The following is a 114592-nucleotide window of genomic DNA, read 5'->3' as shown; positions in this document are numbered from 1 at the left end:
TCAAATACCGACAGCGTTAACGTAATACGATGCTGTAGCGCCGACTCCTGGTTTTCCGCCGCGCGGTCCATTAAGTTGCCTAATTCGCCGCTCTCTTCACCGGAGGCAATCATGTATAGCATGGTGGGCGGGAATAATTTCGCCTGCTCCAGCGCGGCATAGAGCGATGCCCCCTGGCGCACGGTATCCGCCGCCTGCTCCAGCACCTGCCGGGCGTAGAGATTTTCGATACCGTCCATCGCGATATACATCCCTTCGAGCAGCGGCACGCTGCTCGCCTGCAGGATGCTGAGCGTGCGGATATAGCGGGCGCTGTTGATGGCGCACACCAGCTTTTTAATCGGCGAGCCGTTCACCAGCCAGCTGTGCCAGCGAAAGCGGTTTTTAGCGTTTCTGAGCCAGGCCTTAAAGCCGATAACCCCACCGGCCAGGATCCCGACAATATAGATGCCGTACGCCTGCAGAAAATCGCTCACCGCAATCAGCGTGCGGGTGGTGATCGGCAGCTGCTGCTTCATGTGGGTGAACTGTTCGATCACCTGCGGCACCACCGCCACCAGCAGAATGCTAATGACCGCGATGGCCACCACCGTCAGGGTGATCGGGTAGACCATCGCCTGCGTCAGCTTGCTCTTCATCTTCTGGCGCTGTTCGTTGTACTCCGCCAGCTTCTCCAGCACGTCGCCGAGGTGGCCGGTTTTTTCACCGGCCATCACCAGCGTGCAGTAGAGCTTGTCGAAGGTGCGCGGAAACTGGCTGAAGGCGTCGAACAGCGTATGCCCTTCCACCACCTTCTCGCGGATCTCCACCACCATCGCCGCCAGCTTTTTGTCCTCCGTCTGCTTCGAGATCGCCTTCAGCGCGCTCTCCAGCGGCAGAGCGGCGTTGACCAGCGTGGAGAGCTGACGGGTAAACATCGACAGCACCGGCGTGGAGAGCTTCGCCCCGGTTTTCGCTTTCCCGGACGCCGCCGCCTCGCGCGTTTCGGAGATGCTGACGGGCATCAGCTTTTGCTCACGTAACGTCTGGCGAACCTGCTTTTGCCCTTCGGCCTGCAGCGTGCCGCGCCGGGTTTTGCCCGCCGCATCCGTTGCCGTCCATGCGTAGAGGGCCATTACTCATCCCCCCCACGCTCGGCGGTGACGCGCATCACCTCTTCCAGAGAGGTGACGCCGCTAATCACCTTCAGCAGCCCGTTTTCGCGCAGGCTATAGGCCTGCTTAAAGAGCTGCGTTTCGATGGACATCTCATCTTTATCTTCATGGATGGCGCGACGCATGGCGGTGTCCACCACCAGGAATTCATGAATGCCCGCACGTCCCTGATAGCCGCTCTGGCGGCAATGCTCGCAGCCCACCGCGCGATAAATGGCTTTCGGCGGCGTCGCCATGAAGCTGAACAGCGCTTTTTCATTGGCGTCCAGCGGACTGGTGGTGCGGCAGTGCGTACACAGCCGACGCACCAGACGCTGGGCAATGACACCGAGCAACGATGAACCGATTAAAAACGACTCCAGCCCCATATCCCGCAGACGGGTGATAGCCCCGGCGGCGCTGTTGGTGTGCAGCGTAGACATGACCAGGTGACCGGTGAGCGAGGCCTGCACCGCAATTTGCGCGGTTTCGCCGTCGCGAATCTCCCCGATCATCACCACGTCCGGGTCCTGGCGCAGGATGGCGCGCAGCCCGCGGGCAAAGGTCATGTCCACGCGCGGGTTCACCTGGGTCTGCCCCACCCCTTCCAGCTCGTATTCGATCGGATCTTCGACGGTCAGGATATTGCGCTCATGACCGTTCAGCGCCGAGAGAATGGCGTACAGGGTGGTACTTTTCCCGGAGCCCGTGGGCCCGGTGACCAGGATGATGCCGTGCGGGCGGTCAATCAGCCCTTTTAACTTCTCCAGCTCTTCATCAATCAGGCCCAGCTTGTTGATGTCGGGCTTGAGGTTACTTTTATCGAGCAGGCGCATCACCACGCGCTCGCCGTACTGGGACGGAATGGTCGAGACGCGCACGTCGATCGCCTTGCGGCCAATGCGCAGGGAGATACGGCCATCCTGCGGCAGACGTTTTTCGGCGATGTCGAGTTTTGACATGACCTTGATGCGCGACACCAGCAGCGGCGCGAGCTTGCGCGCGGGCTGGAGAACCGGGCGCAGGACGCCGTCAACGCGAAAGCGAATGCTCAGCGTCCGTTCGAATGTTTCAATGTGGATATCCGACGCGCCGTCCTTCACCGCCTCGCCGAGAATGGCGTTGATCAGGCGGATCACCGGCGAGTTTTCGTCGTTATCGAGCAGATCTTCGTTATCCGGGATCTCCTCGGTTAACGCCATCAGGTCGATATCCGCGTCCATATCATCCACCAGCTGCTGGGAGACGCCGCTGCTCTGCTGCCAGATTTTGGCCAGCATCTCCTCAAAGGCCTCAGGGGCGAGGATCGTCGGCTCGAAGGGGCGTCCCAGTACACGGCGCATCTCCAGCAGGGCAAACGCGGGAGCATCCTCGCGAATGTAGACGTCGTTGTTGTAAAACAGGACGCCGTTATCCTTTGCGTAACTGCTGCTGCAGAGCGTTTTACTCAGTTCATCCACGTTGCGCCCTCCGCCTTAGTTTTTAAACGGATTGCGCGACGTGCTGGCGCGGGTTGCGGCCGGCGCGGCGCTGGCCGACGGGAAGGCTGGCAGCACCGCGCTGTCGGACGGTTCAATAATACCGAGCTTCTTCTCCTCCACGCGCTGCTGCTGGCGGGCGCGGATCTGGTCATATTTCTCTTTCGACGCCGCGCTGAAGTTATCGTCGTCGCGCAGGACGGTGGTATGGATAAACACCATCAGATTGCGCTTCGAGGTATCCTGCGAGGTGTAGCGGAACAGCTGGCCGACCAGCGGGATATCGCCGAGCAGCGGCACTTTGGAAACCGACTGCTTGGTGACGTTTTCCATCAGGCCGCCAAGCACCACCGTCTGGCCGCTGTGTACCATCACTTCGTTGTTGATGGTGCGGGTGTTGAAGGTTGGGCCGAGGCTGGCGTCCTCCGTCGCGCTGTTGTCGACGCTGGAGACTTCCTGCTCAATCTTCAGGTGGATCATGTCGCCATCGTTGATCTGCGGCACAATTTTCAGCTTGGTACCGACCGTCTTACGCTCAACGGAGTTAAAGACGTTGTCGCCGCTGGTGGTCTGCGAGCCGGAGAGCACCGGCACATCCTGCCCGACGTTGAACGACGCTTCTTTGTTATCCAGCGTGACCACGCTTGGGGTGGAGAGAATGTCGTTCTTGCCGTCGGTGGAGAGCGCGGTCATCAGGGCACCGAAATCGCCGTTAAAGAAGCCGGTCGCCAGGCCAGTGAAGCTCGCCCCCTTCATGGTGCCGTTTTTAATCTGGCTGATAGGCAGACCGGTTGAGCCGAACTGTACGCCGCCGTGCTTGCTGGTCCACTGCACGCCGAGATCCAGGCCGTTACCGTCCTGCACTTCCGCGATGATGGCTTCCACCAGCACCTGTGGACGACGGATGTCGAGCTTGTCGATCACCTTCTCCAGAGAGTTCATCACGTTAGGCTGGGCGGTAATCACCAGCGAGTTGGTTGCCTCGTCGGCGGTAATGTTCAGATCGCTGGACGCAGGCGCGGCTTTCGACTTCGGCGCGCCCGCCTTATCCTTCAGCTGCTCGCCAATGCCGGTCAGGACCGGAACCACCTTGGTGGCGCTGGCATACTTGAGATAGAAGACGCGGGTATTCCCCTCGTTATTCTGCTCGCGATCCAGCTGATGGATCAGGGAGCGGGTACGCATGCGCGCGTCTTCCGAGCCGCTGATCACCAGGCTGTTGTTTTCGTCATCAGCCACCACTTTGGTGGCCAACTGCGGCGCGTTCTGCCCCTTCTGCTCTTCATTGTTGAGGTTGTTCAACATGTCGGAGAGCTCTTTAGCGGACGCAAAGCGCAGCGGCACAATCTCGCGGCGCTGAATACCGTCTTTGTCCACGCGCTGAACCAGATCCACCAGGCGATTGACCACCGAGGCTTTACCGGTCAACAGCAGCACGTTGGACGGCTCGAAGTGCACCACGTTCCCGATGCCGGTGGCATCGTTGAGCTGGCGCAGCAGCGGGGCCAGCTCGCGCACCGGCACGTTTTCCATGCGCACGACGCGGGTGATGATCTCGTCGCCTTTGCCCGGATTTTTACCGTCGGCCAGCGGCGCACCGGCGGTGCGGGCAATGCTTGAGCGCACCACCTTGACCATACCGTTATCCATCGGGATCACCGACAGGCCGTACAGGTCCAGCACGCTCAGGAAGAACTGGTAATACTCATCTTCCGTCAGCACGTTATAGGTTCTGACCGACACCGTGCCCTGAACGGACGGATCGACCAGAATGGTTTTGTTCAGATTGCGGCCTACCGTATCAATAAACTCGCGGATATCGGTATTTTTAAAGCTGGCGCTAAAGTTAGCTGCAAGCAGCGAACTGGAATATAACGACAATGCGGTCAGCGCCACGCACGCCCAAGGAAATTTCTTCATGTCTGTACACTTGTTAATTGTTTAGAACATTGACCCGAATATTTTCAAGGTGAGCGTGACGTCTGACGACGACCTCCGCTTCTTTCATTTTCGACCAGTTGGCAATAATATTTTTTGCCTTTGCTGCATCGGTCATATCGACAGAATTGACTTTTACCGCCACATCGCCTTTTTCCAGCCCGGAATGGCTGTAGAAGGCAGAGGCATTCCTTGGATTAATGTTGTAGCCTTCCAGTTGGCCCTTTTCGATAAGTGGTTTTAACACCAGATAATCATCCAGATGCACGCTTTCCGCACCTGCATCTTTCGTCGATTTGGTTACCGGACCGCTGTCTACGCCGCCCTTAAAATAATCAGGTTTATTTAACGCCAGTACCTGCGTAGCACCTTCGTAATTAACCACCACATTGTCTTTGTTAATTTCCTGAATAAAGGCATCGTTAAAACCGGTCAGCGCCTCGCCTTCGCGATAGCTCTTCTGTCCCCCCGGCGTTTTGATCACGGCGAAGGAGAGCCAGGCATCGTCGCTGCGGACGATCCCCTCAATTTCGGCGGCGAGCGGGGCTTTCGCGGCCGCAGGCAGGCTATCCTGACGCACGGCGGCGGTGAAAAGTGAAAAAGCCTTTTCTTCCTGACGTCTTTTTTGCGGTTTCGCCGCTGCGTTCGCCAGCTTATTCGTCACTTTTTTATAATCTTTAAAAATGACGTAGCCTTGCTGACCGCAAAAAATCAGCAATACAAACATAATACAGGGCGTTATCCACCGTGAAAGAAGTGAGAACCTCATTATTCATCTGGCCTTTAGCAAAGCGAAAATAAGCAGCATCATGCTGCGCCAATATGTGGCATAAATAGTAATTAGCGGCCAGATAATCGACCACCTGCTTCGCCGTTAACTTTGATAAAGAAAAAGATTGACCGTCAAAAAGAGCGGTGTTAGAGGTAGCCAACAGGTTATTTTTACCCTGTCCGTAAATTGACCATGATGCAGCCTTGCCGTACTTTTCCGGACCATTGCTATTCATGTCCAGAGACGGTAAGTCGCTATGTATCAGAGTCATTTTAAATTTAATCACCCGCCTTTTCGAAAAATCACCCGCGCCTCGGGCGATTTCTTCGTGCCGTATCATCAGGATATTTTCAACCTGCTGAAAGAGAAAACCCAACAGGCGGGGATTATTGGACTCTTTGCTGACGATGCCCCGCTGCTGGGCCAGTTCAGCGACGCCCTGAAATCCACTTCCCCTGCCGTTATTGCTATCAATGCGTTTCCAAAACTGAGTGCCAGTAGCCTGCTGTATAAGCTCAACCCGGGAACGAAAGAGAGCAAAAACCGGCTTCAGGCGGTGGATACCATCCTGCACCAGTGGCAGGGAGGGAAAAGCAGGACGAAAGTGCTGGTGATTAGCCATACCGATGCCATGAAAGAGACCTGTCGGGAGGTGCTGGCTCTGCTGCTGACGCGTGCGCAGGAGCTGGAGTTTCGCCTGTCCGTCGTGCTGATGGGGCCAGCGGATCGGGATACCGCGCTGATGCAGCAGCCTGAACTGCGTGAATATGCGCATACCTGTCACACCCTGCGTCCCCTTACCTGCCGGGAGTTTCTCAGCTACGTTCAGGCGCAGTGTGAAGCGCACGGGGGTGAGCACGCGCCGTTAACCCCGGCGCGGGTACGTAAAATGCATGCCCTGACTAAAGGGAATATCAGTAAGCTGAACGAGCTGGCGCACCTGTCGATGCTTGCCGCCTGGACCGAACGTGCAGCCCAGGTCAGCCCGCGTCATTTGCGCCTGGCGGCAGGTGAGATCCTGCCTGCGAAAAAACACGGTAAGCACCTGGCTACCGTGGGTTTATTCGCCTCCGTGCTGTTCGCCGCCTGCGGCTGGTATTTGACCTCTTCGATCGGTGCAAGACTTCCGATTCAACTGCCGGTGCCTGCCAGCTGGAAACAGCAGACGCCAAAAGTTCAGGCGCCGGTGGTGCCGGTTATCGACAACGAGGTGGTTAACCAGCCGGATGCGATGCATCAGCTCTATTTGATGTGGGGGTATGACGCGTCGGCGGAGGATGCCCTGTGCCAGAACGCCGCGAAGGTGAACCTGATGTGTAAGCAGGGGAATGCTTCCCCGGATGCGCTGGCACAGGAAGGGTATCCGTGGGTGAGTGAACTGAAAACCGGCAACCACCTTAACTATGCCGTGGTCGCCCGCGTCGGGGATAACTCACTCGACCTGCTGATGAACAACCGTACCTGGCAGGTAAGCCGTCACTGGTTTAACCAGCATGCCACCGGCAACTATACCCAGCTCCACCGCCTGACGCCGGAAGGCAAAGACGCCATCAGCGCCGCCAGCGACGGTAAAGAGCTGGCCTGGCTTGATCAGCAGCTGAGCCAGGCCCTTGCCGAACCGGTAACCCACGCGCAAACCTGGACGGCGGAGATGATGAAACGCACCCGCGAGTTCCAGCAAAAAATGCATCTGCGCGTCGACGGCATTCCCGGGGAAGATACGCTGATGCAGTTAATGCGTGACACCAACACCACGCCGAGCGTGCTGCTTCAGACCACCCACGCCGCGCCGGACGCGAAAACGCAGGAGAAGCATTCCTAATGTCTACCATCTGTCTTGCGGCTCAGCGCAGCTACGTTTCCGGGGAAGCGGTCTGGTTTTCGTACCGCATGCCCAGCCTGAGAAAGATCGTTTCTAACGCCTTGTTAGGAATAGTAAGCCTCTGCGTCATGCTGATAGCGGGGCTGTACGCCCAGGTTTACTGGCAACTGCGCCACCCTGCGCCGGAGCCGGTAAAAAAAGTGCACGTGGCGAAGCCTGAAACGCAGCTTTCCGACATGCACTACGTGTATGTGAGTAAGCCGTTCCCGCATCCGCACCCGAAACCCGCGCCGGTGCAGGCCGACGTCCCTGCCATGCAGGATCTGCCGATTAACAGCGACGACGCCGACTGGCAGCAGGCGCCGGACGGCACGGTGCCGCATGATACCTCGCGGGATACCCTCCCCGGCACGCAAGCGCACGACGATGCAGCCCCCGCCCGCACGGACGGTGATGACGGTTCATTAACCGAGCTGTTTAAGCAGGCGTTAAAAGAACAGGAGCAGGATTATTCGCAAGGAAAAATACCCGCGCCGCCGGTTGACGAAACGCAGGATAATGCTCAGGCCAGCACATTACATAAAGAAAGTTCCCGGTCTCCGTTAAGTGAAAAAGGAGACCGGCTGGAATAGTTAATATTTTTCAGGCAGGTTGGTGATGTTAAGGAGTCGACCCTTTTCCACCACAATATATTGACCTTTTTTCAGGTCAGAAAGAATTTTGATAATGGTGCTGCGTGCCAGGTTGGTGTATTCCTGAATATAATCATAAACGTTAATATCGCGTTGATGATGGACAATCAGTTCATTAATCTCCAGCAAAAACTCGCGCACAACAGAATAGGCGCTGCGGGCGACCAGCACGTCATCACGCTTGCTCAGCATGCAGATATACCAGGCCAGCATTTTGGTAAGCTCAGGCCATAAGCCTTTCTCCGTCATAAGCTGAGAAAAGGCGTCTTTAGGAATCGAACGCACTACGGTATTCGAGCGGACCAGGCCATACATATGGGATGAATGATAAAAAATGGAAGAGAGTCCAAACACGCACTGCCCCTGCAGGGTGAACATGCAGAGCTCGTCGGATTCGCGGCGAAATTCCACTTCACCGCTGACGATAACATGAATAAATTCATTGTCGACGGTGGTAATTTTTTGCCATTTCTTTAACGTTTTTTCTTCATATCCTTCTGTTGCGGAAATAATGTTTTCCATTTCATGATGCGGACGCAATTTTCTGCCGTAAATGCTTAACATTGTTATACCCGAATTAAGATGTTAATTTTAGATAAAAAGGGGCCACGGTGGAACCACCGAACTATTCGTATAATCCTGATAAAAACTTCTGGAAGAAGTGAAATAAGAGCAATAAGCAGGTGTTATTTTTTGTTATTACTTAGCAAGCTATACGTCTATCTTAAATGAGGGTATTTTTAAGTCAATTAACTAAAAATGAATTGAGAATGTACTTAAGATTAATCTCATAGAAAATAAGGTAATATGACCTGGTCAGGGGGCAGTCCTGAAGGACTACCCCTGCCCGTATTTCTCTAAAAGCGCCTCGGCGATGGCCAGGGTTTCTACGTCAGCCACACCGTTCCACAGCGCGGGGCGGAAGTGCATCTGAAACGCGCAGATCACCCTCTTCTGCTGCTGTTCCGTGGCGTTGTCCGGCACCTCGTAGCCATAGCGCTTCAGCACATCGAGCAGCGCCCCTCGTTCGACCTCCTGATAGCGCGGCCGTCCATTGATATAGAACGCCACGCGGGCAGGATCGGGCCAGGCACCTATCCCCTGCTGAGCCAGTTGCTGCCACGGAAACAGCGGACCGGGATCGTCTTTACGCTGCGGGGCGATGTCCGAATGGGCCACCACATTTTCAGGTCTGATGTTGTAGCGGGTAATAATGTCTTTGGCGAGCGGCACCAGCGCCGCAATCTGCGCAGGCGCAAACGGAGTAAACGTTTTCACGCCGTCGCGCATTTGCCAGCCGCGGTTCTCGAGCTCAATGCCGACAGAGGTATCGTTGATGCGGTTTGTACCGCGCCAGAAGCTGATGCCCGCATGCCAGGCCAGCTCGCTCTCGGGAACCAACTGCCAGATGCGCGGCTTGCCGTCTGGCGCCGGGGGGCTGGCAGGGATCAAATAGTGAGAGCTGACGTTTTTATCCGTCAGCGTGGCCAGCGAGCTGTCAAAATCATCCGCGGTGTAGTGGATCACCAGCACCTTAATGCGCGGGTAAGCCGCCTGCGCCTGATGACGCATATCCAGCTCGTAGGCGCCTTTATCAACGATCCCCTTTTCCGTGACGCATCCTGCCAGCAGCAGCGCCAGCAGGAGGGGGGTAAACAAACGCGTCATCGCAGGGTTTTCACCGCCGTACCGCTCACGCTCACCATCAGCATGCTGGCATCTTTACCGACCGTTTCGTAGTCGATATCAATCCCCACGACCGCATCCGCGCCGAGGGCTTCCGCCTGCTCGCCGAGCTCTTTGAAGGCGATTTCGCGGGCTTTGCGCAGCTCTTTTTCGTATGCACCCGAGCGGCCACCCACGATATCGCGGATACCGGCAAAAAAGTCACGGAAGATATTGGCGCCGAGAATCGCTTCGCCGGTGACCACGCCGCAGTACTCGGTAATTGTCTGCCCTTCCAGGGTTGGCGTTGTTGAAAACTGCATGGTTTCTCTCCTTCTTTAGCGTTCAATGCCTTAGGCACAGCATTATCGGTTCGTTACGCTATGATTGAAAGGATAGTTAATAAATAAGGAAATCAACATGCGCTATTCAGCTTTAACACTTTTGGTGCCCTGCGCGCTGGTGCTCAGCGCCTGTACCACCACGGTCACGCCTGCCTTTAAGGATATTGGTACCCGCAGCGGCCCCTGCATTGAGGGCGGCCCGGACACCGTGGCGCAGCAGTTCTATGATTATCGCATCCAGCACCGCAGCAACGATCTTACCGGCCTGCGCCCGTATCTGAGCGATGGCCTGGCAAAACTGCTTAACGATGCCACCCGCGATCCGCAGCACAACGCGCTGCTGAAATCCGATCCGTTCTCCAGCCGCACCACGCTACCGGACAGCGCAGAAGTGGCCAGCGCGTCAACCATCCCGAACACGGATGCCCGTAATATTCCACTGCGCGTGAAGCTGACGCAGGGCACCCAAACCTGGCAGGACGAAGTGCTGATGATCCGTGAAGGACAGTGTTGGGCGGTGGACGACGTACGCTACGTGGGCGGCAGCGTTCATGCCCCGGCAGGCACGCTTCGCCAGTCGATTGAGAACCGCTGATTCATCAATGATAAAAATGTTACCCCCGTAAAATGTCCGGCATTTCTTGCGGAATGCCGACATTTATACTCGCCGACCTTGCCGTTCGCTATTTTGTGCTATGTTTAAGAGGAAATACGGGTTATATTTAACTTTTAACGCAGAAATATTGCATAACTATTCTGTCAACGGTACTATCTGCGGCCTCAATTGCTATAGATTGCCTGGATGAGTAAAGACTGCCCCGATGAGTATTAAACTAAACGGCATTAACTGCTTCTACGGCGCACACCAGGCGCTGTTTGACATCACGCTAAACTGCCCGGAAGGCGAAACGCTGGTTTTGCTTGGCCCAAGCGGTGCAGGTAAAAGCTCCCTTCTGCGTGTTCTTAATCTGCTTGAGATGCCCCGTTCAGGTACGCTCGCGATTGCCGGTAACCATTTTGATTTCGCTAAGACGCCGTCTGATAAGGCGATTCGCGAACTGCGTCAAAACGTCGGCATGGTCTTCCAGCAATACAATCTCTGGCCGCACCTGACCGTGCTGCAGAACCTGATTGAAGCCCCGTGCCGCGTGCTGGGGTTAAGCAAGGATCAGGCGATTGCGCGTGCCGAAAAGCTGCTGGAGCGTCTGCGCCTTAAGCCCTACAGCGACCGCTACCCGCTGCACCTGTCCGGTGGTCAGCAACAGCGCGTGGCCATTGCCCGTGCGCTGATGATGGAGCCTGCGGTGCTGCTGTTTGATGAACCGACGGCGGCGCTGGATCCGGAAATCACCGCCCAGATCGTGAGCATCATTCGCGAGCTGGCGGAAACCAATATTACGCAGGTTATCGTCACCCACGAAGTGGAAGTGGCGCGCAAAACCGCCAGCCGTGTGGTCTACATGGAAAATGGGTATATCGTTGAGCAAGGTGATGCGAGCTGCTTCGCTAACCCGCAAACCGATGCCTTCAAAAACTATTTATCTCATTGATTGTGTCAGGGGAAATATAATGAAAAAAGTATTACTTGCCGTGCTGCTTGCTGGCGTTACCCTTTCCGCTACCGCAGCCCAGACCATTCGTTTCGCGACGGAAGCCTCTTACCCTCCGTTTGAGTCCATTGATGCGAACAACAAAATTGTGGGCTTCGACGTGGACCTGGCTAACGCCCTGTGTAAAGAGATCGATGCAACCTGTACCTTCAGCAACCAGGCGTTCGACAGCCTGATCCCAAGCCTGAAGTTCCGCCGTATCGACGCCGTGATGGCCGGTATGGACATCACCCCCGAGCGTGAAAAGCAGGTGCTGTTCACCACCCCTTACTACGACAACTCCGCCCTGTTCATTGGTCAGAAAGGTAAATTCACCTCTGTCGATCAGCTGAAAGGCAAGAAAGTGGGCGTGCAGAACGGCACCACGCACCAGAAATTCATCATGGATAAGCATCCGGAAATCACCACCGTTCCGTATGACAGCTACCAGAACGCGAAGCTGGATCTGCAAAATGGCCGTATCGACGGCGTATTTGGTGATACCGCGGTGGTGACCGAGTGGCTGAAAGCCAACGACAAGCTGGCGCCAGTGGGCGACAAAGTGACCGATAAGGATTACTTCGGTACCGGTCTGGGGATTGCCGTTCGTCAGGGCAACACTGAGCTGCAGCAGAAATTCAACGCTGCGCTGGAAAAAGTGAAGAAAGACGGCACCTACGAAACCATCTACAAAAAATGGTTCCAGAAGTAATTCCTGATGAATGAAATTTTTCCTTTAGCAAGCGCCGCCGGGATGACCGTCGGCCTTGCCGTTTGCGCACTGATTATCGGCCTCGTGCTAGCGATGTTCTTTGCGGTGTGGGAATCCGCGAAATGGTTCCCCGTCGCCTGGACAGGCTCCGCGCTGGTCACCGTGCTGCGTGGGCTACCGGAAATTCTGGTGGTCCTGTTTATCTATTTCGGCTCCTCACAGCTGCTGCTGACGCTGTCTGACGGCTTCACGATCAATCTTGGCTTTGCGCAGATCCCTGTGCAGATGCAGATTGAAAACTTCGACGTCAGCCCGTTCCTGTGCGGCGTGATTGCCCTCTCCCTGCTCTACTCCGCGTACGCGTCGCAAACCCTGCGCGGTGCGCTGAAAGCCGTGCCGTAGGGACAATGGGAGTCGGGTCAGGCGTTAGGGTTGTCGAAATCCGCCATCTTTTTCCGTCTGGTGATGCCGCAGATGTGGCGTCATGCCCTGCCGGGGCTCGGCAACCAGTGGCTGGTGCTGCTGAAAGATACCGCGCTGGTGAGCCTGATTAGCGTTAACGATTTAATGCTGCAAACCAAAAGCATCGCCACCCGTACCCAGGAGCCGTTTACCTGGTACATTGTGGCGGCGGCGATCTACCTGGTGATCACGTTGCTCAGTCAGTACATCCTCAAGCGTATTGACCTGCGAGCGACGCGCTTTGAACGGAGACCAGGCTGATGCTTGAATACTTTCCCGAGTTGATGAAAGGGCTGCACACCAGCCTGACGCTGACCGTGGCGTCCATTATCGTGGCGCTGATCCTGGCGCTCATCTTCACCATCATCCTGACGCTGAAAACGCCTGTTCTGGTGTGGATTGTGCGCGGGTACATCACCCTGTTTACCGGTACGCCGCTGCTGGTGCAGATCTTCCTGATTTACTACGGCCCGGGCCAGTTCCCGTCGCTGCAGGATTATCCGGTTATCTGGCATCTGCTTTCTGAACCGTGGCTGTGCGCCCTGATTGCCCTTTCACTGAACAGCGCGGCCTATACCACCCAGCTGTTCTACGGGGCGATCCGCGCCATCCCGGAAGGCCAGTGGCAGTCCTGCGGGGCGCTGGGCATGAGCAAGAAAGACACGCTGGCAATCCTGCTGCCGTACGCCTTTAAGCGCGCCCTCTCCTCCTATTCCAACGAAGTGGTGCTGGTGTTCAAAAGTACCTCGCTGGCCTACACCATCACCCTAATGGAAGTGATGGGCCACGGACAACTGCTGTATGGACGCACCTATGACGTAATGGTGTTCGGCGCGGCGGGCGTGGTGTATCTGGTGGTGAACGGTCTGCTGACGCTGATGATGCGCCTGATTGAGCGTAAAGCGCTGGCGTTTGAGCGCAGAAATTAACCACGCGAATGCATAAAACGGTATTCATAAAGCGGGTAACCTGATGGGTTATCCGCTTTTTTTTTGCGATAAAAATAATACTTAATCATTTTTATTGCATATAAATTCATTAACTGGCATTGTACATCCAGGCCGCAGACACGGCGCATCAATAAGACAGACGGGAGCATTACAATGAAAAAGTTAGTTCTGGCCGCATTACTCGCCACCTTCGCCGCTGGCGCATCCGCTGCGGATAAAATCAATTTCGGCGTGTCCGCCACCTATCCGCCGTTTGAGTCGCTGGATGCCAGCAACCAGATCGTCGGTTTCGATATCGATCTGGCGAAAGCGCTGTGCAAACAGATGCAGGCCGACTGCACCTTTACTAACCATGCTTTTGACAGCCTGATCCCGTCGCTGAAGTTCAAAAAATACGACGCGGTGATCTCCGGGATGGACATCACGCCTGAGCGCAGCAAGCAGGTCGCGTTCACCGACCCGTACTACGCCAACTCGGCGGTGGTGATTGCGAAGAAAGGCGCGTATACCTCTTTCGATCAGCTGAAAGGCAAACGCATCGGGATGGAAAACGGCACCACGCACCAGAAATACCTGCAGGACAAACATCCTGAAGTGAAGACCGTGGCCTATGACAGCTACCAGAACGCGATTATCGACCTGAAAAATGGCCGTATCGACGGCGTCTTCGGCGACACCGCCGTGGTGAACGAGTGGCTCAAAACCAACCCGCAACTGGGCACGGCTACCGAGAAAGTGACCGATCCACAGTACTTCGGCACGGGCCTCGGCATCGCGGTACGTCCGGATAACAAAGCGCTTCTGGAAAAACTGAACGGCGCGCTGAAAGCGATTAAAGCGGACGGGACGTACCAGAAAATCAGCGAGCAGTGGTTCCCGCAGTAATGTCTTTTGCCGGGTGGCGGCTTCGCCTTACCCGGCCTACGGGGGGATTTGTAGGCCGGGCAAGCGCAGCGCCGCCCGGCACTCTCTCATAACGGCACAAAGAACCTGAACCGTGCCCCGCTCACCGACTCCATTAGCCTGATCCCGCCCCCGTGCAGCTCCAGCATCCGTTTCACGATTAATAGCCCCAACCCGCCGCGATTCTCCCGCGAGGCCTGGGTATTGAGCGCCGACGGCCGCTGGAACAGATCATCGCGCAGCGAGGCATCCACGCCCGTTCCGCTGTCGGACACTTCGACCTGCAGCTGTTCATTTTCCTGCCACACCGCCAGGCGAATTTCTCCGCCGCCAGGCGTATGGCGCATCGCGTTATCCAGCAGGTTGGTCACCACGCGTTCAATCATCGACACATCGGCGTTTACCATCGGCAGCGGCCCCGGCACGTCAATATGCAGATTGACCTCTCGCGTGCGGGCGGTGAGCTCAAACTTCTGCGCCACGTCGGAAATCAGCTCCGCCATCGCGAACCGCTCGCGCTGGGGTTTAATGCCGCCGTGCTCCAGGCGCGCCAGCTCAAACAGCTGCTGCGAAAGATGCCGGACTTTTTGCCCCTGACGCAGCGCGGTGGCGAGATATTGCTGGTGCTCCTGCGGCGTCAGGGTGGCGGATTTGAGCGACAGGGTTTCGAGATAGCCCAGCAGTGAGGTCAGCGGCGTGCGGAGATCGTGCGAAATATTGGCGATAAACTCCCGACGCTGGCGATCGCTGTCGGCCAGCCGATCCCACTGTTGGGTGATTTTGCGCGCCAGCTCAATAAAGCTGTTGCGCAGGATCGCCACTTCATCTTTTGCCGCCGCGTCTGGCGTCTGTGCCGCCAGCAGCCTGATTGCGCTCATGCTGTCCTGCTCCAGCCCGGCGACCTCCACCGTCAGCTGTTTGACCGGACGCGTGACCCAGTACCAGACCAGCAGCCCTGCCAGCAGCCCAAACAGCGCGACCCACAGCAGTGACCACAGGACGGTACTCCACAGCGCCTTGTGCCAGGCCATTTCCGCCAGAGCGTTTGACTCCTCGCCCTGCAAAATAATGTACAGATAGCCTTTTAGCTCGCCGTCCTGCCGCAGCGGCGTGGCGCTGAAGACTTTTTGATTTTGACTGCGCGGATCGTCGCCCAGTACCGGCATGGCGGTGCCGCTCAGGAAGCTCTGCACCGGCGCCAGGTCGATTTTTTGCCGCTGAATATGGCCCGGCGGTGCGGCATCGGCGAGGATATCGCCGTCAGGAGAGATAACGTACAGCTCAACGCTCGGATTAAAGGTCATCAGCCGGCCAAACAGCGGTTTCAGCGCGCTGCGGTCGACCCGGCCCTGTGCGTCCAGAATCGGTTCGCGCTGGACGATCTGCTGCGCCAGCCCACCCGACAAACGCTGCACCATTGCGTTACCGTACTGCATGCTGCTGTAGAGCTGTACCGCGCAGGCGACGGCGGCGCAGAGCATCATCAGCAGGATGAAGAGCAGCGTCAGGCGCTGGCTCAGGCTAAAGCGACGCATCATGCTGCGGCTCCGCAAATTTGTAGCCCTTGCCCCAGACGGTGCGAATGATCTCCGGCTCGGCGGCATCCTTCTCAATCTTGATGCGCAGGCGGTTGATGTGGGTGTTCACAGTGTGCTCGTAGCCTTCGTGCTGGTAGCCCCAGACCTGCTCCAGCAGGGCCAGACGCGAAAACACCTCGCCAGGATGACGGGCAAAGAAGTAGAGCAGCTCGAATTCACGCGGAGTGAGATCCACCACCTGGCCATGAAGCAGAACGCTGCGCGCCAGCGGATCGATGGTCAGTCCGTGAGCCTGAATGTGACCGTCGGTTTGCGCCTGCCCCATCGCCTGCTGGCGGCGAAACAGGGCTTTGATGCGCGCAATCAACTCCTGCACCGAAAACGGTTTTGCCAGATAGTCATCGGCACCGGTTTCCAGCCCGGTAATGCGGTCAGTTTCGCTACTGCGGGCGCTGATGATGATAACCGGCAGGTAACGCGTCATCTGACGAATACGGCGGCAAATCTCCAGCCCGTCAACGTTGGGCAGCATCAGGTCGAGGATCACCGCATCCCACGGCTGTTTTTCAAGACGCTGGAGGGCGTTGCCCCCGTCGGGCTCGTGGGTGATGGCGTAGCCTTCGTCTTCTAAATTGAGTCGCAGAAGCGCCGCGATATCGTGGTCATCTTCCACCAGCAGGATCTGCTTCATGGGTAAGCCTTCATTCATTTCTTATGACGTAAGCTTACCTGATTTCGAGCGGGGGAAGAGTTCACATTTTGTTGAACATTGTGCGGGGGTCATGCCGGGTGGCGGCTACGCCTTACCCGGCCTACTCCGGATCGTAGGCCCGGTAAGCGCAGCGCCACCGGGCGATGTTGAGGATTAGTGCGTTTTCACCAGCAACGTCAACACTTCATAATGCGCGGTATGCGGGAACATATCGAAAAGCTGCACGCGTTCAACGCGGTAGCCCGGCAGTTGAGCGATGTCTTTCGCCATGGTCTGCGCGTTGCAGCTGGAATAGATGATGTATTCCGGCGCCATCTGGCTCAGGTAGTCGCACAGCGCATTGCCGATGCCGCGGCGCGGCGGGTTGACCAGCACCAGCTCCGGCACGTTGCCCTGGCCGGTCGCGAACTGCGTGGAGTCGAGCGCCTGGAAGTGCAGATTCGTTAACCCCAGTTCGGCGGCGGACTGCTTCGCGCAGGCAATCGCTTCGGCAGAGATCTCAATCCCGGTGAGCTGCATCTCCGGCGTGGCGCAGTGCAGACCAAACCCGCCCACGCCGCAGAACAGATCCCACATGTGGTGAACGTTCAACGCACGCACCCAGTCGCGGGCGGTAGCGTACAGGCTGCTTGCCACGGTCGGGTTGGTCTGGAAGAAGCTTTGCGGGCGGATCCACAGCGGCACGCCGTTGAAGCTCTCAGCCAGCGCGTGCTGGTCGGTGAAGAAAATCTCTTTCTCCCCTTCCATGATCGCCATATGCACCGGCTGAATGTTCGCCGTAATGACCTTCAACTGCGGAAGCTGTTCCTGCAGCCACGGCAGCGCCGCGCACAGCTGCTCAAGCTTAGTTTCAGAGCGCAGCACGAAGCGCAGCATCATGCCGCCGTCTTTCTGGCTTTCGGTCAGCAGAAGGTATTTCAGCTCGCCACGCTTACGGGCCACGTTATAGGGCGTTAACCCCGCCCGGGCAATAAACGGCTTGAGTGCGGCAAAGACCGGCGCAAAGGAAGCGGGATAGAGCGGGCAGTCGGTTAAGTCTTCCGGCGTGCCGTCGCGGTGCAGCATCCCCAGCAGCGGTTTTTCTACGCTGCCGCTGACCACCATTTTGGCTTTGTTGCGAAAACCCTGTTCCGGGCCGCTGACGGGTGCGCACCACTCGCCCACCGCGTGTTCTGCCAGCAGCTGTTGCAGGTCGGCCATTTTGGCGGTGAGTTGTTGAGAGACCGGTTGTTCTATCCACTGACAGGAGCGGCAGCGTCCGGCGTCATAGAGTGCGCACTGCATATGAAAACCTTAAAAATCACGAGGGCTGCGATTATATACACAAAATCATTCAAGTTGTATCAAGGCGGCAAGTCTGAGAATCCCCAGGAGCTTACTCAAGTAAGTGACTGGGGTGAACAGACGCGGCCAACGCAGAGACGGCTTGAAGGATGACGTGTATACATATTATTGCAGGCGGAAGAACCGTCGACTGGAGGCCGGAACGAAGAGAAGAAAGAGCACCAGCATGTCCGGCAGTTTTTGCATAAACAGCGCGCGCAGGATCTCGCGTTTGGACTCACCGGCAATACTGAACAGCTCCGGGTAGCCATACCCCAGCGAAGCGGCCCAGAGATAGCTCGCCGCGGTAATCTGCGTCAGCATATAGACCCAGCGCGCCCAGTTGCGCCCTTTAACCAGCGAAAACGCGCAGTAGATCTCGATAAACACCAGCACCAGACTGCTCAAAAAGACCAGCGTCAGATTCCACGTCTGCACGCTGCGGTGAATGAATTCACCGATGCCGCGCACACCCAGGGTATTCAGAATCATCAGCACGTCCAGGCAGCGGATCATAATAATGGCGAGCGCCGCCACCTGAACCAGTGCAGGTACGTTAGGACGCGCATGCGTAATACGTGATTTTTTTAATAATCCCAATGTTTTACTTCCCTGAAAAACAGTGCCGCGTCATGCGCGGCACATCACTGGAAATTTTAAATCCTTCAGCCGCGTCTTGCACGCTGGATATCGCGCACGCGCTGTTTTTCCGCGCGCGCCATCAAATACCAGGCGATAAATCCGACAATTCCGACCACGCCGAGGATGATAGAGGCCAGGGCGTTGATCTCCGGGTTGACCCCCATGCGCACGCTGGAGAAGACCAGCATCGGCAGCGTCGTCGCCCCCGGGCCGGAGACAAAGCTGGCGATAACCAGATCGTCGAGCGACAGGGTAAACGCCAGCAGCCAGCCGGAGATCACCGCTGGCATAATCATCGGCAGCGTGATGATGAAAAAGACCTTCAGCGGCGTCGCGCCGAGATCCATCGCCGCCTCTTCAATGGAGCGATCCAGCTCGCGCAGGCGTGAGGCGATCACCACCGCGACATAGGCGGTACAGAAGGTGACGTGCGCCAGCCAGATGGTGAGCATCCCGCGGTCCGCCGGCCAGCCGATGGCATGTGCCAGGGCCACGAACAGCAGCAGCAGCGCGAGACCGGTGATCACGTCCGGCATAACCAGCGGGGCGGTGATCATAAAGGCGAAGCCGTTTGAACCGCGAAAACGCCCGAAGCGCACCATCACCAGCGCGGCGATCGTGCCCAGCACGGACGCCATGGTCGCCGCCAGCGCCGCAATGGTCAGGCTCAGCCCCACCGCGCTCATCATCGCATCATCGTGGAACAGCTCGCTGTACCAGCGCGTCGACCAGCCTGCCCAGACCGTCACCAGCCTGGAGCTGTTAAACGAGTAGATCACCAGCATCAGCATCGGCGCATACAGGAAGGTAAAGCCGATGACCAGGATCGCAATTCGCCACGGGGAGCGCACTACCGGTAAGTTGTTCATCCGTGATCTCCCATCTGTTTCTGCTGATGCTTGTGGAACCACATGATCGGCACGATCAGCAGCAGTAGCATCACGATCGCCACCGCCGAGGCCACCGGCCAGTCGCGGTTATTGAAGAACTCCTGCCACAGCACGCGGCCAATCATGATGCTGTCAGGCCCGCCGAGCAGTTCAGGGATCACAAACTCCCCCACCGCCGGGATAAAGACCAGCATCGACCCGGCGATAATCCCGCCCTTGGTCAGCGGGACAATGACGCTGAAGAAAGTTTTCAGCGGACGGGCACCGAGATCGAGCGACGCTTCTACCAGCGAGTAGTCGATACGGGTCAGCGCCGTGTAGATCGGCAGCACCATAAACGGCAGATAGGCGTACACAATGCCGATATAGACCGCGAGATTGGTGTGCAGGATCGTCAGCGGCTGATCGATAACCCCGAGCCACATCAGGAAGTTATTTAGCACGCCGTTGTTTTTCAGGATCCCCATCCACGCGTAAACGCGGATCAGGAACGAGGTCCACGACGGTAAAATCACCAGCAGCAGCAGGATATTTCGCGTCGACGGCTTGCTGTGCGCCACCGCCCACGCCAGCGGGTAGCCCATCACCAGACAGCAGAGCGTCGAGATCGCCGCCACCTGCAGCGACTGCAGATAGGCTTCGAAATAGAGCGGATCGTCGGTGAGCTGCAGGAAGTTACCCAGGTTTAAGGTCAGCGTCAGCTGCCCGTCGGCCCAGTCCAGCAGGTTGGTGTAAGGCGGGATCGCCCGCGCCATTTCCGCCAGGCTTATCTTGAAAACAATCAGGAACGGCAGCAGGAACAGCAGGATCAGCCACACGTACGGCATGGCGATCACCAGCTTGCGGCCGTGCTTCATCTGCATGCGCGTCAGCCAGTGGGCAAAGCCGCCCGGCTTTTCGACGCGGGCTGGAGGTTCAAGTGTACTCATTGGCCGCTCCTTATACCGTCAGCACAACGCAACTGTCTGCATCCCAACACAGGCGCACTTCGTCGCCCCAGGTCGGCTGTCCCTTGCGATAGCGATGTTCGTTCTGTAACTGCGCGCTGAGCATCTGCCCACTTTTCAGGCGCACGTGATAGATAGAGAGATCGCCCAGATAGGCAATGTGCACCACTTCCCCGACGGCAAAGTTATAGCCATCAGCAGGCGGATCCTCACAGAGCATGATCTTCTCCGGACGTAGCGCGACGTAGACCGGCACGTTATCCACTACCGAGCTATCCGGATCGACCTTAAGCGGATGCTGCAGCCCCGGCGATTCGATGACCAGACCGTCTTCCTGACGTTCTTTCAGCAGCCCTTCGAAGACGTTAACCGAGCCAATGAACTCCGCGCTGTAGCGGGTGGTCGGATGCTCATAAATCTCTTCCGGCTCGCCGATCTGCACGAACTTGCCGCGGTTCATGATCGCGATACGTCCGGCCATGGTCATCGCCTCTTCCTGATCGTGGGTCACCATCACGCAGGTCACCCCCACGCGCTCAAGGATATCGACCACTTCGAGCTGCATACGGTCGCGCAGCTTTTTATCCAGCGCGCCCATCGGTTCGTCAAGCAGCAGCAGTTTCGGGCGTTTTGCCAGGCTGCGGGCCAGGGCCACGCGCTGGCGCTGGCCGCCGGAGAGCTGGTGCGGCTTACGCTTGGCGAACTCCTGCATGTGCACGAGGCTCAGCATCTCGGCCACGCGCGCGGTAATTTCGGCTTTCGGCAGCTTGTCCTGCTTCAGGCCGAAGGCGATGTTCTGCTCCACCGTCATGTGCGGAAACAGCGCGTAGGACTGGAACATCATGTTGATCGGACGCTGATACGGCGGCACGCTGGAGAGATCCACGCCGTCGAGCACGATCTGCCCGGCGGTGGGCTGTTCAAAACCGGCCAGCATGCGCAGCAGGGTCGATTTACCGCAGCCAGAGGCCCCCAGAAGGGCAAAAATTTCGCCTTTATAGATCGTCAGGCTGACGTCGTCCACGGCATGCTGGCCATCAAAAGATTTGGTGAGGTTACGAATTTCAAGCAGCGGGGTCAGCGCTTTACGGACTTTCGCCTGCGGGCGGGGGATCGCGTCATTCACGGGGTGTTCTCCGGTAGAGATCAAAACTGGTGCAAACGCACCGTCAGGGTGCGCATCGCCGGGCGGCGCTAACGCTTGCCCGGCCTACGGGTTGTAGAGGCCCGGTAAGCGATAGCGCCACCGGGCAGCAATACCAAACGCCGTTATTTACCGCTTTTCACCTTGGTCCACGCGCGGGTACGCACGCGGTCAATTTTTGGATCCTGAACTTTCAGGGTGAAGAGCTTGGCGAACACATCCGCTGGCGGATAGATAGCCGGGTTATTACGGATCTCTTCGCTCACCAGCGGCACGGAGGCCTTGTTACCGTTCGCATAGTAAACGTGGTCGCTGATATGGGCGATAACCTCAGGACGCATCAGATAGTTGAGGAACTGATACGCTTCGTCTTTGTTTTTCGCGTCAGCCGGCATCGCGAAGACGTCAAAGAAGGCCAGCGCCCCCTCCTTCGGAATGAAGTAAGAGACGTTCACGCCGTTTTTCGCCTCTTTCGCACGGTTAGCCGCCTGCCATACGTCCCCTGCCCAGCCAATCGCGACGCAGATGTCGCCGTTCGCCAGGTCGTTAATGTACTGAGACGAGTGGAAGTAACGAATGTTTGGACGCAGCTTCAGCAGCAGATCGGTCGCCGGGCCGGTGTAATCATCCGCCTTATTGCTGTTCGGGTCTTTGCCCAGGTAGTTCAGCACGGTCGCGAAAATCTCTTCCGGCGCATCGAGGAAGGAGACGCCGCAGCTTTTCAGCTTCTCAAGGTTTTCCGGCTTCAGCACCACGTCCCAGCTGTCCAGCTTCACGTCCGGGCCCAGCGCCGCCTTCACTTTATCGACGTTAAAGCCGATACCGGTGGTCGCCCAGAGATACGGCATCGCGTATTTGTTGTCCGGGTCGTGTTTGGCCACCAGCTTCAGCACTTCTGGATCGAGATTTTTCCAGTTCGGTAACTTGCTCTTATCCAGCGGCTGGAAGACGCCTGCCGTCAGCTGGCGCTCGAGGAAGCTTGCGGAAGGCACCACGAGGTCAAACCCGGTGCTGCCCGCCATCAGTTTTCCTTCCAGCACTTCGTTGGAATCGAACACGTCGTAGACCACTTTAATGCCGGTCTCTTTTTCAAAATTTGCCACCGTGTCGGGCGCAATATAGTCAGACCAGTTATAAACGTGCAGCGTTTTTTGTTCCGCAGCGAGCGTGCCGGCAGAGACGGCCATCAGAGCACCCGCAACCAGACCCGATAACCATTTTTTATTCAAGGCGATCATAGTGTTATTCCTTCTGAAAGCTCGTTAACAAACGAACTAAAACTGTGCAATCTGGATATATGCAAAAATCATGCATAGTTTGTCGCTCTGCTCAAAATAAAAAGAAACCTCTTTACCCGGCAGCTTCCGCTCGCTTTTTGAAGCATCGCAAGAATAACTGTAGCCCGTGTCTCCGGCTATAGCCCAGACGAAAAAACGCCTTTTATCAATTTTTTATGCAGGTTAAGTCTACGTGATAAGCCGAAACGGCCTTCAGGGAGGTGAATAATTCTTTAAAGGAAGGTTAAAAGCAGCAGAAAAAATGGCCTTCTGCAGCCGCCATGGCAGCGACTGCGCAAAAGTCAGACAGGCTTAGTGAAGAAAATTGGGAGATGCATCATTATTCTCTGCATCATCTTCCGCGCTATACAGCAGATGATGTGCATTGGCTTCCATCATGACCATCGAAATTTGCTCTTCGCTCAGGCGCATAAACCAGGCGAACTGCTTGAACGATAGCCCTGCCCCGGAGAATAAAGACTGGCAAACGACCAGTTTTGGCAGATTATCATCCTGTATGTCGAGAAATGCCTTCACCGTCAAAGAACTGGCATTGATGGCCGACAGGTCGGAGGCCAGCGCCAGCAGCGCGGACGGCTTCACTTCGGCCAGCGCGGAGAAAAGGATCACATCGTTAATCAGATCGATTTTGGCATCGAAAATGCCGTCGAAATTCTGCATATGAGGCAGATGCAGCGCCTGGCAGGAATCGCATTCGAAGAACGTAATTCCGGCATCATCAAGCCATTGACGTAACGTATCCAGTGTAGGTACGACCTGTAAATCCATCGCGATGCAGCCTCTTTAATAAAAACTTCGCATAGGGTACTCAAAAAGCGCGCGGTAATCCATTTAACCACCCGTTTTCAGACAGTAGCCCGGCGTCGCATGACGCTCGATCCATATGATCATTTTACCTGCAATATCGACCCCTGTGGTTTTTTCTACGCCTTCCAGCCCCGGCGAGGCGTTCACCTCCATGACCAGCGGCCCGCGCGTTGCGCGCAGAAGATCTACACCCGCCACGTCCAGCCCCAGGGTTTGCGCGGCTTTCACCGCAATTTCCCGCTCCCGATCGCTGATATCGGCTACACGCGCGACGCCGCCGCGGTGAAGGTTAGAGCGGAAATCACCCTCTTTGGCCTGACGCTCAATGGCTGCCACCACCTCGTTTCCCACGACGAAGCAGCGGATGTCGCGCCCTTTGGCCTCTTCGATATACTCCTGCACCAGAATGTGGGCATTCAGCCCGCGGAAGGCGTCAATCACGCTCTCCGCTGCCTGACGCGTCTCCGCCAGCACCACGCCAATGCCCTGGGTGCCTTCCACCAGCTTGATCACCAAAGGGGCGCCGCCCACCATGTCGATCAGATCGCTGGTGTCGTCCGGTGAATGGGCAATCCCCGTGACGGGGAGATCGATCCCCTGACGGGCAAGGAGCTGCAGCGAGCGCAGCTTGTCGCGGGCGCGGGAAATGGCGACGGATTCGTTGAGCGGATAGCTGCCCAGCATCTCGAACTGGCGCAGCGCGGCGGTGCCGTAGTAGGTAATCTGGGAGCCGATGCGGGGGATGACCGCATCAAAATGCGGCAGCTTGCGGCCTTTGTAGTGAATCGACGAGGCAGCCGGGTCGATGTTCATATAACAGGACATCGGGTCGAGGATCTCAACCTGATGCCCGCGTTTCGCCGCCGCTTCTCTCAGGCGCTTACATGAATAGAGCGTTCCATCCCGGGACAATATGGCAATTTTCACCCTGCACCTCTCTGAAGACATGGAAAAAGCCTGCGTATCATATACGCAGGCAGGCGCAGGATAAATGGACTATCGCGTCGCCCAGCCCTGTTTGTGCAGATAATCAAGAATAAACGGGCGATTTTCTTTAATGATGGTGCGACGAATATGGTCAGTCCAGGTATCGCGACGGTTATTGCTACCGCGCGTCAGGTAGTAGTTTGCCAGCTCTTCATCGTATTGATTCAGGACATCCTGATCGACCGGCTGATAGTGGTTTTCATGCACCAGCATCGCCGCAGGAATGCGCGGCTTCAGATCCGGGTTATCCGCAGGCCAGCCGAGGCACAGGCCAAACAGCGGCAGCACGTGTTTTGGCAGATTCAGCAGCTCGGTCACGCTTTCGATGTTGTTACGCAGGCCGCCGATGTAGACACCGCCTAACCCCAGCGACTCCGCCGCCGTGAAGGCGTTTTGCGCCATCAGCGCGGTATCCACCACGCCCAGCAGCAACTGTTCGGCCAGCCCGAGCTCGGCCTCAGGGCAGATCTGCAGATGACGGTTGAAGTCGGCGCAGAACACCCAGAACTCGGCCGCCTGAGCCACATGCTTCTGCCCGCCGGTCAGCGTCACCAGCTGCTCGCGCATGGCCGGGTCGGTGATGCGGATAATGGAGCTGCACTGCAGGAAGCTGGAGCTGGAGGTCGCCCTGGCGCTGTCAATAATCGCGGCACGCTGCGCCTCGGTAATCGGCTCATCGGTGAAGTGGCGAATGGAACGGTGGGAACGGAGCAGGTCAATCGTGGGTGTCATCTTGTCTCTCTTTGTCTTGCTTAATACGTATTGCAGCCAGTATAGGCAATGATTTGCGCGATGTAATTGGCGAAACATAGCCTGACTGTATCAAAGCGACAGGCGAAACCTTCTTTAATGGCGGCAGGTTATCGGGCACTATATGTCTTATTCGCCGTCAGGCTTGTTTTTTGAGGAGAGAGAAATGTTTGCAGTAATTTTTGGTCGTCCAGGGTGCCCATACTGTGTACGCGCGAAAGAGCTGGCTGAGAAACTGACCGAAGAGCGCGATGACTTCAACTTCCGCTACGTGGATATCCACGCGGAAGGTATCACGAAAGCGGATCTCGAGAAAACCGTCGGTAAGCCGGTTGAAACCGTACCGCAGATCTTCCTCGATCAGAAACACATCGGCGGCTGCACTGACTTTGAAGCCTACGCCAAAGAGCATCTGGGCCTGTTTGCCGCCCAGTAATGTGAAGACGCCCTCACCGAGAGGGCGTTTTTATTTGTGGTGCCGCCGGTTATGAAGCAGACTGCGCACAAATAAGTAGCAGAGCGCGCCAAGGGCGCACCAGAATACGGCGCTCATCAACCATGCCAGCTCCTGCCAGAAACTCCGCGTTGAGATATAGAGCAAGCGCATCAGCAGCAAACAGAGCGGCGCGGCCAGCATGGCACCCAACAGCGGCTTCACCACCTCCCCTTTTCGGGAGAGAAAACTGGCAGCAGCCCCCGGCAGCGTAAAAAAGAGCAGCCCCAGCTCCGGATGACCCGATGCCCTGAATGCCCCTTTCACGTTAAAAGCAAGCGACATGCATACGACCGTGAACAGCAAAAAGCAGCTGATCACCCCCGCCCAGTTTCGTTTAATGTTCAAACTATCCTCCTGACTTATCTCTATCAAATACACTTTCGTCGGGTAGACGCCCAGTCAGATAAAGCAATGCGGCAATCCTTGCCAAAGTACGCACAGGGTGATGCGATAATCAGTAGCTGTCAGTAGCTAATACGATTAAACTACACGCCAGCTAATGTTTTAGGGAATAAAGCAGGAAACAGGGAGCGTTAACGCCTTTCCCTGACCCAGAAAACAGTAGCCCAAAAAGTCCTTTCATTCAACAACTTACTGGTAAACAAGAAGTTAGCCTCCGTGAATATAAACGTCGCAGACTTGTTAAATGGGAATTACATCCTGTTATTATTTGTGGTACTGGCGCTGGGCCTTTGCCTGGGTAAATTGCGCCTGGGTTCAGTTCAACTTGGTAATTCCATTGGCGTTTTAGTCGTCTCCTTATTATTAGGCCAGCAGCACTTCAGCATTAACACGGACGCGCTCAACTTAGGTTTTATGCTGTTTATTTTTTGTGTTGGCGTGGAAGCAGGACCGAACTTTTTTTCAATTTTCTTCCGCGACGGCAAAAATTATCTGATGCTGGCGCTGGTAATGGTCGGCAGCGCGCTGCTGATCGCCTTAGGGCTGGGTAAACTGTTTGGCTGGGATATCGGGTTAACGGCCGGTATGCTGGCAGGCTCCATGACCTCCACCCCTGTGCTCGTGGGCGCCGGTGATACCCTGCGCCATTCCGGCATGGCCGGCGCGCAGCTTTCTACCGCACTTGACCACCTGAGCCTGGGTTATGCCCTGACCTATTTGATTGGTCTGGTGAGCCTGATTGTCGGCGCACGCTACCTGCCAAAACTGCAGCACCAGGATCTGCAGACCAGCGCCCAGCAAATCGCCCGCGAGCGCGGTCTCGATACCGACTCCAAACGTAAAGTCTATCTCCCGGTGATCCGCGCCTATCGCGTCGGACCAGAGCTGGTTGCCTGGGCTGACGGCAAAAATCTGCGCGAGCTCGGGATTTACCGCCAGACGGGCTGCTACATCGAACGTATCCGCCGCAACGGCATTCTGGCGAACCCGGACGGCGACGCGGTGCTGCAGATGGGCGATGACATCGCGCTGGTGGGTTACCCGGACGCCCACGCTCGTCTCGATCCGAGCTTCCGTAACGGCAAAGAGGTGTTCGACCGAGACCTGCTCGACATGCGCATCGTCACCGAAGAGATCGTGGTGAAAAACCATAACGCCGTGGGCCGCCGCCTGGCGCAGCTGAAGCTGACCGACCACGGCTGCTTCCTCAACCGCGTGATCCGCAGCCAGATTGAGATGCCTATCGACGACAACGTGGTGCTCAACAAAGGCGACGTGCTGCAGGTCAGCGGCGATGCCCGCCGCGTGAAAACCGTGGCCGACCGCATCGGCTTTATCTCCATTCACAGCCAGGTCACCGACCTGCTGGCCTTCTGCGCCTTCTTTATCGTTGGCCTGATGATCGGGATGATCACCTTCCAGTTCAGCAACTTCAGTTTCGGCATCGGTAACGCCGCCGGGCTGCTGTTCGCCGGGATCATGCTGGGCTTCCTGCGAGCGAACCACCCGACCTTCGGCTACATTCCGCAGGGCGCGCTGAACATGGTGAAAGAGTTCGGTCTGATGGTCTTTATGGCGGGCGTGGGCTTAAGCGCGGGCAGCGGGATTGGTCACAGCCTCGGCGCCGTCGGCTGGCAGATGTTGGTTTCCGGACTTATCGTCAGCCTGGTACCGGTGGTGATCTGCTTCCTGTTCGGTGCCTACGTGCTGCGCATGAACCGCGCCCTGCTCTTCGGGGCGATGATGGGGGCGCGTACCTGTGCGCCTGCCATGGAAATCATCAGCGATACCGCGCGCAGCAACATCCCGGCGCTGGGCTATGCGGGCACGTACGCTATCGCTAACGTGCTGCTGACGCTGGCGGGTACGCTGATTATCATCATCTGGCCAGGACTCGGATAACTCCTAAGAATGCGCGTAGTGGAAAATATTTTTGTTACGCGCAGAACTTTTTTATCAGGGGGCAGTCATAACTAGTGCCACTGCTTTTCTTTGATGTCCCCAATTTGTGGAGCCCATCAACCCCGCCGTTTTGGTTCAAGGTTGATGGGTTTTTTGTTGTCTGAAAACTACCACTCTGTAAATTAATGCTTTATGCCTCCAGGTTCCCCTGCATAGCGACATCGTCGCGGCAGAACTTTTATATAGCTGTAACAGATAATAAAAAACCAGCCAGCGGCGGGTCTGTATCAGTCAGCTAATTGTTCCTGCAATTCTTCCGGATTTTGGAACGCGCCACTCAGTATTGAACTCATCGATTCGCACTTAAAGCTCTCGATAAATCGTATTTTGATTAAAAAAAATCAGGTCATTATCCTAAAAATCCCCTGCTTTTCATAAACATGAACTGCTTTGAACGTCCATATTAGTTACAGGCATACGCTGGAGCGGATAGAAACACTATGGAGGGGACAGGAATGCAGTTTTCAAGCTCAGTAATGGCAATTCCGGTCTTAGGGAATGCAGCAAAAGATCGCTCAAGTGGTCTGAAGTGCGAGGTCAGTAAGCATGTACCATTCTGAAGAGATCATCCGACAGCTTCAGAGCCAAAAGATACCGGCCATGAAGCTGGACCAGGCGGTACGCGCGGTAGGTGAAGAAATAAAGAGCCAGTTGAGTAATATAGGTGCCGGTGCCCAACGCCTGTTGTACTACACCTCCTGCTTTACTGATGAATATTACGATGTATGCACCCGACAAAACCTGGAGGACGCTCGCTTCCGAAAGGGCATATTCCATCTCGTTTCTCGCTGGAACATCGTCTTTGACCTAATCAACACGTACGTTGAGGAGCTGGTTAAGAATTATTCCCCGGCAGAATTATCAGCGATACAGCATGCTCTAATGCGCGCTAACGTTCACATATCCACCAGCACGCTAACCTCGTATTCATTCTCTGCAGGCGCTGCATCGACTATTTGCCTCTATGTGACCCTCCCACCTTCAGAAGTAAAGGTCGTTTCAGGATTAACGGGCGTGGCTATTGGCGGGTTGGGGATGTCTGGAGTTGCCCAAATTGCTTCAAGAAAAAATAGATGAAATATTAGCCGGATTTCCTCAGATAAAACCATCAGACTTTGTAAGCAAGTGATGGATGTTCGGTAAGGGGGCTTTTAATTATTATACGCGGAGGTATTAGCTCCGCGATTTCTTGTTTCCATTTTTAATATACTTAAGGATGGGGCGAGAGTTATTTTTCACATTTATGTAGAATAATAACACCATCATCAGCATAAAACTGCATGAAATCAGGATCATTAACCCAAAAATATTTCAATTTCTTATTGTCGAAAAACCCTTTCCAGCGGAATTCGCCATTTTTTTTGATGATACTAAGTTCTGCCACAGGTTTTATCGGGCTTACATTTTTCCAGTCGAAGTTCATGCCGCCTCTGCCAAGGTCTGCAACACTATCATAAAAAATATCAATTTTATCGTTATCGACTTCCTTTGCATGAATGTTGATAACTATTTGATTATCATTAACAACGAGACTGGTTGGTTTGTTATCGATTTTTATTGAGAAACCATCATTATCACAGGAGGTCGACCACATGCCGAAATTTGAGTTTGCATGTGTTGTCATAGAAATTAATAATAGCAAAAATGGCCAAGTTTTCATTGGTTAGACTCCGCAATAGTTGAAATATACCCAATATCAAGATGAAGATCTGACCTGCCAGCTAATTCTTCCTCAAGATAATGATTGTACAAAGAAAGTGCTTCTTGCTCTGATTTTGCAGGCTGACCATACCTACCCGGCGGAAGGCTTGCCCATTCGTAGCTCAGTATATCTAATGCTCCTACAATATCACCAGACATGATTTTATCTAAAGAGCGTTTTCTTTTATATTTGAAAATTAAAACACAAAATTTATCCTGAGATTCAGGTGTAAAATCAGTAATACCTTTATTAGCCCTAACTGATGTCATTTTCGGATCATTCCAGGGGCAGGTGCGCCCGTAGCTCGCCGTCCGGGGCCATAAACACCGGGTCAAGTGATACCCAGAACGCCGCGCCGCTCATCTCTGACTTACCGTTCAGCGTCCGGGCAAGCACGAATCTCTGGGCTACCCCGTTTAGTTCAAACGTGTTTTCCCGCAGTACTACCACGCGATCGCCTGTCGTCAGATGCCCGCCGTCTGGCACGGGAACCAGTTCGCCCGGCCTTTCCTGCCCGGTATGGTGACGTTTCCGAAGTCGGTTTCCCCGCTCCGTGACCTGATATATCTGATGTACTGGAAAGGCGGACAGCGGGGCAAGCCCCATGTAAAGCGCGTAAAAATCCAGGGCGTTATCCGGTTTCTCAGGATCTGGCGTACAGGTGGATTTAACCAGCACAAAAGTGCTGGAGTACTGCAACGCATTCCCCATGTAATCGCCGGACAGATAGTCCTGATTCAGTCGCCAGGCTACCACCTCGCCACCAGTCATAAACGGAAGCGGGACGGCGGTATCCGCTGTTTCGTGAGTGAGTACTGCTCCCGGCGCACTGACATCTGTAATATGAAGTCCACCATGCTGATCTGCGCCCCAGATCTTGGACAACTTATGCAGCCTGACTCAATCGATATTGTACCGGACTAAGACCGCCAAGTTTTTCCTTTATCCTCAATTGGTTATAATAATCAATGTAATCGATAATGTCTCGCTTTAAGTCATCCACATTTTTATATTCATTGAGGTAATAACATTCTGATTTCAATGTTCCAAAAAAACTCTCTATCACTGCATTATCAAGGCAATTTCCCCGACGAGACATACTCTGGGCGATGCCACTATCTTTTAACCATCGTTGCCAGCGTGACATCTGATATTGCCAGCCTTGATCGCTGTGCAATATTGGGTGTTCGTCTTTCGGCAACTGTTTCAGCGCATCCGTGAGCATAGTCTGCACCATTGAAGGTAGAGGGCGGTTAGCGAGGTTATAAGCAATGATTTCGCCATTATAAAGATCCATGATGGGCGACAAATACAGCTTTTTGCCATTCACTTTAAACTCAGTGACATCTGTGACCCACTTCTCGTTGGGGCGTTCTGCGTCAAACTGGCGTTTCAGGAGATTATCGCAAATTCGTCCTTGTTCTCCTTTATATGAACGGTACTTTTTGACGCGAATCAGGCTGCTAATACCCAGTTCCTTCATGAGTTTTCTAACGGTTTTGCCATTAAGTAAAACCCCCTCGTTACGACATGCCAGCCTGATGCGTCTGTAACCATAGCGACCTTTGTGCTGGTGATAAATTTTCAGCACAAGCGCTCTGGCAGACTGGTATCGGTCCGGAGCCGCAAGACGTTTTACATGATAGTAAAATGTACTCCGGGGCAGCCCAGCAACGATTAACAATCGGGACAATGGCCATTCCTGCCTTAGTTCACTTACAATGCTCACTTTTTCCTGGGCGCTGAGCATGTTTTCTGCTGAACCAAGGCCTTCAGCTTTTTTAAGTAGGCATTCTCGACCCTGAGTTGTTCAAGTTCCTCTCGCTCAACATCGGTTAATGCTGGCTGTGGTGGGACTGGCGTGATGCTTTTATCTGGCACTGGGATGATCTTTTGATTTTTTCGGGTGAAAGCATCCTCGCCATGTTTTCTATATTTTTCAAGCCAGGTACATACAGTACCAAAGGCTGGTATCCCATGTTTTACCGCAGTTTCACGAACAGAGAAGCCATCATCCACAACTTCTTTTACTACCATAAGTTTGAAATCAGCAGAGTAGCGTCCCTTTTTACCCGTAAGCACACCGATCCCATGCTCCCGGTAGGCATAAGCCCATTTTCTTACCGTGCAAGGGCTTATGTCGTACATCCTGGCTACAGATTTCAGACTCAACTCATCTTCCAGATACTTCTCTGACACTTCCTTTTTGAATTCCAATGAAAATTTTGCCATGCGCCCTCAGTTTTTGATCTGGTGTCTAACTTTTGGGGCGCACTACATGCCACATGGCATTTGTCCCGCCAAGCCAGGAACCATGAGGCTCCTGAAGTATACGGGCCATAATGTCATCTACTGTGGGGTAATGGTCGCCGTTTGCTTTTTTGGCAGGAAAACAGATGTCCATTTGCATAGTCCCTTACAGCTAAGAAGTTAAGCCTTTGATGAAGCAGTTTTAGCTTATTTTACAAACAATAACCACATGGGCAATAAGCATTAGACTTAAGTAAAACTTTCTTTCGTAACATTCGGTAAGCCCATACCATAACGAGACTTAGCTCACTGTCAGTCGTGTCGAAACTTTTGCTGTACGGGCAATGTTTCGATTTTGTCCGGTAGGTGAAGATATAAATTTTATTGGAGTAGACGCACAAGGTTTGCCCGTTCGCCGTGGTCGTCTGCTCCGGGTTGCTCATAGTTATGTTTCCGGTGCTGGCACTGAACGCAGCAAGAATAAATCCCGTCAACAGCACTTTTTTTACCAGCTCTAAACCTCCATTAAAGCTGATTTCAGCCTCCTTCCTGCAAGCGGCGTATGCAGGATGCACCTTAATAATCAATCCATAAAAACAATCAATAATATAATTTCAATCGATAAGGTCTATTATTAATTTTAACGGTCAAGTTTGCATACAGGAAGAAGCATGAAAAATATTATTGCGCTGCCTCTGTTGCTCTGCGCTTTCTCATCCGTAGCTGGTGGTGCGGTCTCGGGCGAAATACAGCCATACCCTGATTACCTGGCTACCTATGTCAAAACGCTTGTTACAGCCAGTTGCGACCACGTACTTTCAGATGATGGAACGAACGCCATTGATAGAGCCATCAAGTCCATTAGCGCTAGCGCCACCAAAGGTATGACTACCGACACGGAAAGTTACTACGCTGTTTATAATTCAATCGTTTTTGGGGCTGAGATGGGAGATAAGCTGAAAAATGCCAAGAAACAGAAAATGATTCTGGCAACGAAAGACAAAATTGGTGATTGTAAAGTGGAAAAATGATGTATTTTCTGGTTGGGGCAAGCTCACCGACACGCGCGTCCATCGCCCTATTACGATAATTAAAGAATTTGATCAGACTACCCCACTTCTTTACCGCGCCGTGTGCGAAGGGCGAGTGATGAAGAAGGGGATTATTAAGATGTACCGTATTCTGGAGTCCGCTATCGAGGCCGAATATTTCAATATCGTGATGGAAAACGTTAAGTTCACGACAGTGGCGCCCTTCCTGACCCCTAACGGGATGAGCAGCACCCATCTTGAAACGCTCGAATTGCGTTATGAAGCCATCTCATGGAAGTACACGGAGGGGAATATCATTTACCGTGACATCTGGAACGATCGCTGTTGCGCCTGAGCGCAGAAGAGTGTTGAAAGTGAGCAGATAAAAAGAAACCGTTCCAGGGGACGGTTTCTTTCCCATGACTGTCAGGATTGCTCCGGGCAAGCCATAAAGACTATTTTGACCTTCTACAAGCCCTTCCTGAGCTTTTCTATCCTTGCTGCTTTTTTCTCTTCTCTCGCCAGTCATAAACATATATGATTTAATGTATATGATAAAAGAGATTCAGGATGACCGAATGCTCCACCCACTCCACCTCTTCAAAACCCTCTCCGACGAAACGCGGCTCGCCATCGTCATGCTGCTCCGTGAGGCAGGAGAACTGTGCGTCTGCGATCTCTGCGCCGCGACCGCCGAATCTCAGCCGAAGGTCTCACGCCACATGGCCCTGCTCCGCGAGTCCGGGCTGGTGATCGACCGTCGCGAGGGTAAGTGGGTCCATTACCGTCTCTCTCCCAACATGCCTGCATGGGCGGCAGCCGTTATCGACACCAGTTGGAACTGCCTGCGGGAAGAGACGCGCCTGAAGCTGAAAAACCGGCTTCCGGGCTCGTGCTAAGCACAACACATTCACAAAAACAGATATAACGGAGTAAGCGATGTTTCTGGCAGGGACTATTTTTCTGTTTACGCTGGTACTGGTCATCTGGCAGCCCAAAGGACTGAGTATTGGCTGGAGCGCGACCATCGGCGCCGTGCTGGCGCTGGCCAGCGGCGTGATTCACATTAACGATATACCGGTAGTCTGGAATATCGTCTGGAACGCCACGGCAACGTTTATTGCCGTCATCATCATCAGCCTGCTGCTGGATGAGTCCGGCTTTTTCGAGTGGGCGGCGCTGCACGTCGCCCGCTGGGGGAACGGTCGCGGGCGATTGCTGTTTACCTGGATTATCCTTCTGGGCGCAGCCGTCGCGGCGCTGTTTGCCAATGACGGCGCAGCGCTGATCCTGACCCCTATCGTTATCGCCATGCTGCTGGCGCTGGGGTTCAGCAAGCAGGCTACGCTGGCGTTTGTGATGGCGGCAGGTTTTATCGCCGATACCGCCAGCCTGCCGCTGATTGTGTCGAACCTGGTCAACATCGTCTCGGCAGACTTCTTCACGCTGGGGTTCAGCGAATACGCTTCGGTGATGATTCCCGTTGATATCGCTGCGATTGCCGCAACGCTGGTCATGCTCCATCTGTTCTTCCGCAAGGAAATCCCGCCGGAATATGACCTGGCGAAACTGCGTGAGCCTGCACGCGCGATAAACGATCTTCCAACGTTCAGAACCGGCTGGATCGTGCTGCTCCTTCTTCTCGTCGGTTTCTTTGTGCTGGAGCCGCTGGGTATTCCGGTCAGCGCCATTGCGACTGCGGGCGCGCTGGTTTTGTTTGCCGTTGCAAAACGCGGACATGCGATAAATACCGGAAAAGTGCTGCGCGGCGCACCGTGGCAGATCGTCATCTTCTCACTAGGGATGTATCTGGTGGTGTATGGCCTGCGCAATGCCGGGCTGACGGACTCTCTTACAGGCGTACTGAATAGCCTGGCCGGGCACGGATTGTGGGCCACCACGCTGGGTACCGGGTTCATCACCGCGTTCCTGTCATCCATAATGAACAATATGCCCACGGTGCTGATTGGCGCGCTCTCCATTGAGGGCAGCACGGCAACCGGGTTGATTAAGGAGGCGATGATTTACGCCAACGTGATTGGCTGCGATCTGGGTCCGAAAATCACGCCTATCGGCAGCCTCGCCACCCTGCTCTGGCTCCACGTGCTGGCGCAGAAAAACATGACGATCACCTGGGGTTACTATTTCCGGACGGGCATCATCATGACGCTGCCGGTCCTGTTTGTGACGCTCGCCGCGCTGGCGCTTCGTCTCTCCTTCACACTGTAATGAGCCACTGATATGAGCCACATCACCATTTACCACAACCCCGCCTGCGGCACCTCACGCAACACGCTGGAGATGATCCGCAACAGCGGCACGGAGCCAGAGATTATCCTCTATCTGGAAACCCCACCGTCGCGCGATACGCTGACCACCCTGATTGCCGATATGGGCATTTCGGTGCGGGATCTGCTGCGTAAAAACGTGGGGCCCTATGAACAGCTCGGCCTTGCCGAAGATAGCTTCACCGACGACCAGCTAATCGAGTTTATGCTGCAATACCCGATTCTGATTAACCGTCCGATCGTGGTCACGCCGCTGGGCACCCGCCTGTGCCGCCCGTCTGAAGTCGTCCTCGACATTCTGCCGGATGCGCAGAAAGGGGCATTTACAAAAGAGGATGGCGAAGCCGTCGTAGACGCCAGCGGGAAAAAAATCTCGCCAAAGTAACCCATTGATAATGGCACGGTAAGATCTGCCAACCGCATACCCCGCCCAACGGCTGAGTTGCATCCGCCGAAACCCGGCACATACTGTTGAGGGTTAACTCTGGTGAGGGTATGCAGGCATGGGTCTTAAAAACAAAACCGCCGTCATCTTCGGCGGCAGCGGCGCCATCGGCAGCGCTGCGGCACACGCTCTGGCACGTGAAGGCGCGGAGGTGTATCTCGCCGCACGCACCCACGCCAGGCTGGAGCAGGCCGCCAGCAGCATTCGCGCCGCGGGCGGTTCTGCCAGCACGTTTGTTTTCGATGCGCTCGAGGAGTCCTCGCTGCTCCCCGATCTTGCCCGCATTGATATCGTCGTCAACGCCACGGGCTTTATGCACGATCAGGGCAAACGTCTTGAGGCATTAACGCTCGGCGAATTCCGTCAGGGCTTCGACCCTTTCCTGGCCGCGTACTTTAACATTGCGAAAGCCGTGTCATCCCGCATGGGCGGCGAGCATGGCGGGACCATAATTACCGTCGTCGCCCCCGCCGCAAACATGACGATGGCGGGCCACCTCGGACATATCGTCGGCTGCGCGGGAACGGAAGCCTTTACCCGGGCGCTTGCGGCTGAGCTGGGGACTCAAAATATTCGTGTGCTGTGTCTGCGCTCGCACGCAATAGCCGACGCGGTGCAGGCGGGTTCGTATGTGAGCACCATTTTCGCCGCCAAGGCGCAGGCGATGGGTATTACGGTCGGGCAGTTTCTCGATGGCGCCGCGCAAAGCACCTTGACGCATCGCCTACCGACGCTGGCGCAGGTAGCAGACACGATTGCGTTTCTGGCTTCAGATGCGGCCAGCGCAATGACGGGAACCACAGTCAATATGACCGCCGGTGCAACCTAGCTCTCGCCCGCAATCCTCCCCACCATCGCCCGGATCTCTTCGCGGGTTAAAGGCGTCCGGTCAGTGACGTAGTGCAGCGTCATCCCTTCGATAAACGCATCCAGCGCGCGGGTGGTAACCGGGTCGAACCACTGCTCCAGCGTGGTCTGGCTCATCTTCATCCAGTCCTGCATCACCGTTTTGAGCGCCGCGCTGCGGTGCATAAAGGCGTAAAGCTGATACATCAGCGCCATGTTGTGCGGCGTGGTCACCTGCGAGCTGTGGATCAGGGTAGTTATGGATTCGCAAGCCATTTCCGGCCCGGTGACGCCCGCGAAGAAATCCCGGTACTGCTGCGACATCTGGCGGGTAAACCACGTGAAGGCCTCCTCCAGCAGCGGCTCCATACCGTCGAAATAGTAGGTCATCGACCCCAGCGGCACGCCCGCGCAGGTGGCGATTTTACGGTGCGTGACGGCATGAATACCGTGTTCAGCAATGGTGTCGAGCGTCGCCTGCAGGATTTTCTCCCGGCGATGCGGATCGTTGGGTGGTCTGCTCATCAATTCCTCACCTGATTTGTGTACAAATGTACACAAACTTGCTAGTGTTGTCGCTATTGTTGTACTTCTGGTGCTACCCCAATGACGCTGACCTCTCCCCGTAAAGCCCTGCAGCTCCGCATGTGGGCGCTGTTTATGTTCTTCTTTATTCCCGGTCTGCTGATGGCCTCCTGGGCCACGCGCACCCCCGCCATTCGCGACATTTTGTCCGTTTCTACCGCGGAAATGGGCATCGTGCTGTTCGGCCTGTCGATAGGCTCCATGAGCGGCATTCTCTGCTCCGCATGGCTGGTGAAGCGCTTCGGTACGCGGGCGGTGATCCGCACCACCATGTGCTTCTCGGTGTTCGGGATGATGGTGCTGAGCGCGGCGCTGTGGCTTGCCTCACCGGTGCTGTTTGCGCTGGGGTTGACGGTGTTTGGCGGCAGCTTCGGCTCGGCGGAAGTGGCGATAAACGTTGAAGGGGCGGCGGTCGAGCGCGAGATGAACAAAACCGTGCTGCCGATGATGCACGGCTTTTACAGCCTCGGCACGCTGGCCGGTGCGGGCGTGGGGATGGCGCTGACGGCCTTCGGCATGACCGCGAATCTGCATATCCTGCTGGCGGCGCTGGTGTGCATTATTCCGATTCTGACCGGCATCCGGGCGATCCCGGACGGCACCGGCAAGAACGCCTCAGACGAACAGCATTCGGCTGAAAAAGGACTGCCCTTCTACCGTGATTATCAGCTGATGCTGATTGGCGTGGTGGTACTGGCGATGGCGTTCGCGGAAGGGTCCGCCAACGACTGGCTGCCGCTGCTGATGGTGGATGGTCACGGCTTTAGTCCGACCTCCGGCTCGCTGATCTACGCCGGGTTTACGCTGGGGATGACCGTCGGGCGCTTCACCGGCGGCTGGTTTATCGACCGCTACAGCCGCGTGGCGGTGGTGCGCGCCAGCGCCCTGCTCGGCGGGCTGGGTATCGCGATGATTATCTTTGTGGATGTGGACTGGATTGCCGGCGTCTCGGTGATCCTCTGGGGGCTGGGCGCGTCCCTCGGTTTCCCGCTGACCATCTCCGCCGCCAGCGACACCGGCCCGGATGCCCCGACGCGCGTCAGCGTGGTGGCGACAACCGGCTATCTCGCTTTCCTGGTCGGGCCGCCGCTGCTCGGCTTCCTCGGTGAGCACTACGGGCTGCGCAGCGCCATGCTGGTGGTATTAGGGTTGGTGATCGTCGCGGCGCTGGTGGCGCGCGCGGTGGCAAAGCCGGAAACGAAACACACGACACTGGAGAAGGGATATGAGCGTTAAACTGATCGCCGTCGACATGGATGGCACATTCCTGAATGATGCCAAGACCTACAATCGCCCGCGCTTTCTGGCGCAGTACGCGCGCATGAAGGCGCAAGGCATTCGCTTCGTGGTCGCCAGCGGCAACCAGTACTACCAGCTGATCTCCTTTTTCCCGGAGATTGCGCATGAAATTTCATTCGTCGCCGAAAACGGCGGCTGGGTCGTGAGTGAGGGTGAAGACGTCTTCAACGGTGAACTGTCGAAAGCCCATTTCGAGACCGTCGCGAACGTGTTAAACGACGTGCCGGGCATTGAGATTATCGCCTGCGGGAAGAGCAGCGCCTACACGCTCAAGTGCTATGACGAGGGCTTTAAGGCCATCGCGGCAAAGTACTATCACCGTCTGGAAATGGTCAGCGATTTCGACAACCTGAACGATATTTTCTTCAAGTTCGGGCTTAACGTGTCTGATGATGAAATTCCGCGTATTCAGGCGCTGCTGCATGAAAAACTCAGCGACATCATGGTGCCCGTCACCACCGGTCACGGCAGTATCGACCTGATTATCCCCGGCGTGCATAAAGCCAACGGCCTGCGGATCCTGCAACAGCGCTGGGGGATAGAGAACAGCGACGTGGTGGCCTTCGGCGATAGCGGCAACGACGTGGAGATGCTGCGCCAGTCCGGGTTCAGCTTTGCGATGGCGAATGCCAGACCGCATATCAAAGCGGCGGCGCGTTTTGAAGCGCCTCACAATAACGAGGAAGGCGTGCTGGATGTGATTGATAAGGTGCTGGATGGGGAGGCACCGTTTAACTAACACAGTGCGGTCTGGTGCCCTCACCCTAACCCTCTCCCACCGGGAGAGGGAATAAACAGTTAAGGTTGCAGGGCGTTTCCGACGCGCTTGTCTTTCAGGAACACCACCATCAGGCCAACCCACAGCGCGCCGTTGGCGAGGTTAAACAGACTGAACAGCCCGTTGCCTCCCATCGCGTAGGCATGCTTGCTCACCTCGATACCGACGGTAAAAATCAGCATCTGCAGCATCCCCATCGCCGCGGAGACCGTGCCTTTACTCATCTCGCTGGCAAACAGCGTCAGGCGCACCAGCCCGGCGTTCGCCACGCCAATCCCGAAGGCGTAAATGCTGAGTCCTGCCGTCATCCACAGATAAGCGTGTGATGACGCAACGGTCGCCACCGCCGCCAGAATCAGCCCGGCTGCAATCGGCCAACCACCCATGATAATCAGTGAACGCACGGTGCGGCGTGACGTCAGACGCGCCAGCACCAGGTTACCGATAATCAGCGCGCCAAAGATCGGTACCTGCAACAGGCCGTACTCGTAGCTGCTCAGCTTTTCACCGCTGATGATAATGACCGGTGACTGGGCAATCCACGCCAGCAGCGGCAGGCTAACGAACCCGGTCGCCAGCGCGCCCGCCACAAAGCGGCCATTCTTCAGCACTTCTTTGTAATCCCGCCCCAGCTCTTTCAGCGAGAGTTTCTCGCCGATGCGGGTGGCGGTTTCCGGCATTGCCCGGTGCAGACCAAAGAACGCGATGGCGGCGAGAACCGCAAAGAGCACAAACATCCCTTCCCACGGCGCAACATGCACCCATGCGGCGCCTACCAGCGGCCCGAGCAAGGGAGCGATCAGCGCCACGTTCGCCATCAGCGCGGTAATTTTGATACACACCGCCTCTTCAAACGACTCCTGAATGGCGGCATACCCCACGGCGCCGATAAAGCAAAGGCTCACCCCTGCAGGAAACGCAGCAGGGTAAATTGTTCAATGTTTTGCGCCAGCAGCGTGGCAAGGCAGGTGACGATAAACCACACCACGCCCGTCAGCATCACCGGACGACGGCCAATACGATCCGACAGCGGGCCTAACAGCCACTGCAAAAACATGCCGCCGGCCAGATAGGCGGTCATGGAGGTCGGTACCCACTCGATTCCGGCGTTGTACTGCGCCACCACGGCCAGCATCCCGGGCTGGATCATATCGTTGCCGATATAGGTAGAAAATTCGTAGAGCACCAGACACAGAGGGAAAAGCAACGCCTGACGACCCAGACGTGAACCTGAAGAAGAACGGTTTAACATGCAATCTCTTTATAATGACAAAATCGCGACGAGTGTAATGAAATGCCGCAGCCCGAGATAGTGATTTATCGAGGATAAACAGAAATAAAGCACATATCGTCTTCGTTTAAGGTTTCCTTAATTTGACAGATTTATGATAGCCCCATTACTCGTCAACGACCCCAAATTATGGCACTCACCTCCAGCCGTTCAGAATTGTCTAAGTTACAGACAAATAAGACAAAACGCCTTTACCGCTTACCGGCCCGCTTTTATGGTTATCAGCTTTTCATACTGATAGCCCTTGCCGTGGTGTTTACGTGGCTATCGCGCAATGAAGCGCTCGACAGATGGGTAACCGGCTTCTGGTATGACGCGGCGACGCAGAGCTTCCCGCTGCAGAAAGACCACCTGCTGGATCTGCTCAACCATCGTCTGGCGAAGTACATCGCCATCGCCTTAGGCGCCGTAGCGCTGTTTTACGGCGCTTACAAGCGTAACGCAAGGCTGGTGACGGCGGCGCTGCTGATGGGCGTTGGCGCGCTGGTGGTGGGCCTGCTGAAAAGCATGAGCCATCACAGCTGCCCGTGGGACCTGGTGGAATATGGCGGTAAGGCTGTCTCTTATCCCCTGTTTAGCGCCGTCCCTGCAGACAGCGGTCCGGGGCGCTGTTTCCCCGGCGGTCATGCCTCCAGCGGCTTTATGGTGATGGGGCTGTTTTTTGCCTTCTGGCGCGAGCGTCCGCGTCTCGCCTGGAGCTTTGTCGCGCTGGGCGTGGTGCTAGGTCTGGTGATGGGTTATGGCCAGATCATGCGCGGGGCACATTTTTTCTCTCACAACCTGTGGGCTGGGTGGTGGGTCTGGTTTTCTCAGGTGGTGGTCTACGGCCTTGTTTCCACCCGGTTTGCTAAAGAGTGATAACGCTATGCTAGAGAATCTGAATTATCAGCTGTTCTATCTGATCAATGCCACCCCGGCCTCGCCCGAGTGGATGATCGACTTTGCCACCTTTCTGGCAAAAGATCTGATCAGCATCGTGCCCGCGCTGGCCGCCATCCTCTGGCTGTGGGGACCTCGTAGCCAGGTGAAAGCGCAGCGCCAGCTGGTGATCAAAGTGGCGATGGCGCTGGGCGTGAGCGTTCTGGTGAGCTACATTCTGGGCCACGCATTCCCGCACGCCCGCCCTTTTGTTGCGCACGTGGGCTATACCTTCCTGCACCATGCGCCGGATGACTCTTTCCCGAGCGATCACGGGACGGTGATCTTCACCTTCGCGCTGGCCTTCCTGTTCTGGCATCGCCTGTGGTCAGGTGCGGTGCTGATGGTGGTCGCGGTGGCCATCGCCTGGTCTCGCGTTTATCTGGGCGTCCACTGGCCGCTGGATATGGTGGGCGGCTTCCTGGTGGGGCTGATTGGCTGCGTGAGCGCAGCTATCCTGTGGAGCCTTATCGGTGAGGCGCTCTATAGCGGGCTCTCTACCCTCTATCGCGCCATTTTCGCTATCCCTATCCGCAAAGGCTGGATACGTGACTAACCCCGACCTGACAGGTTACACTTGAACCCCCGCCCTGCGGGGGTTCACTTTTTTATCCCGAGGAACTATGGAAACACGTCGCGATGACCGCATTGCTCAGCTGCTTCAGGCGCTGAAGCGCAGCGATAAGCTGCATCTTAAGGAAGCCGCCAACCTCCTCGGCGTCTCAGAGATGACCATTCGTCGGGATCTGAACAGCGAGCGCGCGCCCGTCGTGCTGCTGGGCGGATACATTGTGCTTGAGCCGCGCAGCGCCAGCCATTATCTGATCAGCGACCAGAAGACGCGCCTGGTGGAAGAGAAACGCAAAGCCGCGCGGCTTGCGGCTTCCCTGGTACAGCCGCACCAGACGCTGTTTTTTGACTGCGGTACCACCACGCCGTGGATTATCGAAGCCATCGACAGCAGCATTCCGTTTACCGCCGTCTGTTATTCCCTGAACACCTTTCTGGCGCTTCAGGAGAAACCCGAGTGCCGGGTGATCCTCTGCGGCGGTGAGTTTCACGCCAGCAACGCGATCTTTAAGCCGCTCAACCTGCAGGACACGCTCAGCAATCTCTGCCCGGATATCGCGTTTTATTCTGCCGCGGGCGTCAATGTGCGTCAGGGGGCAACCTGCTTTAACCTGGAAGAATTACCGGTCAAGCACTGGGCGTTAAGCGCCGCGCAGTACCATGTGCTGGTGGTCGATCACAGTAAGTTTGGTAAGGTGCGTCCGGCAAGAATGGGCGAGCTGGCGCAGTTCGATGCCATCGTCAGCGATTGCCGCCCGGACGACGAGATTGTGGCCCACGCGAAGGCGCAGCAGGTGAAGTTGATGTATTAAACGGGGTGCGGTCTGATGCCCTCACCCCGGCCCTCTCCCACAGGGAGAGGGAGAAAAAACGTAGGCCGGGTAAGCGCAGCGCCACCCGGCAAAAAACTTAGCTAAACCAGCTGCCAAACCACCCGTGGAATTTCATCATCACGAAATCCCACATCCGGCTGAAGAAGCCGCCCTCTTCCACCGCTTCCATCACAATCAGCGGACGCTGTTCAATCGACTTACCGTTAAGCTGGAAATCAATCGTCCCGACCACCTGGCCCTTTTTCAGCGGAGCCGTAAGCTGCGGGTCAGTCAGGGTGTAGCTGGCTTTCAGGTTTTTCAGCTGGCCGCGCGGAATGGTCACCGAGCCCGCCTCACCTGCGCCCAGGTTCACTTCGCTCTTGTCACCAAACCAGACGCGCTGGCTGACGAACGTGGCATCCGGTTTAATCGGCGTCACGGTTTCATAGAAGCGGAAGCCCCAGGTCAGCAGTTTTTCGGATTCGTTAAAGCGAATGCGGTCGGTTTTGGTGCCCAGCACCACCGAAATCAGGCGCATGTCGCCCTGCGTCGCGGAGGCCACCAGGTTGTAGCCTGCCCCCGCCGTGGTGCCGGTTTTCATCCCGTCCACATTGACGTTGCTGCTCCACAGCAGGCGGTTGCGGTTCGGCTGGCGGATTTTGTTGAAGGTAAACTCTTTCTCTTTGTGGATGGCGTATTCATCCGGCACGTCGTGGATCAGCGCTTTCCCCAGCAGCGCCATGTCGCGTGCGGTGCTGAACTGACCCGGCGCATCCAGACCGTGAACCGTTTTAAAGGTCGTATTGGTCAGGCCCAGCTTTTGCGCGTAGCCATTCATCAAACCAATGAAAGAATCCTGGCTGCCGGCGACGTAATCGGCCAGCGCGATGCACGCATCATTTCCCGACTGAATAATCACCCCTTTATTCAGATCGGAAACGGAAACCTGATCCCCTGGCTTCAGGAACATCACGGAAGAACCCCGCAGCGCCGGGTTGCCGGTCGCCCACGCGTCCTTCCCGATGGTCACCATATCGTCCAGCTTGATCTTGCCCGCTTTCAGCGCCTGGCCCACCACATAGCTGGTCATGATTTTAGTCAGGCTTGCCGGATCGAGTTTCTCATCCGCATTCCCTTCCGCCAGCACTTTACCGCTGGCGTAGTCCATCAGGATCCAGGCGCGCGCATCCACTGGCGGCGCTTCGGGCGCAGCCTGTTCAGCTGCGTAGAGCGTTGGTGCAAACAGGAAAAGAAGCGCAGAGCCTGCCGCCAGGCTGCGCAGAGAAGTCATTTTACGCGTCATAAATGCCACCCGAGTGTCCATTCAAAAATTACGTCACATCACCGTGTCGCAAGAAGCGATGAGTAATAGCGCACTAAAACCGTTAAAGAAACCCAACGAGGGTAAAGTTATTAAAGTTTATGCAATAACATTCAGATACGCTTTGATTAAGACGATTTTTTTGTCTTCTGTTGCGTAATTGTTAGGTTTATCTCACCATGGCGAAAGGCTGACTCGGATTCACATCTCATCGGGAGTAAATATGATTACGCTGTGGGGCAGGAATAATTCGACCAACGTTAAGAAAGTGCTCTGGACGCTGGAAGAGTTGGATTTACCGTTCAATCAAATCATGGCTGGCATGGCGTTCGGCGTGAACAAGGAGGCCGACTATCTGGCCATGAACCCGAACGGCCTGGTGCCGCTGCTGCGCGATGATGAAACAGACGCGACGCTTTGGGAGTCCAACACCATTGTCCGTTACCTCGCCGCCCAGTACGGTCAGGGCCGCCTGTGGGTTGAGAATCCCGCCCGGCGCGCTCAGGGCGAAAAGTGGATGGACTGGGCGAACCAGACGCTGTCCCCGACCCACCGCGTGATCCTGATGGGGCTTATCCGCACGCCGGAAGCTGAACGCGACTATCCCGCGATTCACGCCGCGCAGGATGCCTGCGAAAATCTGTTTGCGATGATGGATGACGAGCTGGCGAAGCACGCCTGGTTCTCCGGCGAGGCGTTCGGCACAGGCGATATCGCCGTGGCACCCTTCGTCTGGAACCTGACCAATATGGGTCTGAAGTGGACGCCACGCCCTCACCTTGAGCGCTGGCTTAAACAGCTGAGCGATCGCCCTGCGTATCGTAACGTCGTGATGATCCCGGTCACCTGATTACGCGCCGGACGGGCTGACTTTCAACAGTTGCCCGTCCGTCTCGTCGGTCAGGACATACAGATACCCATCCGGCCCCACCCGCACGTCGCGAATACGCTGGTCCCGGTCGCCCAGAATGCGCCCGTCCTCCGTCACCTTGTTTCCCTCCACGCTCAGCACGATCACGTCCTTCTCCTTCAGCGCGCCGATAAACAGCTTGTTTTTCCACTGCGGGAAGACGTCACTGTTGTAAAACGCCATGCCGCTCACCGCGGGTGAGACTTTCCAGACGAACAGCGGCTTCTCGGTGCCCTCAACATGCGCGCCTTTGGCTTCCGGGATTTTCAGGCCGCTGTAGTTAATGCCGTGCGTGGCCAGCGGCCAGCCGTAGTTCTTGCCTTTCTCCGGAATGTTGATCTCATCCCCGCCGCGCGGGCCATGCTCGTTCAGCCACAGCGTGTCGCTCCAGGGGTTCATCGCCATCCCCTGCGGGTTGCGAATGCCGTAAGACCAGATTTCGGGTCGCGCACCGGGGGTGTTCACAAAGGGGTTATCCGACGGGACTTTCCCGTCTTCGGTGAGGCGCACCACTTTGCCCTGCAATTTATCCAGATCCTGCGCCGTCGGACGCTGATTGTTCTCGCCGAGTCCAATAAAGAGAGAGCCTTTGCCGTCGAACACCAGCCGCCCGCCAAAATGGTTACCGGTTGAGAGTTTCGGCATCTGGCGGAACGCCACCTGGAATCCCTCGATGCGGGAATAGTCGTCGCTCAGGCGGCCATAGCCCACCGCCGTTCCGGCTTTGCCGTCATGCCCGGCCTCGGCGTAGCTCAGCCAGACGCGGCGCGACTTCTCAAAATCCGGCGCCAATACCACATCCAGCAATCCTCCCTGACCGTTTGCCCAGACCTTCGGTACGCCGACAATCGGATCGGAGAGCCCTTTTCCGGTCTGCCAGCGTTTGAGCTGACCGCCCTTCAGGGTCACCAGCAGCCCGTCATTATCCGGCAGGAACGCCAGGGACCAGGGGTGATCGAGTCTGTTTTGCAGCACCTCGACCTTCACTGCCTCTGGCGCAGCAAGAAGTGAAAACGAAATAAATAACGCAGGCAGGGAAATCAGCGAGGATCGAGGCATAACGCGCTCCTTTATCGGCATATGGCATAAAGATTAGCCACTGCGTCCGGGCGCGTTATCACTTTTACAAAAGCTTAAGCAGAAGGGGGAGTTGCCTCCCCCGGGATCAGTGCTGTTCGAGCTGTTTGTGCTCGTTCAGACACATGATGCATAGAGAGAGCGTTGTCAGGCAGTTTTCAAGCTTCTCCGCGTTTACGGCGATAAAGTTCGGGCAGTCGTGGCGTCCGTTCATCAGACACACCCCTGCAATGGAGAGCACTTCGGCGGCACGGCGCAGCGCGATCTCTTCACTTTCGCCGCCGTTCGCCTTCAGGGTCGGTGCTTTTTCACGCATGAAATTACACAGTTCAAACAGGTTATCACGCAGATGTTCGCTTTCGCTGACTGACATATACCCTTTTGCCTTCCTCAACTGCAGGTACGCGGCCAGGTCGATTCGGGCGTTGATCAGCTTGTTCAGCAGATCGCGTTTTAGTCTGTCAACGGTCATGCTCTTTCCTCCTCTGTCAGCCATGGTGCATAGTCAGGATAAGTACATTTTTTGTACAGTTTAATGCCTGGGATCAATTTTTATTAACTGATTAACATTATTTACAATGTTACAACCTCGGCCCGACGCATCCGCCTTGCAAAGAGTGTATAAATCCCCCGCGATACGCTGTAAAATCCCGCCCTGATAACTCCATAATTGATGAATTTTTAACCTATGAGCAATGTTACGCACCAGCCGAAAATCGGCTTCGTCTCCCTGGGCTGCCCGAAAAACCTGGTGGATTCAGAACGCATCCTGACCGAACTGCGCACCGAGGGCTATGACGTGGTGCCAAGCTACGACAACGCCGATATGGTGATTGTTAACACCTGCGGGTTTATCGACAGCGCAGTCCAGGAGTCACTGGAAGCCATCGGTGAAGCGCTGACCGAAAACGGTAAAGTGATCGTGACCGGCTGTCTGGGCGCGAAAGAAGACCAGATCCGCGAAGTGCACCCTAAGGTGCTGGAGATCACCGGCCCGCACAGCTACGAGCAGGTGCTGCAACATGTTCATCACTACGTGCCAAAACCCAAACACAACCCGTTCCTGAGCCTGGTGCCAGAACAGGGCGTGAAGCTGACGCCGCGCCACTACGCATACCTGAAGATTTCCGAAGGCTGTAACCATCGCTGTACCTTCTGCATCATCCCGTCCATGCGTGGCGATCTGGTGAGCCGTCCAATCGGCGAAGTGCTGGCAGAAGCTAAGCGCTTGGCTGACGCGGGCGTGAAGGAGCTGCTGGTCATCTCCCAGGACACTTCAGCTTATGGCGTGGACGTTAAGCACCGCTCCGGTTTCCACAACGGCGAGCCGGTGAAAACCAGCATGGTCGGCCTGTGCGAGCAGCTGTCTAAACTCGGTATCTGGACGCGTCTGCACTACGTTTACCCATACCCGCACGTTGACGACGTCATCCCGCTGATGGCGGAAGGCAAGATTCTGCCTTACCTGGACATCCCGCTGCAGCACGCGAGCCCGCGTATCCTGAAGCTGATGAAGCGCCCTGGCTCCGTTGACCGCCAGCTGGCACGCATCAAGCAGTGGCGTGAGATCTGCCCGGACCTGACCCTGCGCTCCACCTTTATCGTCGGCTTCCCGGGTGAAACCGAAGAAGACTTCCAGATGCTGCTCGACTTCCTGAAAGAAGCGCGTCTGGACCGTGTCGGCTGCTTCAAGTACAGCCCGGTGGAAGGCGCAACCGCCAACGAGCTGGCGGACCAGGTGCCGGAAGAGGTGAAAGAGGAGCGCTGGAACCGCTTCATGCAGTTGCAGCAGCAGATCTCTGCCGAGCGTCTGCAGGAGAAAGTGGGTCGCGAGATCATGGTTATCATCGACGAGGTTGACGAAGAAGGCGCGATTGGCCGCAGCATGGCGGACGCCCCTGAAATCGACGGTGCGGTGTACCTGAATGGCGAAACCAACGTTAAGCCGGGTGATATTATTCGCGTGAAGGTTGAAAACGCCGACGAGTATGACCTGTGGGGTAGCCGGGTTTAATCACCCCACTCCGCTTTTGTAGGCCGGGTAAGGCGTAGCCGCCACCCGGCACATTTCACTGCACTACCCCTTTATCCTCGGATCCAGCGCGTCGCGCAGCCCGTCACCTAACAGGTTAAACGCCAGCACGGTCAGGAAAATCGCCAGGCTCGGGAAAATCGCCACGTGCGGCGCAATCACCATATCGGCCCTCGCCTCGTTCAGCATCGCGCCCCACTCCGGCGTCGGAGGCTGTGCCCCTAACCCCAGAAACGACAGGCTGGCCGCCGAGATAATCGACACGCCGATACGCATGGTGAAATAGACCACGATGGACGACACCGTCCCCGGCAGAATATGGCTGAAGAGGATGGTCGCATCGCTGGCCCCCATACTGCGGGCCGACTCGATAAAGGTCTGCTGTTTTAACACCAGCGTGTTGCCGCGCACCAGGCGGGCAAAGGCCGGAATCGAAAACACCGCGACCGCGATGATGACGTTGGCCATGCCGCTGCCCATGATCGCCACCACGGCAATCGCCAGCAGAATGCCGGGGAAGGCAAACAGCACGTCGCAGATGCGCATGATGATGCGGTCCCACCAGCCTTCGTAATACCCGGCAACCAGCCCCAGCACGATCCCGATGGCCGCGCCGATCAGCACCGCGAACACCCCGGCGGCGAGCGAGATCTGCGCCCCTACCAGTACCCGGCTAAAGATATCCCGCCCGAGGGAATCCACGCCGAACCAGTGGAGCATCGAGGGCCCGTCGTTCAGGCGGTCGTAGTCAAAATAATTTTCCGCATCAAACGGCGCCACCCACGGCGCCACGATCGCCACCACAATCAGCAGCAGCACGAACAGCCCCGCCGTCATCGCGACCGGCTGACGGCGGAAACGCCGCCAGAATTCAGACCACGGGGTGCGGATGTGGTCCGGTTTGAGCCCCGGCATGGCGTTTAAAACAGCCTGACGTCGCCAGTTCAACAATCGCATCTTACTTATACCTGATGGCCGGGTTAATGGCGGCGTAGAGCACGTCCACCACTAAGTTGATAAGAATAAACTCCAGCGAGAAAAGCAGCACTTCCGCCTGGATCACCGGGTAGTCGCGCATCTCGACGGAATCGACCAGCAGACGTCCCAGCCCCGGCCAGTTGAAGACCTTTTCCACCACGATAGAGCCGCCCAGCAGGAAGCCAAACTGAAGCCCCATCATCGTCACCACCGGGATCATCGCATTGCGGAACCCGTGCTTGAGGATGACCCACTTCTCGCTGACCCCTTTCGCCCGCGCGGTGCGAATATAATCTTCGCTCAGCACGTCAACGAACGAGGCGCGGGTAAAGCGGGCCATCACCGCCGACACGGCAGCCCCCAGCGTCATCGAGGGCAGAATGTAATGCTTCCAGGTATCGGCCCCGACGGTGGGCAGCCAGCCCAGCTCAACGGAGAAGATCTGCATCAGCAGCATCCCCAGCGCGAACGCCGGGAAGGAGATGCCGGTCACCGCCAGCGCCATGCCGAGCTTGTCCGGCCAGCGGTTACGCCAGACGGACGCCACAATCCCGGCGCCAAGTCCGAACACCACGGCCCAGCTCATGCTGGCTATCGTTAACCAGAACGTGGGCATAAAGCGGCTGGCGATCTCCTCCGACACCGGACGACGCGAGACCATCGAGATGCCAAAGTCACCCTGCAGAACGTTGCCAATATAGTGCAGAAACTGCATATAAAGCGGCTGGTCAAGACCCAGCTGTTTACGCACCAGCTCAATGACCGTGGCATCCGCTTCGGGCCCGGCAACCAGACGCGCCGGATCCCCCGGCAGCATATGGACAAACAAAAACACCAGCACTGCCACAATCAGCAGCGTCGGGATAAGCCCCAGCAGGCGTTTACAAACATAGTTCAGCATGGGCGTTATTTTAAATCCGCATCGTCAAAGCTAAAGCCCGTATCCGGCATGATGTAGAACCCGGTCAACGCTTTGTTATGGGCTGACACGAGTTTCTCCACCACAAGCGGCACCCACGGCGACTCTTTCCAGATGATGTCCTGCGCGTCCTTGTAGAGGCGCGCTTTCTCCTCCGGTTTGGTGGTTTTCAGCGCGTCAGCAAGGTCTTTGTCCACCTGCGGGTTGCTGTAGAACGCGGTATTGAACAGGGTTGGCGGCCAGTTCTGCGAGGCAAACAGCGGCGACAGCGCCCAGTCGGCTTCACCGGTCGAGGCCGACCAGCCGGTGTAGAACATCCGCACGCCGCTCTCTTTCTGCCCTTTCCCCTCAACCTCGGCCGCACGCTGTCCGGCATCCATGGCGGTCACCTGCGCCTTGATACCCACCTGCGCCAGCTGCTGCTGGGTGAACTGCAGCACCTTCTGCGCGGTACTGTGGTTATGCGACGACCACAGCGTGGTGCTGAACCCGTTCGGGAAGCCCGCCTCTTTCAGCAGCTCGCGCGCTTTGGCCGGATCGTACGGCCACGGCTGATAGCTTTGCGCATACGCGATAGCCGGCGGCAGCACGCCGGTGGCCGGGGTGGCATAGCCCGCAAAAGCGACCTTCACCAGCGCCTGACGGTTAATGGCATAGTTAATGGCTTCGCGCACCTTCGGGTTATCGAACGGCTTTTGCGTGACGTTCATGCTGATGTAGCGCTGCATGATCGACGGGCTGGCGACCAGCTCCAGCTTGCTGTTTTTCTCCAGAATGGCGGCCTGCTCATACGGCACAGGGAAGGCAAACTGCGCCTCGCCGGTTTGCAGCATCGCCGCACGGGTGTTGTTGTCCACCACCGGGCGCCAGGTGATGGTGTCCAGCTTCGGCAGCCCTTTTTGCCAGTATCCCGCGTATTTCTTCACCTTCACGAAATCGGTCTGATTCCAGGTGACCAGCTCGTACGGACCGGTACCGACCGGGTGGAAGCCAATCTCCTTGCCGTATTTCTTCAGCGCGGCAGGGGAAATCATTACCGTCGCCGGATGCGCCAGAATATTGATAAACGCTGAGAACGGCTCTTTCAGGGTGATTTTTACCGTCGCCGGGTCGATCACCTCGGTTTTGGCGATGTTTTTATAGAGGTTATAACGCTTAAGGCTGTTTTCAGGATTGCTGGCGCGATCGAGGTTTACTTTCACCGCGTCTGCATTAAAGTCGGTGCCGTCCTGGAACTTCACCCCGGTTTTGAGCTTAATGGTGTACACCAGCCCGTCATCCGAAACGGTGTACCCCTCCGCCAGCACGTTTTTGAGCTTCATCTCTTTATCCAGGCCAAACAGGCCCTGGTAGAACGATTTCGCCACCGCCTGGGAGAGCGTGTCGTTAGCGTCATACGGATCCAGCGTGGTGAAGTTAGAGCCGACGGCGACCACCACATCTTTGGCAGCGAACGCGGGGGCAGCGGCCAGGGCTGCCGTCACGCTCGCGGCTAACAACCATCTACGCGCTACAAATGTAACCATTATGTTCTCCTGCCTGTTGAAAGTTATAACCGCGAAAAAGCATTGTCCTGACGAGGGGGAGCCACGAAATGACCCGGCCCGACCTCACGCAACGCCACGCGCTCTACGGCCTCGCCGCGTTTACGAATATTGCTCGGCATTTCATCCTGCAGCAGCACGCGCTGGCCGTGACGATGCGCCGGGTCGGCGACCGGGACCGCCGCGATGAGCTTGCGGGTATACGGGTGCTGTGGGTTCTCGAACACCGCTCTTCGCGGACCAATTTCCACAATTTGCCCCATAAACATCACCGCCACGCGATGGCTGATGCGCTCAACCACCGCCATGTCGTGCGAGATAAACAGGAAGGCGATCCCCATATCCCGCTGTAAATCCAGCAGCAGATTGATGATTTGCGCCCGGATAGAGACATCCAGCGCCGAGACGGATTCATCCGCAATCACCACTTTCGGGTTCAGCGCCAGCGCGCGGGCGATGCAGATACGCTGCCGCTGCCCGCCGGAAAACTCGTGCGGATAACGCCAGGCGTGTTCCGGCTTCAGGCCAACGCGCTCCAGCAGCCAGGCCACGCGACGCTGCGCCGCCTCGCCGTCGAGCAGGTTATGCACCCGCAGCGGCTCCATGATCGAATACCCCACCGTATGGCGCGGATCGAGGGAGGCATACGGATCCTGGAAAATAAACTGAATATCCCGCCGCACCGCCTGCAGCCTGCTGTCCGGAAGGGTATCAATGCGCTCGCCGTTAAAGGTAATGCTGCCCTCCTGGGATGCCACCAGACGGAGCAACGCGCGCCCGGTCGTGGATTTACCGCAGCCGGACTCCCCCACCAGCGCCAGCGTTTCGCCCGGCCACAGATCGAAGCTGACGTTTTCCACCGCGTGCACTTCGCGCTTCACCCGGTTCAGTACGCCGCTGCGCAGCGGAAACCGGGTGACCAGATTGCGCACTTCCAGAATGGGCTTGCCCGGCACCACGGTGTCCTGCTCGCGTTCCTCCTCCTGCGGCTCAGACGCCGCCAGGGAAATCAGCGGAAAACGACGCGGCAGATCGCTGCCGTTCATCGCCCCAAGACGCGGGACCGCCGCCAGCAGCGCTTTGGTGTAGGGATGCGCGGGCGCGTGAAAAATCTGCTCAACCGTGCCGGTTTCGACCGCGCTGCCCTTGTGCATCACCAGTACGCGATCGGCGATATCGGCGACCACGCCCATATCGTGGGTGATAAAGATCACCCCCATCTCCATCTCCTGCTGCAGCACGTTGATGAGCTGCAGGATCTGCGCCTGAATCGTCACGTCCAGCGCCGTCGTCGGCTCATCGGCAATCAGCACCGCGGGACGGCACGAGAGCGCCATGGCGATCATCACCCGCTGGCGCATGCCACCGGAAAGCTGATGCGGGTAGCGGCCGAGAATGGCCTGAGCCTCCGGAATGCGTACCAGCTCCAGCATGCGTCTGGCTTCCCTGAGCGCCTCATCGCCGCTCAGCCCCTGATGCAGGCGAATGGACTCGGCAATTTGTTCCCCGACCGGGAACACCGGGTTCAGGGAGGTCATTGGCTCCTGGAAGATCATCGCAATATCCGCCCCGCGCACGCCCTGCATCTGCGCGCCGCTCAGCTCGTTTAAATCAATGACCTGGCGGTTACGGCGGCGCAGCAGCATTTTCTCGCTGGTGATTTGACCACCCGTCTGTTCCAGCAGGCGCATCAGCGCCAGCGCGGTGACCGATTTCCCGGAGCCGGACTCGCCAACAATCGCCAGCGTCTCGCCGCGCCTGAGCGTGAACGATAAATTCTGTACTGCGGGGATGAACTGCCGCTCTTCCTGAAACGCAATATTCAGCTGATGGACAGCCAGCACTTCGCGGTTGTCCAGCTCTTCACTGTGCGGCACGCGCTGCCCCCTTATTCACGATAAATCCCCGTGCTCGGCTCATCGCCGGCATAGCCCCAGGCGCGGTACATGCCTTCGCTGTTGAACGGCAGGGCCACGTTGCCCTCACGATCCACCGCAATGAGTCCGCCGATGCCGCCCAGGGCAGGTAATTTTTCCATCACCACACGCTCGCAGGCCTCGCTCAGGCTTAAGCCGCCGTAATCCATCAGCGCGGTAATGTCATAGGCCGCGAGAGCGCGGATAAACACTTCTCCGGTGCCGGTACATGACACCGCCGCCGTCGCGTTATTGGCATAGCAACCCGCGCCAGGCAGCGGGCTATCACCCACGCGTCCGGGCAGCTTGTTGGTCATCCCGCCCGTGGAAGTTGCCGCCGCGAGGTTGCCGGCTTTATCCAGCGCCACCGCGCCCACCGTGCCCATTTTGCTGCGCTCATCCAGCGGCGCAGTATGGTCAAGCTGCGTCATGCCCGCCGAACGGGCGTCCAGCAGCTGCTGATAGCGGGCTTCCGTGGAAAACAGGTCAGGCGATACCGGCTCCATTCCGTGTTCGAAGGCAAACCTCTCCGCCCCCGCGCCCGTCAGCAGCACATGCGGGCTCTCTTCCATCACCAGACGCGCGGCCAGCACCGGGTTACGCAGGTGGCTGACGCCTGCCACGGCCCCCGCTTTCAGGGTGATACCGTCCATGACGCAGGCATCCAGCTCGTGCGTTTCATCCCGGGTAAAGACCGAACCGATCCCCGCATTAAATAACGGGCACTCTTCCAGCAGACGCACCGCCTCGGTGACCACATCCAGCGCGCTCTCGCCCGCTTCCAGCATTTTCTGGCCCGTTTCCACAATGGCGTACAGCGCGTCGATGTAGCGTTTTTCCTGCTCAGAAGTGAGCTGTGCACGGGTGATTGCCCCGGCCCCGCCATGAATTGCGATTACCGCCTTAACCATTCGCATCACCCGTTAGCCTGTTTTGCGGCTTTTTCTATAAATATCATTATCGTCGACGAAACTTCAGATGATTTTTGAATATAGAAAGACGTAACAGTGATGTAAAGCGTGCACCCTTCGGTCATACAGTTAGCCGCACTTTTCTGCCATAATGGACGCTTTCGTTGTTACTCCGCAGGAGCCCACCATGGATTTTACCGCCGGACTGATGCCGCTTGAGACGGCACTCACGCAGATGCTTGACCGAGTTTCCCAGCTGCATGACGTTGAGACGCTGCCCCTCGTGCGCTGTTTTGGCCGTATTGCCGCACGCGATATCGTCTCTCCGCTCAACGTGCCGGGGTTTGATAACTCCGCGATGGACGGTTACGCGGTACGCCTGGCGGATCTCCAGACGGGTAACGCCCTGCCGGTGGCGGGTAAAGCCTTTGCGGGTCAGCCGTTTAGCGGCGAATGGCCTGCGGGCACCTGCGTGCGCATCATGACCGGCGCGCCGGTTCCGCCAGGCTGCGACGCCGTGGTGATGCAGGAAGAGACCGAACAGACCGACGACGGCGTGCGTTTTACCGCCAGCGTCAAAGCGGGCCAGAACATCCGTCGCACGGGCGAAGACATTACCCTCGGCGCGACGGTCTTTGCCGCCGGGCAAAAGCTGACGGTGGCGGAGCTGCCGGTGCTGGCCTCGCTCGGCATCGCGGATATCGACGTGATCCGTAAAGTGCGCGTCGCCGTTTTCTCCACCGGCGACGAGCTGCAGCTTCCGGGCCAGCCGCTGCAGGACGGCCAGATTTACGACACCAACCGCCTGGCGGTACACCTGATGCTGGAGCAGCTGGGCTGCGAGGTGATTAACCTCGGCATCATTCCTGACGATCCGGAACAACTGCGCGCGGCGTTTATCGAGGCGGATAAATCCGCCGACGTGGTCATCAGCTCCGGCGGCGTCTCCGTGGGCGAAGCGGATTACACCAAAACCCTTCTTGAAGAGCTGGGTGAAATCGCCTTCTGGAAGCTGGCGATCAAGCCGGGCAAGCCGTTCGCGTTTGGCAAGCTTTCACACAGCTGGTTCTGCGGCCTGCCGGGTAACCCGGTCTCGGCGGCACTCACCTTCTACCAGCTGGCGATCCCGCTGCTGGCGAAGCTTTCCGGCAACAAGGCCAGCCCGCTGCCGGAACGCGTGCGCGTGCGTGCCGCCACGCGGTTGAAAAAATCACCGGGCCGTCTCGATTTCCAGCGCGGCATTCTGACCCGCGGTGCGGACGGCGAGCTCGAAGTGAGCACCACCGGACATCAGGGTTCGCACATTTTCAGCTCCTTCAGTCTGGGCAACTGCTTCATCGTGCTGGAGCGCGAGCGCGGCAACGTGGAAGCCGGCGAATGGGTTGAGGTCGAGCGCTTTAACCACCTGTTCGGAGGCTAACATGACGGTGGAGCTGAGCGACCCGGAGATGATGCGCTACAACCGTCAGATTGTGCTGCGCGGGTTTGACTTCGAGGGTCAGGAAGCGCTCAAGGCGGCCAGCGTGCTGGTCGTCGGGCTGGGCGGGCTGGGCTGCGCCGCCGCGCAGTACCTTGCCGCGGCGGGCGTAGGAAGCATGACGCTGCTGGATTTCGATACCGTGTCGGTGTCCAACCTGCAGCGCCAGACGCTGCACAGCGACGCGACGGTGGGCCAGCCGAAAGTGGAATCCGCCAGGGCTGCGCTGGCGCGCATCAACCCCCACGTTCAGTTCACGCTGATTGACGCAATGCTGGATGACGACGCGCTGTTCGCGCAGATTGCCCGGCACGACCTGGTGCTGGACTGCACCGATAACGTCGCCATCCGCAACCAGCTCAACGCGGGCTGTTTTGCTCACAAAACCCCGCTGGTCTCCGGCGCGGCGATCCGCATGGAGGGGCAAATCAGCGTCTTCACGTACGCCGAGGGTGAACCCTGCTACCGCTGCCTGAGCCGTCTGTTTGGCGAGAATGCGCTGACCTGCGTTGAGGCGGGCGTGATGGCGCCACTCGTCGGCGTGATTGGTTCGTTGCAGGCAATGGAAGCGATCAAGGTGCTGGCGAATTACGGCACGCCCGCAGCGGGTAAAATCGTGATGTACGACGCGATGACCTGCCAGTTCCGCGAGATGAAGCTGATGCGTAACCCGGGGTGTGAGGTGTGTAGCCAGTAAAAAAGTCGGGTGGCGGCTTCGCCTTACCCGACCTACAACGGCGCGAACGTAGGCCGGGTAAGTGCCAGCGCCACCCGGCAACCGCGTCAGATAGACGTCCGTCCAAACGCCCCCTGCCAGTCCTGCTCAAACTTCACAATCGCCGCATCCACAGCCGGAGAGGTAATAAACTGCTGCGCCACGTCCAGCGGCAGCGTGATGGACTCGCACCCAGCCAGCAGGCAGTCCAGCGCCTGACGCGGGGTTTTAAAGCTCGCGGCCAGCACTTTTGACTGCGGGGCATGCAGCGTCAGCAGCTGCTGTAATTCCACCACGGTCTGGATCCCGTCCCCGCCCTGCGCGTCCACGCGGTTAACGTAAGGCGCCACATACTCCGCCCCCGCCAGCGCGGACAGCATCCCCTGCGCGGCACCGTATACCGCCGTACCCAGCGTCGGGATCCCTTCCGCTTTCAGCATCTTGAGCGCCGCCAGCCCTTCTGCGGTCACCGGCACTTTCACCACCAGATCGTTAATGATAGCGCGCAGCTTACGCGCGTCTTCCACCATCCCTTCGGCGGTGGTCGCCATCACCTGCGCGAACAGACGGCCTTTACCGCCCAGCGCGTCGTGCAGCGCGGGCAGCAGTTCGTCGAGCGGCGTTTTACCGGCCGCAACGATGCTTGGGTTGGTGGTCACCCCCGCCAGCGGGAAGATACGCGCCAGCTTTTTGACTGCCGCAACGTCAGATGTGTCGAGATAAAGTTCCATGAAGTCACCCTCAAAATTAGCCTGCACTTACCCTATCACGACAAAACCTGCTCAAGAGTTGACCTGCATCAAGATAACTTTCATTCGAAAGTCATTTAATCTTCGTATGCAAGATGGGAGGTGAAAACATGATCTTCAATATTCAGCGTTACTCTACCCACGATGGCCCCGGTATCCGTACCGTGGTGTTCCTGAAAGGCTGCTCGCTGGGCTGTCGCTGGTGCCAGAACCCGGAAAGCCGCTCCCGCAGTCGGGACGTGCTGTTTGATGCGCGTCTGTGCCTGGACGGCTGCGACCTGTGTCAGCAGGCGGCATCGGGCTGTATCGAACGTGCGCTGAACGGGATGGTCATTCATCGTGAGAAATTAAGTGAAGAGACGCTTAATGCCCTCACCGACTGCTGCCCGACGCAGGCGCTGACCGTCTGCGGTGAAGAACAGCAGGTCGAGGAGATCATGGCGACCGTACTGCGCGACAAACCCTTCTATGACCGCAGCGGCGGCGGGATCACCCTCTCCGGCGGCGAACCGTTTATGAACCCGGAGCTGGCGCAGGCCCTGTTTCAAGCCAGCCATGACCAGGGGATCCACACCGCCGTCGAAACCTGCCTTCACGTGCCGTGGCACTATATCGAGCCGTCATTACCGTACGTCGATTTGTTCCTCGCCGACCTGAAGCACGTTGACGGTGACGTGTTCAAGCAGTGGACGGACGGTTCGGCTAAGCGCATCCTGGACAACCTGAAACGCCTGGCCGCCGCCGGGAAAAAGATCACCATCCGCGTGCCGCTGATCCAGGGCTTCAACGCGGATGAAGCCTCCATCACCGCCATCACCAACTTCGCTGCCGACGAGCTCGGCGTCGACGATATTCATTTTCTGCCGTATCACACGCTGGGCATGAACAAATACACCCTGCTCGGCCAACCCTACTCTGCCCCTGACAAACCGCTGGATAACCCTGCCCTGCTGGACTTCGCGCAGCAGTACGCCTGCCAGAAAGGGTTAACCGCGACCTTACGAGGATAAACTTATGACAACCCTGAATCTCAATACCCTCAGCGAGCGCATTAAGGCGCACAAAACGGCGCTGGTGCATATCGTTAAGCCGCCGGTCTGTACCGAGCGCGCCCAGCATTACACCGAAATGTACCAGCAGCACATGGACAAGCCGATCCCGGTCCGTCGCGCCCTGGCGCTGGCGCATCACCTGGCCGAGCGTACCATCTGGATCAAACACGACGAGCTGATTATCGGTAACCAGGCCAGCGAAGTGCGCGCCGCGCCGATCTTCCCGGAATACACCGTCTCCTGGATTGAGAAAGAGATTGACGACCTGGCGGATCGCCCGGGCGCGGGCTTTGCGGTGAGTGAAGAGAACAAGCGTGTGCTGCATGAGATCTGCCCGTGGTGGCGCGGCCAGACGGTGCAGGATCGCTGCTACGGCATGTTCACCGACGAGCAGAAAGGCCTGCTGGAAACCGGCATCATCAAAGCCGAAGGCAATATGACCTCCGGCGACGCGCACCTGGCGGTGAACTTCCCCCTGGTGCTGGAGAAAGGTCTCGACGGCCTGCGCGCCAAAGTGGCCGAGCGCCGCTCGCGCATCAACCTGACGGTGCTGGAAGACCTGCACGGCGATCAGTTCCTGAAGGCAATTGATATCGTGCTGGAAGCGGTGAGCCTGCACATCAAACGCTTCGCCGATCTGGCGCGCGAGATGGCCTCCATCGAAACCCGCGAAAGCCGCCGCGACGAGCTGCTGGCGATGGCAGAAAACTGCGACGTGATTGCTCACGAGCCTCCAAAAACCTTCTGGCAGGCGCTGCAGCTGTGCTACTTCATTCAGCTGATCCTGCAGATTGAGTCCAACGGCCACTCCGTCTCCTTCGCGCGTATGGACCAGTATCTCTATCCGTACTACCGCCGCGACGTGGAGCTGAACCAGAGCCTGGATCGCGAACATGCCATCGAGCTGCTGCACAGCTGCTGGCTGAAGCTGCTGGAAGTGAATAAGATCCGCTCCGGCTCGCACTCCAAAGCCTCCGCCGGCAGCCCGCTGTACCAGAACGTCACCATCGGCGGCCAGAAGCTGGTCAACGGTGAGCCAATGGACGCGGTGAACCCGCTCTCCTACGCGATTCTGGAATCCTGCGGCCGTCTGCGCTCCACCCAGCCGAACCTGAGCGTGCGCTATCACGCGGGCATGAGCAACGACTTCCTCGACGCCTGCGTGCAGGTGATCCGCTGCGGCTTCGGGATGCCCGCGTTCAACAACGATGAAATCGTGATCCCGGAATTCATCAAGCTCGGCGTTGAACGAGACGACGCCTACGACTACGCGGCGATTGGCTGTATCGAAACCGCGGTGGGCGGCAAGTGGGGCTATCGCTGCACCGGCATGAGCTTCATCAACTTCGCCCGCGTGATGCTGGCCGCGCTGGAAGGCGGCCGCGATGCCACCAGCGGCAAGGTGTTCCTGCCGCAGGAGAAAGCGCTCTCTGCCGGTAACTTCGACAATTTCGACGAGGTGATGGCGGCCTGGGATAGCCAGATCCGCTACTACACCCGCAAATCCATCGAGATTGAGTACGTGGTGGACACCATGCTGGAGGAGAACGTCCACGATATTCTCTGCTCGGCGCTGGTGGACGACTGCATCGAGCGCGCGAAAAGCATCAAGCAGGGCGGCGCGAAGTATGACTGGGTCTCCGGCCTGCAGGTGGGGATCGCCAACCTCGGCAACAGCCTGGCGGCGGTGAAGAAGCTGGTGTTCGAACAGGGCGTCATTGGCCAGCAGCAGCTGGCGGCGGCGCTGGCGGATGACTTCGATGGCCTGACCCACGAGCAGCTGCGTCAGCGCCTGATCAACGGCGCGCCGAAGTACGGCAACGACGACGACAGCGTGGATATGCTGCTGACCCGCGCCTATCAGACCTACATTGAAGAGCTGAAGCAGTACCACAACCCACGCCACGGCCGCGGCCCGATTGGCGGTAACTACTACGCGGGCACCTCCTCGATTTCCGCAAACGTGCCGTTTGGCGCGGCGACGATGGCGACACCGGACGGACGTAAGGCGCACACGCCGCTGGCGGAAGGGGCAAGCCCGGCTTCCGGTACCGACCACCTGGGTCCAACAGCGGTCATCGGTTCCGTGGGTAAACTGCCTACCGAGGCGATTCTCGGCGGCGTGCTGCTGAACCAGAAGCTGAACCCGTCAACGCTGGAAAACGACAGCGATCGCCAGAAGCTGATGGTGCTGCTGCGCACCTTCTTCGAGGTACATAAGGGCTGGCATATTCAGTACAACATTGTCTCCCGCGACACGCTGCTGGAGGCGAAGAAACACCCTGACCAGTATCGTGACCTCGTGGTGCGCGTCGCAGGTTACTCGGCGTTCTTCACCGCCCTGTCGCCGGATGCGCAGGACGATATTATCGCCCGTACTGAACATACGCTGTAAGAAAAACGCCGGTGGCGCTGCGCTTACCGGGCCTACAGAGTCTCCTCGTAGGCCCGGTAAGGCGAAGCCGCCGTCCGGCTTTCTGACTTTCATTCGAAATTAAATTTGTGCTCCCCGTCACCTTGTTATTAGAATGTTTCAAAACGCAGTGACCCAGGAGCACAGTATGACCGTTAAAGTTATCGTCACCGATATGGACGGAACTTTTCTTGATGATGCCAAGCAGTACGATCGTGACCGCTTCCAGGCACAGTTTGAACAGCTTAAAGCCCGCGACATTGAATTCGTTGTCGCCAGCGGCAACCAGTATTACCAGCTCATCTCCTTCTTTCCGGAGCTCAAAGATCGGATCTCCTTCGTGGCGGAAAACGGCGCGCTGGTGTTCGATCGCGGGGAGCAGATTTTTCACGGCGAGCTGACCCGCCATGAATCGCAGATCGTGATTGGCGAACTGCTGAAAGATAAAGGGCTGAACTTCGTGGCCTGCGGGCTGGAGAGCGCGTACGTCAGCGATAAAGCCCCGGACGCGTTCGTGGCGCTGATGTCAAAGCACTACCACCGCTTAAAGCGCATCAGCGATTACCGTGAAATTGACGACGTGCTGTTTAAGTTCTCCCTGAACCTGCCGGACAGCGATATCCCCAATCTGGTGGATAAGCTGCACGTCTCGCTGGACGGCATCATGAAGCCGGTCACCAGCGGCTTTGGCTTTGTCGATTTGATTATCCCCGGCCTGCACAAAGCTAACGGCATCAGCCGTCTGCTGAAGCGCTGGAAAATCTCCCCGCAAGAGTGCGTGGCGATTGGCGACAGCGGCAACGATGCCGAGATGCTGAAGCTGGTGAAATATTCCTTTGCGATGGGTAACGCGGCAGAGAGCATCAAAGAAATCAGCCGCTACAGCACCGATGACAACAACCATCAGGGCGCGCTGAACGTCATTCAGGCCGTGCTCGACAACCATTCCCCGTTCGACGCCTGATCCTTTCTTCGCCGGAGCCTGGCTCCGGCCTCTCACTCTTTTTCCGTCCTGTGGCGCACGTCAAGTTTTTAAACTTGCATTAACTTATTTTTAACTTAAAGTATCACTTGTAGACACTTTTACTTTCGAATGAAAGATGCGAGGCAGTTATGACCTTTACCAGTGAAACCTTGCCGGCGGATCACAAAGCGGCAATCCGTCAGTTGAAACGTGAGTTACGCGCGCAGATCGGTGACGTGCAGGCGGTGTTCAACAAGCTCAGCGACAGCATTGCCACCCGCGTGGCGGAAATTAACGCGCTTAAAAATAAAGGTGAATCCGTCTGGCCGGTGATCCCGTTTGCCGATGTGAAAAACGGCACGATTACCGACGCGCAGCGCGACGCCGTTAAACGCCGCGGCTGCGCGGTGATTAAAGGTCACTTCCCGCGCGAGCAAGCCCTGGCGTGGGATCAGTCGATGCTCGACTACCTCGATCTGAACAAGTTTGACGAGGTGTACAAAGGGCCAGGCGATAACTTCTTCGGCACCCTGACCGCTTCCCGTCCGGAGATTTACCCGATCTACTGGTCGCAGGCGCAGATGCAGGCGCGTCAGAGCGAAGAGATGGCGCAGGTGCAGTCGTTCCTGAACCGTTTATGGACGTTCGAGAGCAACGGCAAGCAGTGGTTTGACCCGGACGTGAGCGTGATTTACCCGGATCGTATCCGCCGTCGTCCGCCGGGAACCACCTCGAAAGGGCTGGGCGCGCATACCGACTCCGGCGCGCTGGAGCGCTGGCTGCTGCCGGCCTATCAGCAGGTCTTTGCCCGCGTGTTTGACGGCAATGTCGACAAGTACGATCCGTGGAACGCCGCGCACCGTACCGAAGTGGAAGAGTATACCGTCGATAACACCACCAAATGCTCGGTATTCCGCACCTTCCAGGGCTGGACCGCGCTGTCGGACATGATTCCTGGCCAGGGGCTACTGCACGTGGTGCCGATCCCGGAAGCAATGGCGTATATTCTGCTGCGTCCGCTGCTGGACGACGTGCCGGAAGACGAGCTGTGCGGCGTGGCGCCGGGGCGCGTGCTGCCGATTTCCGAGAAGTGGCACCCGCTGCTCATCGAGGCGCTGACCAGCATTCCGGCGCTCGAAGCGGGCGATTCGGTGTGGTGGCACTGCGATGTGATCCACTCCGTCGCGCCGGTGGACAATCAGCAGGGCTGGGGCAACGTGATGTATATCCCCGCCGCACCGATGTGCGAGAAAAACCTCGCCTACGCGAAGAAGGTCAAGGAAGCGCTGGAGACCGGCGCATCGCCGGGGGATTTTCCACGCGAAGATTATGAAAAGAGCTGGCAGGACCGCTTTACCGTGAACGATCTCAACATCCACGGCAAGCGCGCGCTGGGCATGGCTTAACTGTCGTACAGCCCTTCCCGCTCGACGGCGGTGCGTCGTTTCCCATGACGTATCCGCCGTACCGATTCCCGCACGGTCAGCGTGCCGTTAAGCAGTAACGTCCCCACCGGCGCGTCCGGGCGCATCAGCCGCTGCTGGAGCATGTGTACCGCTTCCGTTCCCAGCTCGTCGCGGGGAACATGCACGGCAGTGAGCGGCACATCCTGGATCGCCGCCAGGTTAAACCCGTCAATGCTCATCACCGAGACGTCCTGCGGCACGCGCAGGCCGTGGTTTTGTAATGCGCTAATGGTCCCCGCCGCCATAAAATCGCCGCCGACCAGGAACGCGGTTGGCAAATCCTTGCCCTGCATTTCGCTGAGCCAGGCGCTGACCAATTGTTCCGTTTCGCGCGCGCTGAAGCTGGGCACCACCAGCAGATCGCGCCTGTCGTTGAACGTCAGGTTGTGAGACTGCCACGCGTCACGGATCCCTGACAGACGCAGCTCCATGGTGTAGCGACGCAGGCACAGCACGTTCATTACCTCACGGTGTCCCATCTCGAACAGGTATTCCGCCGCCCGCTCGCCAATGGCGCGGTGATCCGGCGCAACGGCAGGCAGACGCATGTGCCGGTCGCGGCAGTTAATCAGCATGCAGGGTTTGCCGACATCCACAGCCAGATTGTGGATATGCGGGTCGTCGATACCGAGAAGAATGGCGGCCTGGGTGTCCGACTCGTTCATGCGCGCCAGAAACAGCTGGGCGTCGCTGTCGTTCTCTTCCAGCGCGCAGTAGCGCAGTCGCACATCGTGGGATGCCAGGCCTTTACTCACGCTCTGGATCACGCGGTAATAAAAGATGTCGGACCGCTCGTCGAAGGCGCGCTGAGGAGCAAAAACCACCAGGCTATTGAGCAGCAGCCGTCCCGCCGCCATGCCCTCCATCACGCCCAGCTCCCGCGCGCACGCCAGCACCTTTGCGCGCGCTTTTTCACTGGTATTCGCTTTCCCCGCCAGCACGCGTGACACGGTGCTGATCGAGAGCTGCGTGCGGGCAGCGATTTCGGTGATTTTTAGCCTTTTGTCCATTTTGTGATCTGGCTCCATTTGCGAAATGAAAAAATTTTCATAGCGTGTTTGTCAGGCAATAACTGACATCAATACCATCTTGCCAGAGTGTTTACGTCAGTTATGAGAAATTTTGCACAAAATAGACTATTGCCCGCTCATTTTCTCCCTTAAGGTGAACCTGTCACACAACTTCCATACTAGTTGTATACCAACTTAAGCAGTTTAAACGGATAGAAATCAAAGGCATAAAAATCTGTGTGACACCTGAACCTCCGTCCCCTTACCGTCCGTCTTGTGGAGAGTAAAATGAGTCAGGACATCAATAACACCGTTGCGACAAGCAAAACCCGTCGCGTCATCAAGAACCTGCGCTGGTACGTGCTGGTGCTGTTCTTACTTGGCGTCACCGTTAACTACATCACCCGAAACTCGCTCGGGATCCTCGCCCCGGAACTGAAAGAGAGCCTTGGGATCACCACCGAGCAATACTCCTGGATCGTCGGTGCGTTCCAGATTGCCTACACCATTTTCCAGCCCCTGTGCGGCTGGCTGATTGACGTGATCGGCCTGAAGATTGGCTTCATGGTCTGCGCCGGGATCTGGGCGCTAATGTGTATTTTCCATGCGGGCGCCGGAAGCTGGCTGCACCTGGCGATCCTGCGCTTCTTTATGGGGGCTTCCGAAGCCGCCGCTACCCCGGCGAACGCCAAAACCATCGGCGAGTGGTTCCCGAAATCAGAGCGTCCCGTTGCTGCCGGCTGGGCGGGCGTGGGCTTCTCTATCGGCGCGATGCTGGCTCCGCCTATCATTTACTTCGCTCACGCCTCGTTCGGCTGGCAGGGGGCGTTCATGTTTACCGGCGTGCTGGCGCTGCTGTGGGTGATCCTGTGGTGGGCGTTCTACCACAACCCGGAGCAGCACCCGAACCTGAGCAAGGACGAGCTGGCGTTTATCAAGCAGGATAACGAACCGCCTGCCGTCAAACTGCCCTTCCTGACCGCGCTGAAAACCGTCTCGAAGAACAAACGCTTCTACGGTATCGCCATCCCGGCCTTTATGGCGGAACCGGCCTGGGCGGTGCTGAGCTTCTGGGTGCCGCTGTACCTTGCCAAAGAGCACGGCATGGACCTGAAGCAGATCGCGATGTTTGCCTGGCTGCCGTTCCTCGCCGCTGACCTTGGCAGCGTGGCGAGCGGCTACCTGACGCGTCTGTACACTCGCCTGTTCGGCTGCTCCCGCGTGAACTCGGTCGTCGCCAGTTCCGTGACGGGCGCGTTCCTGATGATCTCGCTGGCCATCGTGGCCATTACCCGCGACCCGTACATCACCATCGTGCTGATCTCCATCGGCGGCTTCGGGCACCAGATCATCTCCTGCATGCTCAGCGCCCTGGTCGTGGAGTCGTTCGACAAAGGCCAGATGGCGACCGTCAACGGCATGCGCGGCTCGGCGGCGTGGATCGCCAGCTTCCTGTTCTCGCTGTTAATCGGTGTGACCGCCGACAAAATCGGCTTTAACCCGCTCTTTATCGCCATGGGCTTCTTTGACCTGATTGGCGCTCTCTTCCTGGTAGCATTTATTGCTGAACGTCGCGCCAAGCGCGCCTGATAGTGGATGTATTGCATATGAAAACCCTGAAAAACTGGACCGTTGATACGCAGTCGGCAAACCATCTGGAACTGCTGGTCGATAACCAGCACCGTCTGTGCCTGTATGTGCTGGAAGAGAACCTGTTCCGCGTGCTGATCAAACGCAAAGGCGAGCTGGCGCTGGACCGCACCTGGAGCATCGCCCCGGAACAAGACGTGCCGTGGGAAGGTCGCCGTCGTGACGATGTCAGCGGCTTCACCTGCCCGGCCTGGACGCTGACGCAGCAGGACGACACGTTAACCGTGGCAACCGAACAGCTGCGCGTCACCGTGCACCAGCCGCTGTGGCTGGAGTGGCACTACCGCAATGAGGCGGGCGAGTGGCAGCCGCTGGTCAACGACCGCCCCACCAGCGCCTACCTGCTGAACGCCCACGGCGACGGCGTGGCGCACTACCTCAGCCGTCGTAAAGACGAGCGTTTCTACGGCCTGGGTGAGAAAGCGGGCGATCTGCAGCGCAACGGTAAACGCTACGAGATGCGCAACCTCGACGCCATGGGCTACAACGCCGCCAGCACCGACCCGCTGTACAAGCACATTCCGTTCACCCTTACCCGCCGCGATGACGTGAGCTACGGCCTGTTCTACGACAACCTGAGCAGCTGCTGGCTGGATCTGGGTAACGAAATCGACAACTACCACACCGCCTATCGCCGCTGGCAGGCGGAAGCGGGCGATATCGACTACTACATCTTTACCGGCAGGCGCGTGCTGGACGTCACCAAAGCCTTTGTGCGCCTCACAGGTAAGACGCTGTTCGGACCGAAATGGAGCCTTGGCTACAGCGGCTCGACCATGCACTACACCGACGCACCGGACGCGCAGAATCAGTTGATGAACTTCATCCGCCTGTGCGAAGAACACGCCATTCCGTGCGACTCGTTCCAGCTTTCGTCTGGCTATACCTCCATCAACGGCAAGCGCTACGTCTTCAACTGGAACTATGACAAGGTGCCGCAGCCGAAGGTGATGAGCCAGGCATTCCACGACGCGGGATTGAAGTTGGCCGCAAACATCAAGCCGTGCCTGCTACAGGATCATCCGCGCTACAGCGAAGTGGCGGAGAGCGGCCTGTTCATTCGCGATTCAGAAACCGATGCACCCGAACGCTCCAGCTTCTGGGATGACGAAGGCTCGCACCTCGACTTTACCAACCCGCAGACGGTGCAGTGGTGGCAGAACGGCGTCACCACGCAGCTGCTGGAGATGGGCATCGATTCCACCTGGAACGACAACAACGAGTATGAAGTGTGGGACGGGGAAGCCCGCTGCTTTGGCTTCGGCAAGGAAATCGCCATCAAGCATATTCGCCCGGTCATGCCGCTGCTGATGATGCGCGCCTCGCTGGAAGCGCAGCAGCGCTTTGCGCCGGAAAAACGCCCGTATCTCATCTCCCGCTCCGGCTGCGCCGGGATGCAGCGCTACGTTCAGACCTGGAGCGGTGACAACCGCACCAACTGGGACACGCTGCGCTATAACATCCGCATGGGGCTGGGCATGAGCCTGTCCGGGCTGTTCAACGTCGGCCATGACGTGGGCGGTTTCTCCGGCGACAAGCCGGACGCCGAGCTGTTCGTGCGCTGGGTGCAGAACGGCGTGATGCACCCGCGCTTTACCATTCACTCGTGGAACGATGACCACACGGTGAACGAGCCGTGGATGTATCCGGGCGTCACGCCTGCCATTCGCGGCGCGATTGAGCTGCGATACCGCCTGCTGCCGTATCTCTACACCCTGCTCTGGCAGGCGCACGCCGACGACGAGCCAATGCTGCGCCCGACCTTCCTCGACCACGAGCACGATGCGCAGACCTTTGAAGAGTGCGACGACTTCCTGCTGGGCCGCGACCTGCTGGTCGCCAGCGTCGTCGAAGCCGGGCAGCGCGAGCGCCGGGTCTGGCTGCCGGATAACGAAACGGGCTGGTATGATTTTTACACCCACGCGTGGTATGCAGGCGGGCAATCCATCGTCCTCGATGCGCCGCTGGAAAAACTGCCGCTGCTGGTGCGCGCCGGAGCCGGTCTGCCGCTGAGCGAGCGCATCACGCATGTGAGTGCCGAAAAAGATACGGCCCGCGAGTTGAAGCTGTTCCCGGTGAAAGGCGTCGGCACGACCTCGGGGCTGCTGTTTGAAGACGACGGCGAAAGCTGGGGCTATCAGAACGGCAATGCGCTGTGGGTGGAATGGGAAATGGTGTGCGACGGCGCAACCATTAACCTGAGAGTGAACGCACGCGGGGATTATCGTCCGGCGTGGAAGGCGCTAAAGGTGTCATTACCGGCGGGTGAAAAACGTACGCTGCGGGTGAACGGGGTTGAAAGGAGTGAGTGGGTGCTCTGAACATTGCCGGGTGGCGGCTTCGCCTTACCCGGCCTACAAAGTCACCCGTAGGCCCGGTAAGCGAAGCGCCACCGGGCTTTTTTTTAGCCGTCGATACCTTTGCTGCGCAGGTAATCTTCGTAGTTACCGGTGAAGTCCACCACGCGCTCTGGCGTAATTTCGATCACGCGGGTCGCCAGCGAGCTGACGAACTCACGGTCGTGAGAGACGAAGATCAGGGTGCCCTGGTACATCTCCAGCGCCATGTTCAGGGATTCGATCGATTCCATGTCCAGGTGGTTAGTCGGTTCATCCATCACCAGGATATTTGGTTTTTCCATCATCAGCTTGCCGAACAGCATGCGTCCCTTCTCACCACCGGAGAGCACTTTAGCTGGCTTTTTGATGTCGTCCTGGCTGAACAACAGACGACCCAGAATGCTGCGCACCGCCTGCTCGTCGTCGCCTTCCTGCTTCCACTGGCTCATCCAGTCAAAGACGGTCAGGTCATTTTCGAACTCGTACTCATGGTCCTGCGCGTAGTAACCAATTTGCGCGTTTTCGGACCATTTCACGGTGCCGTTGTCCGGCTGCAGTTCGCCGACCAGGGTTTTCAGCATGGTAGATTTACCCACGCCGTTGGCGCCCAGAATGGCAATCTTCTCGCCCACTTCCAGCAGCAGGTTGAAGTTTTTAAACAGCGGGCCTTCATCGAAGCCTTTGGTAAGGGCTTCCACTTCCAGCGCGTTACGGAACAGCTTCTTGTCCTGCTCGAAGCGGATGAACGGGTTCTGACGGCTGGAGGCTTTAACCTCTTCCAGCTTGATTTTATCAATCTGACGCGCACGCGAGGTTGCCTGACGCGATTTAGAGGCGTTAGCGCTGAAGCGGCTGACGAAGGACTGCAGGTCGGCAATCTGCGCTTTTTTCTTGGCGTTGTCCGCCAGCAGACGCTCGCGCGCCTGGGTGGCAGCCGTCATGTACTCGTCGTAGTTGCCCGGATAGACGCGCAGCTCGCCGTAGTCCAGATCCGCCATGTGCGTACAGACCATGTTCAGGAAGTGACGGTCGTGCGAAATGATGATCATAGTGCTGTCGCGATCGTTGAGCGTCTGCTCCAGCCAGCGGATGGTGTCGATGTCCAGGTTGTTCGTCGGTTCGTCGAGCAGCAGGATGTCCGGGTTAGAGAACAGCGCCTGAGCCAGCAGTACACGCAGCTTCCAGCCTGGCGCGACTTCGCTCATCGGGCCGTAATGCTGTTCAACCGGAATACCGACGCCCAGCAGCAGCTCGCCCGCGCGCGCTTCCGCAGAGTAACCGTCCATCTCGCCGTACTGCGTTTCCAGTTCGGCCACTTTATAGCCGTCTTCTTCGCTCATCTCGGCCAGCGCATAGATGCGATCGCGCTCCTGCTTCACTTCCCACAGCTCCGCGTGCCCCATGATCACGGTGTCGAGCACGGTGAACTCTTCGAAGGCGAACTGATCCTGACGCAGCTTACCGATGCGCTCGTTCGGATCGAGCGACACGTTGCCGAGGGTCGGCTCCAGATCGCCGCCGAGGATCTTCATAAAGGTGGATTTACCGCTACCGTTGGCACCAATCAGGCCGTAACGGTTGCCGCCGCCAAATTTGACGGAAATGTTTTCGAACAGCGGCTTACTGCCAAACTGCATAGTGACGTTGCTGGTAACTAACACGGGGAGATTCCTGCGAAAAGTGTGATAAACACGGCATTATGCCACAATTCCGAATTGAGATCCCGCGTTGCAACCATCCACTAAACTTTAACAAAATCGAAAAAAATGTGATTTCGTACACATCTGAATTCCCAGTGAGCGGGAATGCACATATAATGCGCTCCCATCACAGATTCAGACTTATCAACTCATCGCCAGAATGGCTTAGATACCTCGCACAACATGAACATGAAATTAACAGCGCTTTTTGCGGCGGCGTTAGCCGTAGTAGGTTTTTGTAAGACCGCGTCTGCGGTGACGTATCCCCTGCCGACCGACGGAAGCCGTCTGGTGGGTCAAAACCAGGTGGTGACGGTTCCTGAAGGTAACTCTCAGCCGCTGGAGTATTTCGCGGCGCAGTACCAGCTGGGTCTGTCTAACATGCTGGAAGCGAACCCGGGCGTTGACCCGTACCTGCCGAAAGCAGGTACCGTGCTGAATATCCCTCAGCAGCTGATCCTGCCGGATACCGTTCATGAAGGTATCGTAATTAACAGCGCCGAAATGCGTCTGTATTACTACCCGAAAGGCACCAACACCGTGATCGTGCTGCCAATCGGTATCGGCCAGCTGGGTAAAGACACCCCGCTGAACTGGACCACCAAAGTTGAACGTAAGAAAGCGGGCCCAACCTGGACGCCAACGGCTAAAATGCACGCGGAATACATCGCTGCGGGCGAACCGCTGCCAGCCGTTGTGCCAGCAGGCCCGGATAACCCGATGGGTCTGTATGCCCTGTACATTGGTCGTCTGTATGCGATTCACGGCACCAACGCCAACTTCGGTATCGGCCTGCGCGTGAGCCACGGCTGCGTGCGCCTGCGTAACGACGACATCAAGTTCCTGTTCGAAAACGTGCCGGTCGGTACGCGCGTGCAGTTCATCAACGAACCGGTGAAAGCGACGTCTGAGCCAGACGGCAGCCGCTACATCGAAGTGCACAACCCGCTGTCCACCAGCGAAGACCAGATCAACAACAACGAAGTCGTTCCTGTTACGCTGAACAGCGCGGTACAGGCGGTAACGTCTCAGCCAGACGTTGAAACGGCGATTGTTGACCAGGCCGTTCAGAACCGTTCCGGTATGCCGGTGCGTCTGAACTAATCACGTCACGCGCATTAAAAAAGCGGGCTTAGAGGCCCGCTTTTTTTTACCCGTTATTCACGATCACAATCCCGCCGTGGTCGTACCGATAGTGACAGTGGGCATACTCCAGCGGCGTGCCATCTTCCAGGTAAATGACCTGCTCCACCTCCAGCACCGGATCGGTTTCCTCGCAGACCAGATGCTCTCTGTCCAGCGCGCTGGGCTTAAGCGCCCGCACCACCCGATACGAGCCCATAATTTTCAGCCCCAGGGTCTCCTGAACGTACTGAAACACTGAACCTTCAAGATGGTTTTTCGTCAGGCCCGGCACCAGATTCATCGGCATCACCGTGGAATCCAGCGACATCGGTTCGCCGTTCAGCAAACGCAGGCGAATGAAGTCGTAGATCGGCGCATCGGCGTTAATCATCAGCGACGCCTGCTCTTTTTCGTTCGGGAAGCGCAGTTCGAAATGCACCACCTGGCTCGTAACCGTACCCAGATGCGCCCAGGTTTTGGTCGCGCCAAAGTAGTCGCTGCCGGAGAGATCCCACTGCGAAAGCTGGAGGAAATTTTTGCGGATGAACGTCCCCTGCCCCTGGCGGGTATAGACCAGCCCTTCGACGATCAGCTGGCGCATCGCCTGCTGGATGGTCATCCGGCTGGTGCTGAACTCCGCCGCCAGCGCAAACTGGTCCGGCAGCGGTTCATGGGCGGCGTACTGCTGGCTGATAATGCGTTTCTTGATTTCCCGCGCTATGGTGATGTACTTCGCCGCCATCATCCTTCCTTTCTGTTAGTTTTCTATCCCGCTGTTTTTCAAGGCCACTCGCTCGGCAATTTTGAGGAAAGGCAGGTAGAAGAATACACCAAATACGATGATTGCCAACTGCACCACCACCGCACGCCAGTCTCCCGCCGTGGCCAGCCAGGCACTGAGAATCGGCGGCGTGGTCCACGGGATCATCACCACGCAGCGCGACATGAATCCCAGCGTGGTACAGAGCCAGGCAAAGTAAATGCCTATCGCGGGCAGCAGCACGAATGGGATCATCAGCGGCAGGTTAAACACGATCGGCAGGCCAAAAATCACCGGCTCGTTGATATTAAACAGGCCCGGCGCCAGCGAGAGACGCGCCACCTGCTTCGCCGACTGCTGTCGGGAGAAGATAAAGATGGCGATCAGCAGCGAGATCGTGCTGCCCGTCCCGCCCACCATGCCAAAGGTCGGCACGAAGATGTTGTTGATGATGTGCGGAATGGGCTGGCCGTTGGCGAAGGCCAGCATGTTCTCGTTGGTATTGATCAGCAGGAACGGCTCCAGCACCACGCTGTTGACCACTGACTGATGAATGCCGAGCGTGAACAGGAAGTTGCCGAAGCTGTAGATGAAAATCGTCCCCGGCAGGCTGGTGTTGATCAGCCGCAGCGGCTGCTGGATGAAGGTCGTAATGAGATGGATCAGGTCCGTATGCAGCACGTTTGCCAGTATCGCCGCGAGCACCGCAAACAGCGAAAGCGTGAGAATGGTTGGGATCAGCGCGGTAAAGGATTTGCTCACCGCCGGGGGAACGTTTTCTCCGAGCGAAATGTGCAGCGCCTTCAACCGCGAGATGGCGATGAATACCTCCGTTGAAAGCAGCCCAATCAGCACCCCGGCGAAAATTCCGGTGGAGCCGATATTGGCGAAGGTCAACACCTGCGTCACGCTGACCGCAGCGTCGCTGCCGACGGGCGTAATCTGTAAGCGCATCGGCATCATAATGATAAAACTGCTGACGGCGATAACCACTGCCGAGACCGGATTGTCGAAATCTTTGTTGCGCGCCAGCGACCAGGCAATCATCGGCGCCAGCAGCAGCGCGGCGATATTCAGCGTGCCGTTGATAATCGCCTCGCCCCACACTTTGAAGTGTGCCAGCGTATCGCCATGAAAAATCCACGGAAACACCACGTTGTTCACCAGCACCGCCAGACCGGCGAGGATGAAAATGGGCATTACCGTGGCGAAGGCGTCGCGCAGGGAGCGCAGGTGCACCTGGTTTGCCAGGCGCGCCGAGAACTCGACAAACTTATCGACAAAGGACTGCATGTGCGGTGTGATTTTTGTTTCAGACATAGCGGCGTGTTCCCATCAATCAGTCACAAAAACGGCCCGGCAGCGTACGGCTTACATCTCGCGTCCGTTGGTATGGATAACCTGTTTTAACCACGCGTAGCTCTTCTTCGGCACGCGCCTGAGGTCTTTCAGGTCGTGGTTTTCCCGGTTGACATACACCACGCCGTAGCGCTTACGCATGTCGCCCTGGGAGCTAAGAATGTCGATTAACCCCCAGCCGAGGTAGCCAATGACCTCTGCCCCGTCCTCGAACATCGCCGCTTTCATCGCCTCGATGTGCGCCCGGTGGTAGTCGATGCGGTAGGTGTCCTCAATCGGGTTCACCCCGTCCCAGGACTCAATCACCCCAATGCCGTTTTCAATCGGGAACACCGGCAGGCGCCAGTCGTTGTAATAGCGGGTAATGATGGTGCGGAAGCCCAGCGGATCGATCTGCCAGTTCCACTCGGTGGCTTTCAGGTAGGGGTTATTTTTCTCGCCGTGAAGCAGGTAATAGTTCACCGGCGTGCCTTCCGGGATCGCATCGCTGTCCAGCGTTTTGCTGGCGTAGTAGCTGAAGGCCATATAGTCGTTTTGGGTGCGCGCCAGCAGCGCGAGATCGTCTGCACGGTAGATATCGCCAAAGCCCTCCTGCTCCACCACCGCCATCACCGCCGGGCTGTAGCCCTGCCCGGCAAAGACGCGCAGCAGGTTCTGGTTGAGGAATTCGTCATACTGCTGGGCGCAGAAGATATCGCGCGGTTTGCAGGTAGCCGGGTAGATCAGCTGGTGCGCCAGCATGCCGCCCATCAGCTGGCCCGGTTTCGTCTGGTGCAGGTATTCGGTCAGCGCCATGTGCGCCACCATCGTATGGTGCTGGAGCAGGTACAGCTCGCGAAGGGTTTTCTCGCCTTTCATATAGCCGGAAATGCGGAAAGCTTCCGGCATATGGAAAATATTCTGCTCGTTGAAGGTCAGCCAGTACTTCACGCGGTCGCCAAAGCAGTCGATCATCTTTTTGCCGTAGCGGATAAAGGCGTCCATCACGCGGCGGTCGATAAAGCCGTTGTACTCCTGCGCCAGCGCGAGCGGCATGTCGAAATGGTACAGGCAGATCATCGGCTCGATGCCGCGGGCGATCAGATCGTCAATAAAGCGGTCGTAAAATGCGATGCCTTCGTCGTTGAACGGGCCGTCGCCCTGCGGGCAGACGCGGCTCCAGGAGATCTGGAAGCGGTAGCAGTTCATGCCCAGATCCTGCATCAGATCGAAATCTTCCCGGTAGCGGTGGTAGGAGTCGGTCGCGACTTTCCAGTCGGAGACGTTCTCCCCGGCTTCACGAATGTCATACACCGACATCCCCTTCCCGCCCTCGTTCCAGGCCCCTTCCGTCTGCATGCTGGAGACCGAGTTGCCCCATAAAAAGTTGGCTGGCAGCTGATTCTTCATGTTCTCTCCCTATATGACTAGTCATTTAAAATTTCATGACTAGCCATATAGGCGAAGATGTAAAAACGATCAAAGAGGAGGATCGTTTTTTGTGAGCAATGCGGGAAAAAAGCCCCGGCAGGCGAAGCGCCAGCGGGGAAAAGAAAGGTTACTGCTGCGCGAGCTGATTACGGCGATACTCCCCCTGCCGCTCCAGCATCCAGCCAGGATATTCCCGCGGCAGCGCGCTCACCGCATCCAGCTGTTTAAGCTCGTCTTCGCTGAGACGGATCCCGGTGGCGGCAATGTTGTCGTCCAGCTGTTCAACGCGTTTCGCGCCAATGATGACGCTGGTCACCGCTTTCTGATGCAGCAGCCACGCCAGCGCGATTTGCGCGACGGAGACACCCTTGCTTTCGGCGATCATGCGCATCACGTCCACGCAGTCGAAGGCGCGATCTTTGTTCACCGGCGGGAAGTCAAACTCCAGACGACGGCCACCGGCTTCGCTCTGTCCGTCGCGGCCATATTTTCCGCTCAGCAGGCCACCTGCCAGCGGGCTCCAGACCATCAGCCCGACGCCTTCGCTCTGCATCATCGGCACCAGCTCGCGCTCAAGATCGCGTCCGGCGATGGTGTAATACGCCTGGAGGGATGCGAAACGCGCCAGCCCGAGACGCTCGGAAATGCCCAGCGCTTTGGCTATCTGCCACGCCGCCCAGTTCGAGACGCCGATATAGCGCACGTGACCGTGCTGCACCAGGTTATCCAGCGCATAGAGCGTCTCTTCAATCGGCGTGGCCGGGTCGAAGCCGTGCAGCTGATAGAGATCGATATGATCCAGCTGCAGGCGGCGCAGGCTCTCCTTCACGCTGCCGATGATGTGATAGCGCGAGCTGCCGCGCGAGTTCACCCCTGCCGTTCCGGTTTCGCCGAACACTTTGGTCGCGACGACCACGTTCTCGCGGGGGATTTTCAGGTTTTTCAGCGCCTGGCCGGTGATCTCCTCCGAACGCCCTTCCGAGTAAACGTCCGCGGTATCGATAAAGTTGATCCCGGCATCCAGCGCGCGGCCCACCAGCTGTTCTGCTTCACTTTGCTGGAGCTGACCAATCTTGCCCCACATGCCGCCTTCACCGCCGAAGGTCATGGTGCCGAGGCACAGTTCAGAAACGAACAGACCGGTGTTGCCCAGTTTTTGATAACGCATAAGATAATCCTCGCATGTCGTTTAAGGGGTACCCGATAGTTATACCCGCCCCTCAGCCATCGCGAATGTGGCGTTCCTGTCCGTTTCTTGCCCAATCCTCTGAAAATTTATCCGCGCGGGGCGTCGCCAAAGACGCTGTAGTCCGGTAATTGCACCTGCTGATACGGCTCCCAGCCGCCACCGAGCGCCTTGTAGAGCGCCACCAGATCGAGCGCGCTTTGCACCTGCGCCTGCGCGCGCTGCTGCTCGGCCTGGGCCAGCTGCCGCTGGGCGTCCAGCACGTCAATGAAGCTGGCGATCCCCTGACGATAGCTGTCGCTCGCCAGGTCAAAGGCGTTTTGCAGGGCGTCGATCGTTTTTGCGAGACCCGCTTCACGCTGCTGGTCTGTGCGATAGCTCACCAGCGCATTTTCGACATCGCCAAGCGCGGTGAGCACCGTCTGACGATAGTCCAGCACCGCCGCCCCCTGCTGCGCGCGCGCCACCTTCACGCTGGAGACCAGCCGACCGCCCTGGAAGATGGGAATGGAGACCTGCGGGCCAAAGCTGTAGAAGTGGCTGCTCCAGTCGGTCAGCCAGTTGGTTTCGCTGTTGCGCAGGCCAAACTGCCCGGAGAGGGTAAAGCTCGGGAACAGCTCCGCCACCGAGACGCCGATTTGCGCCGTGGCGGCATGAAGGTTCGCCTCCGCTTCACGCACGTCCGGACGGCGGCGTGCCAGCGTCGACGGAATGCCGGTCTGCACGATATCCGGCAGCGCAGGCATCGGCTGCACGCTTTGTAATTCCGCATCCAGCGCCCCCGGCGGCTTGCCCAGGAGGATTGCCAGGCCATTCATCGCCTGACGCGCCTGCGCCTGGTACTGCGGCAGCTGCGCCTCCAGGTTACCCAGCTGTGCACGCGCATTCTCCACGTCCATCTGCGGCGACAGCCCACCGCGCTGGCGGCTCTCGGTCAGATCCAGCGTCTGCTGCGCGCTTTTAATCTGGGTGTTCAGCGTGGCGATAACGCTCTGCGCCCCGCGCAGCTGGAGCCACGCGCGCGCCACTTCCGCCTCCAGCGACACCAGCGCGTCGTTACGCTGCTCGATAGCCGCTTTCTGCTGCGCTTCGGCGGCTTCCACCTGACGACGCACCTTACCCCACAGGTCAATTTCCCACTGGGCGTCGAAGCTGCCCTGGTAGAGGTTGATCGGCTGCGTCAGCGGTCCCAGCGCGCCCTTGAGAGCGGGATCGATGCTATCCACCTGGTCATACACGCCGCGGGATTTCAGCTCCCCTTCCAGCCCGAGCTGCTGGCGCGTCGCCTGCAGATTGCCGTTCACCGACGGGTAAAACGCCCCGCCCGCCTGGTTAATCTGTTCGCGCGCGCCTGCGATGCGCAGCACCGTCTGCTGCAGCGTCAGGTTCCCGGCAATGGCGCGTTCCACCAGGCTGTCGAGCTGTGGCGAGCCGAAGGTCTTCCACCAGCGCGGGTTGGTCGCCGCGGAGGTCGTCTGCGATTTTACCGCGCTGTCGCCCTTATCGTTCCAGTGCGTGACGGCAGGCGGCGCGGGCGGCTGATAGTCCGGCCCGACGGCGCAACCTGCCAGCAGCATCATTATCATCAGGGGGTGTAAACGTCTGTGTATCATCAATGTGCTCCTGCACTCCCCTCGCTCTTAACCGGCGAGAGCAACAAACAAAACGGAATCAGTAACAAGGCCACGGCGCTCAGGATGGTGAAGACGTCAATGTAGGCCAAAAAGCGCGACTGCTCGATCATGGTCTGGTACAGGCGTCCGGTGGCGATGCCGGTGGGGTCTCCCACCTGGGTCGTGAAGTTCTGGATCGCCTGGGCGCTTTCGCGTATCGCCTGCTGGAACTGCTCGTTAAACGGCGAGGCGTGGTACGCCAGATGCGCACTGTGCGCCTGGGACCGTTCAGTGATGGCCGCCGTCGACAGCGAGATCCCGACCGAGCCCGCGACGTTACGGAACATGGTGAACAGCGCTGCCGCATCGGCATTCAGCCGTCTTGGAATCGAAATAAAGGCAATGGTGGTCAGGGGCACAAACAGGAACCCCAGCCCCAGCGACTGGGCGCTGCGGAACAGCACCAGCGTCTCGAAGTCGATATCCGGGGTCAGCGTGCGCGACCAGAAGAACGACACCGCCAGACAGGTAAAGCCAAAGGCAATAATCCAGCGCGTCTGCACCACCGGCATCAGCTTCAGCACCAGCGGAATAGTCAGCACAATCAGCACCGCCCCGGGCGACAGCACCAGCCCGGACCAGGTGGCGGTATAGCCCAGGTCCTGCTGCGCCAGCTGCGGGATCACCACGGAACTGCCGTACAAAATCATCGCCATCCCCGCCATCAGCAGGCTGGAGATGGCAAAGTTGCGGTCCTTCATGCAGTGCAGATCCACCACCGGTTTTCTGGCATACACCAGCCAGTAAATGGCACCGATAATGCCGATAAGCGTTAACACCGCGAAGGTACGAATAAAGTTCGAGTAGAACCAGTCCTCATCTTCCCCCCGGTCAAGCATCACCTGCAGGCAGCCCAGCCCCAGGGCGATCAGGCCGATCCCCGTCCAGTCGATGGTCAGCTTCTCTTTTGACTTGCTCTCCCACGGCGGATCTTCCAGCAGCTGGTAGATCGCCAGCACCGTGACAATCCCCACCGGGATGTTGATAAAGAACACCCAGCGCCAGGAGTAGTTGTCGGTGATCCAGCCCCCCAGCGTCGGGCCGAGGACCGGTGCAACGATAATCGCGATGGACGAGAGCCCAAAGGCTTTGCCCCTGTCCTCCGGCTTGAAGTAGTCGAGCAGTACCGACTGCTGCGTGGGCTGTAGTCCGCCACCAAAAAAGCCCTGCATCACGCGGAACAGGATGATCTGCCACAGTTCGGTGGCGATCCCGCAGAGGAACGAGCAGACGGTGAACATGACGATGCAGATCAGGAAGAACTGCTTGCGGCCGAAGACGCGGCTCAGAAACGCCGAAATGGGCAGCACGATGCCGTTCGCGACCAGGTAGCTGGTTAACACCCAGGTGGATTCGTCATAGCTGGACGAGAGCGAACCTGCCACGTGAGGCAGCGCTACGTTGACGATAGTGGTGTCGAGGATCTCCATAAACACCGCCAGGGTGACGACAATCGCCACCGCCCACGGATTGCTGGCGGGCTTCCAGCTGTCGTGGCTGTGATCCGTCATTCCACCGTCACCTTCGGCGCAACCGACAGCCCCAGCGGCAGCGGTTTGTTCGGATCGAGCCCCTTATCAATCACGATTTTGACCGGCACGCGCTGCACAATTTTGACAAAGTTACCGGTGGCATTTTCTGCCGGGAAGGCGGAGAAGCGCGAGCCGCTGCCCTGCTGGATACTGTCAACATGGCCCTCAAGCGCCATATCCGGCCACGCGTCGACGGACACGGTGACCTTATCGCCGGGCTTCATGCGCTCAAGCTGGGACTCTTTGAAGTTCGCCACCACCCACACGTTCGGCGAAACCAGGGAGAACAGCGCCGTACCCGCCTGCACCAGCGTGCCGGGCTGCACGTTGCGTTTGGTGACAAACCCGTCGAACGGGGCGCGGACTTCGGTGTAAGAGAGGTTCAGATTGGCCGTTTCCAGCTGCGCTTTCGCCTGATCGACCTGACGCTCGCGCGCTTCAACGTTGGTTTCCTGCTGGCGGATTTGCAGCTGGACCTGCTCTGCCACCTCCAGCTGCGCCTGGGCGCTGGCCAGCCCCGCCTGCGCGCTGCGCAGCTGAGCGTTCGCGGAATCAATGCTTTGCTGGGTGGTTGCCCGCGGGTCGACGCCGCGCTGGCGACGGTACTCCGCCTGCGCGTTCGCCAGATCGGCCTGTGCTTTCAGCACCTGCGCTTTGGCTTCGTCACGCTGGGCGGGATACTGCACTTTTGAGAGCGCCAGCTGCGCCTGAGCCTGATGCAGCTGCGCGATGGCCAGCCCAAGCTGGGCCTGAGCCTGATCGCGCTGCGCGGTGGTATCCCGCGGATCGATAACCACCAGCAGATCGCCCTTTTTCACGCGCTGGTTATCGCGCACCCGCAGCTCGGTGACGTAGCCTGCCGTTTTCGGGGCAATCGTCACCACGTCGCCGTCGGTAAAGGCGTCGTCAGTCGTCTCTTCGTTACGGGTTAAAAACCACCAGACCAGCGCCACGACAACCATCACCACCACGACAATGCCGAGGATAATTAACGGTTTTTTGCCCGGGCGCTTACGCTCATTATTATTTTTGTCCTGCTCGTCAGCAGGCTTATTTTGATCTTCAGCCATAGTTCAGCAACGGTCCTGTCAGTGAGCGGCATCACACTATGCCGTTCACTAAAGCTAGGACGTTGCTATACGTTTGCCAGGAAAAACTGACAAATTGCGCACTATATGAGAAGGAATATTCCGAAACCGATCGCCGCGGCCCAAACCAGCATCGGTATCGACCAGAGATGGAAGCGCCACCAGATACGACGGTCGTTGGCCATGCGCAGGGCAATCAGGTTGGCCAGCGAGCCGGGCAACAGCCCAAACCCGCCGATATTCACCGCCCAGGCCAGCAGCGTGTCCGGCGGAACATAGTTGAGCAGCAGAATGGTGGACGGCACGTTGCTGATAAACTGCGACAGGCCAATCGCCGTCAGCCACAGTCCCGGCTGAGACAGCGTACTGACGCTGTGGAGCACGTTTTGCAGCACCGGAAGCTGGATAAGCAGATGCACATCAATAAACATCACCATAAAGACCAGCAGCAGCGTCCAGTCCACGCTGACCAGCACGCGCCGCGCGAGGACGACAAAGCCTGCGGCGACCAGCAGGACACCCGCCAGCTCATACTTCAGCTCGAGCGCGAACAGAAAGACGATATATAACCCGAGACAGCTCCAGACCAGACGCGGCTGCCACTGCGGGCCCGTGGTGCCGCTGTGGTATTGCAGTTTTTTATCCGGAAACGCAAACCAGCACACCACCAGCAGCGACAGCATCATCACCAGCGCCAGCGGCGCCATCTGCCAGGTAAAGGCGGCGAACGACAGCCCGGAACGTCCCCAGAGGAGGATATTTTGCGGGTTGCCGATAGGCGTTAACAGAGAACCGGCGTTAACGGCGAGCGCTTCAAAGATGATCAGCCGGCTGACCGGGATCTCGCAAAGCTTACGCAGCGTGAGCGTGAGGGGCACAATGATAAACAGCGCCACGTCGTTGGTCAGAAACGTCGACAGCACCGCGGCGGAAAACACCATAAACAGGGATAACCTGCGCTCGGTGGCAAAACGGCGCACCATTTTACGGCCCAGCACGTCAAAATAGCCGCTCAGCTCGACCCCTTTGGTGAGCATCATCAGGCCGCTCAGGGTAATGATGGTGCGCCAGTCAATAGCGGCGGGCCAGGCCTGCGGCGCAAACGGCACAAAGAGGCTTAACCCTGCGCCAATGAGTAATAAGAGATGGAAGAAACGATCGCGTGCCAGGGCCTGCAGTCCAGGGATTTTCATTCAGCGGAGGGACCATATTTAAGCGTAAACTCACGAAACTTCACCAGCGTCTCTTCGCTGACGTGGTGTTCCATTCCTTCCGCATCCCGGCGGGCAATCTCCGGGCTGACGCCCAGCACCAGTAAAAAATTCTCGACAAGCTGGTGGCGCTCGCGGCTCTCCTGCGCGAGTTTCTCCCCTTCTGGTGTCAGAAAGACCCCGCGCCAGGGGATCATTTCGATTAGGCCCACGGAGGCGAGACGTTTTAACATTTTTGCGACAGTTGGCTGCGATACCCCCAGCCTGGCGGCCATATCGACCTGACGCGCTTCCCCGACCTCACGAATCAGATCGGAAATGAGTTCAACATAATCATCAATCAGTTCACGCCGGTGCGCTTCACGGACCTGGCGAAAACCTTCGACATGCTCTTCAACATTCACCAGTTGCGTCGTTTTTTTAATGGTTGGCTTACCTGCGCGACGGTTCATTGTACTTCCTCAGTGGGATGACGCTTCCAGCGCCCGGTATCGAGAGCGCACATTGTAAACCATCCCTCCACAAGCACAAAAAATTAACGAAATAGCCATAGCTATACAATATAGCCTGTGCTATATCTGTATGTAATGCAGTCACCCTTCACGGATCGAAGGGATCAAAAATCAGGAGGTCTTATGAACGAATTCAAGAGGTGCATGACCGTGTTTACCCACTCACCCTTTAAAGTGCGCTTAATGCTGCTGAACATGCTGTGCGATATGTTTAACGGCAAACCGCATCAGGATGACAAACCTTCCCACTAAGCGGCGTCGCGGTACGCCGCTTCATTTTCCCGTCACATTTTCGCTGTAAACTGGCTTCCAGCCGCCCTATTCCCGATCTTTTTTACGGATTTGCAATCCCCTTCGCAAAACATCTGCTTAGCAACTGTTGATATTATTTAGCGCTCGCACTATCTTCTTGCAGCCCTGCACAATTTGCGGCTCGCTGAAGCGGACCCTCATTCCCTCTCCACGCACTGTCAGGCAGGTTATGACCCTTGACGCCAGGGTGAGCACATGGCGTTTTCATCCATGATAGTGACCTATGAATTTAACCCTGATAGATACCGTTGTGACCCGCAGCCGGGCCTTAAGCCCGTGGACGGGGTTTTACTTTTTGCAGTCATTACTGATTAACTTTGCGCTCGGTTATCCCTTTAGTCTGCTCTACGCGGTGGCCTTCACCTGCATTCTGCATGTGCTGTGGCGAGCCGCGCCGCGCGCGCAAAAAGCATTAATCGGCATCTGTTCGCTGGTTGCGGCACTCTATTTTCCGTTTGGTCAGGCGTACGGCTCGCCAAACTTTAATACCCTGCTGGCGCTGCACTCGACCAATATGGAAGAGTCGACGGAGATCCTGACGATCTTCCCGTGGTACAGCTACGTGGTCGGGCTCTTTATCTTCGCGTTGGGCGTTATCGCCATCCGTCGTCAGCCGGGCGAGAAAAAATCCTGGGGTAAGATCGACATACTCTGTCTGGTATTCAGCGTTGCCGTGGCGTTTGTCGCCCCCATCCAGAATATTCCCTGGGACGGTAAGCTAAGACTTATTAACATCGGCTATCCGGTTTTCCGCTTCGTGAAAGACGTCGTTGTAAATAATAAAGAGGTTCTCGACGAACAGGCCCGCATGGCTGAACTTTCCAATATGAAAGACACCTGGAACGTGCTGGCCGTTAAGCCGAAATATCACACCTATGTGGTGGTGATTGGCGAAAGCGCGCGTCGCGATGCAATGGGGGCGTTTGGCGGCCACTGGGATAACACCCCATTTGCCAGTTCGGTCAAAGGCACCCTGTTTACCGATTATGTCGCGGCCAGCGGCTCAACGCAGAAATCGCTCGGCCTGACCCTTAACCGGGTGGTGGATGGCAAACCGCAGTATCAGGATAATTTCGTCACCCTGGCAAACCGCGCAGGTTTTCAGACGTGGTGGTTCTCGAATCAGGGGCAAATTGGCGAATACGATACGGCCATCGCCAGCATCGCCAAACGGGCTGACGAAGTGCAGTTCCTGAAAAACGGCGATTTTGAAGCCGACAAAAATACCAAAGACGAAGCGCTGCTGAAAATGACGGCGCAGGTCTTCGCCACCCCGCGCACCCAGCCTCAGCTGATCGTCCTGCATCTGATGGGGTCGCACCCGCAGGCCTGCGATCGGACCGGCGGGAAGTACGCGGAGTTCGTGCAGTCCAAAGAGACCTCCTGCTATCTCTACACCATGACGCAAACCGACGACCTGCTGAGCAAGCTCTACGATCAGCTGCGCAATACGGGCGACAGCTTCTCCCTGGTCTATTTCTCGGATCACGGACTGGCGTTTAAGGAGCGCGGGAAAGAGGTGCAGTACCTGGCGCACGATGACAAGTTCCAGCAGAACTTCCAGGTGCCGTTTATGGTGCTGTCGAGTGACGATAAAACGCATCGCGTTATTAAAGCGCGTCGTTCAGCGAATGATTTCCTGCAGTTTTTCTCGCAGTGGACGGGGATTACCGCCGGGCAGATAAAAAACGCTTACCCGTTTGTCTCTAACAAGAAAGCTCCCCAAGTGTACGTTACCAACTTCAAGTTACAGAAAGTTGACTACAACCATCTGGGTACGGATATTTTTGATATTAAGAGTAAGTAGCGGTCTGATGCCCTCACCCTGGTCCTCTCCTACAGGGCTGAGGGATCCACCAGTAATTTTTACTTGAAGCGATGAACATTGCTATGCAAAATTAATGACTTACAGCGACGCCCTGGTCCGGCTGTAAATCGCCGAAGCGTTTCCGTAAGGCCGGGGCGAGGCGCAGGGATGCGCCGAGAGGGCGTGGCCTGCAGGGATGCAGGCTCATGCCCGACCCGATAGCCTGAAGGAATAAGCTGAGGGCACCGCGAAGCGGCGATTTACCGCCGGGAGCCCGGGTCGTCAGGGCGGCGGCGATTGAGCCGCCCTGGCACGTTCACAGGTCATGCTGTTACAGAGTAGCAAGGAACATGAAGTGAACGGAATGACCACTACAGCCGTATGTTCCCCCCTCCCCCCACAGGGAGAGGGAAAAAGACAAAAAAAAATCCGCCACAGTGGGCGGATTTTTTATTTAATCACCGAAGTGATTAGAAGCGGTAACCTACGCCCGCGATCCAGGTGCCAACGTCAACGTTGCGGATACGGCTCTGCTCATAGGAGAAGTCCAGAGCAACGTCCTGGATTGGGTTGAACTGCAGGCCTGCGCCATAGGAGAAGCCGTAGTCGCTGTTGCTTGCAGTGCGGTTCAGACCTTCGTTTTCGGTCTGCTGGAATTTACCGTAGCCAACACCTACAACACCGTAGATGCTTGCCCAGTCGTTCAGACGGTAAGCTGGGCCCGCGGTGATACCGTAGTACTGGCCTTTGTTGTATGCGCCGTTTTCAGAACGATCTTTCTCGGTGTAGGTGAAAGAACCGATCACGCCCAGTGGGTTGTTATCCTGCTCGTAACGATACTTCAGGTTGAAACCGTTAGCTTTGTTCATCACGCCCTGATAGTCGCTCTGAGCGTAACCACCAGTAACAGTAGAAGTAGCAGCTACAGCGGTACCTGCGGAAACAGCCAGTACAGCGGCCAGTGCTGAAAGACATGCAATTTTTTTCATAACCACCTCAAATGTGATCCAAGTAAGTCCGTAAGTTTTAAATATATCAAAAAAATTTGCGAAACTCTTTGTGATTCGTGATGTCTAATGAAACCTTTCCTGTAACAGAACGTTTCCAGCATCAGCTATCTCTTTCAAATCACATGCAATTTTCACTACTAAATGCGCATAGTGCGCGTCTGCGCAGTTACATTCATCCAGATTATTCCTAATCTGACAGGCGATAAATCCACCAGCGCTTAACCATTTTACGGATTTCACCTGCTTTTTTTTCAACAGTACCTCAACCGTAGCCGCATATTTCCTTTACACTGCAACCTTTACCTCATTTGACATAAGCTGACAGGAGAAAGGATGCCTGGGTTATCCCGCACGTCGTCGGTCTGGTTGCCGGTAGCCGTCATACTCATTGCCATGTTGTCCATTCAAAGCGGTGCCTCGCTGGCAAAATCGCTTTTTCCGCTGGTTGGCGCGCCCGGGGTGACCGCCCTGCGTATTGTGCTAGGCACGGCGATACTGGTGGTCATTTTTAAACCGTGGCGTCTGCGCTTCAAAAAGGAGCAGCGTTTACCGCTGCTGTTTTATGGACTCTCCCTGGGGGCAATGAACTACCTGTTCTACCTCTCCATCCAGACGATACCGCTGGGTATTGCCGTCGCGCTGGAGTTTACCGGCCCGCTGGCGGTGGCGCTGTTCTCCTCCCGACGTCCGGTCGATTTTATCTGGGTCGTGTTAGCCGTACTGGGCTTATGGTTCCTGCTGCCGCTGGGCCAGAGCGTTTCTGAGATTGACCTGACGGGCGCAGCGCTGGCGCTGGGCGCAGGTGCCTGCTGGGCTGTCTATATCCTCACCGGCCAGCGCGCTGGGGAAGAGCACGGTCCGGCGACCGTCGCGTTGGGTTCCCTGATTGCGGCCATCGTGTTTGTGCCCATCGGCATGGCGCAGGCGACAGAGTCTATCTGGCAATGGTCCGTCATGCCCATCGGTCTGGCGGTCGCGATTCTCTCTACCGCACTCCCCTATTCTCTGGAGATGATTGCGCTGACGCGTCTGCCGACACGCATATTTGGCACCCTGATGAGCATGGAGCCTGCACTTGCCGCGATTTCCGGGATGGTGTTTCTCGGCGAAACCCTGACATTGACCCAGACGCTGGCGCTCTGCTCGATTATCGCGGCATCAATGGGCTCGACGCTTACCATGCGCCCGGAGCCAAAAGTTGAGAAAGTGGATATCAACTAAGGCCATATATTCTGCATGGCTTCCACGCCATGCAGAATAAAGGCCAGAAACACAGGCGTTATAATTTCTTACACACTCACGCCTGCCAGCAAAATATTCCTCTGCGTTAACTTCCCCATTCAGCAATTAAGATTGATCTGTATCAATTTATAAATTATCTAATACTTTCAATAAATTAAATTCTCAACCTCCTTCTCGCTATTAAACCGATAGGCACAGCCAAACCGCAGAGAAAAAATCCGGTGCTATACTTAGTTCCGTAATTACCTGGGACATAAACATCAAGAGGATATGAGATTATGAGTACCGCTAAACTGGTGAAAACGAAAGCGTCTAATCTGCTTTATACCCGTAACGATGTATCGGACAGCGACAAAAAAGCGACCATTGAGTTGCTGAATCGCCAGGTGATCCAGTTCATCGATCTTTCGCTGATCACCAAACAGGCCCACTGGAATATGCGCGGTGCAAACTTTATTGCCGTTCATGAAATGCTGGATGGCTTCCGCACAGCACTGGTTACCCACCTCGATACGATGGCTGAACGTGCCGTTCAGTTAGGCGGCGTGGCGCTGGGCACCACGCAGGTGATCAACAGCAAAACCCCGCTGAAAAGCTATCCGCTGGATATCCATACCGTTCAGGATCACCTGAAAGAGCTGGCGGACCGCTATGCGATTGTGGCGAACGATGTGCGCAAAGCGATTAGCGAAGCGAAAGACGAAGATACCGCAGACATCTTCACCGCCGCCTCCCGCGATCTGGATCAGTTCCTGTGGTTCATCGAATCTAACATCGAATAATTCATACGAATTTTCTATCAAACCCTCGCCCTTCGGTGAGGGTTTTGCACATCTATGGTGCACGTTTTTTGCCTGAGAACGTGCAAAAGTGAAGAAATTGTAATAATCACCTCACACAACCGTTAACGGAAGATTGTTTTTTCGTCAGAATTTACGCTAAATATCTCCCCGTCAGTTGAGCCAAACGAAGCGCACCAAAACAGTGCTCCACTTTGGTGCAATAAGACCTCATTGCCCCATTTATTGTGCAATGCATGACATCATCCCCTTTGCAAAACAATAGCTTGTAAAGTTGGCACGATTTTTTCATTGTGCCACCTGTTCTCGCAGGGGATCGCCCCGTGGATATAAAAGGAAATGCTATGAAGTCTGTATTAAAAGTTTCACTGGCTGCACTTACCCTGGCTTTTGCGGTGTCCTCTCAGGCTGCCGACAAACTGGTTGTGGCGACCGACACGGCGTTCGTTCCGTTTGAATTCAAACAGGGTGATAAATACGTTGGTTTCGATGTGGATCTGTGGGCCGCCGTCGCAAAAGAACTCAAACTGGATTACACCCTGAAGCCGATGGACTTCAGCGGCATCATCCCGGCACTGCAAACCAAGAACGTTGATCTGGCGCTGGCGGGTATCACCATTACCGACGAACGTAAAAAAGCGATCGACTTCTCTGATGGCTACTACAAAAGCGGCCTGCTGGTGATGGTCAAAGCCGATAATAACGACGTAAAAAGCGTGAAAGATCTCGACGGCAAAGTGGTGGCAGTGAAGAGCGGCACCGGTTCGGTTGATTACGCGAAAGCCAATATCAAAACCAAAGACCTGCGTCAGTTCCCGAACATCGACAACGCGTACATGGAACTCGGCACCAACCGCGCTGACGCTGTTCTGCACGACACGCCGAACATCCTGTACTTCATCAAAACAGCCGGTAACGGCAAGTTCAAAGCCGTTGGCGAGTCTCTGGAAGCCCAGCAGTACGGTATCGCGTTCCCGAAAGGCAGCGACGACCTGCGCACGAAAGTTAACGGCGCGCTGAAAACGCTGAAAGAGAACGGCACCTATAACGAAATCTACAAAAAATGGTTCGGTACCGAGCCTAAATAATTTCACCTGAATTCAGGTTTGTAACGCCCGGTGGCGCTGCCGCTTACCGGGCCTACGTTTTTCGTTTTTCACCACGGTATACAGGAATACATCATGCAGTTTGACTGGAGCGCCATCTGGCCTGCCATTCCACTCTTGCTTGAAGGCGCTAAAATGACTCTGTGGATTTCGGTCCTGGGTCTGGTTGGCGGGTTGATTATCGGTCTTGTCGCCGGTTTCGCCCGTACCTACGGTGGCTGGATTGCAAACCACATCGCACTGGTTTTCATCGAAGTGATCCGCGGCACCCCCATTGTCGTGCAGGTCATGTTCATTTACTTCGCCCTGCCTATGGCGTTCACTGACCTGCGCATCGACCCGTTCAGCGCAGCCGTCGTCACCATTATGATCAACTCAGGCGCCTACATTGCGGAAATCACCCGCGGTGCGGTGCTGTCGATTCATAAAGGTTTCAGTGAAGCCGGTCTGGCATTAGGCCTTTCACGTCGCGAAACGATCCGCCACGTTATTCTGCCGCTGGCGCTGCGTCGCATGCTGCCACCGCTGGGTAACCAGTGGATCATCAGCATTAAAGATACGTCGCTGTTCATTGTTATCGGCGTGGCCGAACTGACCCGTCAGGGGCAGGAGATCATTGCTGGCAACTTCCGCGCGCTGGAAATCTGGAGTGCGGTGGCCGTGGTCTACCTGATCATTACTCTGGTTCTGAGCTTCGTTCTGCGTCGTCTTGAAAGAAGGATGAAAATCCTGTGATTGAATTTAAAAACGTTTCCAAGCACTTTGGCCCAACCCAGGTGCTGCACAATATCGATCTGAACATCCAGCAGGGTGAAGTGGTGGTCATTATCGGACCATCCGGTTCCGGTAAGTCGACCCTGCTGCGCTGCATCAACAAGCTGGAAGAGATCACCAGCGGCGATCTGATCGTCGACGGTCTGAAGGTGAATGACCCGAAAGTAGATGACCGTCTGATTCGTCAGGAAGCGGGCATGGTGTTCCAGCAGTTCTACCTGTTCCCGCACCTGACGGCGCTGGAGAACGTGATGTTTGGCCCCCTGCGCGTGCGCGGCGCCAACAAAGCGGCGGCAGAAGCGCTGGCCAAAGATCTGCTGGCGAAAGTCGGCCTGGCTGAACGCGCGCACCACTACCCTTCCGAGCTGTCCGGTGGTCAACAGCAGCGCGTGGCAATTGCCCGCGCGCTGGCGGTCAAACCGAAACTGATGCTGTTTGATGAGCCTACGTCCGCACTCGACCCGGAGCTGCGCCACGAGGTGCTGAAGGTTATGCAGGATCTGGCGGAAGAAGGGATGACGATGGTTATCGTGACCCACGAAATCGGCTTCGCTGAGAAAGTGGCGTCCCGCCTGATCTTTATTGATAAAGGCCGTATCGCGGAAGACGGTAACCCGCAGGAATTGATTGCGAACCCGCCGAGCCCGCGTCTGCAGGAGTTCCTGCAGCACGTCTCCTGATCCCTCGCTTAACGCTAAAGCCGGGCTTGCCCGGCTTTTTTACGCCAGATTGTTCCCAAAAATCCCCCTCCGCGTCCCGACTTCTATACTTATCATTTTGTTCGACATTTTCACCGGAGGACGCCGTGCCGTGGATCCTGTTGCTGTTGATTAGCCTGTTTAGTGCGCCATCGTTCGCCGTCGCGATCCCCGGCGTGACCACCGGAACAACCCCCAGTCAGCAAAGTACGCCCCCTCCTGAACCCGATGTCGAACAGAAAAAAGCCGCCTACAGCGCCCTCGCCGACGTCCTTGAGAACGACACCTCCCGGCAGGAACTCATCAGCCAGCTGCGGAAAGTGGCCGCCACGCCGCCGCAGGAGCCAGTGCCTGTCATCACCCCTCCCCAGGTGGAGGAACAAAAAACGGTGCTGGAAAATGTCACCGACGTGAGCCGACACTATGGGGAAGCGCTCTCCTCGCGCTTTGCTCAACTCTACCGCAACCTGATTGGCTCACCGCATAAGCCGTTTAACCCACAAACGTTTACCGCCGCCGCCACGCAGTTCCTGATGCTGGCCGGTGCAGTCTTCCTTTTTTACTGGCTGGTGCGCCTGTGCGCGTGGCCGCTGTACCGCAAAATGGGGCAATGGGGACGCAGAAAGAATCAGCAGAAAAGCAGCTGGCTGCACCTGCCGTTGATGATAGCCTCAGCGTTTATCATTGATTTACTGCTGCTGGCCCTGACGCTGTTCTTAGGCCAGATGCTGGCCGACAGGCTGAACGCGGGCAACAAAACCATCGCCTTCCAGCAGTCGCTTTTCCTGAATGCCTTTGCCCTGATTGAGTTCTTCAAGGCGCTGCTGCGGCTACTCTTTTGCCCCCACGTGCCGGCGCTGCGTCCTTTCGCCATCCGGGATGAAACGGCGAAGTACTGGGCGCTGCGCCTGAGCGTGCTCAGCGGGCTGATTGGCTACGGCCTGCTGGTTGCCGTGCCGATCATCTCCAACCAGGTGAACGTCCAGTTTGGCGCGCTGGCAAACGTCATTATCATGATCTGCATTACCGTCTGGTCGCTGTATCTGATCTTCCACAATAAAAAAACCATTACCCAAAGCCTGCTGAATCTGGCCGATCGCTCCCTCTCGTTCTTTAGCCTGTTTATCCGCGCTTTCGCCCTGGTGTGGCACTGGCTGGCAAGCGCCTACTTCATCGTATTGTGCTTCTTCTCGCTGTTCGACCCGGGCAATAGCCTGAAATTCATGATGGGGGCAACGTTCAAAAGCCTGGCCATTATCGGCATCGCGGCGTTTGTGTCGGGGCTGCTGTCGCGCTGGATTTCGAAAACCATCACCCTGTCGCCGCAGGTACAGCGTAATTACCCGGAACTGCAAAAACGGGTAAACGGCTGGATGTCGGTATCGCTGAAGGTGGCGCGCATCCTCACCGTCTGCGTGGCGATTATGCTGCTCCTGAATGCGTGGAGCCTGTTTGATTTCTGGAACTGGCTGCACAACGGTGCGGGTGAAAAAACGGTCGACATCCTGATTCGCATCGCGTTGATTTTGTTCTTCTCTGCCGTCGGCTGGACGCTGCTGGCGAGCCTTATCGAGAACCGTCTGGTATCGGATATTCATGGCCGTCCCCTGCCCAGCGCGCGGGCAAGAACGCTGTTAACCCTGTTCCGCAACGCGCTGGCGGTCATTATCAGTACCATCACCATTATGATTGTGCTGTCGGAAATCGGGGTGAATATCGCCCCGCTGCTGGCCGGTGCCGGTGCCCTGGGGCTGGCGATCTCCTTCGGGTCGCAAACGCTGGTGAAGGATATTATTACCGGCATCTTTATCCAGTTTGAGAACGGGATGAACACGGGCGATCTGGTGACTATTGGGCCGTTAACCGGCACCGTTGAGAGGATGTCGATTCGCTCGGTGGGCGTGCGCCAGGACACCGGGGCGTACCACATCATTCCCTGGTCCTCGATAACCACCTTTGCCAACTTTGTGCGCGGCATTGGCTCCGTGGTGGCGAACTACGATGTGGATCGTCATGAGGATGCCGATAAAGCGAAGCAGGCGCTGCGCGATGCGGTAGAGGAGCTGATGCAGATGGAGGACATTCGCGGACTGGTGATTGGCGAGCCGTCATTTGCCGGCATTGTCGGGCTGACGAACACGGCCTTTACCCTGCGCGTGTCGTTCACCACCCAGCCGCTGAAGCAGTGGACGGTGCGCTTTGCGCTCGACAGCATGGTGAAAAAACACTTCGATCTGGCGAACGTGCGGATGCCTGTGCAGACCTATCAGGTACTGCCACCGCCCGCAGCGCCGCTCCCACCGCAGGAGCCAACGCTGTAGCCTCGTTGCCGGGTGGCGGCTTCGCCTTACCCGGCCTACGACGGCGTGCTATTTGCGACGTTTGTTATTGTCCATAAACGTCCAGGCAATAAAGCGGCTTTGCTTCTGGCCCTGCGCCATCTCTTTTTTCACCACTTTTACGGCACCCGCTTCGGTGAGCGCACGGTAGAGTGGCGGCAGGTTATCTCCGCGGGAAACCAGCGTCGTGAACCACTTCACCTGACGACCAAACTGTTTGCTTTCCGCAATCATGCGCAGGATAAACGCCACTTCGCCGCCTTCACACCATAATTCCTGCTGCTGACCGCCGAAGTTCAGCGCGGCATCTTCCGCCTGACCCAGGTTACGGCGCTTGCGCTCGCTGCCCGCACGGGCCGCGGCCGCCGAATCATGGAACGGCGGGTTGCACATCGTGGCGTCATAGCTTTCATTTTTGTGAATGATACCGTTGAAGATCGACGCCGCCTCTTTCTGACGACGCAGACGAATGGCGCGGCTTAACCCAGGGTTCGCGCTGATAATCGCCTGGGCGCTGGCAAAGGCCTCGGCACCGATTTCGCTTCCGGTAAAGCGCCAGTGGTATTCATGCGCGCCGATCAGCGGGTAAATCAGATTCGCCCCGGTGCCAATATCCAGAATGGTGGCCTGCTCTGGAACAACGCCCTCATTACCTTCGGCAAGAAGGTCGGCAAGGTGATGCACGTAATCCGCGCGGCCCGGCACAGGTGGACAGAGAAAGCCTTCGGGAATATCCCAGTTCGCCACACCGTAATAGTGTGCAAGCAGCGCTTTGTTCAACATTTTAACCGCCTGGGGGTCAGCAAAGTTGACCGAAGGTTCACCCGCGGGGGTCTGGACAATGTAGTCCTGCAGCGGCGGGCAGCTCAGGCATAACGCATTCATGTCGTAGCGGCTGCGGTGGCGATTTCGTGGGTGCAATCCCGGCTTTTGGGAAGTCATGGCGTTCTCCTTTAAACAGCGGCGTAAGATACCCTTTGCTGGCCCAACGGTAAATCTTTCTCTTCATCGATTAAAAATTCGACATAAATCAAACACCTTTATGTCTATGATCTGTCAGCGAAATGTCAACTGATGTTGTTCAAAAAATAAGCAGATCATCATCAAATATTTGCGCTAAGTCACACTCCTCCGGCTTCTAAACTTAAGGGGAATCACCTGTTGTTTCCTCATGAGGATGTGATTATGAAAAAGTATCTGACCCTTGCTGTTATCGCTGCCGCCCTGGCGACCGCGTCATTCTCTGCGATGGCCGTTCAGTCGCTGACCCCGAGTACCGACACCAGCCAGCTTCGGCCTGCGGGCACCGTCTCGGTAAGCCGTGCCAGCAACCTTGACGATCTCCAGTCTAAACTTGCCGAAAAAGCCCGTCAGGAAGGTGCAAAAGGCTTCGTGGTGAATTCCGCTGGCGGCGATAACCATATGTACGGCACAGCGACCATTTATAAATAATCTGCTATTTTCCCCAGACTGCATCTGTCCACCGGATGCAGTTCTCTTCCCCCTCGCCTTGACTGTTCGTTTTTTAACCCCATATTAAAAGCAGGGCTGAAACCGATATCAGGAGGGCATAATGGCTTCCGGCTGGGCAAATGATGATGCCGTTAACGACCAGATCAACAGTACAATTGAAGATGCGGTAGCGCGTGCGCGCGGTGAAATTCCGCGCGGCGAAAGCTTAACTGAATGCGAAGAGTGTGGAGACCCTATTCCCGAGTCGCGCCGAAAAGCCATTCCCGGTGTAAGGCTTTGCATCACCTGCCAGCAGCATAAAGATTCGAAAAATTCATCGCATTCGGGATATAATCGCAGGGGTTCGAAAGACAGCCAGTTACGTTGACTTTCCTTTACCTAAGTTAACCGCACAGGCCCTTACCTTTACGCTCACGATTTTTAGCGAACCGCGTAGCAAAATGTGCCCTTCATCTTTCTTCTGTAAAGCGCATCAACAAGAAGTGTAAATCGCCAGTTTGAATTTATTAATATTCAATAAGTTATTTGTCATTCAATTTTTTTGAGCAACCACGTCAATTCTCTTCGATTTTATCCCTCGAAAAAAACCGTGATACTTATCACATCGACGGAACATCGTCCCCTTAACAGAAACACCTGCGAGAGATTAATTATGAAAACCATCAAATATGCTGTAGCTGCTGTTGCCCTGTCCGCTCTGTCCTTCGGCGCTTTCGCCGTAGAGCCAGTCTCTTCAACTCAGGCACAGAACATGAATAAAGTCGGTGTGGTAAGTGCTGATGGCGCGACCACGCTGGACGGTCTGGAAGCCAAACTGGCTGAGAAAGCGGCTGCTGCCGGTGCAAGCGGATACACCATTACCTCCGCTAACGGCAATAACAAGCTGAGCGGTACCGCGGTTATCTACAAATAATCGCCTGAACGAATGCTGTCCCCTCGCCAAACCCTCTGGTGAGCTGCTCCAACCCTCATTGACCCTGTTGTTTGTTACCCTTGCTTGCCCGTCCGCCACTGGACGGGCTTTTTTTTAGTTAAAAAGACTGCGCCACGCGCGCCAGACCGTCCTCTATCGAGTCCACCTCGCCCGTCGCCAGCAGACAGCAGGCCATCTGCTGCGTAATGGCGTGCGGAACAGGGACCTGGCCCGCCAGACACTGGGTGATCCAGTGGGCGGTGGTGTGCGGATCTTTGGCTTCGGGCAACGCCACATCACGATTATCCGTCCCGCGCTCCAGAATGACGCGCGCGCCGGCAGAATCAATGTGCACAATCTGCGGGCAGCGCTGCGGGTTGGCATACACCTCCCCTTCGGTGCCGTGCATCAGTAAAGCGCGCCCGCCAACCTCTTCAAAGAACTTGCCGACTCGCGTCACGTACTCCGGATGAGAGACGCTGGAAAGCCGCAGCGCGGCATCTTCGCCAAACGGCGTTGCCAGTTTTGCCAGCGTGTGGGCGCTGTTACGCACCCCCATACGCCAGCGCATATCCAGCTGCTTTTCCAGCGGCGGGCAGAACGCACCAACCGGAATATAGACCGGCTGATGCCCGTCAAGCTTCGCCTGCGCCTGACCCGCATGAAGGGTCGGCTTGATGTCCAGCAGCTCAAAGATGGTTTGCGTCAACACGCGCGTGGGATCTTCACTTACGCCGTGAACGACAACCGGGAATCCAAGCTTGTGTAGTAAAGTCGCCAGCAGCGGCGTCAGGTTTGCCTGTTTACGCGCCCCGTTATAGCTGGGGATGACAATCGGCATCGGCTTTGCGACTGGCGGCGTTAAGCGCATCGTTTGCGCCTGCATCGCCTCGTAAAAACCGCGCATCTCCGCTTCACCTTCCCCTTTAATACGCAGCGCGATCAGGATGCCGCCCATCTCCAGATCTGGCACATCGCCATTCAGCATGTGCGTATAAAGTGCCTTAGCCGTTTCGTAATCCAGGTCGCGCGCATGATTTTTGCCCCGCCCTACCTCTTTGATAATTTTGCGATAATCCACGTCTTTTCTCCTGACTACGTCATCTTGTGAACACTATAGTCCTGAAGAAGCGCTGGCCGATAGTTTTTTATGAAGACAATCAACCCGCTGATTTTTTAGCAGTTAACGAAAGACAAGCTTTATTTCAATTATTTGTGATTTCTATAGAAGATTCTAAAGCATATCTTTTTTGATTAAATAGTCGCCGAAACACTATTGAGGGTCACGGTGAAAACGTCCAGGCAACGTTTTTACCCGAAACACACCAGGATTGACTATGAACAAGGTTGCTTTAGGTTTATTTATCGCTGCAACGATAGGGTGTTCTGCATCCGCCTTTGCGGCAACAAACGGTGAAGGACAGATTAACTTTACCGGCGAAATTATTGATTCTGCCTGTCAGGTAGTAAATGGATTAAGCGATCCACTCAACGTCCAGTTAGGCAAAGTTTCTAAAACGGTATTCACCGGTGCAGGCTCCACCAGCACACCAACAAAATTTGATATTCAGTTAAAAGATTGTCCGGAGACGGTCACCTCTGCAGCAATTAATTTTGGCGGTACGCCAGATGCGAATAACAGCACCACGCTGGCGTTAACGGCAGATGCGAATGCCGCAACCGGCGTCGCCATTCAATTGCTTGACTCATCTGAACAACCCGTCAGCTTATATACGCCTTCCCGCGCGTATCCACTCAACGCAGGAAGTACGGTTAACGATCTGGAATTTGCAGCGCGATATATTCAGACGCAGGCTGCCGTTACGGCTGGCCCTGCTAACTCCGTATCGACCTTCACCGTTATTTATAACTGATATTTTCAATCTGAAGATATTAGCTTTGTGTCAAAGCTAATATCTTTTCTTTATGTTGAGAAATATTTATGCGCCATGGTTATTTACTGAGCACTCTGTTACTGGTAGCCGCGACCGCTCATGCGGGAGTCATTATTAATGGCACCCGCCTGGTCTACCGGGGAGATAAAAAGGAGTCATCTCTTGGTATTTCAAATCCAGATACAACGGATTATCTGGTGCAGTCCTGGGTTGATACCGACAGTAAAAATCATGCCGCTGCGCCGTTCCTGATTACACCGCCCCTGTTTCGTCTTGATGCGAAAGAGGATAACGTACTGCGCGTCGTTCGCACCGGCGGGAATTTACCGGACGATCGCGAATCGCTGTACTGGTTAAATATTAAAGCGATTCCCTCATCGAAGCACGTTGAGGGGGTGAATACGCTGCAAATTGCGATTAATACGCGCATCAAATTACTCTACCGTCCATCGTCCGTTAAGGGCAAGCCGGAAGAGATGGCGGATAAGCTGGAATGGCATCGTGAAGGTAACGATCTGGTCGTTAATAATCCGACCCCCTTCTATATGAATTTCCAGAGCGTGACGTTGAATGGTCATAAAATCACGAAAGCCACCTGGGCCGTGCCTGAAACCGGAACGCACATTACCCTGCCAGCCAATACGGGTGGCGATACTGTGACGTATTCCATTATTACGGATTACGGCAGCATCAGCAAAACCTGGACAAAATCCGTTCATTAATTTCATGCCTGATAACGCATTAAAATAATCATGTACAGCCATAAAAAGCCGTTCACCTGCCAATTATTCACGCTGCTGACCCTGCTATGTGGTCTGGCAGCCGTGTGTTTTGCGCAGTTCGCGTGGGCTGATGATTATTTTAACCCGGCACTGCTGGATATTGACAACCCTCAGCAGACCAAAACGGATCTCTCCGTATATGAAAAAGGGCCTGGACAGGCGCCGGGGAAATACCAGGTCGCGATCTATATTGATAATAATAAAATCGACACCCGTGACGTGACGTTTACATTGCAGCAGGATAGCCGGGGCAACAGTTCGCTTCAGCCTTGTTTTAGCCTCGAAGAGTTAAAAAGTCTGGGCATCAAAACCCAAAAATACCCGCAGTTAATGGCAAAGGGTTCGTGTGCCGACTTAAGCGCCATCCCTTCAGCATCGGCCTCGTTCCACGTTCGGAATCAACAGCTGCTCCTGAGCATACCGCAAACGGCACTGGGCCAGGTGCCACGCGGCTATATCGATCCCAAAGAGTTTGATGAAGGGATCACCGCAGGCTTATTAAACTACAGCGCCAACGCCAGCCAGAGCCACGCTCGCCAGCAGGGCGAAGAGGATAACAGCAGCCAGTACGTCAATTTGCGCCCGGGCTTTAATGTCGGGGCCTGGCGCGTACGCAACTATTCCACCTGGAATCGCAGCACGACGGGCAAGGAAGAACAGCAGAAGTTCTCCTCCGTCTATACCTATGCCCAGCGCGATATCGTGTCGATGAAAAGCGATCTCACCGTCGGCCAGAGCTCTTCGCCTGCCGATGTGTTCGACAGCGTGCCCTATACCGGGGTGCAGATTAACTCCGACAGCGACATGCTGCCGGACAGCGAAAAAGGCTATGCGCCGATTATTCGCGGAACGGCGCATAGTAACGCGCTGGTGATGGTTCGCCAGAACGGCTATGTCATTTACCAGAACACCGTTGCCCCCGGCGCGTTTGAAATTAACGATCTCTACCCTACCGGCAGCAGCGGCGATCTGCAGGTGACCGTAAAAGAGACCGACGGTAGCGAAAGCCACTTTGTGGTGCCCTACGCGTCGGTGCCGGTATTGCAGCGTGAAAAAAACCTGCGCTACAGCGTAACCGCAGGCCGCTACCGCTCGTATGACAGCGACGTCGAGAAAACGCCGTTTGCTCAGGGGAGCGCAATTTACGGCTTACCTTACGGATTCACCGCCTACGGCGGCGTGCAGCAGAGCAGCCATTATCAGTCTCAGGCGGTGGGTGTCGGTAAAAACATGGGAGATTTAGGCGCCTTCTCGCTCGACGTCACCCGCGCAAAAGCGCTGCTGAAAAAACAGCAGTCCAGCAAAGGGCAGTCTGCGCGCCTCCGCTACAGCAAAGATTTTGCGGGATCGGGGACGAATTTTTCCGTGGCGGGCTATCGCTACAACAGCAAAGGGTTCTACACGCTGGAAGACACCATGGAATCCTATACCCGCTCGGATGACTGGTCGGCACCGCAGCAGCGCCGTGAGCGTGAAGAAGCCACCATCGACCAAACCCTGCCCGAAGGCTGGGGCTCAATGACGCTGAGCCTGGTCAAAGAGACCTACTGGAGCCAGAGCCAGGACATGACCTCAATGAGCGTCAGCTACAACAACAGCTGGCACGGCGTGAGCTACAGCCTGAGCTACAGCATGAACAAGAATACCGACGCCAGCGATGAAAACGGCAATTCCGTCTCCAACGACAACCAGTTTTCACTGAGCGTCTCCGTGCCGCTCGATCGCTGGATGCATAACACCTGGGCAACCTACAACCTGAACAATACCAAAGACGGCACGACGCAGAACATTGGCCTTAACGGCACGGCGCTGGCCGAAGATAACCTGAACTGGAACATCCAGGAGGGGCTTAGCCGCACCGGTAGCGGAAACTCGACCAGCATGAACGCTGACTACAAAGGCACCTACGGCGAGCTCAGCGGCGGCGTGAGTCAGGACAACTATCAGCAGAGCGTAAACGTCGGCGTGCAGGGCGGCGTTATCGCCCACGCCAACGGCATAACGCTGAGCCAGCCGCTCGGCGAAACGATTGCACTGGTCAAAGCGCCGGGCACCCATGGTACGCACATTGCCAACCAGACCGGCGTTGAAACCGACTTCCGCGGCTATACCGTGGTGCCGTTCGTCACGGCCTACCGCCATAACACGATTGCCCTGGACACCGAAACGCTGCCGGACGACGCCGACGTTACCCACGCCGCGCAGGTTGTTACCCCGACCCGCGGCGCGGTGGTGCGCGCCAGCTTTAACACCCGCGTGGGGAACCGGGTATTGATGGTGCTCACGCAAAACGGGAAACCGCTGCCCTTTGGCGCAACGGTGACCACCGACGATAAGGACAGCGAATTTATCGTGGGCAACGGCGGCCAGACCTACCTCTCCGGCATGCCACAGCGCGGCACGCTCTCGGTTTCGTGGGGTGAAAGTGCCGGCGAACATTGCGTCGCTGAATACGCCCTCACGGATGAGAAAGACAAAAACAGCATCATTAACGCTGCCGCGCAGTGTCATTGATTCACCGTAAAGGTTGACCTTATGCAGATTGTAAAACAACTGGTGTTCTTATTCGTGCTCGGCCTGTCGGCGCTATTCATGCCCCATGCAAAGGCCGAATGTACGACGCCCGATATGCCAAAGTTGCTAAACGTGGCAACCATATCGGTACCCAGCACGTTGCCCGTGGGCGAAAGTATTCCCGGAACGGAACAAACCGTTCACGTTGCGGGAAGCTGCGACCACGCCTATGAAGCCGGTCAGGAAATTGTCTCCTGCTACTACGGCACCGGCACCGAAATTCCGGGCCTCGCCGGCGTGTACGGTACCGGCGTGGAGGGGATTGGCATTGCGCTGGTCAACGACAAAGGCCAGCGGATAACGGGCGCGGGTGGGGTCTATTGCGATTCGCGCAGTACACCCATTGGCTACATCTCAAATGATGATGCGCGAAACTTCAGCTTCGATGTCACCCTTGAACTGATAAAAACCAGCAATGCGGTGAGTTCGGGTACGCTTTCAATCGACCAGACAAAGTTTGGGATTGGCGTTTATGGCATGGACGGGATTGGTTCTCCGAACACCGTATCTTACGCTGGCGACGTCAATATTCAGGAGGTGACCTGTTCGGTTTCCCCTAAAAACCTCACCGTTGTACTAGGCGATTTTCCGGTCAGCGATTTTATCGGCATCGGCACGCTCTCCATGCCGGCGCAGGAGTTTAACGTAACGGTCAACTGTAACGCCACGGTACAGCCTGAAGTGAAAATCACCAGCGCTAACGGCTATGAGACCGGCTACGCTGGGGTGATCAAACTCACTCAGCAGCCCGGAATGGCCACCGGGGTCGGGGTGCGAATGTTGTTCGACAACGATATCGCCACCTTCGATCAATACGTCACGACCTCCAGCGAGGCCGTTGCCAACCAGACGCTGGATATTCCTTTCCAGGTGCGCTACCAGCAAATCAGCGACGAGGTCACGCCCGGCCCGGCCAACACCGTAGCCACCATAACTCTGGCCTATAAGTGACGATGATGAAAAAAATAGTGCTTTTCATTGGGATGAGCCTGATGACGCAGGCCTGGGCGGATGATATCCAGGTTCAGATGGTCGGGAATATCTATGCCAATACCTGCGTGATCGACAGCGCCAGCAAAAACTTAACCGTCGACCTCGGCCAGACAGCGTCCGGCAATTTTAAAGACGTGGGGGACACGGGCGAATGGAAAGAATTTTCGCTGAACGTCTCGCATTGTCCCAAAACGCTGACGCTGGCAACGGCCTTTTTCTATGGCCAGGCAGACAGCCTGCACCCGACAAAATTTGCCAACATCGGCAGCGCAAAAGGGCTGGCACTTGAGCTGGCGGACCGGCAGGACAATATCCTCATTGCCCCGCAGGCGAGCTTTAACGCGCTGATTAATCAAAACGATCACACGGCCACCTTCCCACTCGCCGCACGCTACTACGCCACCTCCATGCCAGTGAGCGCGGGGACGTTCAGCAGCGTGGTGCAGGTGACCTTCACTTACCAGTAGGACCGCGCCCCTTAGCACGGATGCTTTTCCTGCGCCCGGCGGTCAGTGTTGCCGGGCGTTTTTTTACCTCGGGCACTTCTGGCTGTTCAATCGGAAAGATCGGCAGCGCGTTTAACAAACGTTGGCCGTAATTTTTGGTGAGCAGACGTTTGTCATAAATCACCACCTCCCCCCAGCAGCCGTGGCTACGGATCAGACGCCCGACCTGCTGAATGAGATTAAACGACGCCGCAGGTAAACTTTGCACCTCAAACGGATAGCGATTGAGGCTTTTCAACCACTCGCCTTCGGTGATGACGACCGGGCTGTCGATGGGCGGGAAGGCAATTTTATGAATATGCACCTGCGTCAGGTAATCGCCCTTCAAATCCAGACCTTCCGCGAAGGACTGTAATCCCACCAGCACGCTGCGCTCGCCGTTATCGATACGTTTGCGGTGCGTTTCCACCAGCCGGTAGCGCGGCTGATCGCCCTGCACCAGCAGGAGTAAACGCAGATCGGTGACGTGCTCCAGGAAGCGCTGCATCGCGCGCCCGCTGGCAAACAGCACCAGCATGCCGGGGTATTTTCTGCTCTCAACCTGTTCGCGGAAGTAGGCCGCCATTTCCGCAATGTGCTGCTCTTCGTTGTCGATCAGCGGCTCGAATTTCATGCGCGGGATCACCAGCTTCCCCTGCTCGCAGTGGTTAAACGGCGAGTCCAGCGCGACAAAACGATCGCCCGCTTTCTCTTTAAGCCCGCTCATTTCCTGCAAACGCGAAAAACTGTTCAGGGAGCGCAACGTGGCAGAGGTGACCACCACGTGCGGCACGCTGCGCCAGATGAGCTTTTCCAGTTGATCGGCCACGCGGATGCCCACGCAGTGGAAAAACAGATGGACCTGCCCGTCGCGCACTTCACGGGTGGCCCATTTGGTGACCGGCGCACCCGACGCCTGCGCCATCGAGGCCAGCCGCCAGAGCTTGCTCTGCGCTTCAAACATGCCGAGCGCACGGTTCATTTGCAAAAGAATACGGTGCAGGCGAACCACGTCGTGCGAGCCGGTTTTCTCGCTGAGATCGTTTAAGAACATCTCCGCCAGCCCGCGCAGCTTTTCGAGATGCTTCGCCAGCTGCTGGCAAATCTCCATCACCTCGTCCGGCAGTTCGCCCATCGCAAAGCGGTGTTCCGCCTCCTGGGTTGCAGGAAGATAAAGATTCAGGATGTTGTTCAGCGACGAGATAAGGCTGTAAACCTCTTCGCAGTGGTCGCTCAGACGCTCCGGCACCGCCAGCGGCGGCGTGGTTTTCGGGCGGAACTGCTCCATGCAGGTAGCGACAAGCTTGCAGAAGAGATCCAGCTGCAGGCGGAACCAGGGGGCGGTAATTTCTGCGCTCATCTCCAGCGCGTCGCGCGCCACGTCGGGCAGATGGTGGCCTTCGTCGAGCACCAGCAGCAGGTTTTTCGGCTCCGGCAGCACCGCTTCGCTCTCCAGCGCCGCCATCACCAGGGCGTGGTTAGCCACAACCACTTCGGCTTCCTGAATTTCACGCCGGGCGACGAAGAACGGGCATTCGCGATAGTAGTGACAGTTGCGGTTCAGACAGCTGGCTTTGTCGGTGCTGAGCCTGCGCCACAAATCGTCGCTGATGGCTTTATCGGTGTGATCGCGCAGGCCGTCCCATTTATAGCCATCGAGATCGCCTTTCAGCGTTGCGCAGAGCTCCTGCTCGGCTTTGTTGTTTGGCGTGAGATCGTCGTCGAGGAACGCCAGCAGATCCTGCTGCGACGCCTCGCTGCTGGCAAGCCCTGCCAGGTTACGCGGACAGACGTAGCGACCGCGACCAAAGGCGGCCGTAAACCGCAGGTCGGGGATGATTTTGCGCAGCAGCGGTAAATCTTTGCTGAAGATCTGATCCTGCAGCGCCACGTTGGCGGTGCTGACCACCAGCGTTTTGTCCTCTTCCCGCGCGATGGCAATGCCTGGAATGAGATACGACAAGGTTTTCCCGACGCCGGTCGGGGCTTCAATCGCCAGATGTCGCCCGTCGTCCCCGGCGAGCGTTTTTGCCACGTCAGCAATCATCTGCCGCTGCGGCGCTCGGGGGATAAAATCGGGGATCTGCTGTTGTAGCGCCTTATACCATGCGCCAATTTGCGCCTTGAGCGCAGCGGTTAAAGCCATCGGAAAACCTGAAATACTGTATAAACAGCCACTATTGTGGCACTTTCTCTTCGCAGCCGCAAAAAGAAAAGCCCGGCTTTACGACCGGGCTTCCAGATTACTGCGGGTTAGCAGGCTTGCGCGGGCGGCGTCGGCGCTGCCCTTCTCCTGCCGGCTTGCCTTCGCCGCTGCGCCACGGATTGTCACCGGCCGGTTTGCTGTCGTTGCTACGACGCGGCGGTTTGCCCGCTGACTTCGGCGCGCCGCCTTCGGCACGGCGCGGCTGCTGACCGCGACCACCGCCGCCCTGACCGCGACCGCCCTGGCGACCGTTCTGAATCGGCTCGGCTTTGATCGACGGATCCACTTCATACCCCGGGGTTTCGATACGCGGGATCTCTTTCTTCAGCAGACGTTCGATATCGCGCAGCAGCTTGTGCTCGTCCACGCAAACCAGAGAGAGCGCTTCACCGGTTGCCGCCGCACGACCGGTACGGCCGATACGGTGCACGTAGTCTTCCGGCACGTTTGGCAGCTCGTAGTTCACCACGTGCGGCAGCTCTTCAATATCGAGGCCACGGGCAGCAATGTCGGTTGCCACCAGCACGCGGATGTCGCCAGATTTGAAGTCCGCCAGCGCACGGGTACGCGCGCCCTGGCTCTTGTTGCCGTGGATCGCCGCGCTGCGGATGCCGTCTTTATTCAGCTGTTCCGCCAGGTGGTTCGCGCCGTGCTTGGTGCGGGTAAAGACCAGCACCTGCTGCCAGTTACCCTGGCCGATCATCTGGGAGAGCAGTTCGCGCTTGCGCTTTTTATCCACAAAGTGAACGTGCTGCGTCACCTGCTCAGAAGCAGTGTTGCGGCGCGCCACTTCCACTTCCAGCGGGTTATGCAGCAGCTTTTCCGCCAGCGCCTTGATCTCGTCGGAGAAGGTCGCGGAGAAGAGCAGGTTCTGACGACGCGGCGGCAGCTTGGCCAGCACGCGACGAATATCGTGAATAAAGCCCATGTCGAGCATGCGGTCGGCTTCGTCCAGCACCAGAATTTCGATGTTATCGAGCTTCACCGCGTTCTGGTGTTCCAGATCCAGCAGACGGCCCGGCGTTGCCACCAGCACGTCCACGCCGCCGCGCAGCTTCATCATCTGCGGGTTGATGCTGACGCCGCCGAACACCACCAGCGAGCGAATGTTGAGATAGCGGCTGTAGTCACGCACGTTCTCGCCAATCTGCGCGGCCAGTTCGCGGGTTGGGGTGAGGATCAGCGCACGAACCGGACGACGGCCTTTAGCGTGCGGCTGGTTTTTTACCAGCAGCTCTAACAGCGGCAGCGTAAAGCCCGCGGTTTTACCGGTGCCGGTCTGGGCGCTGGCCATCAGGTCACGGCCCTGAAGAACGGCAGGAATAGCCTGCTGCTGGATTGGGGTTGGCTCAACGTAGCCCTGCTCTGCGATCGCGCGCAGAATTTCCGGGTTCAGGCCAAGGGAATCAAAAGACATAAAAACTCCGAACCGCCCCGACCATCACAGGTGTAGTTTTCAGGGAGATATAACAATTAGGAGGACAAAAACCACAATGTCGCGAAGGGGCGGAGTGTAGCAGCTTTTGTGACGTGGCGCATAAAATATCCCTCCGCGTTCCCTCGACGTAAGCGTGAATCAGGCATAATCTTAATCAATCGATTGATTAATTTTTAATGCCGCCATGAATACAACACCCACAACAACCAAAGGTGAACAGGCCAAAAACCAGCTTATTGCCGCCGCGCTGGCGCAGTTTGGTGAGTATGGGCTGCATGCGACCACGCGCGATATCGCCGCGCTGGCCGGGCAAAACATTGCGGCGATTACCTACTATTTTGGCTCAAAAGAGGATTTATATCTCGCCTGCGCCGAGTGGATTGCCGATTTTATCGGCACGCAGTTTCACCCTCACGTCGAGGAGGCCACCGCGCTGCTTAGCCAGCCGTCACCCGATCGCGAGGCCATCCGCCAGCTGATCCTCAATGCCTGCCACAACATGATCCGCGTGCTGACCCACGACGATACGCTCAACCTGAGCAAGTTTATCTCCCGCGAGCAGCTCTCCCCCACTGCCGCCTATCAGCGGGTACACGATCGGGTCATTGCCCCGATGCATACCCACCTGACCCGGCTGATCGCCGCCTATACCGGGCGGGATGCCAACGATACCGCGACAATTTTGCATACCCACGCCCTGCTGGGTGAAATCCTTGCCTTCCGTCTGGGCCGGGAAACCATCCTGTTACGCACCGGCTGGACACAATTTGATGAGGATAAAGCCGCGCAGATCGGTGAGGTGATCGCCTGTCATCTCGATCTGATCCTGCAAGGCTTAACGCAAAGGAGCCTGAAGTCATGAAAAAACCTGTCGCCATCATTCTGGTGGTTGTTGTTTTGCTTGCCGCGGGCGTCGGTGGATGGCTGTGGTACCAGAGCCATCAGGATAAAGGCCTGACGCTGTACGGTAACGTGGATATTCGTACGGTGAACATGAGCTTCCGCGTCGGCGGACGTCTCGCCTCGCTGAGCGTTGACGAAGGCGATGCCATTAAAACCGGGCAGACGCTGGGGATGCTGGACAAAGCGCCCTATGAAAATGCGCTGCTGCAGGCCAAAGCGGGCGTCTCCGTTGCGCAGGCACAGTATGACCTGATGCTGGCCGGCTATCGCGACGAAGAGATCGCTCAGGCTGCAGCGGCCGTCAAACAGGCGCAGGCGGCCTATGACTACGCACAGAACTTCTACGCTCGCCAGCAGGGGCTGTGGAAAAGCCGAACCATTTCCGCGAATGACCTGGAAAATGCGCGCTCCTCCCGCGACCAGGCGCAGGCAACGCTGAAATCCGCGCAGGATAAATTAAGCCAGTACCACACCGGTAACCGTCCGCAGGATATCGCCCAGGCGAAAGCCAGCCTTGAACAGGCGCAGGCGCAACTGGCCCAGGCGGAGCTGGATCTGCACGACACCACGCTTATCGCGCCGTCTGACGGCACGCTGATGACCCGCGCCGTGGAGCCGGGCAGCATGCTCAGCGCGGGCAGTACCGTGTTAACCCTCTCCCTGACCCGCCCGGTCTGGGTACGTGCCTACATTGATGAGCCTAATCTCGGCCAGATGCAGCCGGGCCGCGAGCTGTTGCTCTATACCGACGGTCGCCCGGACAAGCCGTATCACGGCAAGGTGGGCTTTGTCTCCCCTACCGCCGAATTCACGCCGAAAACAGTAGAAACGCCGGACCTGCGTACCGACCTGGTGTATCGCCTGCGCATCATCGTGACTGATGCGGATGATGCCCTGCGCCAGGGCATGCCCGTCACCGTAAAAGTGAACAGCGGGGAACGACATGAATGATGCGGTTATCCAGCTCAACAATCTGGTCAAACGCTTCGCAGGGATGGACAAACCGGCGGTCGCGCCGCTGAACTGCACCATCCAGAAAGGCTATGTCACCGGCCTGGTCGGCCCGGACGGTGCGGGAAAGACCACGCTGATGCGCATGCTGGCGGGGTTGCTGAAGCCGGATGAAGGCTCGGCCAGCGTGCTGGGCCTTGACCCGATAAAAGACGACGGCGCGCTCCACGCCATGCTCGGCTATATGCCGCAGAAGTTTGGCCTGTATGAAGACCTGACGGTGATGGAAAACCTGAACCTGTACGCCGACCTGCGCAGCGTCACCGGCGAAGCCCGACAGAAGACCTTCGCCCGCCTGCTGGAATTTACCTCCCTCGGCCCGTTCACCGACCGGCTGGCGGGCAAGCTTTCCGGTGGGATGAAGCAGAAGCTGGGTCTGGCCTGCACGCTGGTGGGCGAGCCAAAAGTGCTGCTGCTGGACGAGCCCGGCGTGGGCGTCGACCCGATATCGCGCCGCGAGCTGTGGCAGATGGTACACGAGCTGGCGGGCGACGGGATGTTGATTCTCTGGAGCACCTCCTACCTCGATGAAGCGGAACAGTGCCGGGACGTGCTGCTGATGAACGAAGGCGAACTGCTTTATCAGGGCGAGCCGACGACGCTGACGCAGAGCATGGACGGGCGCAGCTTCCTGCTGCACAGCTCGCAGGCGTCCAACCGCTCGCTGCTGCAGCGGGTGCTCAAGCTGCCGCAGGTCAGCGACGGAATGATTCAGGGCCGCTCGGTGCGGGTGATCCTCAAAAAAGAGGCCACCGTCGACGATATTCGCCATGCCCCCGGCATGCCGACGATTGAGATGGAAGAGACGGCGCCGCGTTTCGAAGATGCGTTTATCGACCTGCTGGGTGGCGCGGGGACGTCCGAGTCGCCGCTTGGCGCAATCCTGCACACGGTGGACGGCACGCCGGGCGAAACGGTGATCGAAGCCAAATCCCTCACCAAAAAGTTCGGGGATTTCGCCGCCACCGATAACGTCAATTTCGCGGTAAAACGCGGCGAGATTTTTGGCCTGCTTGGTCCGAACGGCGCGGGAAAATCCACCACCTTTAAGATGATGTGTGGCCTGCTGGTGCCGACGTCCGGCAAAGCGCTGGTGCTGGATATGGATCTGAAGGTCAGCTCCGGCAAGGCGCGCCAGCATCTGGGCTATATGGCGCAGAAGTTCTCGCTGTATGGCAACCTGACGGTCGAGCAGAATCTGCGCTTTTTCTCTGGCGTGTATGGCCTGCGCGGACGGGCGCAGAACGAGAAGATCCGCCGCATGAGCGACGCCTTCGGGTTAACGACGATTGCTTCCCACGCCACCGACGAACTGCCGCTCGGCTTTAAGCAGCGGCTGGCGCTGGCCTGCTCGCTGATGCACGAGCCGGATATTCTGTTTCTGGATGAGCCGACCTCCGGCGTTGATCCCCTCACCCGCCGCGAGTTCTGGCTGCATATCAACAGCATGGTGGAAAAAGGGGTGACCGTGATGGTGACCACCCACTTCATGGACGAGGCGGAGTACTGCGACCGCATCGGGCTGGTGTATCGCGGCAAGCTGATTGCTCACGGTACACCGGACGACCTGAAAAACCAGGCCGCCGACGATGAGGTCCCGGACCCGACCATGGAGCAGGCGTTTATCACCCTCATCCACGACTGGGATAAGGAGAATGCCCATGCGCAGTAACGCCATTTCCTGGCGCCGGGTGCGCGCGTTGTGCATAAAAGAGACGCGGCAGATCGTGCGTGACCCCAGCAGTTGGCTGATTGCGGTGGTGATCCCCCTGCTGCTGCTGTTTATCTTTGGCTACGGCATTAACCTGGACTCCAGCAAGCTGCGGGTCGGGATTTTGCTGGAGCAGCAGAGCGAGGAGGCGCTGGACTTCACCCACGCCATGACCGGCTCGCCCTACATTGACGCCACCATCAGCGACAATCGTCAGGAGCTGATCCAGAAGATGCAGGCCGGGAAGATTCGCGGTCTGATCGTCATTCCGGTGGATTTTGCCGCCAATATGGCGCGGGCGAATACCGATGCGCCGATCCAGGTGATCACCGACGGCAGCGAGCCGAACACCGCGAACTTCGTGCAGGGCTACGCGGAGGGGATCTGGCAGCTCTGGCAGATGCAGCGGGCGGAAGATCGGGGTGAAGAATTTAAACCGCTCATCGACGTGCAGACGCGCTACTGGTTTAACCCCGCCGCCATCAGCCAGCACTTTATTATTCCGGGCGCGGTGACGATTATCATGACGGTCATTGGCGCGATTCTGACCTCGCTGGTGATCGCCCGCGAGTGGGAGCGCGGCACCATGGAGGCGCTGCTTTCAACCGAAGTGACGCGCGTCGAGCTGCTGCTGTGCAAGCTTATTCCCTACTACTTCCTCGGCATGCTGGCGATGCTGCTCTGTATGCTGGTGTCCGTCTTTATCCTCGGCGTGCCGTATCGCGGCTCGCTGGTGGTGCTGTTCTTTATCACCAGCCTGTTTTTACTCAGCACGCTGGGGATGGGGCTGCTCATCTCCACCATCACCCGCAACCAGTTTAACGCGGCCCAGGTGGCCCTCAACGCTGCCTTTTTGCCGTCAATTATGCTGTCCGGCTTTATCTTCCAGATAGACAGCATGCCTGCCGTGATCCGCGCCGTGACCTACGTGATTCCGGCGCGCTACTTTGTGAGCACGCTGCAGAGCCTGTTCCTGGCAGGGAATATTCCGGTGGTGCTGATCGTCAACACGCTGTTTTTACTGGCGTCTGCGGCGATGTTTATCGGGTTGACGTGGATGAAAACCAAACGGCGGTTAGATTAAGGAGCGCGCATGTTTCACCGTTTATGGACGTTAATACGCAAAGAGCTGCAATCCCTGCTGCGCGAGCCGCAAACCCGCGCCATTCTGGTGTTGCCGGTGCTGATCCAGGTTTTACTGTTCCCGTTTGCCGCCACGCTGGAGGTGACCAACGCTACCATTGCCATTTACAACGAAGACAACGGCAAACATTCCGTCGAGTTAACGCAGCGCTTTGCGCGTGCGAAAGCCTTTACCCACATCCTGCTGCTGAAAAGCCCGCAGGAGATCCAGCCTACCATCGACACGCAAAAAGCGCTGCTGCTGGTGCGGTTCCCGGCGGATTTTTCCCGTAATCTGGATACCTTCCAGACCGCGCCGCTGCAGCTGATCCTCGACGGACGCAACTCCAACAGCGCCCAGATCGCGGCCAACTATCTGCAGCAGGTCGTGAAGGATTACCAGCAGGAGCTGATGGACGGCAAACCGAAGCCCAACAACAGCGAACTGGTGGTGCGCAACTGGTATAACCCGAATCTGGACTACAAGTGGTTTGTGGTGCCGTCGCTGATCGCCATGATCACCACCATCGGGGTGATGATCGTCACCTCCCTCTCCGTCGCCCGCGAGCGCGAACAGGGCACGCTGGATCAGCTGCTGGTCTCCCCGCTCGCCACCTGGCAAATTTTCGTCGGCAAAGCGGTGCCGGCGCTGATTGTCGCGACCTTCCAGGCCACCATCGTGCTGGGGGTGGGAATTTGGGCCTACCAGATCCCGTTCGCCGGATCGCTGACGCTGTTTTACTTCACGATGGTGATTTACGGGCTGTCGCTGGTGGGGTTTGGGCTGCTGATTTCCGCACTCTGCTCGACGCAGCAGCAGGCGTTTATCGGGGTATTCGTCTTTATGATGCCCGCGATCCTGCTCTCGGGGTACGTCTCACCCGTCGAGAATATGCCGGTGTGGCTCCAGGATCTGACGTGGATAAACCCGATTCGCCACTTTACGGATATCACCAAGCAAATCTATCTGAAGGATGCGAGTCTGGATATTGTCTGGGGAAGTTTGTGGCCGCTACTGGTCATCGCGGCCACGACGGGCTCAGTGGCGTACGCGATGTTTAGACGCAACATCGCGTAGCTTTTTCTCTTTGGTCAGCAACGAGACCACCGCAGGCCCTGCGAGGATAGCCAGACCCGCCAGGGCCAGCAGCAGGTTGTTTTGCAGGACGCGTGACAGCAGCCACAGGACAATCATCGCTGCACCAAAGTACCAGGTGGTGGTGAGCTCTTCGAGCACATCACCCACCTCACGCCAGCGCGCTTCATGGTGGCGCTGTAAGAACAGCATCGACAGCACGGTGACGCCGTAAAGGACGCATAGCCCCAGGCCAACACGCACCAGCGTGCCGCTCATCCAGCCCATCACCAGTACGGCCACGACCAGTAAATGCAACATTATCTGCCAGCAACTCAGGCCAGTTGCGACACGAACACGTTGTTGCCACTTCATGGCTTCTCTCCTGAAGGATTTTTCTCTGCTTAATCAGACTACCGCACTTTACGGAAAATTCCGTAACGCCGCATCTTTTTGTGACGCCGACTACACTTTATTTTCATTGGGATAGTCACTCAGGAAGGAGCTTATGACGAAAAAAATGCAGCATTTCTCGCTTAAAGTGCTGACGATAAACATTCATAAAGGCTTCACAGCATTTAACCGCCGCTTCATTTTACCGGAGCTGCGCGACGCGGTGCGCACCGTCAGCGCGGATATTGTCTGCCTGCAGGAGGTGATGGGCGCACACGAAGTGCATCCGCTTCACTTTGAGAACTGGCCCGACACGCCGCACTATGAATTTCTGGCCGACACCATGTGGAGTGATTATGCCTACGGCCGCAACGCGGTCTATCCGGAAGGTCATCACGGCAACGCGGTGCTGTCCCGCTACCCCATTGAGCATTACGAAAACCGCGACGTTTCCGTCGGGGAGAGCGAAAAACGCGGCCTGCTTTACTGCCGCATTACCCCGCCCGACCTTGAGCTGCCCATCCACGTCGGCTGCGTTCACCTTGGCCTGCGCGAAGCCCATCGTCAGGCGCAGCTGAAAATGCTGGCCGAATGGGCCAACGCGCTGCCTGACGGCGAACCTGTTGTCGTGGCAGGCGATTTCAACGACTGGCGCCAGCGGGCAAACCACCCCCTGAAGGTGGAGGCAGGACTGGAGGAAATTTTCACCCGGGCGAACGGCAGGCCTGCGCGCACGTTTCCAGTCCGTTTCCCGCTGCTGCGGCTTGACCGCATCTACGTAAAAAATGCCCATGCCAGCAGCCCGACCGCCCTGGCGCTCCTTAACTGGCGGCATCTTTCCGATCATGCCCCGCTCAGCGCGGAGATCCACCTATGAAATGTTCCTGGCAGGAAGGCAACCGGATCACGCTGCTGGTCAACGGGGACGAGTATTACCCGGCCGTGTTTAAGGCGATTGATCACGCCCAGCAGAAGGTGATCCTCGAAACCTTTATCTGGTTCGAAGACAACGTCGGCAAGCAGCTGCACAGCGTGTTGCTGCGCGCCGCCCAGCGCGGCGTCAAAATTGAAGTGCTGCTGGATGGCTACGGCTCGCCGGACCTCAGCGATGCGTTCGTCAATGAACTGACCGCCGCGGGGGTGGTGTTCCGCTACTACGATCCCGGCCCTCGCCTGTTCGGCATGCGTACCAACCTTTTCCGCCGGATGCACCGCAAAATTGTGGTGGTGGATGAGACGGTGGCGTTTGTCGGCGGCATTAACTACTCCGCTGAGCATATGTCCGACTACGGCCCGGAAGCGAAGCAGGATTACGCCATTCGCATTGAAGGCCCGGTGGTGCAGGACATTTTGCTGTTTGAGCTGGAGAACCTGCCGGGGAAAGAGGCCGTTCGCCGCTGGTGGCGACGCCGTCATCGCCCGGAAGAGAACCGGAAGCCTGGTGAAGCGCAGGCGCTTTTCGTCTGGCGCGACAACGGCGAGCACCGGGACGACATTGAACGCCACTACCTTAAGATGCTCGCCAACGCCAAGCGCGAAGTGATTATTGCTAACGCCTACTTTTTCCCGGGCTATCGCCTGCTGCATGCCATGCGCAATGCTGCAAGACGCGGCGTGCGCGTGAAGCTGATCGTGCAGGGTGAGCCGGATATGCCGATCGTCAAAGTCGGGGCGCGGCTGCTGTATAACTACCTGGTGAAGGGCGGCGTCCAGATCTACGAATACCGCCGTCGACCGCTGCACGGCAAAGTCGCGCTGATGGACGATCACTGGGCCACCGTGGGCTCCAGCAACCTCGATCCGCTGAGCCTGTCGCTGAATCTTGAAGCCAACCTGATCATTCACGATCGCCAGTTTAATCAGACCCTGCGGGATAACCTGCAGGCGTTGATCGTTAACGACTGCGTGCGCGTGGATGAGTCCATGGTTCCCAAACGCACCTGGTGGAACCTGGGCATCAGCGTGGTGGTGTTCCACTTTCTGCGGCATTTCCCGGCGATGGTCGGCTGGCTGCCAGCGCATACGCCGAAGCTGGCGCAGGTGGACCCGCCGGTACAACCCGAAATGGAAACCCAGGACCGCATAGAAGCGGAAGACGGAGGCAAACCCTGATGTCGAAATCGCATCCACGCTGGCGTCTGGCAAAAAAGATCCTCACTTGGGTATTCTTTATTGCCGTCGCGGTGCTGCTGGTGGTCTACGCGCAGAAAGTGGACTGGGAAGAGGTGTGGAAGGTTATCCGCAACTATAACCGGATGGTGCTGCTGGGCGCGACGGGGCTGGTTATCGTAAGCTACCTGATGTACGGCTGCTATGACCTGCTGGGTCGGGCCTACTGCGGCCACAAGCTGGCCAAACGTCAGGTAATGCTGGTGTCGTTTATCTGCTACGCCTTTAACCTGACGCTGAGCACCTGGGTCGGGGGGATTGGCATGCGCTATCGCCTCTACTCGCGGCTCGGGCTGCCGGGTGGGACCATCACACGCATTTTTTCCCTGAGCATTACCACCAACTGGCTGGGCTATATTCTGCTCGGCGGGGTGATCTTCACCATCGGCGTGGTGCAGTTGCCCGCGCACTGGTATATCGATGAGGCTACGCTGCGCATTCTGGGCATCGCACTACTGCTGATTATCGCCGTTTATCTCTGGGCCTGCGCCTTTGCCAGACGCCGTCATATGACCATTAAAGGGCAAAAGCTGGTCCTGCCCTCGTGGAAGTTTGCGGTGCTGCAGATGGCGGTTTCCAGCGCCAACTGGATGGCGATGGGAGCCATCATCTGGCTGCTGATCGGCGAGGACGTAAACTACTTCTTCGTGCTGGGCGTGCTGCTGGTGAGCAGTATTGCCGGGGTGATTGTGCATATTCCGGCGGGGATCGGCGTGCTGGAGGCGGTGTTTATTGCCCTGCTGGCCGGGGAGCATGTTTCTCAGGGAACGATTATCGCCGCCCTGCTGGCGTACCGCATGCTGTATTACTTCCTGCCGCTGGCGCTGGCCACGGTCTGCTATCTGGTGCTGGAAAGTCGGGCGAAAAAGCTGCGGGCGAAGAATGAGAGGATGCTAGCGAAGTGAATAAGTCGGGTGGCGGCTTCGCCTTACCCGACCTACGGTTCGCGCTTCGTAGGCCGGGTAAGGCGAAACCGCCACCCGGCAAAGCAATCTTAACGACGGTTGCCAAGAATTCGCAGCAGCATCAGGAACAGGTTGATGAAGTCCAGATAGAGCGTCAGCGCGCCCAGAATCGAATATTTGCGCAGGTTTGAACTGTCGCGCACGTCGATCTGCTCGCCGATGTTTTTCAGCTTCTGCGTGTCATAAGCCGTCAACCCGACAAAGAGCACCACCCCGATATAGGT

General features: G+C 57.0%; 107 protein-coding genes and 4 pseudogenes (2 of these 111 only partly in view). 57 read left to right on the top strand and 54 right to left on the bottom strand.

The window, feature by feature from the left end; all coding sequences use genetic code 11:
• The 5 genes in view from gspF to KGP25_RS07620 are tightly spaced (at most 15 nt apart) and all read right to left on the bottom strand, a layout consistent with a single transcriptional unit that may run on beyond the window.
• A protein-coding gene (gene gspF / locus KGP25_RS07640) for a type II secretion system inner membrane protein GspF (RefSeq protein ID WP_045908421.1) crosses the window boundary here: on the bottom strand, positions 1-1115 show its 5' portion. 94 nt of this gene lie to the left of the window's left edge; only the first 1115 of its 1209 coding nucleotides appear in the window; the start codon lies at positions 1113-1115; the stop codon falls past the left edge of the window.
• The gene (gene gspE / locus KGP25_RS07635) at positions 1115-2593 is read right to left on the bottom strand and encodes a type II secretion system ATPase GspE (RefSeq protein ID WP_048222252.1); all 1479 of its coding nucleotides are present in this window, start codon (positions 2591-2593) and stop codon (positions 1115-1117) included. Before gspE ends, gspF begins: the two co-directional genes overlap by 1 nt.
• Positions 2594-2608: 15 nt before the next feature.
• Complete coding sequence (gene gspD / locus KGP25_RS07630) at positions 2609-4531, bottom strand: type II secretion system secretin GspD (protein ID WP_223540203.1); 1923 nt, start codon at positions 4529-4531, stop codon at positions 2609-2611.
• Between the two features lie 13 nt (positions 4532-4544).
• Positions 4545-5276 (bottom strand): type II secretion system protein GspC, encoded by a 732-nt coding sequence (gene gspC, locus KGP25_RS07625; protein ID WP_048027121.1) that lies wholly within the window; start codon positions 5274-5276, stop codon positions 4545-4547.
• On the bottom strand, positions 5227-5556 hold the full coding sequence (locus KGP25_RS07620; RefSeq protein WP_126534830.1) for a hypothetical protein: 330 nt from the start codon (positions 5554-5556) through the stop codon (positions 5227-5229). Before KGP25_RS07620 ends, gspC begins: the two co-directional genes overlap by 50 nt.
• A 21-nt stretch (positions 5557-5577) precedes the next feature.
• On the opposite strand from KGP25_RS07620, the gene KGP25_RS07615 reads away from it, so the two are divergent.
• Positions 5578-7143 carry an ExeA family protein gene (locus KGP25_RS07615; protein ID WP_223540202.1) on the top strand — a complete coding sequence of 522 codons (1566 nt, stop codon included), beginning with the start codon at positions 5578-5580 and terminating at the stop codon, positions 7141-7143.
• Positions 7143-7775 carry a hypothetical protein gene (locus tag KGP25_RS07610; RefSeq protein WP_223540201.1) on the top strand — a complete coding sequence of 211 codons (633 nt, stop codon included), beginning with the start codon at positions 7143-7145 and terminating at the stop codon, positions 7773-7775. The genes KGP25_RS07615 and KGP25_RS07610 overlap by 1 nt, the downstream gene beginning before the upstream one ends.
• Here the strand turns inward: KGP25_RS07610 and KGP25_RS07605 are convergent, their stop codons facing one another.
• From KGP25_RS07605 to KGP25_RS07595, 3 genes are all read right to left on the bottom strand, one after another.
• Complete coding sequence (locus tag KGP25_RS07605; protein ID WP_223540200.1) at positions 7776-8399, bottom strand: helix-turn-helix domain-containing protein; 624 nt, start codon at positions 8397-8399, stop codon at positions 7776-7778.
• Between the two features lie 273 nt (positions 8400-8672).
• Positions 8673-9503 carry an N-acetylmuramoyl-L-alanine amidase gene (locus KGP25_RS07600; RefSeq protein ID WP_196353140.1) on the bottom strand — a complete coding sequence of 277 codons (831 nt, stop codon included), beginning with the start codon at positions 9501-9503 and terminating at the stop codon, positions 8673-8675.
• Entirely contained in the window at positions 9500-9823 is a 324-nt protein-coding gene (locus KGP25_RS07595; protein ID WP_023310944.1) for a heavy metal-binding domain-containing protein, read from the bottom strand. The genes KGP25_RS07600 and KGP25_RS07595 overlap by 4 nt, the downstream gene beginning before the upstream one ends.
• 97 nt (positions 9824-9920) lie before the next feature.
• Here KGP25_RS07595 and KGP25_RS07590 point away from each other — a divergent pair, with 97 nt between their 5' ends.
• The 6 genes and pseudogenes from KGP25_RS07590 (at position 9921) to artJ (ending at position 14442) form a co-directional block, all read left to right on the top strand.
• Entirely contained in the window at positions 9921-10439 is a 519-nt protein-coding gene (locus KGP25_RS07590) for a lipoprotein (protein WP_023335076.1), read from the top strand.
• A gap of 226 nt (positions 10440-10665) precedes the next feature.
• Positions 10666-11394: an arginine ABC transporter ATP-binding protein ArtP gene (artP, locus tag KGP25_RS07585; protein WP_008500030.1), complete on the top strand. Its 729-nt coding sequence runs from the start codon at positions 10666-10668 to the stop codon at positions 11392-11394.
• A gap of 19 nt (positions 11395-11413) precedes the next feature.
• Positions 11414-12145, top strand: a complete 732-nt coding sequence (gene artI / locus KGP25_RS07580) for an arginine ABC transporter substrate-binding protein ArtI (RefSeq protein WP_008500032.1) — start codon at positions 11414-11416, stop codon at positions 12143-12145.
• Positions 12146-12151: 6 nt separating this feature from the next.
• A pseudogene (gene artQ / locus KGP25_RS07575) lies at positions 12152-12868 on the top strand (arginine ABC transporter permease ArtQ).
• The gene (gene artM, locus KGP25_RS07570; protein WP_024907847.1) at positions 12868-13536 is read left to right on the top strand and encodes an arginine ABC transporter permease ArtM; all 669 of its coding nucleotides are present in this window, start codon (positions 12868-12870) and stop codon (positions 13534-13536) included. The pseudogene artQ and the gene artM overlap by 1 nt, the downstream one beginning before the upstream one ends.
• 174 nt (positions 13537-13710) lie before the next feature.
• Positions 13711-14442, top strand: coding sequence for an arginine ABC transporter substrate-binding protein ArtJ (gene artJ / locus KGP25_RS07565; protein WP_021240923.1), 732 nt, complete (start codon positions 13711-13713; stop codon positions 14440-14442).
• 86 nt (positions 14443-14528) lie between these two features.
• On the opposite strand, the gene KGP25_RS07560 is transcribed toward artJ, so the two are convergent.
• From KGP25_RS07560 to nfsA, 11 genes are all read right to left on the bottom strand, one after another.
• The gene (locus KGP25_RS07560; protein ID WP_045908431.1) at positions 14529-15998 is read right to left on the bottom strand and encodes an ATP-binding protein; all 1470 of its coding nucleotides are present in this window, start codon (positions 15996-15998) and stop codon (positions 14529-14531) included.
• Positions 15982-16689 carry a response regulator transcription factor gene (locus KGP25_RS07555; protein ID WP_223540199.1) on the bottom strand — a complete coding sequence of 236 codons (708 nt, stop codon included), beginning with the start codon at positions 16687-16689 and terminating at the stop codon, positions 15982-15984. The genes KGP25_RS07560 and KGP25_RS07555 overlap by 17 nt, the downstream gene beginning before the upstream one ends.
• A 174-nt stretch (positions 16690-16863) precedes the next feature.
• Positions 16864-17994, bottom strand: a complete 1131-nt coding sequence (rlmC, locus tag KGP25_RS07550) for a 23S rRNA (uracil(747)-C(5))-methyltransferase RlmC (RefSeq protein ID WP_223540198.1) — start codon at positions 17992-17994, stop codon at positions 16864-16866.
• Between the two features lie 165 nt (positions 17995-18159).
• Complete coding sequence (locus tag KGP25_RS07545) at positions 18160-18633, bottom strand: YbjO family protein (RefSeq protein ID WP_045908434.1); 474 nt, start codon at positions 18631-18633, stop codon at positions 18160-18162.
• 65 nt (positions 18634-18698) lie between these two features.
• Complete coding sequence (gene potI / locus KGP25_RS07540; protein ID WP_223540197.1) at positions 18699-19544, bottom strand: putrescine ABC transporter permease PotI; 846 nt, start codon at positions 19542-19544, stop codon at positions 18699-18701.
• Entirely contained in the window at positions 19541-20494 is a 954-nt protein-coding gene (gene potH / locus KGP25_RS07535; protein WP_024907854.1) for a putrescine ABC transporter permease PotH, read from the bottom strand. Before potH ends, potI begins: the two co-directional genes overlap by 4 nt.
• A gap of 10 nt (positions 20495-20504) precedes the next feature.
• A complete protein-coding gene (gene potG, locus KGP25_RS07530) occupies positions 20505-21638 on the bottom strand; it encodes a putrescine ABC transporter ATP-binding subunit PotG (RefSeq protein ID WP_223540196.1) in 1134 nt (377 codons plus the stop codon).
• A gap of 143 nt (positions 21639-21781) precedes the next feature.
• Positions 21782-22894, bottom strand: coding sequence for a spermidine/putrescine ABC transporter substrate-binding protein PotF (gene potF, locus KGP25_RS07525; protein ID WP_045908435.1), 1113 nt, complete (start codon positions 22892-22894; stop codon positions 21782-21784).
• 351 nt (positions 22895-23245) lie between these two features.
• On the bottom strand, positions 23246-23722 hold the full coding sequence (locus KGP25_RS07520) for a YbjN domain-containing protein (RefSeq protein ID WP_003858385.1): 477 nt from the start codon (positions 23720-23722) through the stop codon (positions 23246-23248).
• Positions 23723-23785: 63 nt separating this feature from the next.
• Positions 23786-24688, bottom strand: a complete 903-nt coding sequence (gene rimK, locus KGP25_RS07515) for a 30S ribosomal protein S6--L-glutamate ligase (protein WP_223540195.1) — start codon at positions 24686-24688, stop codon at positions 23786-23788.
• Positions 24689-24757: 69 nt separating this feature from the next.
• Positions 24758-25480, bottom strand: coding sequence for a nitroreductase NfsA (gene nfsA, locus KGP25_RS07510; RefSeq protein ID WP_063621274.1), 723 nt, complete (start codon positions 25478-25480; stop codon positions 24758-24760).
• Between the two features lie 184 nt (positions 25481-25664).
• On the opposite strand from nfsA, the gene KGP25_RS07505 reads away from it, so the two are divergent.
• A complete protein-coding gene (locus tag KGP25_RS07505) occupies positions 25665-25934 on the top strand; it encodes a GrxA family glutaredoxin (protein WP_006809455.1) in 270 nt (89 codons plus the stop codon).
• 30 nt (positions 25935-25964) lie between these two features.
• Here the strand turns inward: KGP25_RS07505 and KGP25_RS07500 are convergent, their stop codons facing one another.
• Positions 25965-26339, bottom strand: a complete 375-nt coding sequence (locus KGP25_RS07500) for an inner membrane protein YbjM (RefSeq protein ID WP_048222222.1) — start codon at positions 26337-26339, stop codon at positions 25965-25967.
• Positions 26340-26612: 273 nt separating this feature from the next.
• Between KGP25_RS07500 and KGP25_RS07495 the strand changes: the two genes are divergently transcribed.
• Together KGP25_RS07495 and KGP25_RS07490 are read left to right on the top strand one after the other, a co-directional pair.
• A complete protein-coding gene (locus KGP25_RS07495) occupies positions 26613-28298 on the top strand; it encodes an aspartate:alanine antiporter (RefSeq protein WP_014169303.1) in 1686 nt (561 codons plus the stop codon).
• Positions 28299-28904: 606 nt separating this feature from the next.
• Positions 28905-29435: a hypothetical protein gene (locus tag KGP25_RS07490; RefSeq protein ID WP_223540194.1), complete on the top strand. Its 531-nt coding sequence runs from the start codon at positions 28905-28907 to the stop codon at positions 29433-29435.
• 151 nt (positions 29436-29586) lie between these two features.
• Here the strand turns inward: KGP25_RS07490 and KGP25_RS07485 are convergent, their stop codons facing one another.
• The 5 genes and pseudogenes from KGP25_RS07485 to KGP25_RS07465 form a co-directional block, all read right to left on the bottom strand.
• On the bottom strand, positions 29587-30018 hold the full coding sequence (locus KGP25_RS07485; RefSeq protein WP_126534844.1) for a hypothetical protein: 432 nt from the start codon (positions 30016-30018) through the stop codon (positions 29587-29589).
• Positions 30015-30329 carry a hypothetical protein gene (locus tag KGP25_RS07480; protein WP_223540193.1) on the bottom strand — a complete coding sequence of 105 codons (315 nt, stop codon included), beginning with the start codon at positions 30327-30329 and terminating at the stop codon, positions 30015-30017. Before KGP25_RS07480 ends, KGP25_RS07485 begins: the two co-directional genes overlap by 4 nt.
• Positions 30330-30336: 7 nt before the next feature.
• Positions 30337-30945, bottom strand: coding sequence for a hypothetical protein (locus tag KGP25_RS07475; protein ID WP_223540192.1), 609 nt, complete (start codon positions 30943-30945; stop codon positions 30337-30339).
• Between the two features lies 1 nt (position 30946).
• Positions 30947-32292, bottom strand: a protein-coding gene (locus KGP25_RS07470; RefSeq protein ID WP_123060779.1) for an IS3 family transposase whose coding sequence is annotated in 2 segments (ribosomal slippage) — positions 30947-31807 and positions 31810-32292 — 1344 coding nt in all. Because the reading frame shifts where the segments join, the coding sequence is not laid out codon by codon here.
• Positions 32293-32615: 323 nt separating this feature from the next.
• A pseudogene (locus KGP25_RS07465) lies at positions 32616-32822 on the bottom strand (hypothetical protein); the annotation flags it as partial.
• Positions 32823-32981: 159 nt separating this feature from the next.
• Between KGP25_RS07465 and KGP25_RS07460 the strand changes: the two are divergent.
• The 6 genes and pseudogenes from KGP25_RS07460 to KGP25_RS07435 all read left to right on the top strand — a co-directional run bounded on the left by KGP25_RS07460 (position 32982) and on the right by KGP25_RS07435 (position 36903).
• Positions 32982-33341 carry a hypothetical protein gene (locus tag KGP25_RS07460; protein WP_223540191.1) on the top strand — a complete coding sequence of 120 codons (360 nt, stop codon included), beginning with the start codon at positions 32982-32984 and terminating at the stop codon, positions 33339-33341.
• A 13-nt stretch (positions 33342-33354) separates the two neighbouring features.
• Positions 33355-33696 (top strand): annotated as a pseudogene (gene tssD / locus KGP25_RS07455) (type VI secretion system tube protein TssD); the annotation flags it as partial.
• Between the two features lie 223 nt (positions 33697-33919).
• Positions 33920-34240: a metalloregulator ArsR/SmtB family transcription factor gene (locus KGP25_RS07450; protein ID WP_048027087.1), complete on the top strand. Its 321-nt coding sequence runs from the start codon at positions 33920-33922 to the stop codon at positions 34238-34240.
• 40 nt (positions 34241-34280) lie between these two features.
• Positions 34281-35570: an arsenic transporter gene (locus tag KGP25_RS07445; protein ID WP_223540190.1), complete on the top strand. Its 1290-nt coding sequence runs from the start codon at positions 34281-34283 to the stop codon at positions 35568-35570.
• Between the two features lie 12 nt (positions 35571-35582).
• On the top strand, positions 35583-36014 hold the full coding sequence (arsC, locus tag KGP25_RS07440; RefSeq protein ID WP_223540189.1) for a glutaredoxin-dependent arsenate reductase: 432 nt from the start codon (positions 35583-35585) through the stop codon (positions 36012-36014).
• Positions 36015-36132: 118 nt separating this feature from the next.
• A complete protein-coding gene (locus KGP25_RS07435) occupies positions 36133-36903 on the top strand; it encodes an SDR family oxidoreductase (protein WP_223540188.1) in 771 nt (256 codons plus the stop codon).
• Here the strand turns inward: KGP25_RS07435 and KGP25_RS07430 are convergent.
• Complete coding sequence (locus KGP25_RS07430) at positions 36900-37445, bottom strand: TetR family transcriptional regulator (RefSeq protein ID WP_045908446.1); 546 nt, start codon at positions 37443-37445, stop codon at positions 36900-36902. The genes KGP25_RS07435 and KGP25_RS07430 overlap by 4 nt on opposite strands.
• A gap of 81 nt (positions 37446-37526) precedes the next feature.
• Between KGP25_RS07430 and KGP25_RS07425 the strand changes: the two genes are divergently transcribed.
• Positions 37527-38741: an MFS transporter gene (locus KGP25_RS07425; RefSeq protein WP_223540187.1), complete on the top strand. Its 1215-nt coding sequence runs from the start codon at positions 37527-37529 to the stop codon at positions 38739-38741.
• Entirely contained in the window at positions 38731-39543 is an 813-nt protein-coding gene (locus KGP25_RS07420; RefSeq protein WP_223540186.1) for a Cof-type HAD-IIB family hydrolase, read from the top strand. Before KGP25_RS07425 ends, KGP25_RS07420 begins: the two co-directional genes overlap by 11 nt.
• A 59-nt stretch (positions 39544-39602) precedes the next feature.
• Here KGP25_RS07420 and KGP25_RS07415 read toward each other — a convergent pair.
• Positions 39603-40717, bottom strand: a pseudogene (locus KGP25_RS07415) (MFS transporter).
• A gap of 285 nt (positions 40718-41002) precedes the next feature.
• On the opposite strand from KGP25_RS07415, the gene KGP25_RS07410 reads away from it, so the two are divergent.
• From KGP25_RS07410 to deoR, 3 genes are all read left to right on the top strand, one after another.
• Positions 41003-41731: a phosphatase PAP2 family protein gene (locus KGP25_RS07410; protein WP_045908450.1), complete on the top strand. Its 729-nt coding sequence runs from the start codon at positions 41003-41005 to the stop codon at positions 41729-41731.
• Positions 41732-41738: 7 nt separating this feature from the next.
• A complete protein-coding gene (gene ybjG / locus KGP25_RS07405) occupies positions 41739-42347 on the top strand; it encodes an undecaprenyl-diphosphate phosphatase (RefSeq protein ID WP_223540185.1) in 609 nt (202 codons plus the stop codon).
• Between the two features lie 67 nt (positions 42348-42414).
• The gene (gene deoR / locus KGP25_RS07400) at positions 42415-43173 is read left to right on the top strand and encodes a DNA-binding transcriptional repressor DeoR (protein WP_223540184.1); all 759 of its coding nucleotides are present in this window, start codon (positions 42415-42417) and stop codon (positions 43171-43173) included.
• Between the two features lie 97 nt (positions 43174-43270).
• Here deoR and dacC read toward each other — a convergent pair whose 3' ends face one another.
• Positions 43271-44476 (bottom strand): serine-type D-Ala-D-Ala carboxypeptidase, encoded by a 1206-nt coding sequence (gene dacC / locus KGP25_RS07395; RefSeq protein ID WP_008501207.1) that lies wholly within the window; start codon positions 44474-44476, stop codon positions 43271-43273.
• Between the two features lie 241 nt (positions 44477-44717).
• Between dacC and KGP25_RS07390 the strand changes: the two genes are divergently transcribed.
• Positions 44718-45344 (top strand): glutathione S-transferase family protein, encoded by a 627-nt coding sequence (locus tag KGP25_RS07390; protein ID WP_023326978.1) that lies wholly within the window; start codon positions 44718-44720, stop codon positions 45342-45344.
• Here the strand turns inward: KGP25_RS07390 and KGP25_RS07385 are convergent, their stop codons facing one another.
• Entirely contained in the window at positions 45345-46463 is a 1119-nt protein-coding gene (locus tag KGP25_RS07385; RefSeq protein WP_223540183.1) for a PQQ-dependent sugar dehydrogenase, read from the bottom strand.
• A 106-nt stretch (positions 46464-46569) separates the two neighbouring features.
• Positions 46570-46953 (bottom strand): biofilm formation regulator BssR, encoded by a 384-nt coding sequence (bssR, locus tag KGP25_RS07380; protein WP_024908680.1) that lies wholly within the window; start codon positions 46951-46953, stop codon positions 46570-46572.
• Between the two features lie 216 nt (positions 46954-47169).
• Here bssR and rimO point away from each other — a divergent pair, with 216 nt between their 5' ends.
• On the top strand, positions 47170-48495 hold the full coding sequence (gene rimO / locus KGP25_RS07375; RefSeq protein ID WP_008501203.1) for a 30S ribosomal protein S12 methylthiotransferase RimO: 1326 nt from the start codon (positions 47170-47172) through the stop codon (positions 48493-48495).
• 63 nt (positions 48496-48558) lie between these two features.
• Here the strand turns inward: rimO and gsiD are convergent, their stop codons facing one another.
• From gsiD to iaaA, 5 genes are read right to left on the bottom strand one after another with little or no spacing between them, the layout of a single operon-like run.
• Positions 48559-49470 carry a glutathione ABC transporter permease GsiD gene (gene gsiD, locus KGP25_RS07370; protein WP_021240948.1) on the bottom strand — a complete coding sequence of 304 codons (912 nt, stop codon included), beginning with the start codon at positions 49468-49470 and terminating at the stop codon, positions 48559-48561.
• Between the two features lies 1 nt (position 49471).
• Positions 49472-50392 carry a glutathione ABC transporter permease GsiC gene (gsiC, locus tag KGP25_RS07365; RefSeq protein WP_104949039.1) on the bottom strand — a complete coding sequence of 307 codons (921 nt, stop codon included), beginning with the start codon at positions 50390-50392 and terminating at the stop codon, positions 49472-49474.
• A 5-nt stretch (positions 50393-50397) separates the two neighbouring features.
• The gene (gene gsiB / locus KGP25_RS07360; protein WP_223540182.1) at positions 50398-51936 is read right to left on the bottom strand and encodes a glutathione ABC transporter substrate-binding protein GsiB; all 1539 of its coding nucleotides are present in this window, start codon (positions 51934-51936) and stop codon (positions 50398-50400) included.
• A gap of 23 nt (positions 51937-51959) precedes the next feature.
• Positions 51960-53831, bottom strand: a complete 1872-nt coding sequence (gene gsiA, locus KGP25_RS07355) for a glutathione ABC transporter ATP-binding protein GsiA (RefSeq protein WP_196364825.1) — start codon at positions 53829-53831, stop codon at positions 51960-51962.
• Between the two features lie 11 nt (positions 53832-53842).
• Positions 53843-54781, bottom strand: a complete 939-nt coding sequence (iaaA, locus tag KGP25_RS07350) for a beta-aspartyl-peptidase (protein WP_048027619.1) — start codon at positions 54779-54781, stop codon at positions 53843-53845.
• A gap of 187 nt (positions 54782-54968) precedes the next feature.
• On the opposite strand from iaaA, the gene moeA reads away from it, so the two are divergent.
• Positions 54969-56201 (top strand): molybdopterin molybdotransferase MoeA, encoded by a 1233-nt coding sequence (gene moeA, locus KGP25_RS07345; RefSeq protein WP_223540181.1) that lies wholly within the window; start codon positions 54969-54971, stop codon positions 56199-56201.
• Position 56202: 1 nt separating this feature from the next.
• Complete coding sequence (gene moeB / locus KGP25_RS07340; protein WP_196346032.1) at positions 56203-56955, top strand: molybdopterin-synthase adenylyltransferase MoeB; 753 nt, start codon at positions 56203-56205, stop codon at positions 56953-56955.
• A gap of 86 nt (positions 56956-57041) precedes the next feature.
• Here the strand turns inward: moeB and fsa are convergent, their stop codons facing one another.
• Positions 57042-57704: a fructose-6-phosphate aldolase gene (fsa, locus tag KGP25_RS07335; RefSeq protein WP_223540180.1), complete on the bottom strand. Its 663-nt coding sequence runs from the start codon at positions 57702-57704 to the stop codon at positions 57042-57044.
• A 128-nt stretch (positions 57705-57832) separates the two neighbouring features.
• Between fsa and KGP25_RS07330 the strand changes: the two genes are divergently transcribed.
• From KGP25_RS07330 to KGP25_RS07315, 4 genes are all read left to right on the top strand, one after another.
• Complete coding sequence (locus KGP25_RS07330; RefSeq protein WP_223540179.1) at positions 57833-58732, top strand: glycyl-radical enzyme activating protein; 900 nt, start codon at positions 57833-57835, stop codon at positions 58730-58732.
• Positions 58733-58736: 4 nt separating this feature from the next.
• Positions 58737-61169 (top strand): formate C-acetyltransferase/glycerol dehydratase family glycyl radical enzyme, encoded by a 2433-nt coding sequence (locus KGP25_RS07325; protein WP_223540178.1) that lies wholly within the window; start codon positions 58737-58739, stop codon positions 61167-61169.
• 166 nt (positions 61170-61335) lie between these two features.
• Positions 61336-62151, top strand: a complete 816-nt coding sequence (locus KGP25_RS07320; RefSeq protein WP_115874571.1) for a Cof-type HAD-IIB family hydrolase — start codon at positions 61336-61338, stop codon at positions 62149-62151.
• Positions 62152-62300: 149 nt separating this feature from the next.
• Entirely contained in the window at positions 62301-63557 is a 1257-nt protein-coding gene (locus KGP25_RS07315; RefSeq protein ID WP_196352154.1) for a DUF1479 domain-containing protein, read from the top strand.
• Here the strand turns inward: KGP25_RS07315 and KGP25_RS07310 are convergent.
• Entirely contained in the window at positions 63554-64627 is a 1074-nt protein-coding gene (locus KGP25_RS07310) for a LacI family DNA-binding transcriptional regulator (RefSeq protein WP_223540177.1), read from the bottom strand. The genes KGP25_RS07315 and KGP25_RS07310 overlap by 4 nt on opposite strands.
• A 288-nt stretch (positions 64628-64915) precedes the next feature.
• Between KGP25_RS07310 and KGP25_RS07305 the strand changes: the two genes are divergently transcribed.
• Both KGP25_RS07305 and KGP25_RS07300 read left to right on the top strand, forming a co-directional pair.
• Positions 64916-66217: an MFS transporter gene (locus KGP25_RS07305; protein ID WP_045909413.1), complete on the top strand. Its 1302-nt coding sequence runs from the start codon at positions 64916-64918 to the stop codon at positions 66215-66217.
• 17 nt (positions 66218-66234) lie between these two features.
• Positions 66235-68598 (top strand): glycoside hydrolase family 31 protein, encoded by a 2364-nt coding sequence (locus KGP25_RS07300; protein ID WP_196352152.1) that lies wholly within the window; start codon positions 66235-66237, stop codon positions 68596-68598.
• Positions 68599-68681: 83 nt separating this feature from the next.
• Here KGP25_RS07300 and KGP25_RS07295 read toward each other — a convergent pair whose 3' ends face one another.
• Positions 68682-70277 carry an ABC-F family ATPase gene (locus tag KGP25_RS07295; protein ID WP_032656351.1) on the bottom strand — a complete coding sequence of 532 codons (1596 nt, stop codon included), beginning with the start codon at positions 70275-70277 and terminating at the stop codon, positions 68682-68684.
• Positions 70278-70499: 222 nt separating this feature from the next.
• Between KGP25_RS07295 and ldtB the strand changes: the two genes are divergently transcribed.
• Entirely contained in the window at positions 70500-71420 is a 921-nt protein-coding gene (gene ldtB / locus KGP25_RS07290) for a L,D-transpeptidase (protein WP_032649383.1), read from the top strand.
• A 46-nt stretch (positions 71421-71466) separates the two neighbouring features.
• On the opposite strand, the gene KGP25_RS07285 is transcribed toward ldtB, so the two are convergent.
• The 9 genes from KGP25_RS07285 to mntR all read right to left on the bottom strand — a co-directional run bounded on the left by KGP25_RS07285 (position 71467) and on the right by mntR (position 82112).
• Positions 71467-72183: a GntR family transcriptional regulator gene (locus KGP25_RS07285; protein ID WP_045909415.1), complete on the bottom strand. Its 717-nt coding sequence runs from the start codon at positions 72181-72183 to the stop codon at positions 71467-71469.
• Between the two features lie 15 nt (positions 72184-72198).
• Positions 72199-73521, bottom strand: a complete 1323-nt coding sequence (locus KGP25_RS07280; RefSeq protein WP_063621239.1) for a PTS transporter subunit EIIC — start codon at positions 73519-73521, stop codon at positions 72199-72201.
• A gap of 51 nt (positions 73522-73572) precedes the next feature.
• On the bottom strand, positions 73573-74949 hold the full coding sequence (locus KGP25_RS07275; RefSeq protein ID WP_223540176.1) for a glycoside hydrolase family 1 protein: 1377 nt from the start codon (positions 74947-74949) through the stop codon (positions 73573-73575).
• A gap of 148 nt (positions 74950-75097) precedes the next feature.
• Positions 75098-76138 carry an aldo/keto reductase gene (locus KGP25_RS07270; RefSeq protein WP_223540175.1) on the bottom strand — a complete coding sequence of 347 codons (1041 nt, stop codon included), beginning with the start codon at positions 76136-76138 and terminating at the stop codon, positions 75098-75100.
• A 107-nt stretch (positions 76139-76245) separates the two neighbouring features.
• Positions 76246-77769 carry an efflux transporter outer membrane subunit gene (locus KGP25_RS07265; protein WP_223540174.1) on the bottom strand — a complete coding sequence of 508 codons (1524 nt, stop codon included), beginning with the start codon at positions 77767-77769 and terminating at the stop codon, positions 76246-76248.
• Positions 77769-79340, bottom strand: a complete 1572-nt coding sequence (locus KGP25_RS07260; RefSeq protein ID WP_048027030.1) for a DHA2 family efflux MFS transporter permease subunit — start codon at positions 79338-79340, stop codon at positions 77769-77771. Before KGP25_RS07260 ends, KGP25_RS07265 begins: the two co-directional genes overlap by 1 nt.
• On the bottom strand, positions 79337-80431 hold the full coding sequence (locus KGP25_RS07255; RefSeq protein WP_048222160.1) for an HlyD family secretion protein: 1095 nt from the start codon (positions 80429-80431) through the stop codon (positions 79337-79339). Before KGP25_RS07255 ends, KGP25_RS07260 begins: the two co-directional genes overlap by 4 nt.
• A 101-nt stretch (positions 80432-80532) precedes the next feature.
• Positions 80533-81642: an anion transporter gene (locus tag KGP25_RS07250; RefSeq protein WP_048222158.1), complete on the bottom strand. Its 1110-nt coding sequence runs from the start codon at positions 81640-81642 to the stop codon at positions 80533-80535.
• Complete coding sequence (gene mntR, locus KGP25_RS07245; RefSeq protein WP_008501176.1) at positions 81639-82112, bottom strand: manganese-binding transcriptional regulator MntR; 474 nt, start codon at positions 82110-82112, stop codon at positions 81639-81641. Before mntR ends, KGP25_RS07250 begins: the two co-directional genes overlap by 4 nt.
• Before the next feature lie 183 nt (positions 82113-82295).
• Between mntR and mntS the strand changes: the two genes are divergently transcribed.
• Together mntS and KGP25_RS07235 are read left to right on the top strand one after the other, a co-directional pair.
• A complete protein-coding gene (mntS, locus tag KGP25_RS07240) occupies positions 82296-82424 on the top strand; it encodes a manganase accumulation protein MntS (protein WP_008501175.1) in 129 nt (42 codons plus the stop codon).
• A 283-nt stretch (positions 82425-82707) separates the two neighbouring features.
• Entirely contained in the window at positions 82708-84291 is a 1584-nt protein-coding gene (locus KGP25_RS07235) for a phosphoethanolamine transferase (protein ID WP_063621229.1), read from the top strand.
• A gap of 470 nt (positions 84292-84761) precedes the next feature.
• Here the strand turns inward: KGP25_RS07235 and ompX are convergent, their stop codons facing one another.
• Positions 84762-85280, bottom strand: coding sequence for an outer membrane protein OmpX (gene ompX / locus KGP25_RS07230; protein WP_008501173.1), 519 nt, complete (start codon positions 85278-85280; stop codon positions 84762-84764).
• A gap of 354 nt (positions 85281-85634) precedes the next feature.
• Here ompX and rhtA point away from each other — a divergent pair, with 354 nt between their 5' ends.
• From rhtA to ybiO, 6 genes are all read left to right on the top strand, one after another.
• Positions 85635-86522, top strand: coding sequence for a threonine/homoserine exporter RhtA (rhtA, locus tag KGP25_RS07225; RefSeq protein WP_008501172.1), 888 nt, complete (start codon positions 85635-85637; stop codon positions 86520-86522).
• A 299-nt stretch (positions 86523-86821) separates the two neighbouring features.
• Positions 86822-87325 (top strand): DNA starvation/stationary phase protection protein Dps, encoded by a 504-nt coding sequence (gene dps, locus KGP25_RS07220; RefSeq protein WP_008501171.1) that lies wholly within the window; start codon positions 86822-86824, stop codon positions 87323-87325.
• A 362-nt stretch (positions 87326-87687) separates the two neighbouring features.
• Positions 87688-88431, top strand: coding sequence for a glutamine ABC transporter substrate-binding protein GlnH (gene glnH, locus KGP25_RS07215; RefSeq protein WP_023310880.1), 744 nt, complete (start codon positions 87688-87690; stop codon positions 88429-88431).
• Positions 88432-88524: 93 nt separating this feature from the next.
• Entirely contained in the window at positions 88525-89184 is a 660-nt protein-coding gene (gene glnP, locus KGP25_RS07210) for a glutamine ABC transporter permease GlnP (RefSeq protein WP_003858462.1), read from the top strand.
• The gene (glnQ, locus tag KGP25_RS07205; RefSeq protein ID WP_023292945.1) at positions 89181-89903 is read left to right on the top strand and encodes a glutamine ABC transporter ATP-binding protein GlnQ; all 723 of its coding nucleotides are present in this window, start codon (positions 89181-89183) and stop codon (positions 89901-89903) included. Before glnP ends, glnQ begins: the two co-directional genes overlap by 4 nt.
• 125 nt (positions 89904-90028) lie before the next feature.
• On the top strand, positions 90029-92242 hold the full coding sequence (gene ybiO, locus KGP25_RS07200) for a mechanosensitive channel protein (protein WP_223540173.1): 2214 nt from the start codon (positions 90029-90031) through the stop codon (positions 92240-92242).
• 48 nt (positions 92243-92290) lie between these two features.
• Here ybiO and rlmF read toward each other — a convergent pair whose 3' ends face one another.
• Positions 92291-93202 carry a 23S rRNA (adenine(1618)-N(6))-methyltransferase RlmF gene (rlmF, locus tag KGP25_RS07195; protein WP_045909507.1) on the bottom strand — a complete coding sequence of 304 codons (912 nt, stop codon included), beginning with the start codon at positions 93200-93202 and terminating at the stop codon, positions 92291-92293.
• Positions 93203-93445: 243 nt separating this feature from the next.
• Between rlmF and mcbA the strand changes: the two genes are divergently transcribed.
• The 3 genes from mcbA to ybiJ all read left to right on the top strand — a co-directional run bounded on the left by mcbA (position 93446) and on the right by ybiJ (position 94646).
• On the top strand, positions 93446-93712 hold the full coding sequence (gene mcbA / locus KGP25_RS07190; protein ID WP_045909506.1) for a DUF1471 family periplasmic protein McbA: 267 nt from the start codon (positions 93446-93448) through the stop codon (positions 93710-93712).
• A 121-nt stretch (positions 93713-93833) separates the two neighbouring features.
• Positions 93834-94100 carry a DksA/TraR family C4-type zinc finger protein gene (locus tag KGP25_RS07185; RefSeq protein WP_223540172.1) on the top strand — a complete coding sequence of 89 codons (267 nt, stop codon included), beginning with the start codon at positions 93834-93836 and terminating at the stop codon, positions 94098-94100.
• Positions 94101-94385: 285 nt separating this feature from the next.
• Positions 94386-94646 carry a DUF1471 family protein YbiJ gene (ybiJ, locus tag KGP25_RS07180; RefSeq protein WP_023310874.1) on the top strand — a complete coding sequence of 87 codons (261 nt, stop codon included), beginning with the start codon at positions 94386-94388 and terminating at the stop codon, positions 94644-94646.
• A 118-nt stretch (positions 94647-94764) separates the two neighbouring features.
• Here ybiJ and ybiB read toward each other — a convergent pair whose 3' ends face one another.
• On the bottom strand, positions 94765-95727 hold the full coding sequence (ybiB, locus tag KGP25_RS07175; protein WP_223540171.1) for a DNA-binding protein YbiB: 963 nt from the start codon (positions 95725-95727) through the stop codon (positions 94765-94767).
• Between the two features lie 256 nt (positions 95728-95983).
• Between ybiB and KGP25_RS07170 the strand changes: the two genes are divergently transcribed.
• The 5 genes from KGP25_RS07170 (at position 95984) to KGP25_RS07150 (ending at position 101357) form a co-directional block, all read left to right on the top strand.
• Positions 95984-96520, top strand: coding sequence for a fimbrial protein (locus KGP25_RS07170; protein WP_045909503.1), 537 nt, complete (start codon positions 95984-95986; stop codon positions 96518-96520).
• Between the two features lie 68 nt (positions 96521-96588).
• Positions 96589-97263, top strand: a complete 675-nt coding sequence (locus KGP25_RS07165) for a molecular chaperone (protein WP_111967035.1) — start codon at positions 96589-96591, stop codon at positions 97261-97263.
• Between the two features lie 30 nt (positions 97264-97293).
• Positions 97294-99837 (top strand): fimbria/pilus outer membrane usher protein, encoded by a 2544-nt coding sequence (locus KGP25_RS07160; RefSeq protein ID WP_223540170.1) that lies wholly within the window; start codon positions 97294-97296, stop codon positions 99835-99837.
• A 21-nt stretch (positions 99838-99858) separates the two neighbouring features.
• Complete coding sequence (locus tag KGP25_RS07155; RefSeq protein WP_045909501.1) at positions 99859-100848, top strand: fimbrial protein; 990 nt, start codon at positions 99859-99861, stop codon at positions 100846-100848.
• Between the two features lie 5 nt (positions 100849-100853).
• Complete coding sequence (locus KGP25_RS07150; RefSeq protein ID WP_223540541.1) at positions 100854-101357, top strand: fimbrial protein; 504 nt, start codon at positions 100854-100856, stop codon at positions 101355-101357.
• Here the strand turns inward: KGP25_RS07150 and dinG are convergent.
• The gene (gene dinG, locus KGP25_RS07145; protein WP_048027009.1) at positions 101344-103521 is read right to left on the bottom strand and encodes an ATP-dependent DNA helicase DinG; all 2178 of its coding nucleotides are present in this window, start codon (positions 103519-103521) and stop codon (positions 101344-101346) included. The genes KGP25_RS07150 and dinG overlap by 14 nt on opposite strands.
• 97 nt (positions 103522-103618) lie before the next feature.
• Complete coding sequence (gene rhlE / locus KGP25_RS07140; protein ID WP_045909499.1) at positions 103619-104998, bottom strand: ATP-dependent RNA helicase RhlE; 1380 nt, start codon at positions 104996-104998, stop codon at positions 103619-103621.
• A 205-nt stretch (positions 104999-105203) separates the two neighbouring features.
• On the opposite strand from rhlE, the gene cecR reads away from it, so the two are divergent.
• The 5 genes from cecR to KGP25_RS07115 are packed head-to-tail and all read left to right on the top strand — an operon-like array spanning position 105204 to position 110844.
• A complete protein-coding gene (cecR, locus tag KGP25_RS07135) occupies positions 105204-105881 on the top strand; it encodes a transcriptional regulator CecR (protein ID WP_045909498.1) in 678 nt (225 codons plus the stop codon).
• Positions 105878-106873 carry a secretion protein HlyD gene (hlyD, locus tag KGP25_RS07130; RefSeq protein ID WP_048027006.1) on the top strand — a complete coding sequence of 332 codons (996 nt, stop codon included), beginning with the start codon at positions 105878-105880 and terminating at the stop codon, positions 106871-106873. Before cecR ends, hlyD begins: the two co-directional genes overlap by 4 nt.
• Entirely contained in the window at positions 106866-108605 is a 1740-nt protein-coding gene (locus KGP25_RS07125; protein WP_223540169.1) for an ATP-binding cassette domain-containing protein, read from the top strand. Before hlyD ends, KGP25_RS07125 begins: the two co-directional genes overlap by 8 nt.
• Positions 108595-109728 (top strand): ABC transporter permease, encoded by a 1134-nt coding sequence (locus tag KGP25_RS07120; RefSeq protein ID WP_045909495.1) that lies wholly within the window; start codon positions 108595-108597, stop codon positions 109726-109728. Before KGP25_RS07125 ends, KGP25_RS07120 begins: the two co-directional genes overlap by 11 nt.
• Positions 109729-109737: 9 nt before the next feature.
• The gene (locus KGP25_RS07115) at positions 109738-110844 is read left to right on the top strand and encodes an ABC transporter permease (protein WP_223540168.1); all 1107 of its coding nucleotides are present in this window, start codon (positions 109738-109740) and stop codon (positions 110842-110844) included.
• On the opposite strand, the gene KGP25_RS07110 is transcribed toward KGP25_RS07115, so the two are convergent.
• Positions 110806-111216 (bottom strand): YbhQ family protein, encoded by a 411-nt coding sequence (locus KGP25_RS07110; RefSeq protein WP_023334980.1) that lies wholly within the window; start codon positions 111214-111216, stop codon positions 110806-110808. The genes KGP25_RS07115 and KGP25_RS07110 overlap by 39 nt on opposite strands.
• 133 nt (positions 111217-111349) lie before the next feature.
• Between KGP25_RS07110 and KGP25_RS07105 the strand changes: the two genes are divergently transcribed.
• The 3 genes from KGP25_RS07105 to KGP25_RS07095 are packed head-to-tail and all read left to right on the top strand — an operon-like array spanning position 111350 to position 114308.
• Positions 111350-112111, top strand: a complete 762-nt coding sequence (locus KGP25_RS07105) for an endonuclease/exonuclease/phosphatase family protein (RefSeq protein ID WP_048222143.1) — start codon at positions 111350-111352, stop codon at positions 112109-112111.
• Complete coding sequence (clsB, locus tag KGP25_RS07100) at positions 112108-113346, top strand: cardiolipin synthase ClsB (RefSeq protein WP_045909491.1); 1239 nt, start codon at positions 112108-112110, stop codon at positions 113344-113346. Before KGP25_RS07105 ends, clsB begins: the two co-directional genes overlap by 4 nt.
• Positions 113346-114308, top strand: coding sequence for a YbhN family protein (locus tag KGP25_RS07095; protein ID WP_223540167.1), 963 nt, complete (start codon positions 113346-113348; stop codon positions 114306-114308). The genes clsB and KGP25_RS07095 overlap by 1 nt, the downstream gene beginning before the upstream one ends.
• Before the next feature lie 89 nt (positions 114309-114397).
• On the opposite strand, the gene KGP25_RS07090 is transcribed toward KGP25_RS07095, so the two are convergent.
• A protein-coding gene (locus tag KGP25_RS07090; RefSeq protein ID WP_069719576.1) for a Bax inhibitor-1/YccA family protein crosses the window boundary here: on the bottom strand, positions 114398-114592 show its 3' end. It continues 513 nt past the right edge of the window; only the last 195 of its 708 coding nucleotides appear in the window; its start codon lies off the right edge, out of view — the gene reads right to left on this strand; its stop codon occupies positions 114398-114400.

Source organism: Enterobacter sp. JBIWA003, from assembly GCF_019968825.1.
Lineage (GTDB): Bacteria > Pseudomonadota > Gammaproteobacteria > Enterobacterales > Enterobacteriaceae > Enterobacter > Enterobacter quasiroggenkampii.
Note: the sequence above shows the minus strand (reverse complement) of the source record. Positions and strands in the feature narration are given on the sequence as shown.

Bases quoted from the DNA above. Each gene is read 5' to 3' on its own strand.
- gspD (WP_223540203.1), bottom strand. From the start codon at position 4,531: ATGAAGAAATTTCCTTGGGCGTGCGTGGCGCTGACCGCATTGTCGTTA.
- gspC (WP_048027121.1), bottom strand. From the start codon at position 5,276: ATGTTTGTATTGCTGATTTTTTGCGGTCAGCAAGGCTACGTCATTTTT.
- KGP25_RS07620 (WP_126534830.1), bottom strand. From the start codon at position 5,556: ATGAATAGCAATGGTCCGGAAAAGTACGGCAAGGCTGCATCATGGTCA.
- KGP25_RS07615 (WP_223540202.1), top strand. From the start codon at position 5,578: ATGTATCAGAGTCATTTTAAATTTAATCACCCGCCTTTTCGAAAAATC.
- KGP25_RS07610 (WP_223540201.1), top strand. From the start codon at position 7,143: ATGTCTACCATCTGTCTTGCGGCTCAGCGCAGCTACGTTTCCGGGGAA.
- KGP25_RS07605 (WP_223540200.1), bottom strand. From the start codon at position 8,399: ATGTTAAGCATTTACGGCAGAAAATTGCGTCCGCATCATGAAATGGAA.
- KGP25_RS07600 (WP_196353140.1), bottom strand. From the start codon at position 9,503: ATGACGCGTTTGTTTACCCCCCTCCTGCTGGCGCTGCTGCTGGCAGGA.
- KGP25_RS07595 (WP_023310944.1), bottom strand. From the start codon at position 9,823: ATGCAGTTTTCAACAACGCCAACCCTGGAAGGGCAGACAATTACCGAG.
- KGP25_RS07590 (WP_023335076.1), top strand. From the start codon at position 9,921: ATGCGCTATTCAGCTTTAACACTTTTGGTGCCCTGCGCGCTGGTGCTC.
- artP (WP_008500030.1), top strand. From the start codon at position 10,666: ATGAGTATTAAACTAAACGGCATTAACTGCTTCTACGGCGCACACCAG.
- artI (WP_008500032.1), top strand. From the start codon at position 11,414: ATGAAAAAAGTATTACTTGCCGTGCTGCTTGCTGGCGTTACCCTTTCC.
- artM (WP_024907847.1), top strand. From the start codon at position 12,868: ATGCTTGAATACTTTCCCGAGTTGATGAAAGGGCTGCACACCAGCCTG.
- artJ (WP_021240923.1), top strand. From the start codon at position 13,711: ATGAAAAAGTTAGTTCTGGCCGCATTACTCGCCACCTTCGCCGCTGGC.
- KGP25_RS07560 (WP_045908431.1), bottom strand. From the start codon at position 15,998: ATGATGCGTCGCTTTAGCCTGAGCCAGCGCCTGACGCTGCTCTTCATC.
- KGP25_RS07555 (WP_223540199.1), bottom strand. From the start codon at position 16,689: ATGAAGCAGATCCTGCTGGTGGAAGATGACCACGATATCGCGGCGCTT.
- rlmC (WP_223540198.1), bottom strand. From the start codon at position 17,994: ATGCAGTGCGCACTCTATGACGCCGGACGCTGCCGCTCCTGTCAGTGG.
- potI (WP_223540197.1), bottom strand. From the start codon at position 19,544: ATGAACAACTTACCGGTAGTGCGCTCCCCGTGGCGAATTGCGATCCTG.
- potH (WP_024907854.1), bottom strand. From the start codon at position 20,494: ATGAGTACACTTGAACCTCCAGCCCGCGTCGAAAAGCCGGGCGGCTTT.
- potF (WP_045908435.1), bottom strand. From the start codon at position 22,894: ATGATCGCCTTGAATAAAAAATGGTTATCGGGTCTGGTTGCGGGTGCT.
- KGP25_RS07520 (WP_003858385.1), bottom strand. From the start codon at position 23,722: ATGGATTTACAGGTCGTACCTACACTGGATACGTTACGTCAATGGCTT.
- nfsA (WP_063621274.1), bottom strand. From the start codon at position 25,480: ATGACACCCACGATTGACCTGCTCCGTTCCCACCGTTCCATTCGCCAC.
- KGP25_RS07505 (WP_006809455.1), top strand. From the start codon at position 25,665: ATGTTTGCAGTAATTTTTGGTCGTCCAGGGTGCCCATACTGTGTACGC.
- KGP25_RS07490 (WP_223540194.1), top strand. From the start codon at position 28,905: ATGTACCATTCTGAAGAGATCATCCGACAGCTTCAGAGCCAAAAGATA.
- KGP25_RS07485 (WP_126534844.1), bottom strand. From the start codon at position 30,018: ATGAAAACTTGGCCATTTTTGCTATTATTAATTTCTATGACAACACAT.
- KGP25_RS07480 (WP_223540193.1), bottom strand. From the start codon at position 30,329: ATGACATCAGTTAGGGCTAATAAAGGTATTACTGATTTTACACCTGAA.
- KGP25_RS07460 (WP_223540191.1), top strand. From the start codon at position 32,982: ATGAAAAATATTATTGCGCTGCCTCTGTTGCTCTGCGCTTTCTCATCC.
- KGP25_RS07450 (WP_048027087.1), top strand. From the start codon at position 33,920: ATGCTCCACCCACTCCACCTCTTCAAAACCCTCTCCGACGAAACGCGG.
- KGP25_RS07445 (WP_223540190.1), top strand. From the start codon at position 34,281: ATGTTTCTGGCAGGGACTATTTTTCTGTTTACGCTGGTACTGGTCATC.
- arsC (WP_223540189.1), top strand. From the start codon at position 35,583: ATGAGCCACATCACCATTTACCACAACCCCGCCTGCGGCACCTCACGC.
- KGP25_RS07435 (WP_223540188.1), top strand. From the start codon at position 36,133: ATGGGTCTTAAAAACAAAACCGCCGTCATCTTCGGCGGCAGCGGCGCC.
- KGP25_RS07430 (WP_045908446.1), bottom strand. From the start codon at position 37,445: ATGAGCAGACCACCCAACGATCCGCATCGCCGGGAGAAAATCCTGCAG.
- KGP25_RS07425 (WP_223540187.1), top strand. From the start codon at position 37,527: ATGACGCTGACCTCTCCCCGTAAAGCCCTGCAGCTCCGCATGTGGGCG.
- KGP25_RS07420 (WP_223540186.1), top strand. From the start codon at position 38,731: ATGAGCGTTAAACTGATCGCCGTCGACATGGATGGCACATTCCTGAAT.
- KGP25_RS07410 (WP_045908450.1), top strand. From the start codon at position 41,003: ATGGCACTCACCTCCAGCCGTTCAGAATTGTCTAAGTTACAGACAAAT.
- ybjG (WP_223540185.1), top strand. From the start codon at position 41,739: ATGCTAGAGAATCTGAATTATCAGCTGTTCTATCTGATCAATGCCACC.
- deoR (WP_223540184.1), top strand. From the start codon at position 42,415: ATGGAAACACGTCGCGATGACCGCATTGCTCAGCTGCTTCAGGCGCTG.
- dacC (WP_008501207.1), bottom strand. From the start codon at position 44,476: ATGACGCGTAAAATGACTTCTCTGCGCAGCCTGGCGGCAGGCTCTGCG.
- KGP25_RS07390 (WP_023326978.1), top strand. From the start codon at position 44,718: ATGATTACGCTGTGGGGCAGGAATAATTCGACCAACGTTAAGAAAGTG.
- KGP25_RS07385 (WP_223540183.1), bottom strand. From the start codon at position 46,463: ATGCCTCGATCCTCGCTGATTTCCCTGCCTGCGTTATTTATTTCGTTT.
- bssR (WP_024908680.1), bottom strand. From the start codon at position 46,953: ATGACCGTTGACAGACTAAAACGCGATCTGCTGAACAAGCTGATCAAC.
- rimO (WP_008501203.1), top strand. From the start codon at position 47,170: ATGAGCAATGTTACGCACCAGCCGAAAATCGGCTTCGTCTCCCTGGGC.
- gsiD (WP_021240948.1), bottom strand. From the start codon at position 49,470: ATGCGATTGTTGAACTGGCGACGTCAGGCTGTTTTAAACGCCATGCCG.
- gsiC (WP_104949039.1), bottom strand. From the start codon at position 50,392: ATGCTGAACTATGTTTGTAAACGCCTGCTGGGGCTTATCCCGACGCTG.
- gsiB (WP_223540182.1), bottom strand. From the start codon at position 51,936: ATGGTTACATTTGTAGCGCGTAGATGGTTGTTAGCCGCGAGCGTGACG.
- iaaA (WP_048027619.1), bottom strand. From the start codon at position 54,781: ATGGTTAAGGCGGTAATCGCAATTCATGGCGGGGCCGGGGCAATCACC.
- moeA (WP_223540181.1), top strand. From the start codon at position 54,969: ATGGATTTTACCGCCGGACTGATGCCGCTTGAGACGGCACTCACGCAG.
- moeB (WP_196346032.1), top strand. From the start codon at position 56,203: ATGACGGTGGAGCTGAGCGACCCGGAGATGATGCGCTACAACCGTCAG.
- fsa (WP_223540180.1), bottom strand. From the start codon at position 57,704: ATGGAACTTTATCTCGACACATCTGACGTTGCGGCAGTCAAAAAGCTG.
- KGP25_RS07330 (WP_223540179.1), top strand. From the start codon at position 57,833: ATGATCTTCAATATTCAGCGTTACTCTACCCACGATGGCCCCGGTATC.
- KGP25_RS07325 (WP_223540178.1), top strand. From the start codon at position 58,737: ATGACAACCCTGAATCTCAATACCCTCAGCGAGCGCATTAAGGCGCAC.
- KGP25_RS07320 (WP_115874571.1), top strand. From the start codon at position 61,336: ATGACCGTTAAAGTTATCGTCACCGATATGGACGGAACTTTTCTTGAT.
- KGP25_RS07315 (WP_196352154.1), top strand. From the start codon at position 62,301: ATGACCTTTACCAGTGAAACCTTGCCGGCGGATCACAAAGCGGCAATC.
- KGP25_RS07310 (WP_223540177.1), bottom strand. From the start codon at position 64,627: ATGGACAAAAGGCTAAAAATCACCGAAATCGCTGCCCGCACGCAGCTC.
- KGP25_RS07305 (WP_045909413.1), top strand. From the start codon at position 64,916: ATGAGTCAGGACATCAATAACACCGTTGCGACAAGCAAAACCCGTCGC.
- KGP25_RS07300 (WP_196352152.1), top strand. From the start codon at position 66,235: ATGAAAACCCTGAAAAACTGGACCGTTGATACGCAGTCGGCAAACCAT.
- ldtB (WP_032649383.1), top strand. From the start codon at position 70,500: ATGAACATGAAATTAACAGCGCTTTTTGCGGCGGCGTTAGCCGTAGTA.
- KGP25_RS07285 (WP_045909415.1), bottom strand. From the start codon at position 72,183: ATGGCGGCGAAGTACATCACCATAGCGCGGGAAATCAAGAAACGCATT.
- KGP25_RS07280 (WP_063621239.1), bottom strand. From the start codon at position 73,521: ATGTCTGAAACAAAAATCACACCGCACATGCAGTCCTTTGTCGATAAG.
- KGP25_RS07275 (WP_223540176.1), bottom strand. From the start codon at position 74,949: ATGAAGAATCAGCTGCCAGCCAACTTTTTATGGGGCAACTCGGTCTCC.
- KGP25_RS07270 (WP_223540175.1), bottom strand. From the start codon at position 76,138: ATGCGTTATCAAAAACTGGGCAACACCGGTCTGTTCGTTTCTGAACTG.
- KGP25_RS07265 (WP_223540174.1), bottom strand. From the start codon at position 77,769: ATGATACACAGACGTTTACACCCCCTGATGATAATGATGCTGCTGGCA.
- KGP25_RS07260 (WP_048027030.1), bottom strand. From the start codon at position 79,340: ATGACGGATCACAGCCACGACAGCTGGAAGCCCGCCAGCAATCCGTGG.
- KGP25_RS07255 (WP_048222160.1), bottom strand. From the start codon at position 80,431: ATGGCTGAAGATCAAAATAAGCCTGCTGACGAGCAGGACAAAAATAAT.
- KGP25_RS07250 (WP_048222158.1), bottom strand. From the start codon at position 81,642: ATGAAAATCCCTGGACTGCAGGCCCTGGCACGCGATCGTTTCTTCCAT.
- mntR (WP_008501176.1), bottom strand. From the start codon at position 82,112: ATGAACCGTCGCGCAGGTAAGCCAACCATTAAAAAAACGACGCAACTG.
- mntS (WP_008501175.1), top strand. From the start codon at position 82,296: ATGAACGAATTCAAGAGGTGCATGACCGTGTTTACCCACTCACCCTTT.
- KGP25_RS07235 (WP_063621229.1), top strand. From the start codon at position 82,708: ATGAATTTAACCCTGATAGATACCGTTGTGACCCGCAGCCGGGCCTTA.
- ompX (WP_008501173.1), bottom strand. From the start codon at position 85,280: ATGAAAAAAATTGCATGTCTTTCAGCACTGGCCGCTGTACTGGCTGTT.
- rhtA (WP_008501172.1), top strand. From the start codon at position 85,635: ATGCCTGGGTTATCCCGCACGTCGTCGGTCTGGTTGCCGGTAGCCGTC.
- dps (WP_008501171.1), top strand. From the start codon at position 86,822: ATGAGTACCGCTAAACTGGTGAAAACGAAAGCGTCTAATCTGCTTTAT.
- glnH (WP_023310880.1), top strand. From the start codon at position 87,688: ATGAAGTCTGTATTAAAAGTTTCACTGGCTGCACTTACCCTGGCTTTT.
- glnP (WP_003858462.1), top strand. From the start codon at position 88,525: ATGCAGTTTGACTGGAGCGCCATCTGGCCTGCCATTCCACTCTTGCTT.
- rlmF (WP_045909507.1), bottom strand. From the start codon at position 93,202: ATGACTTCCCAAAAGCCGGGATTGCACCCACGAAATCGCCACCGCAGC.
- mcbA (WP_045909506.1), top strand. From the start codon at position 93,446: ATGAAAAAGTATCTGACCCTTGCTGTTATCGCTGCCGCCCTGGCGACC.
- KGP25_RS07185 (WP_223540172.1), top strand. From the start codon at position 93,834: ATGGCTTCCGGCTGGGCAAATGATGATGCCGTTAACGACCAGATCAAC.
- ybiJ (WP_023310874.1), top strand. From the start codon at position 94,386: ATGAAAACCATCAAATATGCTGTAGCTGCTGTTGCCCTGTCCGCTCTG.
- KGP25_RS07170 (WP_045909503.1), top strand. From the start codon at position 95,984: ATGAACAAGGTTGCTTTAGGTTTATTTATCGCTGCAACGATAGGGTGT.
- KGP25_RS07165 (WP_111967035.1), top strand. From the start codon at position 96,589: ATGCGCCATGGTTATTTACTGAGCACTCTGTTACTGGTAGCCGCGACC.
- KGP25_RS07160 (WP_223540170.1), top strand. From the start codon at position 97,294: ATGTACAGCCATAAAAAGCCGTTCACCTGCCAATTATTCACGCTGCTG.
- KGP25_RS07155 (WP_045909501.1), top strand. From the start codon at position 99,859: ATGCAGATTGTAAAACAACTGGTGTTCTTATTCGTGCTCGGCCTGTCG.
- KGP25_RS07150 (WP_223540541.1), top strand. From the start codon at position 100,854: ATGAAAAAAATAGTGCTTTTCATTGGGATGAGCCTGATGACGCAGGCC.
- dinG (WP_048027009.1), bottom strand. From the start codon at position 103,521: ATGGCTTTAACCGCTGCGCTCAAGGCGCAAATTGGCGCATGGTATAAG.
- rhlE (WP_045909499.1), bottom strand. From the start codon at position 104,998: ATGTCTTTTGATTCCCTTGGCCTGAACCCGGAAATTCTGCGCGCGATC.
- cecR (WP_045909498.1), top strand. From the start codon at position 105,204: ATGAATACAACACCCACAACAACCAAAGGTGAACAGGCCAAAAACCAG.
- hlyD (WP_048027006.1), top strand. From the start codon at position 105,878: ATGAAAAAACCTGTCGCCATCATTCTGGTGGTTGTTGTTTTGCTTGCC.
- KGP25_RS07125 (WP_223540169.1), top strand. From the start codon at position 106,866: ATGAATGATGCGGTTATCCAGCTCAACAATCTGGTCAAACGCTTCGCA.
- KGP25_RS07120 (WP_045909495.1), top strand. From the start codon at position 108,595: ATGCGCAGTAACGCCATTTCCTGGCGCCGGGTGCGCGCGTTGTGCATA.
- KGP25_RS07115 (WP_223540168.1), top strand. From the start codon at position 109,738: ATGTTTCACCGTTTATGGACGTTAATACGCAAAGAGCTGCAATCCCTG.
- KGP25_RS07110 (WP_023334980.1), bottom strand. From the start codon at position 111,216: ATGAAGTGGCAACAACGTGTTCGTGTCGCAACTGGCCTGAGTTGCTGG.
- KGP25_RS07105 (WP_048222143.1), top strand. From the start codon at position 111,350: ATGACGAAAAAAATGCAGCATTTCTCGCTTAAAGTGCTGACGATAAAC.
- clsB (WP_045909491.1), top strand. From the start codon at position 112,108: ATGAAATGTTCCTGGCAGGAAGGCAACCGGATCACGCTGCTGGTCAAC.
- KGP25_RS07095 (WP_223540167.1), top strand. From the start codon at position 113,346: ATGTCGAAATCGCATCCACGCTGGCGTCTGGCAAAAAAGATCCTCACT.